At 59.3% G+C, this 115,343-nt stretch carries 98 protein-coding genes and 1 tRNA gene (2 of these 99 cut by a window edge); 61 read left to right on the plus strand and 38 right to left on the minus strand.

The features are described from left to right. On the plus strand, positions 1 to 827 hold the 3' portion of the coding sequence (nhaA, locus tag AC1ATL_RS05425; protein ID WP_476569107.1) for a Na+/H+ antiporter NhaA. Its footprint begins 541 nt before the window's first position; 827 of the gene's 1,368 nt are visible here — the last part of the coding sequence; its start codon lies off the left edge, out of view; it ends in the stop codon at positions 825 to 827. Between the two features lie 78 nt (positions 828 to 905). Here the strand turns inward: nhaA and AC1ATL_RS05430 are convergent, their stop codons facing one another. The 7 genes from AC1ATL_RS05430 to AC1ATL_RS05460 form a co-directional block, all read right to left on the minus strand. Further along, positions 906 to 1,577 carry an O-methyltransferase gene (locus AC1ATL_RS05430; RefSeq protein WP_476569109.1) on the minus strand — a complete coding sequence of 224 codons (672 nt, stop codon included), beginning with the start codon at positions 1,575 to 1,577 and terminating at the stop codon, positions 906 to 908. Positions 1,578 to 1,579: 2 nt separating this feature from the next. After that, positions 1,580 to 2,497, minus strand: coding sequence for a succinate dehydrogenase/fumarate reductase iron-sulfur subunit (locus AC1ATL_RS05435; protein WP_432623692.1), 918 nt, complete (start codon positions 2,495 to 2,497; stop codon positions 1,580 to 1,582). A gap of 59 nt (positions 2,498 to 2,556) precedes the next feature. Then, a complete protein-coding gene (locus AC1ATL_RS05440) occupies positions 2,557 to 4,413 on the minus strand; it encodes an FAD-binding protein (RefSeq protein WP_476569111.1) in 1,857 nt (618 codons plus the stop codon). Positions 4,414 to 4,484: 71 nt separating this feature from the next. Next, positions 4,485 to 5,795: a DNA-processing protein DprA gene (locus tag AC1ATL_RS05445; RefSeq protein WP_476569113.1), complete on the minus strand. Its 1,311-nt coding sequence runs from the start codon at positions 5,793 to 5,795 to the stop codon at positions 4,485 to 4,487. Then, positions 5,792 to 7,321, minus strand: coding sequence for a YifB family Mg chelatase-like AAA ATPase (locus tag AC1ATL_RS05450; RefSeq protein ID WP_476569115.1), 1,530 nt, complete (start codon positions 7,319 to 7,321; stop codon positions 5,792 to 5,794). The genes AC1ATL_RS05445 and AC1ATL_RS05450 overlap by 4 nt, the downstream gene beginning before the upstream one ends. Next, entirely contained in the window at positions 7,321 to 7,773 is a 453-nt protein-coding gene (locus AC1ATL_RS05455; protein WP_026645705.1) for a YraN family protein, read from the minus strand. The genes AC1ATL_RS05450 and AC1ATL_RS05455 overlap by 1 nt, the downstream gene beginning before the upstream one ends. A 171-nt stretch (positions 7,774 to 7,944) precedes the next feature. Continuing rightward, entirely contained in the window at positions 7,945 to 8,820 is an 876-nt protein-coding gene (locus AC1ATL_RS05460; protein WP_026645706.1) for a pyridoxamine kinase, read from the minus strand. A 342-nt stretch (positions 8,821 to 9,162) separates the two neighbouring features. On the opposite strand from AC1ATL_RS05460, the gene AC1ATL_RS05465 reads away from it, so the two are divergent. The 7 genes from AC1ATL_RS05465 (at position 9,163) to AC1ATL_RS05495 (ending at position 18,551) form a co-directional block, all read left to right on the plus strand. Next, positions 9,163 to 10,476: an O-acetylhomoserine aminocarboxypropyltransferase/cysteine synthase family protein gene (locus AC1ATL_RS05465; protein ID WP_026645707.1), complete on the plus strand. Its 1,314-nt coding sequence runs from the start codon at positions 9,163 to 9,165 to the stop codon at positions 10,474 to 10,476. A gap of 236 nt (positions 10,477 to 10,712) precedes the next feature. Continuing rightward, positions 10,713 to 11,264: an ECF transporter S component gene (locus tag AC1ATL_RS05470; RefSeq protein ID WP_075662247.1), complete on the plus strand. Its 552-nt coding sequence runs from the start codon at positions 10,713 to 10,715 to the stop codon at positions 11,262 to 11,264. A 153-nt stretch (positions 11,265 to 11,417) separates the two neighbouring features. After that, entirely contained in the window at positions 11,418 to 13,064 is a 1,647-nt protein-coding gene (locus AC1ATL_RS05475) for an ABC transporter ATP-binding protein (RefSeq protein ID WP_476569119.1), read from the plus strand. Next, the gene (locus AC1ATL_RS05480; protein ID WP_026645710.1) at positions 13,064 to 13,873 is read left to right on the plus strand and encodes an energy-coupling factor transporter transmembrane component T family protein; all 810 of its coding nucleotides are present in this window, start codon (positions 13,064 to 13,066) and stop codon (positions 13,871 to 13,873) included. The genes AC1ATL_RS05475 and AC1ATL_RS05480 overlap by 1 nt, the downstream gene beginning before the upstream one ends. A 9-nt stretch (positions 13,874 to 13,882) precedes the next feature. Then, entirely contained in the window at positions 13,883 to 14,902 is a 1,020-nt protein-coding gene (locus tag AC1ATL_RS05485) for an Lrp/AsnC family transcriptional regulator (RefSeq protein ID WP_476569350.1), read from the plus strand. Positions 14,903 to 15,075: 173 nt separating this feature from the next. After that, positions 15,076 to 15,867 (plus strand): ABC transporter ATP-binding protein, encoded by a 792-nt coding sequence (locus AC1ATL_RS05490; RefSeq protein WP_026645712.1) that lies wholly within the window; start codon positions 15,076 to 15,078, stop codon positions 15,865 to 15,867. Positions 15,868 to 15,908: 41 nt separating this feature from the next. Continuing rightward, a complete protein-coding gene (locus AC1ATL_RS05495; protein WP_432624401.1) occupies positions 15,909 to 18,551 on the plus strand; it encodes an ABC transporter permease in 2,643 nt (880 codons plus the stop codon). Positions 18,552 to 18,724: 173 nt separating this feature from the next. Here the strand turns inward: AC1ATL_RS05495 and AC1ATL_RS05500 are convergent, their stop codons facing one another. Together AC1ATL_RS05500 and AC1ATL_RS05505 are read right to left on the minus strand one after the other, a co-directional pair. Further along, complete coding sequence (locus tag AC1ATL_RS05500; RefSeq protein ID WP_217063460.1) at positions 18,725 to 19,474, minus strand: response regulator; 750 nt, start codon at positions 19,472 to 19,474, stop codon at positions 18,725 to 18,727. Between the two features lie 76 nt (positions 19,475 to 19,550). Then, positions 19,551 to 22,160: a sensor histidine kinase gene (locus AC1ATL_RS05505; RefSeq protein ID WP_345742405.1), complete on the minus strand. Its 2,610-nt coding sequence runs from the start codon at positions 22,158 to 22,160 to the stop codon at positions 19,551 to 19,553. A gap of 177 nt (positions 22,161 to 22,337) precedes the next feature. On the opposite strand from AC1ATL_RS05505, the gene AC1ATL_RS05510 reads away from it, so the two are divergent. The 7 genes from AC1ATL_RS05510 (at position 22,338) to AC1ATL_RS05540 (ending at position 29,387) form a co-directional block, all read left to right on the plus strand. Further along, positions 22,338 to 23,681, plus strand: a complete 1,344-nt coding sequence (locus AC1ATL_RS05510; RefSeq protein WP_476569123.1) for an alpha/beta fold hydrolase — start codon at positions 22,338 to 22,340, stop codon at positions 23,679 to 23,681. Positions 23,682 to 23,741: 60 nt separating this feature from the next. Next, a complete protein-coding gene (gene proC, locus AC1ATL_RS05515) occupies positions 23,742 to 24,542 on the plus strand; it encodes a pyrroline-5-carboxylate reductase (protein WP_432624399.1) in 801 nt (266 codons plus the stop codon). Between the two features lie 17 nt (positions 24,543 to 24,559). Next, positions 24,560 to 25,660, plus strand: coding sequence for a redox-regulated ATPase YchF (gene ychF, locus AC1ATL_RS05520; protein ID WP_476569125.1), 1,101 nt, complete (start codon positions 24,560 to 24,562; stop codon positions 25,658 to 25,660). Positions 25,661 to 25,816: 156 nt separating this feature from the next. Continuing rightward, positions 25,817 to 26,107 (plus strand): FeoA family protein, encoded by a 291-nt coding sequence (locus AC1ATL_RS05525; protein ID WP_476569127.1) that lies wholly within the window; start codon positions 25,817 to 25,819, stop codon positions 26,105 to 26,107. Then, the gene (gene feoB / locus AC1ATL_RS05530) at positions 26,101 to 28,173 is read left to right on the plus strand and encodes a ferrous iron transport protein B (RefSeq protein ID WP_476569129.1); all 2,073 of its coding nucleotides are present in this window, start codon (positions 26,101 to 26,103) and stop codon (positions 28,171 to 28,173) included. The genes AC1ATL_RS05525 and feoB overlap by 7 nt, the downstream gene beginning before the upstream one ends. A gap of 22 nt (positions 28,174 to 28,195) precedes the next feature. After that, a complete protein-coding gene (locus tag AC1ATL_RS05535) occupies positions 28,196 to 28,534 on the plus strand; it encodes a peptidase (RefSeq protein ID WP_476569131.1) in 339 nt (112 codons plus the stop codon). 58 nt (positions 28,535 to 28,592) lie between these two features. Further along, positions 28,593 to 29,387 (plus strand): hypothetical protein, encoded by a 795-nt coding sequence (locus tag AC1ATL_RS05540; RefSeq protein WP_476569133.1) that lies wholly within the window; start codon positions 28,593 to 28,595, stop codon positions 29,385 to 29,387. A 55-nt stretch (positions 29,388 to 29,442) separates the two neighbouring features. On the opposite strand, the gene AC1ATL_RS05545 is transcribed toward AC1ATL_RS05540, so the two are convergent. After that, a complete protein-coding gene (locus AC1ATL_RS05545) occupies positions 29,443 to 30,738 on the minus strand; it encodes a Na+/H+ antiporter NhaC family protein (RefSeq protein ID WP_476569135.1) in 1,296 nt (431 codons plus the stop codon). 168 nt (positions 30,739 to 30,906) lie between these two features. On the opposite strand from AC1ATL_RS05545, the gene AC1ATL_RS05550 reads away from it, so the two are divergent. The 5 genes from AC1ATL_RS05550 (at position 30,907) to AC1ATL_RS05570 (ending at position 35,076) form a co-directional block, all read left to right on the plus strand. Next, positions 30,907 to 31,830, plus strand: coding sequence for a LysR family transcriptional regulator (locus AC1ATL_RS05550; RefSeq protein WP_476569137.1), 924 nt, complete (start codon positions 30,907 to 30,909; stop codon positions 31,828 to 31,830). A 124-nt stretch (positions 31,831 to 31,954) separates the two neighbouring features. After that, positions 31,955 to 32,872: a DUF362 domain-containing protein gene (locus tag AC1ATL_RS05555; RefSeq protein ID WP_476569139.1), complete on the plus strand. Its 918-nt coding sequence runs from the start codon at positions 31,955 to 31,957 to the stop codon at positions 32,870 to 32,872. Between the two features lie 13 nt (positions 32,873 to 32,885). Then, entirely contained in the window at positions 32,886 to 33,488 is a 603-nt protein-coding gene (locus tag AC1ATL_RS05560; RefSeq protein ID WP_026645753.1) for a uridine kinase family protein, read from the plus strand. 37 nt (positions 33,489 to 33,525) lie between these two features. Beyond that, positions 33,526 to 34,116, plus strand: coding sequence for an ECF transporter S component (locus AC1ATL_RS05565; RefSeq protein ID WP_476569141.1), 591 nt, complete (start codon positions 33,526 to 33,528; stop codon positions 34,114 to 34,116). Positions 34,117 to 34,236: 120 nt separating this feature from the next. Next, positions 34,237 to 35,076 (plus strand): sulfite exporter TauE/SafE family protein, encoded by an 840-nt coding sequence (locus AC1ATL_RS05570; protein ID WP_476569143.1) that lies wholly within the window; start codon positions 34,237 to 34,239, stop codon positions 35,074 to 35,076. 373 nt (positions 35,077 to 35,449) lie between these two features. Here AC1ATL_RS05570 and AC1ATL_RS05575 read toward each other — a convergent pair whose 3' ends face one another. Beyond that, a complete protein-coding gene (locus AC1ATL_RS05575) occupies positions 35,450 to 36,376 on the minus strand; it encodes a site-specific integrase (protein ID WP_003808869.1) in 927 nt (308 codons plus the stop codon). After that, positions 36,319 to 37,002, minus strand: coding sequence for a restriction endonuclease subunit S (locus AC1ATL_RS05580; protein WP_143239895.1), 684 nt, complete (start codon positions 37,000 to 37,002; stop codon positions 36,319 to 36,321). The genes AC1ATL_RS05575 and AC1ATL_RS05580 overlap by 58 nt, the downstream gene beginning before the upstream one ends. An 18-nt stretch (positions 37,003 to 37,020) precedes the next feature. Between AC1ATL_RS05580 and AC1ATL_RS05585 the strand changes: the two genes are divergently transcribed. The 11 genes from AC1ATL_RS05585 (at position 37,021) to AC1ATL_RS05635 (ending at position 51,844) form a co-directional block, all read left to right on the plus strand. Next, positions 37,021 to 39,582 carry a type I restriction-modification system subunit M gene (locus AC1ATL_RS05585; RefSeq protein ID WP_476569146.1) on the plus strand — a complete coding sequence of 854 codons (2,562 nt, stop codon included), beginning with the start codon at positions 37,021 to 37,023 and terminating at the stop codon, positions 39,580 to 39,582. A gap of 1 nt (position 39,583) precedes the next feature. After that, a complete protein-coding gene (locus AC1ATL_RS05590) occupies positions 39,584 to 40,780 on the plus strand; it encodes a restriction endonuclease subunit S (protein WP_476569148.1) in 1,197 nt (398 codons plus the stop codon). An 8-nt stretch (positions 40,781 to 40,788) separates the two neighbouring features. Next, positions 40,789 to 41,436 carry a DUF3990 domain-containing protein gene (locus tag AC1ATL_RS05595; RefSeq protein ID WP_476569150.1) on the plus strand — a complete coding sequence of 216 codons (648 nt, stop codon included), beginning with the start codon at positions 40,789 to 40,791 and terminating at the stop codon, positions 41,434 to 41,436. 11 nt (positions 41,437 to 41,447) lie between these two features. After that, a complete protein-coding gene (locus AC1ATL_RS05600) occupies positions 41,448 to 41,864 on the plus strand; it encodes a hypothetical protein (RefSeq protein ID WP_229029339.1) in 417 nt (138 codons plus the stop codon). Further along, positions 41,861 to 42,355 (plus strand): NADAR family protein, encoded by a 495-nt coding sequence (locus AC1ATL_RS05605; protein ID WP_476569152.1) that lies wholly within the window; start codon positions 41,861 to 41,863, stop codon positions 42,353 to 42,355. The genes AC1ATL_RS05600 and AC1ATL_RS05605 overlap by 4 nt, the downstream gene beginning before the upstream one ends. Continuing rightward, positions 42,345 to 42,971, plus strand: coding sequence for a restriction endonuclease subunit S domain-containing protein (locus AC1ATL_RS05610; protein WP_476569154.1), 627 nt, complete (start codon positions 42,345 to 42,347; stop codon positions 42,969 to 42,971). The genes AC1ATL_RS05605 and AC1ATL_RS05610 overlap by 11 nt, the downstream gene beginning before the upstream one ends. Before the next feature lie 23 nt (positions 42,972 to 42,994). Further along, positions 42,995 to 46,177 carry a type I restriction endonuclease subunit R, EcoR124 family gene (locus tag AC1ATL_RS05615; RefSeq protein ID WP_476569156.1) on the plus strand — a complete coding sequence of 1,061 codons (3,183 nt, stop codon included), beginning with the start codon at positions 42,995 to 42,997 and terminating at the stop codon, positions 46,175 to 46,177. Between the two features lie 11 nt (positions 46,178 to 46,188). Further along, a complete protein-coding gene (locus AC1ATL_RS05620) occupies positions 46,189 to 46,935 on the plus strand; it encodes a helix-turn-helix domain-containing protein (RefSeq protein WP_003808894.1) in 747 nt (248 codons plus the stop codon). Between the two features lie 223 nt (positions 46,936 to 47,158). Next, positions 47,159 to 47,971, plus strand: a complete 813-nt coding sequence (locus AC1ATL_RS05625; protein WP_038444356.1) for a histidine phosphatase family protein — start codon at positions 47,159 to 47,161, stop codon at positions 47,969 to 47,971. Positions 47,972 to 48,129: 158 nt separating this feature from the next. After that, the gene (locus tag AC1ATL_RS05630) at positions 48,130 to 49,419 is read left to right on the plus strand and encodes a uracil-xanthine permease family protein (RefSeq protein WP_411949509.1); all 1,290 of its coding nucleotides are present in this window, start codon (positions 48,130 to 48,132) and stop codon (positions 49,417 to 49,419) included. A 253-nt stretch (positions 49,420 to 49,672) separates the two neighbouring features. Then, entirely contained in the window at positions 49,673 to 51,844 is a 2,172-nt protein-coding gene (locus AC1ATL_RS05635; RefSeq protein ID WP_476569352.1) for a DEAD/DEAH box helicase, read from the plus strand. 123 nt (positions 51,845 to 51,967) lie between these two features. Here the strand turns inward: AC1ATL_RS05635 and AC1ATL_RS05640 are convergent, their stop codons facing one another. From AC1ATL_RS05640 to AC1ATL_RS05650, 3 genes are all read right to left on the minus strand, one after another. Continuing rightward, positions 51,968 to 53,806: an AMP-dependent synthetase/ligase gene (locus AC1ATL_RS05640; RefSeq protein WP_476569159.1), complete on the minus strand. Its 1,839-nt coding sequence runs from the start codon at positions 53,804 to 53,806 to the stop codon at positions 51,968 to 51,970. Positions 53,807 to 53,883: 77 nt separating this feature from the next. Next, complete coding sequence (locus AC1ATL_RS05645; protein ID WP_432623955.1) at positions 53,884 to 54,672, minus strand: ABC transporter permease; 789 nt, start codon at positions 54,670 to 54,672, stop codon at positions 53,884 to 53,886. Next, positions 54,669 to 55,406 (minus strand): ABC transporter ATP-binding protein, encoded by a 738-nt coding sequence (locus tag AC1ATL_RS05650; RefSeq protein WP_476569162.1) that lies wholly within the window; start codon positions 55,404 to 55,406, stop codon positions 54,669 to 54,671. The genes AC1ATL_RS05645 and AC1ATL_RS05650 overlap by 4 nt, the downstream gene beginning before the upstream one ends. A 169-nt stretch (positions 55,407 to 55,575) precedes the next feature. Here AC1ATL_RS05650 and AC1ATL_RS05655 point away from each other — a divergent pair, with 169 nt between their 5' ends. From AC1ATL_RS05655 to gndA, 3 genes are all read left to right on the plus strand, one after another. After that, the gene (locus AC1ATL_RS05655; protein WP_476569164.1) at positions 55,576 to 56,973 is read left to right on the plus strand and encodes an alpha/beta hydrolase-fold protein; all 1,398 of its coding nucleotides are present in this window, start codon (positions 55,576 to 55,578) and stop codon (positions 56,971 to 56,973) included. Positions 56,974 to 57,030: 57 nt separating this feature from the next. Beyond that, positions 57,031 to 59,631, plus strand: a complete 2,601-nt coding sequence (locus tag AC1ATL_RS05660; protein ID WP_476569166.1) for a bifunctional lysylphosphatidylglycerol flippase/synthetase MprF — start codon at positions 57,031 to 57,033, stop codon at positions 59,629 to 59,631. Between the two features lie 209 nt (positions 59,632 to 59,840). Next, positions 59,841 to 61,289 carry an NADP-dependent phosphogluconate dehydrogenase gene (gene gndA, locus AC1ATL_RS05665; protein WP_432623959.1) on the plus strand — a complete coding sequence of 483 codons (1,449 nt, stop codon included), beginning with the start codon at positions 59,841 to 59,843 and terminating at the stop codon, positions 61,287 to 61,289. A 407-nt stretch (positions 61,290 to 61,696) separates the two neighbouring features. On the opposite strand, the gene pgl is transcribed toward gndA, so the two are convergent. The 5 genes from pgl to AC1ATL_RS05690 all read right to left on the minus strand — a co-directional run bounded on the left by pgl (position 61,697) and on the right by AC1ATL_RS05690 (position 66,853). Then, the gene (gene pgl / locus AC1ATL_RS05670) at positions 61,697 to 62,488 is read right to left on the minus strand and encodes a 6-phosphogluconolactonase (RefSeq protein ID WP_476569168.1); all 792 of its coding nucleotides are present in this window, start codon (positions 62,486 to 62,488) and stop codon (positions 61,697 to 61,699) included. Between the two features lie 60 nt (positions 62,489 to 62,548). Beyond that, positions 62,549 to 63,499 (minus strand): glucose-6-phosphate dehydrogenase assembly protein OpcA, encoded by a 951-nt coding sequence (locus AC1ATL_RS05675; RefSeq protein ID WP_432623961.1) that lies wholly within the window; start codon positions 63,497 to 63,499, stop codon positions 62,549 to 62,551. Further along, entirely contained in the window at positions 63,496 to 65,067 is a 1,572-nt protein-coding gene (gene zwf / locus AC1ATL_RS05680) for a glucose-6-phosphate dehydrogenase (protein ID WP_432623962.1), read from the minus strand. The genes AC1ATL_RS05675 and zwf overlap by 4 nt, the downstream gene beginning before the upstream one ends. A gap of 93 nt (positions 65,068 to 65,160) precedes the next feature. Next, positions 65,161 to 65,835 carry a dihydrofolate reductase family protein gene (locus AC1ATL_RS05685; RefSeq protein ID WP_476569171.1) on the minus strand — a complete coding sequence of 225 codons (675 nt, stop codon included), beginning with the start codon at positions 65,833 to 65,835 and terminating at the stop codon, positions 65,161 to 65,163. Between the two features lie 148 nt (positions 65,836 to 65,983). After that, positions 65,984 to 66,853 carry an aldo/keto reductase gene (locus AC1ATL_RS05690; RefSeq protein ID WP_432623964.1) on the minus strand — a complete coding sequence of 290 codons (870 nt, stop codon included), beginning with the start codon at positions 66,851 to 66,853 and terminating at the stop codon, positions 65,984 to 65,986. Between the two features lie 179 nt (positions 66,854 to 67,032). On the opposite strand from AC1ATL_RS05690, the gene AC1ATL_RS05695 reads away from it, so the two are divergent. From AC1ATL_RS05695 to AC1ATL_RS05705, 3 genes are all read left to right on the plus strand, one after another. Then, entirely contained in the window at positions 67,033 to 67,935 is a 903-nt protein-coding gene (locus AC1ATL_RS05695; RefSeq protein ID WP_476569173.1) for a LysR family transcriptional regulator, read from the plus strand. Positions 67,936 to 68,103: 168 nt separating this feature from the next. Continuing rightward, on the plus strand, positions 68,104 to 69,489 hold the full coding sequence (locus tag AC1ATL_RS05700; protein ID WP_476569175.1) for an MATE family efflux transporter: 1,386 nt from the start codon (positions 68,104 to 68,106) through the stop codon (positions 69,487 to 69,489). Between the two features lie 131 nt (positions 69,490 to 69,620). Next, on the plus strand, positions 69,621 to 70,193 hold the full coding sequence (locus tag AC1ATL_RS05705; RefSeq protein ID WP_476569177.1) for a methylated-DNA--[protein]-cysteine S-methyltransferase: 573 nt from the start codon (positions 69,621 to 69,623) through the stop codon (positions 70,191 to 70,193). Between the two features lie 22 nt (positions 70,194 to 70,215). Here the strand turns inward: AC1ATL_RS05705 and AC1ATL_RS05710 are convergent, their stop codons facing one another. From AC1ATL_RS05710 to AC1ATL_RS05725, 4 genes are all read right to left on the minus strand, one after another. Then, positions 70,216 to 71,019, minus strand: a complete 804-nt coding sequence (locus AC1ATL_RS05710; RefSeq protein WP_476569181.1) for an SDR family NAD(P)-dependent oxidoreductase — start codon at positions 71,017 to 71,019, stop codon at positions 70,216 to 70,218. Between the two features lie 150 nt (positions 71,020 to 71,169). Beyond that, on the minus strand, positions 71,170 to 71,688 hold the full coding sequence (locus tag AC1ATL_RS05715) for a flavodoxin (RefSeq protein WP_476569183.1): 519 nt from the start codon (positions 71,686 to 71,688) through the stop codon (positions 71,170 to 71,172). A 1-nt stretch (position 71,689) separates the two neighbouring features. Further along, complete coding sequence (locus tag AC1ATL_RS05720) at positions 71,690 to 71,851, minus strand: hypothetical protein (protein WP_432624021.1); 162 nt, start codon at positions 71,849 to 71,851, stop codon at positions 71,690 to 71,692. Between the two features lie 20 nt (positions 71,852 to 71,871). Then, on the minus strand, positions 71,872 to 72,675 hold the full coding sequence (locus AC1ATL_RS05725) for an SDR family oxidoreductase (RefSeq protein WP_476569185.1): 804 nt from the start codon (positions 72,673 to 72,675) through the stop codon (positions 71,872 to 71,874). A 98-nt stretch (positions 72,676 to 72,773) separates the two neighbouring features. Here AC1ATL_RS05725 and AC1ATL_RS05730 point away from each other — a divergent pair, with 98 nt between their 5' ends. Next, the gene (locus AC1ATL_RS05730) at positions 72,774 to 73,709 is read left to right on the plus strand and encodes a LysR family transcriptional regulator (RefSeq protein WP_476569187.1); all 936 of its coding nucleotides are present in this window, start codon (positions 72,774 to 72,776) and stop codon (positions 73,707 to 73,709) included. Here the strand turns inward: AC1ATL_RS05730 and AC1ATL_RS05735 are convergent. The 4 genes from AC1ATL_RS05735 to AC1ATL_RS05750 form a co-directional block, all read right to left on the minus strand. After that, a complete protein-coding gene (locus AC1ATL_RS05735) occupies positions 73,697 to 74,881 on the minus strand; it encodes a MalY/PatB family protein (protein ID WP_476569354.1) in 1,185 nt (394 codons plus the stop codon). The genes AC1ATL_RS05730 and AC1ATL_RS05735 overlap by 13 nt on opposite strands. 110 nt (positions 74,882 to 74,991) lie before the next feature. Beyond that, positions 74,992 to 75,576: a DapH/DapD/GlmU-related protein gene (locus AC1ATL_RS05740; protein ID WP_476569189.1), complete on the minus strand. Its 585-nt coding sequence runs from the start codon at positions 75,574 to 75,576 to the stop codon at positions 74,992 to 74,994. 231 nt (positions 75,577 to 75,807) lie between these two features. Next, positions 75,808 to 76,719 (minus strand): DUF3737 family protein, encoded by a 912-nt coding sequence (locus AC1ATL_RS05745; RefSeq protein ID WP_476569191.1) that lies wholly within the window; start codon positions 76,717 to 76,719, stop codon positions 75,808 to 75,810. 140 nt (positions 76,720 to 76,859) lie between these two features. Then, positions 76,860 to 77,375, minus strand: a complete 516-nt coding sequence (locus AC1ATL_RS05750; RefSeq protein ID WP_476569193.1) for an NAD(P)H-dependent oxidoreductase — start codon at positions 77,373 to 77,375, stop codon at positions 76,860 to 76,862. A gap of 237 nt (positions 77,376 to 77,612) precedes the next feature. On the opposite strand from AC1ATL_RS05750, the gene AC1ATL_RS05755 reads away from it, so the two are divergent. Continuing rightward, complete coding sequence (locus tag AC1ATL_RS05755) at positions 77,613 to 78,341, plus strand: AzlC family ABC transporter permease (RefSeq protein WP_476569356.1); 729 nt, start codon at positions 77,613 to 77,615, stop codon at positions 78,339 to 78,341. After that, complete coding sequence (locus tag AC1ATL_RS05760; protein ID WP_432624039.1) at positions 78,341 to 78,676, plus strand: branched-chain amino acid transporter permease; 336 nt, start codon at positions 78,341 to 78,343, stop codon at positions 78,674 to 78,676. The genes AC1ATL_RS05755 and AC1ATL_RS05760 overlap by 1 nt, the downstream gene beginning before the upstream one ends. A 99-nt stretch (positions 78,677 to 78,775) precedes the next feature. On the opposite strand, the gene AC1ATL_RS05765 is transcribed toward AC1ATL_RS05760, so the two are convergent. Continuing rightward, positions 78,776 to 79,942, minus strand: a complete 1,167-nt coding sequence (locus AC1ATL_RS05765) for a glycoside hydrolase family 3 N-terminal domain-containing protein (protein ID WP_476569195.1) — start codon at positions 79,940 to 79,942, stop codon at positions 78,776 to 78,778. A gap of 218 nt (positions 79,943 to 80,160) precedes the next feature. Between AC1ATL_RS05765 and AC1ATL_RS05770 the strand changes: the two genes are divergently transcribed. From AC1ATL_RS05770 to AC1ATL_RS05830, 13 genes are all read left to right on the plus strand, one after another. Beyond that, entirely contained in the window at positions 80,161 to 83,412 is a 3,252-nt protein-coding gene (locus AC1ATL_RS05770) for a UPF0182 family membrane protein (protein ID WP_476569197.1), read from the plus strand. A gap of 98 nt (positions 83,413 to 83,510) precedes the next feature. Then, complete coding sequence (locus AC1ATL_RS05775) at positions 83,511 to 84,023, plus strand: GNAT family N-acetyltransferase (protein WP_432624029.1); 513 nt, start codon at positions 83,511 to 83,513, stop codon at positions 84,021 to 84,023. A gap of 106 nt (positions 84,024 to 84,129) precedes the next feature. Then, entirely contained in the window at positions 84,130 to 84,729 is a 600-nt protein-coding gene (pth, locus tag AC1ATL_RS05780; RefSeq protein WP_476569199.1) for an aminoacyl-tRNA hydrolase, read from the plus strand. After that, positions 84,719 to 88,279 carry a transcription-repair coupling factor gene (gene mfd / locus AC1ATL_RS05785; protein WP_476569201.1) on the plus strand — a complete coding sequence of 1,187 codons (3,561 nt, stop codon included), beginning with the start codon at positions 84,719 to 84,721 and terminating at the stop codon, positions 88,277 to 88,279. Before pth ends, mfd begins: the two co-directional genes overlap by 11 nt. A 122-nt stretch (positions 88,280 to 88,401) precedes the next feature. Continuing rightward, the gene (eno, locus tag AC1ATL_RS05790; RefSeq protein ID WP_026645789.1) at positions 88,402 to 89,700 is read left to right on the plus strand and encodes a phosphopyruvate hydratase; all 1,299 of its coding nucleotides are present in this window, start codon (positions 88,402 to 88,404) and stop codon (positions 89,698 to 89,700) included. Positions 89,701 to 89,782: 82 nt separating this feature from the next. After that, the gene (locus AC1ATL_RS05795; RefSeq protein ID WP_432624032.1) at positions 89,783 to 90,328 is read left to right on the plus strand and encodes an FtsB family cell division protein; all 546 of its coding nucleotides are present in this window, start codon (positions 89,783 to 89,785) and stop codon (positions 90,326 to 90,328) included. A gap of 8 nt (positions 90,329 to 90,336) precedes the next feature. Then, complete coding sequence (locus AC1ATL_RS05800) at positions 90,337 to 90,903, plus strand: DUF501 domain-containing protein (protein WP_432624040.1); 567 nt, start codon at positions 90,337 to 90,339, stop codon at positions 90,901 to 90,903. Between the two features lie 16 nt (positions 90,904 to 90,919). Beyond that, positions 90,920 to 91,915 (plus strand): Ppx/GppA phosphatase family protein, encoded by a 996-nt coding sequence (locus tag AC1ATL_RS05805; RefSeq protein ID WP_432624041.1) that lies wholly within the window; start codon positions 90,920 to 90,922, stop codon positions 91,913 to 91,915. A gap of 43 nt (positions 91,916 to 91,958) precedes the next feature. Further along, a tRNA-Leu gene (locus AC1ATL_RS05810) sits at positions 91,959 to 92,038 on the plus strand. Between the two features lie 117 nt (positions 92,039 to 92,155). Then, positions 92,156 to 92,731, plus strand: coding sequence for a cadmium transporter (locus tag AC1ATL_RS05815; protein WP_476569204.1), 576 nt, complete (start codon positions 92,156 to 92,158; stop codon positions 92,729 to 92,731). Between the two features lie 30 nt (positions 92,732 to 92,761). Further along, positions 92,762 to 94,216, plus strand: a complete 1,455-nt coding sequence (locus AC1ATL_RS05820; protein WP_476569206.1) for an L-serine ammonia-lyase — start codon at positions 92,762 to 92,764, stop codon at positions 94,214 to 94,216. A gap of 52 nt (positions 94,217 to 94,268) precedes the next feature. After that, on the plus strand, positions 94,269 to 94,676 hold the full coding sequence (locus AC1ATL_RS05825) for an FKBP-type peptidyl-prolyl cis-trans isomerase (protein WP_432624035.1): 408 nt from the start codon (positions 94,269 to 94,271) through the stop codon (positions 94,674 to 94,676). Between the two features lie 38 nt (positions 94,677 to 94,714). Continuing rightward, the gene (locus AC1ATL_RS05830; protein WP_026645796.1) at positions 94,715 to 95,194 is read left to right on the plus strand and encodes a GreA/GreB family elongation factor; all 480 of its coding nucleotides are present in this window, start codon (positions 94,715 to 94,717) and stop codon (positions 95,192 to 95,194) included. A gap of 88 nt (positions 95,195 to 95,282) precedes the next feature. On the opposite strand, the gene trhA is transcribed toward AC1ATL_RS05830, so the two are convergent. Continuing rightward, complete coding sequence (gene trhA / locus AC1ATL_RS05835; RefSeq protein ID WP_476569209.1) at positions 95,283 to 96,170, minus strand: PAQR family membrane homeostasis protein TrhA; 888 nt, start codon at positions 96,168 to 96,170, stop codon at positions 95,283 to 95,285. A 132-nt stretch (positions 96,171 to 96,302) separates the two neighbouring features. On the opposite strand from trhA, the gene AC1ATL_RS05840 reads away from it, so the two are divergent. After that, on the plus strand, positions 96,303 to 97,790 hold the full coding sequence (locus tag AC1ATL_RS05840) for a sensor histidine kinase (protein ID WP_432624834.1): 1,488 nt from the start codon (positions 96,303 to 96,305) through the stop codon (positions 97,788 to 97,790). Between the two features lie 82 nt (positions 97,791 to 97,872). On the opposite strand, the gene AC1ATL_RS05845 is transcribed toward AC1ATL_RS05840, so the two are convergent. From AC1ATL_RS05845 to AC1ATL_RS05860, 4 genes are all read right to left on the minus strand, one after another. After that, positions 97,873 to 98,151, minus strand: coding sequence for a WhiB family transcriptional regulator (locus AC1ATL_RS05845; RefSeq protein WP_003809589.1), 279 nt, complete (start codon positions 98,149 to 98,151; stop codon positions 97,873 to 97,875). Between the two features lie 103 nt (positions 98,152 to 98,254). After that, positions 98,255 to 100,015 (minus strand): FtsK/SpoIIIE domain-containing protein, encoded by a 1,761-nt coding sequence (locus AC1ATL_RS05850; protein WP_476569211.1) that lies wholly within the window; start codon positions 100,013 to 100,015, stop codon positions 98,255 to 98,257. 95 nt (positions 100,016 to 100,110) lie between these two features. Beyond that, positions 100,111 to 101,091, minus strand: a complete 981-nt coding sequence (locus AC1ATL_RS05855; RefSeq protein ID WP_476569213.1) for an LCP family protein — start codon at positions 101,089 to 101,091, stop codon at positions 100,111 to 100,113. 475 nt (positions 101,092 to 101,566) lie between these two features. Further along, on the minus strand, positions 101,567 to 102,919 hold the full coding sequence (locus AC1ATL_RS05860) for an LCP family protein (protein WP_476569359.1): 1,353 nt from the start codon (positions 102,917 to 102,919) through the stop codon (positions 101,567 to 101,569). A gap of 316 nt (positions 102,920 to 103,235) precedes the next feature. Between AC1ATL_RS05860 and AC1ATL_RS05865 the strand changes: the two genes are divergently transcribed. From AC1ATL_RS05865 to AC1ATL_RS05875, 3 genes are read left to right on the plus strand one after another with little or no spacing between them, the layout of a single operon-like run. After that, positions 103,236 to 103,535, plus strand: a complete 300-nt coding sequence (locus tag AC1ATL_RS05865) for a WhiB family transcriptional regulator (protein WP_476569215.1) — start codon at positions 103,236 to 103,238, stop codon at positions 103,533 to 103,535. Positions 103,536 to 103,568: 33 nt separating this feature from the next. Next, positions 103,569 to 106,673 carry a glycosyltransferase family 2 protein gene (locus AC1ATL_RS05870; RefSeq protein WP_476569361.1) on the plus strand — a complete coding sequence of 1,035 codons (3,105 nt, stop codon included), beginning with the start codon at positions 103,569 to 103,571 and terminating at the stop codon, positions 106,671 to 106,673. Continuing rightward, positions 106,670 to 108,202, plus strand: coding sequence for a DUF5719 family protein (locus AC1ATL_RS05875; RefSeq protein WP_476569217.1), 1,533 nt, complete (start codon positions 106,670 to 106,672; stop codon positions 108,200 to 108,202). The genes AC1ATL_RS05870 and AC1ATL_RS05875 overlap by 4 nt, the downstream gene beginning before the upstream one ends. A 3-nt stretch (positions 108,203 to 108,205) precedes the next feature. Here AC1ATL_RS05875 and AC1ATL_RS05880 read toward each other — a convergent pair whose 3' ends face one another. Further along, the gene (locus AC1ATL_RS05880) at positions 108,206 to 108,634 is read right to left on the minus strand and encodes a metallopeptidase family protein (protein ID WP_476569219.1); all 429 of its coding nucleotides are present in this window, start codon (positions 108,632 to 108,634) and stop codon (positions 108,206 to 108,208) included. Between the two features lie 79 nt (positions 108,635 to 108,713). Here AC1ATL_RS05880 and AC1ATL_RS05885 point away from each other — a divergent pair, with 79 nt between their 5' ends. After that, the gene (locus tag AC1ATL_RS05885) at positions 108,714 to 109,520 is read left to right on the plus strand and encodes an HAD-IIB family hydrolase (protein ID WP_476569363.1); all 807 of its coding nucleotides are present in this window, start codon (positions 108,714 to 108,716) and stop codon (positions 109,518 to 109,520) included. Positions 109,521 to 110,068: 548 nt separating this feature from the next. Next, positions 110,069 to 110,266, plus strand: a complete 198-nt coding sequence (locus tag AC1ATL_RS05890; RefSeq protein WP_476569221.1) for a ComF family protein — start codon at positions 110,069 to 110,071, stop codon at positions 110,264 to 110,266. Here the strand turns inward: AC1ATL_RS05890 and AC1ATL_RS05895 are convergent. Genes AC1ATL_RS05895 through glgB form a run of 3 tightly spaced genes read right to left on the minus strand, consistent with a single transcriptional unit; the run spans position 110,245 to position 114,345 of the window. Beyond that, complete coding sequence (locus tag AC1ATL_RS05895; protein ID WP_476569223.1) at positions 110,245 to 111,321, minus strand: sensor histidine kinase; 1,077 nt, start codon at positions 111,319 to 111,321, stop codon at positions 110,245 to 110,247. The two genes, AC1ATL_RS05890 and AC1ATL_RS05895, sit on opposite strands and share 22 nt — an antisense overlap. 19 nt (positions 111,322 to 111,340) lie before the next feature. Further along, positions 111,341 to 112,072 (minus strand): response regulator transcription factor, encoded by a 732-nt coding sequence (locus AC1ATL_RS05900; protein WP_432623240.1) that lies wholly within the window; start codon positions 112,070 to 112,072, stop codon positions 111,341 to 111,343. 17 nt (positions 112,073 to 112,089) lie between these two features. Further along, the gene (gene glgB / locus AC1ATL_RS05905; RefSeq protein WP_476569225.1) at positions 112,090 to 114,345 is read right to left on the minus strand and encodes a 1,4-alpha-glucan branching protein GlgB; all 2,256 of its coding nucleotides are present in this window, start codon (positions 114,343 to 114,345) and stop codon (positions 112,090 to 112,092) included. A 137-nt stretch (positions 114,346 to 114,482) separates the two neighbouring features. Here glgB and AC1ATL_RS05910 point away from each other — a divergent pair, with 137 nt between their 5' ends. Further along, positions 114,483 to 115,079 (plus strand): CarD family transcriptional regulator, encoded by a 597-nt coding sequence (locus tag AC1ATL_RS05910; RefSeq protein WP_476569227.1) that lies wholly within the window; start codon positions 114,483 to 114,485, stop codon positions 115,077 to 115,079. A gap of 8 nt (positions 115,080 to 115,087) precedes the next feature. Next, positions 115,088 to 115,343 carry the 5' portion of a 2-C-methyl-D-erythritol 2,4-cyclodiphosphate synthase gene (ispF, locus tag AC1ATL_RS05915; RefSeq protein ID WP_476569229.1) on the plus strand. 221 nt of this gene lie beyond the right edge of the window, so only the first 256 of its 477 coding nucleotides appear in the window; its start codon is at positions 115,088 to 115,090; its stop codon lies beyond the right edge, outside the window.

Here is a 115,343-nt window from a genome sequence, read left to right on the forward strand (position 1 = left end):
TGATGACGTTAGCCACGGTGGATGATCTGCTGGCCATCATCCTGATCGCGGTGTTCTTCTCGTCGGTGAACGCGTGGTATTGGTTCCTCGGCATCGCCGTATGCGCGGTCGTCTGGTATTTCCTGGTTCGCATGCGCAGGGTGCCATGGCTTGCGGTGGCCATTGTCGGTGTACTGGCATGGGTCATGATGTTCGAGGCTGGCGTTCACCCCACCCTGGCGGGCGTGCTGGTCGGCCTGCTTACTCCCGCGCATGAGCGCTTCGGTGAGAAGACCCCGCGGGCGGAACGCTATGCGGACAAGCTGCAGCCGTTCTCCGCGTTGCTTGCGCTGCCGATCTTCGCGTTGTTCGCCACCGGTGTGCATTTCGAATCGTTGACGTTCGCATTGTTCGTCTCGCCTGTGGTTGTCGCTGTGATGGTGGCGTTGGTCGTTGGCAAGCCTTTGGGCATCATGGCCACGGCATGGCTGTCCACGCATGTGGGAGGCCTCAAAATGGCCAAGGGGCTGCGCGTTCGTGACATGTTCCCCGCGGCCTGCGCATGCGGTATCGGCTTCACGGTATCGTTCCTCATCGCTTCTCTTGCGTATCAGGACGCCGAACTGTCCGCCGAGGCCAGATTCGGCGTGTTGGTCGGATCCATGATCGCGGCAGTGGTTTCCGGCATACTGCTGAGCCGCCAATCCAAGCGGTTCGAATCGTCGGCTCAGCAGGAGCACAAGCACCATACCGGTGATGAGGATGCTGCCAACGAAGTTGAAACGGTGCTGGAGGATGGCACGGTCGTGGTCAGCCAGACTATCGGCGCCAAGACGAAACGACAGTAGACAAAGATAGGGCCCGCACATGCCAACACATGTACGGGCCCCATTCATACCTAAGGAATCAGAGAGGATATGACGGCGTCAGTCCTTGACCGCGATTAGCAGACCGGTGCCGGTCGGTGTCAATGCGGTGGTGAACCTCTCATCGGATTCCACGGTTTCCAGCAGCTCCCGCATCGCGATGGACTTGGCGTCACGGTTGGCGGGATTCAGTACGCCGCCGGCGGAGGTGGCCGCATCGAAAGCGAGCACATCGGTGAACACGATTGCGGCATGCGGTTTCAGCAGACGTGGCGCCTGCGCGAAAGCGGCTGCGTAATTCTCGGGATCGCCGGCGACGACGATCAGATCGTAATTTTCGGCATTGAGACGGGGAAGGAACACGCCTGCGGACGCATTGACGGCGCGTAGCGTGGTTTCGGTCTCGTCGGATAGCCGATTGAACAGCTTTCGAATCAGGGAGATGCCCTGCGCGGAGGAATCGACGGCGGTGAGTTGCCCTGTGCCGTCGAGGCCGTTGATCAATTGCATCGTCTCCACCACGGAACCGGTGCCGATGGCGATCACCGAGGAGGCGTTCAGCATCCGCACCAGCATGCGCAGGAGCTCAGCTTGTGCGGCCGATCCCTGGGGAATGCCGTTCTCCTCGGCTGCGGTCCTGATGGCGTTCAATTCGGCTGACTGGCGTGAGAACGCATGATCCTCGACATACTCCCACGATTTCGCGAGATTGGTGTATGACGTTCTGTCCATGTTCAGCGCTCCTTGATTTGGGCGATCAGCTGCCAGATCTCCTCGCCGACGTCGATGCCGCGCGGGCATTCACGCGAGCAGGCGCGTACCGACTGGCATGCCGCGATGCCATCGGCCGAATCGATGGCATCCATGCGAGCGGCCGTCTGCGTGTCACGTGAGTCGTTGATGAAACGGGACGCCGCGATAAGCGCCGCGGGGCCGATGAACGCCTCGCCGCCCGCGTATACGGGGCAGCTGCCTTCGCAGGTTCCGCAGGCGATGCAGTTGCTCAGCAACTCGTATTTGGCCAGTTGCTGAGGATTCTGCAGATATTCGAACGCGTTGATCTTGCCGTCCTCGGTGGTGGCGAGCTCGCCATTGGCCTGCAGATATGGCTTGAGCTTTCTGATCTGATCGAGCATCTGGTCGATGTCGGCGACCAGATCGCGCTGCACGGGGAACCCGGGCAGCGCGGCGAGCTCGATGACACCCAAATCGTCGCCGTCCTGTGCGGAAGCGGGCTGTGAGCCATCGCCGGTATGGCGGAATCCCTCATCATCCACCTGTGTGCCGGTCGGTTTGGCCCAATCCCTCACCATGGCCGTGCAGAGCAACGTCGGTGTGCCGTTGATGGCCACCGCGTCGGATCCGCACATGCCATGTCCGCACGAATAACGGAAGGCGAGCGTCGGATCGATGGTGCGTTTGATCGTCAACAGGCAATCGAGCACGGTGTCCTCCGGACGAACGGACAACGTGTACTCCTGCACCCATTGCTTTCCACGGGGACGTCTACGCGCGGATGCGCCGGAATCGCCAAACGGAGAGCTCTTTCTGGCGAAAGGCGAGCCTCCTCGCTCACGGCCTCGTTCGGGACGTGGCGCGAACCTGTTCACCCGCAACGTCACCGTGTTCATGCCGTTCTCCTTGCCGTTCATGTACCTGCCTTTCGTTGAAAAACCGTCAACCAGTCTGCCATACGCCGTGCCCAGAGGCATCAGTATTCACGGGCTTTCGGAGGCATATCCACGATATGCACCGGCTGCCAGGAGACCTGTCCGGTGACGTCCGTCATGGAGTGGGCCAGGAAATGCTCGTCGTCGCGCTCGGGAAAGTCGAGACGTTTCAATGAGCCTCGGGATTCGTGACGTGCGTCGGATGCGGCAAGCACTGCCTTGCCGAGTTCGATCAGATGGCGCACCTCCCAGATGGCGGTGATCTCCTGATTGAATGCGGGGGAGTCGGAATGCGCGTGCAGCGCTTCGGCGCGCGGCGCAAGATCGTCATCCAACGTGCGCAACGCCTGTTCGATGCTGTGCTGGTCGCAACGCACGGCGACGGCCCGTTCCATGACGGAACCCAAGTCGGCCAGCAATTGGTAAGGATTGTCCTGGAAGGCCTCGTCATCCTCCGGCAGTTGCGCCAACAGATCCTTGACCTGTGCCGAACGTTCGTCGGCCGCCTGCCGGACCCTGTCGGTGCCGGTCTCGCCGAATGGTTCGGCAGTCGGATCGTTCACCGGATCATCGGCGACTCGCTGGGCCAGAGCCTTGCCTGAACGGGTGCCGAACAGGCACGCGTCCAACAGGGAGTTGCCGCCCAGACGGTTCGCGCCGTGCACCGATACGCAGGAGCATTCGCCGGCTGCGAACAGACCATCTACGATGACGCGTCCGCCGTCGATCCAGCGATAGACCTCACCGTCGGTGGTGATTGGAATGCCGCCCATCGTATAATGCGCGGTCGGTTTGACGGGAACATAGTCGTGTGCGGGATCGAGGTTGGCGTACTCTTCGATGGTCTCCACCACCTGCGGCAGAACCTTGCGCATATGGTCCGCGTCGATGCCCGTCATATCCAGCCAGACGCAATCCTTCGGGCCTTCCGGATCCTTTGGATCGGCGACTCCTCGCCCGGCATCGATCTCGGCCATGATGGAGCGGCTCACCACATCACGTGCGGCCAGATCCGCATGTCCCGGAGCATACCGTTCCATGAATGCCTCTCCATTGGCGTTGCGTAGCACGCCGCCTTCCGCACGTGCCGCCTCCGACAGCAGAATGCCGGTATGGGCAAGGCCGGTCGGATGGAACTGCACGAATTCGCCGTCCTCCAGCTGCAGGCCTGCGGATAGGGCCAAAGCCATGCCGTCACCGGTCAGATCCCAGGAGTTCGACGTGGTGTGGAACAGACGTCCCGCGCCACCGGTGGCCACCAGCACATTGCGTGCGTGGATGGCATGCGTTTTGCTCTTATGCGCGTCGAATGCCACCACGCCCTCGACCTTGGAACGGTCCTCGGACACCACCAGATCGGTCACGTACCATTCCTCGGCGAATTCGACGCCTTCGGCGACGCACTGCTGCCAAAGCGAAAACAGGATCTGATGTCCGATACGGTCGGCCGCATACGCGGCGCGACGGACCGGCTCCTTGCCGAAATCCCTGGTATGCCCGCCGAACCGACGTTGGGCGATGTGTCCATCCTCGGTACGTGAGAAGGCAACGCCGGCATGCTCCAGCGCGATCACCGTAGCCGGGGCCTCCTGGGCGAGCAGCTTCGCCGCGTCCTGGTCGACAAGCCAATCGCCGCCCTTGACGGTGTCGTAGTAATGCCAGTGCCAATCGTCCTTCTCCACATTGCCGAGGCTGGCGGCGATGCCTCCCTCCGCGGACCCGGTATGGGAACGTAACGGCTGCAGCTTTGAAATCACCAGAACGTTCGGCTCGATGCCGGATGCCCTCATTTGGCGCATCCGCTCGCTGCGGAGCATCCCCAACGCCGCGGAAAGGCCTGCCGCGCCAGCGCCGACGATCACTGCATCATACATATCTTCAACATGCTTCGGACTCATACCACTGATTTTCGCACAAGGTATGACTTCGGAGCCGAATCGAGGAACGCAGGCGCGTGGAACCGGCTTGCTCAGTGTTCGATGATGGAGATCCGTCCGGAACGCATATCGATGAGGCCTTCAAGCTCCAATGATCCCAAATCCCGCATGACACGTGCCACGGAATATTCGCCGGGGTGGGCCTCATCCAGCTTGGCGAGCACGCAGTCGACCGTGACGTTGCCGCTGGCTCCGCGGCACATTCTGATGGCATCGAGCACGGTCGTGCCGGAACCGGCATATGGCGTCTCCCGTTGCCCGTCTTCGCCGTTGTCCGTGCCATCGACGCATTCCGGCCGATGCGCGCCGTGGCAGAGTTCGTCGATCTCCGTCAGCGAGCAGACGATCGAGGCTTTGCCTGCCTGGATAAGACGATTGCATCCGGTGTTATGCGGCATGGTGACGTCCCCCGGCACGGCGAAAAGGCTGCGGTTGAGCTCGTTCGCCCAGCCTGCCGTGTTGAGCGCTCCGGAGCGCGCCCGTGCCTGCGCCACGATCAGCGTGGACGACAGCGCGGCGATCAGACGGTTGCGCAGCAGGAAACGTCTCGCCTCGGGCACGGTTCCCGGGCACAGTTCGGAGATCAGGGCGCCCGAATGGTTCTCGATCTGCTCGAACAGACGCTGGTTGCTTTTCGGTCCGATGTGGTTCAGCCCTCCGGCGAAGATGGCGACGGTACGTCCGGCAAGAGGGGCTCCCATCTCATCCATGGCCTGGATGGCGCCCCAATGGGCGGCCGCATCGGCTCCCAACGCTCCGCCGGACACAACCAGATGACCGGAGCGCGCCGCATGAAGCGCCAGCTCATGCGCGCTCTGCCTGCCATAGTCGCCGACACCCCGTGAGCCGACTATGCCGACCGGCGCGGAGCATGACACCAATGCCTGAGGGTCGCCCTTGCCCCACAGGCATAGTGGGGCCGCCCAATCGGTGTGCAGCGACAGGTCGGCCAGCTGGTCGGGCCAACAAGGGTGGTGCGGGGCGATGATCCATTGCGAGCCGCCTACGGTGAACCAATCGCGCAATCCGTCCGGATCCTTGCAGGGGAGGAGCGTCAGGCGCTGTTGCCATGACACCAACGACCCGTGGAACGAGGCCATGCCACGGGCGTTGATGGTCCGTCCCCAACGCGTGATGCCGTTGATGAACGCCGCATCCAAAGCGGAGCATGCCGCGGCCACCACGCCTTCGTGGCTACCTGGGCCGCTGTCGGCGATCAGCTGCAACGCGCTCGCGGCCGAACCGGTGCCTTTGATCAGCGCGTACATCATCGCGTCGGCGCTGTCCAGACAGAAGGTGAGCACCGCGCGGGCCAAAGTCTCATCGTCTATTGTCGTCGTCATGTCAGCTTCGTTCTCATGGATATCCCCTGCATCATCTCCTCCGGTCCGGGAGAGGTCTTCCCCGCCAGATCGGACAATGTCCACGCAAGACGCATGGCCCGGTCCGCTCCTCGTAGGCTCAGCCGTTCGCTCGCCAATGCGCGGTTGACCAATTCGATTGCTTTGATCGACGTGTTGGCCCTGAGCCATGAGCCGGTTGCCTGCGCGTTGCAGGTCCATTTGTATTCGTGGAACCGTTCCTGCGCCGTCTGACGCGCGACCATGACGCGCAGACGTATGTCGTGGCTCGAATCTCCGGACGGCTTGGTTCCGGAGACGATGCGCTCCACCGGCGGTACTTCAATCTGGATGTCGATGCGGTCGAGGATCGGGCCGGAAAGACGGCTGAAATATTTGATGCGATCCTTCTCCCTGCAGGTGCAGCGTTCGCCGTTGCCGTACGCGTAGCCGCATGGGCAGGGATTCGCGGCCATGACCAGCTGGAAACGCGCCGGATAGTACGTGGTGCCTTTCGCTCTGGAAATCGCCACATAGCCTGATTCCAGCGGTTCGCGCAGCGTCTGCAGCGTCCTGGCGGAGAATTCCGGAGCCTCGTCCATGAACAGGATGCCGCGATGCGCGCGGGTTATCGCGCCTGGTTGGGCCAATCCCGCGCCGCCTCCGACTAGGGCGGCGGTCGATGCAGTATGGTGGGGCGCCTCGAACGGCGGAACGACGCTGATGCCGTATCCGGGAAGCGTGCCGCAGAGCGAACGGATCGACGCCACTTCGAGCTGTTCGTCCTCGTTCAGTGGACTCATAATGCCGGGAAGTCTGGATGCGAGCATGGTTTTGCCGGTGCCGGGTGGACCCGTCATCATCAGGTGGTGGCCTCCAGCCGCTGCCACCTCCAATGCCCATTTGGCGGCATGCTGCCCCATCACCTCGCTCATGTCCCCGGGCGGAGGACAGATGGCCATGCCATCGGCGTCGGCGTCCATGCCGCGCATGCTGTCCGGAATCGTGTATTCCGCGACGCCGCCCATCAATTCGATGAGCTCTCCGACATGACGCACACCAATCGCCTGGACATCGGGAATGAGACGCGCCTCTTCCAGATTGGCGTGTGGAACGATGATCTTCGCAATGCCCTGTTCCTTCGCATGCAGCATGATCGGCAGCAGACCGTTGATGGGAAGCACCGTTCCGTCGAGATTCACCTCGCCCAGCACGATGGTGTCGGCGAGACAGTCATGGACGATCGCGCCGGAGGCGCTGAGCACACTGGCCGCGATCGCCAGATCATGCGAGGACCCTTTCTTTGGCATGGAGGCGGGCGAGAGATTGACCGTGACTCGCGTCTCCGGCCATTTGAAGCCACTGGCCTGGCATGCCGATTTGACACGCTCGCGCGCTTCTGACAAGGAGGTGTCGGGAAGCCCGATGATAGAGAAATAGGGAAGTCCGGGGGAGACGAAGGCCTGGATTTGGATGATGAAGGCCTTCAATCCGATTAGCCCCACGGATAGCGCGCTGCCGATGGCCATCAGAACGCTCCTTCGATATGGTGCAGCAGCGGATGATCCCCCTGCACGACGATGGTGATGACATCGAAGCGCACGCCGTTGTGCGGCATGCGATGTTCGGGGTCCGACAGCCATTGCACGGCGGCGTGGCGCAGATTGATCTGCTTGGAGGCGGTGACCGCCTCCTGAGGCGTGCCATAGCGTAGCGTCCGTCTGGTCTTGACCTCGACGAAGACGATCTGGCCCATGGGGTCTCGCGAGATGACATCGAGCTCTCCATAGCGGCAATGCCAGTTGCGGTCGAGCGTGTGCCAGCCGTGGCTTTCCAGCCATGCGGCCGCATATTGCTCTCCGAGATCGCCGATCTGTCGTGAGCGCAACGAATTATCGCGCATCCGTCGCGATAGGGAATCGAGAAGCTGCTCCGAGGAGCGTGCTTTGGGCGGAACATTGTGCGGTGATGAAAGGTTCATGGCCCCAGTCCAACAGACTGCGACCGCATATGACAAGGCCGACCGGCCAATGTGGATAACTTGTATGGATCCGGGCGTGTTGTGGATGGACGGTGGATGAATCCGCGTTATCCACACTCATCCACCGCGTCGTGCCCGGACCCATCGCGGAGAGACGGAGCGCCGGGGATGTCAGCGCTGAACCAGATTGGTCATTTCACCGAGGTCAAGTTCGAAGCTCACGCCACGTTCCTCATGATTCGGCTGATACTGCGTGCTTTCCATCGCATGCCGCACGAACTCGCCGGCGATATCGGCCGCCTCGGCCAACGGACGTCCTGCCATCACCGCTCCGCATAGCGCCGAAGCGAACGCATCACCGGTGCCATGCGTCATGAATGGCAGCTTGTCATGTGCGAGTTCCTGCTTGCCGGCGGCGCCCGTGGACGCGGATGCGACGTAATTGCGGATTTTGCCATCGCCACGGTCGATGCCCTTGAGCACGACGTTCCTCGCACCGGCGTCGAGCAGGGCGTCGAGCAAAGCATCAACCTGGGCGTCGTCGATGTCCTGCCCCGGATACTCGCATCCCGTCAGAATGGAGGCCTCGGTCAGATTCGGCATCAGCACGTCCGCGCCGTCCACCAGCGTGCCCATCGCACGGCATAGCTCGGGAGTGTAGGTGGCGTAGATCTCTCCGCCATCGCCCATCACTGGATCCACCAATCGCAGGGCATGCGGATATTCCTCATACAGGCGCTTGATGATCGCGACCTGGTCCGCGGAGCCGAGGAAACCGGAATAGACGCCGTCCAGATCGACGCTCTCCTGCCGCCACGCGTCCAGATATCCGTCCAGAATCTCGGTCGTGTCATGGAATGTGAACACCTTATAGCGCGTATGCGCGGAGAACAGCGCCGTCGGGACGGGGCAGACATCGCAGCCGGCCGCCGACAGAATCGGAATGGCCGCGGTCAGCGAGCACTTGCCGTAGCCGCACATGTCATGCACCGCGGCCACGCGGGGAATGTACCGCGGATCTCGGTCATACAGAATCTCATCGCTCATATATCAACACCTCTTTCGCGATTGTCTGCACCTGACTTTAGCCGGTGGCGTGACCTCGGCGCGGTTCTGTCACACGACGTTGCCGACGGTCGGATCGACGGCATGTGGGATATCGGCGTGTCGCGGATTTTCGCATGCGTGTTTTCAATGGTTGCCAAGCATGGGAAATCAATGATTCCAACGGTTTATAAAGGGATATAGGCAAGTGCGATAACGTCCGGCTTGCGTCGCGCCCGCAGTCCGGCTTATTGTCGCTACCAACAGCCGGCCAGCCACCTGCACGGCAGGACGAATGACCGGCGAAGACGAGAACAAACGAAACCTCACACAAGGAGCGACACCATGGCAGAGAACAAGAACTACCGCTTCGAGACGCTGCAGCTGCACGTCGGCCAGGAGCAGGCCGACCCGGCCACCGACTCCCGCGCGGTGCCGATCTACCAGACCACCAGCTACGTCTTCCATAACTTCGACCATGCCGAGGCCCGTTTCGGACTGGCCGACCCAGGCAACATTTACGGTCGTCTGACCAACTCCACCCAGGCTGTGTTCGAGGACCGCATCGCAGCCCTCGAAGGCGGCACCGCGGGTCTTGCCGTCGCCTCCGGCGCGGCCGCCGTGGAATACGCGGTGCGTAACATCACCCAGTCCGGCGACCACATCGTCGCCGCCAAGAACGTGTACGGCGGCACCTTCAACCTGCTGCGCCACACCCTGCCGCGTGACGGTGTGAACACCACCTTTGTCTCCGCAGAGAATCCGCAGGAGTTCGAGGACGCCATCCAGGAGAACACCAAGCTCGTCTACTTCGAGACCTTTGGCAACCCGAACGCCGACCTGCCGGACTTCGAGGCCATCACCGCCATCGCCCATAAGCACCACCTGCCGGTGATCGTGGACAACACCTTCGCCAGCCCGTACCTGTTCCGTCCGTTGGAGCACGGCGCCGACATCGTGGTGGAATCCGCCACTAAGTTCATCGGCGGCCACGGCACCACCCTGGGCGGCGTGATCGTGGAAGGCGGCAAGTTCAACTGGGCCGAGGTGCCGGGCAAGTTCCCGACCCTCACCGAGCCTGATCCGTCCTACCATGGCCTGAACTTCTACGAGGCCCTGGGCGGAAGCGCCTTCGTGACCCGCGTGCGCGCCATCCTGCTGCGCGACACCGGCGCCACCCTGTCCCCGTTCGCCGCGTTCCTGCTGCTGCAGGGCACCGAGACCCTGTCCCTGCGCGTCGAGCGCCACGTGCAGAACGCCCTCAAGGTCATCGATTACCTCAAGACCGTGCCGGAGGTCGAATCCATCTCCCACCCGTCCATCGAAGGCCGCAAGGACAACGAGCTGTACAAGAAGTACTTCCCGAACGGCGGCGGCTCCATCTTCACCTTCGACATCAAGGGCGGCAAGGACGCGGCACGCGTGTTCATCGACAACCTGCACCTGTTCAGCCTGCTGGCTAACGTGGCCGATGCCAAGAGCCTCGTGATTCACCCGGCCTCCACCACGCACTCCCAGGAGACCCTGGAGGAGCTTGAGGACCAGGGCATCCACCAGGGCACCATCCGCCTGTCCATCGGCCTGGAGAACATCGACGACATCATCGATGATCTCGAGGGCGGTTTCAAGGCCCTGCGCGAATCCGGCCTGGCCAAGTAAGCCAATCCGGACAGTCGTGTCGGACGGCTCGCGACATCATGAGAAGGGGGTGTTGTGAGCCGTCCGTTTCCATGTTTGTATGCTTGTAATGTGGACGGGTTAGAATTCCGGATTGTTCCGGCAGGCAATGTCGGGATCCGATGGTTGGGATGGAATCGCCAGTGATTCCTCTCCATAGCGTCGACGATGTTCCGATTCTGACGATTCGGCGAGACAAAGAGAGAGAAGGTTGGATTATGGCACAGGACGTCAAGAAGGGCGTCTCGAAGGCGATTCGGACCAACACCATTCCATTGATCGCCATCATGACCGCGGTCACCACGGTGGTGGCAATGTTCGTGAAGGTGCCGACCCCGGGCAAAGGATATTTGAATCTTTCTGACACGATGATTTATTTCAGTGCGTATGCGTTCGGACCGTGGGTCGGCGGTATCATTGGTGGTCTTGGCCCGGCGCTGTCGGATCTGATCAGCGGTTATCCGCAGTGGGCTATCTTCACGCTCGTCATTGATGGCGTGCAGGCGCTGCTGGTGGGATTCCTGGTTCGGCGGTTCGAGCCGGTCAGCATCATCGTCGGCTCCGTCGCGGCGGGAGCTTGGAAGGTGTTCGGCTATTTCATCGCAGGCTGGATTCTTTCCGGAATGGGTCCTGCTCTGGTGGATATTCCAGGAAATTGCCTGCAGGCCGCGGTCGGTCTGGTTGTCGGCTTCGCGTTGTTCTCGGCGGTGCGCAAGGCCTATCCGCCGCTGGTGCGACTCGGTGGTCTCGGTGTCAAGGCCAGTGAGTGATACATTATTATCCGGATGCAAAAAGCCCGTGGGTTCACCGGTGAACGGCGATTCCACGGGTTTTTTATACGTCTTTACTCATATAGTATCCGTATTGGCCGTGTCCACGGCCGGTGCAATGGGCTGATGTGCTGAGGATATGGAGAAAAGCGCATGATCACGGTACGTGATTTGAATTGGCAGTACGCGCCGCTGGCTGATGGCGGCAGGCCGGCGAATAGCCTCAAGCATGTCAGCTTCGACATCAAGTCAGGGTCGTTCGTGGGAATCATCGGCCCCACGGGCGCCGGCAAATCTACTCTATGCATGGCGTTGGCCGGCATCATCCCGAATCTGGCCGATGGCACCATGAGCGGTCTGGTGGAGGTCAATGGCATGAACACCAGCCGCCATTCGGTATCCGCGTTGTCCGAACGCGTCGGATATGTGCAGCAGGATCCCGAATCGCAGCTCTTCTGCGCAAGCGTCGAGGATGAAATCGCCTTTCCTTTGGAGAACCGCGGATTCGCGCCAGACATCATCGACAGACAGATTGACATCATGCTCGATCTGGTCGGCATGACCGGATATCGCAAGCGCGTGCCGACCAGCCTGTCGGGCGGGCAGATGCAGCGAGTGGCCATCGCGGCCGCATTGGCGGCGGAACCCGATGTGCTCGTGCTCGACGAGCCGACCGCGGCACTTGACCCGGAAGGCAAGCAAGAGGTTTTCGACGTGCTCGAGCGCATCCGCCAGACCCGTTCCATGACGGTGATTATGGCGGAGCAGGATACCGAGCATATCGCCCACTGGGCCGACCAGGTGCTGTTCATGGTCAACGGTGAGGTGGTGCGCAACAGCGACGCCAGCCTGTTCACCCGTGAGAGGGGATTGCTGGAATCCGCTGGCGTGCAGGTCTCGGATGGTCCTCTGCCCGTGGTCAGGGCCGTCCGCACCAGTGGCAAGGGGAAGCGTACCGGATCCAAGAATGCGTCCAAGGCCGAAGCTCCGGCCAAAAACGGAAACGTGATCATCAGCCTGGACCATGTGTCCTACCGGTACGAGCGGGGCGGCAACGCGACGAAGGCTTTGGACGATGTGTCCGTGGACATCGAACGTGGTTCGTTCGTCGGCCTCATCGGACGCAACGGTTCCGGCAAAACCACTCTTGCCAAGCATCTGAACGGATTGCTCAAGCCGACACAGGGCACCGTGACGGTGGATGGTCTTGACGTGTCCAAGCACGGCGTCGGAGAAATGGCCGCCCGCGTCGGATTCGTGTTCCAGAATCCCGACCATCAGATCTTCTGCTCCACCATCAAGGATGAGATCGGGTTCGGGCCGACCGCGCTTGGACTGGACTGCGCCACCGTATACAAACGCGTCGAAGAGATGATGACCCTGTTCGACCTGCATCGCTACGAGGACATCTCGCCGGCCACGCTCGGCTATGGCGAGAGACGCGCGGTGGCGCTGTCCTCCGTGCTGGCCATGCGCACGCCGATTCTTGTGCTCGACGAGCCCACCGCGGGGCTCGACCACCGGCTGGCCGCACGATTCCTCGGCGCCGTAGAAAAACTCCACCAGCGCGGCGTCACCGTCATCATGATCAGTCATGACATGCGTGCCGTATATCGCTACTGCACACACGTGTTGGAATTGAAGGACGGGAAAATCGTGCAATACGGTCCGATCGACAGATCGGAGGAGACGCGGGAGCCGCAACCGAAGACCGCGCTTAGGAAGAACAAGGCCAAAGGTCCGGTCTCGGCGACGCATGCGCTGCCGAAAGTCGATGAACAACGGAAGGAAGGACGCTGATGGACGCCGATCTGTATGTGCCAGGCGACGGATGGCTGCACCGTGCCGACCCGCGTGTGAAATTCCTGATTTCCACGGTCATGCTGGTGCTATGCCTGATATGGCGTAATTGGGCGTTCATCCTCGACGTGCTGATCATCGAACATCTGATGCTCATCACCGATGGTGTGCCGTTGAAACGCATAGGCTGGGTGTGGAAGATCCTCGCCGTGATCATCGTGTTCATCGTGGTGCTCTGGCCGATTTTCGACCCGTCCGGCACGCATGTGCTCTGGCAGTGGGGATGGCTGAAACTCACGCAGGAGAACCTGCTGATGGCCGCGGTGATGGGTCTGCGCATCCCGGCTCTTGGCTTCGCATGCTTCCTCACCCTGTTCACCACCAGCCAGACCAGACTGATCCGGGGATTCACCTCGCTGGGAATGCCGTACAAGGCCGGTCTCACCATCGCCACCGCATTGCGTTACATTCCGGTGTTCTTCTCCATCTGGCAATCCGTTTCGGCAGCTCAGCGCGCCCGCGGACTCGACCTGAGCGGCAAGACCGATGCCTCCGGCAACAAGCGCAACGTGTTCGTGCGTATAGGCGCTCGATGCAAATCGTATTTGCCGATACTCATCGCGGTGCTGATTCGCGCATACAAGATGAGCCAAAGCGTGGGGTGGGCCATGGAATCGCGTGGCCTCAACCTTCAGGGAGCCAAACGCACATATCGCGTGAAACTGACGATGCGTGTCGTCGATTGGCTTATTCTCGTGCTGACCATGGCCGCGACGGCCGGCAGTGTCTGGTTGATGCTGCATTACTGAGGTTGGATGATGGCATACGGGGAGCGAAGGCCCGTGATTTCGGCCCGTGATCTGAAAGTGGTTTCGGCATTGCAATGCGACGGCCGTATGACCATGCAGGAGCTTGCCGACAAAATCGGCATTTCCGTCTACGCGGCTACGGAAAGCTACCGCAGGCTTACTGGATCCGGCATCATGAGCATCGTTCCGGTGTGCAATCCATTGAGTCTGGGCAATTACAGCCAGGTGCTGGTGGGACTTCGTCTCGACGGGAGCAGGGATGAGGCTCTTGCCATGCTCCAATCCATGCCACAGGTCACCTACGTGGTCTGCGCTCTGGGGGATGCCGACATCATCGCTGAGGCTGTGGTGTATTCGGCTGAAGGCATGGATCATTTCCTCAAACATGGTCTGCGCGCGTTGCCGGGATTGTCCCGTCTGCAGGTGTTCTCATGCGGACGGCTGGTGCTTGATGACCACAATGTCAGCGTGGTGAACCGTCTGCTCGCCGCGCATGGCGAAACCGGCTTCCTGACCAAACGCGAGGCGAGTGTCGGCACTGATATTCCCTCGCATCGTCTGGATCCACGGTTCGTGCACACATTCAACGAACTGCAGAAGGACGGCAGGGCCAGCTATGCGTCGTTGGGGGAGCGTCTCGGCGTGACCCATACGGCGATTCGCGGCCGCATCAAAAAACTCGAAGATTCCGGCGTGATGCGCATTATGGCCACGGTAAGCCCCATGCGTTTGGGAGGATTCCGACAGGCATTCCTCGGACTTGGAGTGAAACCTCCATATCGGCTTGACTCCGAACAGCTTCTGGCCATCGACGAAGTGACGTACGCGATGAGTGGTGTCGGATTGAACGGTACCGATTACCTGATTGAAATCATCGCCGACAACGATGAGGACCTATGGCGCGTGGTGGACGAATCCATTCGCCCATTGCCAGGCGTGGAACAGACCTGGTGGGCGTCCACCGTCAGTGTGGAAAAGGAGTCGTATTGGCTTGAGCCGCCGCACGAAGGCGTATTGCTAGGCGATTGACGATTGCCCGATGCTTGGAACATGGTTTCTGATCATCCAGTTTTCGCTGTTCCCGCGTTGATCTCATACTCAAGGATGAGTCGCGGTTCAGCAGGATTTCAGACCAACGCATAATGCCGTTGACGTCGAATGTTCCGTATGTTGGAAGTAACTTCGCAAAGAAAGGAACTTCCATGGACATCAGGGACGCCATCAAAGCCAATAACACTGCCATTGAAGCCATCGATCTTGTCAAGGACTACGGTTCCGGAAGCAACGCGGTGCATGCGTTACGTGACGTCAATATCGCCTTCGAACAAGGAAAATTCACCGTCATCATGGGCCCTTCCGGCTCTGGTAAATCCACGTTGATGCACACGCTGGCCGGACTTGATTCGGCCACTAGCGGACACGTCATGTTCGACGGCAAGGATCTGACCCGCATGAACGACGACCAGCTCACCCTGCTGCGCCGCCATCAGATCGGTTTCATCTTCCAAAGCTTCAATCTGCTGCCGATGTTTACTGCCGAACAGAACATTCTCATGCCCTTGACCTTGGCTGGAGCGAAACCCGACCGACAGTGGTTGCGTCTGCTGGTGGAAACGCTTGGCCTTAAGGAACGTCTTAACCATCGTCCGAACGAACTATCGGGAGGCCAACAGCAGCGTGTGGCCATCGCGCGAGCATTGATCACCAAACCGAAACTGGTGTTCGCAGACGAGCCCACCGGCAATCTTGACTCTGTATCAAGCGCCGAAGTGTTGAGCTTCCTGAAACGTTCCGTCAACGAACTTGGCCAAACCATCATCATGGTCACGCATGATGCGGTCGCCGCGTCTTACGCCGACCGTGCGCTCGTGTTCGCCGACGGCCAGATCGTGGCGGACGTGAACAAGCCGACAGCAGACCAGATGAGTGAACTGCTGATGAAGGAACGCGAAGCCGCCACAATGAATGTGGCTTCCGTGAGACATTCCCGCTAAACGCACTGTAGAAGCATTCGAAGAAGGAAACAGAATTAACCATGTGGTCCATCACTTTGAAACTCATGCGAAAAACCAAGCGCATGCTCATACCCGCAGGCATCGCCATCATGATCGGCACGGCGTTCATCGCCAGCACCTTCCTGTTCGGCAATGCCATGAACGACTCCCTGACACGGCAGATGACCGCCATGTTCGGAAACGCCAACTATGCGGTGACCGTCAACAGCTCCGACCTGAGCGATGAGGAACTCAACGAAGCGTACTCCAGCACTGTCGGCGACTTCCATCTCGACCAGATCGCCGGCATCGAAGGGGTTGACGGTGTCCGCGCCTCGGTGGAAACCGGCGTCAGCGTTTCCAGGGGGGACAGCGTCATCAGCGGCGAGATCATCTCTACCGCGGCACAGAAGAACATGCTTCCCGTGAATATTACGGAAGGGGACCAGCCGAAGGACTCCAACGAAGTCGCACTGCCGGAAGACATGGCGAAACAGCTGAACGTCGGCATTGGCGACACTGTAAGACTGACCTCCCAATATGCGGTAGGCACCGATGGCAAAGCCAAAGCGGACAACGTGCGCGTGGTCGGACTCACCTCCGATCCGAACGGCGCCTACTCGTACTATGGTGGTGCGATCGTAGGATCCGACAATCTGCTTGCCGCAATGCAGGGAACGGACGATTTCGACACCGTCGGAACAACAACGGTATACCTCGACCTTGCCTTGGATGGAAATAGCGTATCCGCAAAAACCATCAACAGTGTGAAAGCGTTGCTGCCAAAGCATTTCGATCTGATGTCGCGACAGCAGGTCAGTGACGAAAGCATCAAATCCTTAACCGGCAACCAAACCAGCATCGTCACCACATTCCTCATGTGCTTCGGCGTGCTTGCCATGTTCGTGGCGGCACTGGTGATCGCCAACACGTTCCAAGTACTCGTGGCGCAACGCCGCCGCACACTCGCCTTGCTGCGCACCATCGGCGCGAAAAAAGGCCAGCTGTATGGTTCCGTGCTGTTCGAAGCGGCAGTGCTTGGCTTCGTCGCATCCGTGCTTGGCGTGGTGCTGGGAAGTCTGCTCATGTGGGGCATGTGCGTCAGCGACATCATGCAAGAGGGTATGCGATTCAATTTCTCTTGGCAGGCCGCCGTCATACCTATTCTCTTCGGTATTGTGGTGACGGTGCTCGCATCCCTGGGATCCGCACGTTCCGCTACTGCGGTGACGCCATTGGAGGCATTGCGCCCGATTGAACTGACCGACAACCGTCGTTCCAGCCTCACGCGAGCCATAATCGGTATTCTGATGGTGGTGGTCGGTATCTCCATGGTGGTATTTTCCATCTGGCAGGTACAAGCCACCAATGGCGGCGAGAATGCGAGCAGCGATCAATTCACGATGATTCTGCTCGTAGCCATCGCCGGCGCCGCACTGGTATTCCTCGGAATGGTGGTCACCGCGGTGTTTTGGATGCCGGCCCTCATGAAGGGAGTTGGAGCGTTGGCCTCGCTGACAGGCCCTTCCGCAACGGTTGCGCACGCCAACATTCAGAAGAATCCGCGACGCATCGCAGCAACCGGTGCCGCTCTGCTCATCGGCGTCACCCTGGTTTCCACCATCGCAACCGGTGCCGCCAGCGCCAAAGAGACTATGAATGGTGCGCTCGCCACCCGTTATAGCGTCGACATCGTGGCCATGGGCGATGACATCAGCCAGCAAATGGTCAAGGATGTAGCCGACATCAACGGCGTGTCCGACACGTTGTATGCGCCGGCGGTTTCCGTGACCTTGGAGAAAGCGGATGGAACCCAGCCTACGTCCGCATTGCTGGTCGGCGTGAAGAATATCGATCAGGTCAAGCAGGTCATGCGTGCCAACTTGGGTAACGCCTCCATCGACAGTGATGGCGTGCTCATGCCAACATACAATGCGCAAACCGGCAAGAAACTGCAGTTCGCCAATGGTACGGCTGATTTCTCTACCGAATGGAACCAGGACGGCGACGCTACGCGTTCGCTGACATTGCAAGCAAACCAAGCCGACTACCGTCGCGTATCCGCACAGTATGGAGCTGTCGGATTCGTGGATGAAAGCCATTTCACCAATGGTGACCTCGATGCCGCCACCCATGTGCTGCTGGTCAAGGCGGATACTGACAAGTCGGGAGTTTCCGTTGACGGCATCTACAACGACATGCAGGCCGCATTGGAGAAGAGCACTGATGCGACAGTGACCGGACCGATCGCCGAACGCATCGTATGGGCGAAGATGATCGACTCCATGATGATGCTTCTGGTGGGATTGATCGCTGTGGCTGTGCTCATCGCACTTGTCGGCGTGGCCAACACGCTGTCCCTATCGGTGATTGAACGCACCCGCGAATCGGCCACTCTGCGCGCCATCGGCATGACCCGCGGCCAGCTACGGGCATCACTCGCCATCGAAGCGCTGCTCATCTCCGTAGTCTCAGGCCTTGCCGGCATACTGCTTGGTACATTGTTCGGTTGGCTGGGCGCATACGTGGTGTTCAGTCTGTACGGCACCGTGGCGTTCCCATTCGAATGGGGAATCAACGGCATTGTGCTTGCCGTGGCGGCTGTGGCAGCGTTGCTGGCCAGCATCGCACCTGCCCGTCGGGCGGTCAGGGTGCCGCCAGTTGAGGCGCTCGCAGAAGCTTAGCACCTCAACTGGCGGCCTTCGCGGCAAGCCGCTCACCTCACCTACGGGAAGCCTACCAGGCTTCCCGCTTTACGGTTCGGCCTGTCGAGGCGCTCGCAGAAGCTTAGGCGATAAACGAAATGCTCCTTCGAAAGAAGGAGCATTTTTGTTGCCGAATACGTTTTATGAAGATTTTATACGAGATGGTTTTCATAGGCGAACACGACGGCTTGCACGCGGTCGCGCGCATTGATTTTCGACAGAATATGCGCGACATGCGTTTTCACGGTAGGCAGGCTGATGAACAGCTTGTCCGCGATTTCCTGATTCGACAGACCATGTGCGATCTCGATAAGCACCTCGCGCTCGCGGTCGGTCAGTTCGTCCAATTCCGGATCGGTATACGCCGGCGCCATTGAAACGGAAGTGGACGTGACGGAAGCGGGTTGAGTGGTGGCAGCGCTTGCGAAACTGCCATCCATCATTTTTTCAATAAGCCGTTTCGTGGCGGACGGAGCGATGATGGCGTTGCCCTGATACACGGTGCGAATCGAATTGAGCAACGTCTCCGGTTCCGTGTCCTTCAGCAGGAAACCGGACGCGCCGGCGTTGATCGCGGCCATCACGTATTCGTCCAAATCGAACGTCGTCAGAATGATCACACGGGTATGCGCATCGTCAAGCGCGCTTCCGTCAGGTGCGAAACGATGCTGCAACGCGCTGATCCGACGTGTCGCCTCAATGCCGTCCACACTGGGCATACGCACATCCATCAGCACCACGTCGGGATGCAACGTCTCCGCCAAAGCCACCGCTTCCGCGCCATCGCGCGCCTGGCCGACAACCGCCATATCCGGTTGCGAGCCGATCACCATCGCGAAACCGGCACGCACCAATTCCTGATCATCGGCGATGACCACACGAATCTTCTGTTCTTCACTCATACTCTCCACCTTATCGGCATCGTTCCGCTCACAGCGCGAAACAACCCCTTAAATCTCCCTGAAAAACTTGAACCGGCTATCGAGACGCGCGCTGCAGCTGCTCCTCCAGCGGTGCTGCGGGCCTCAACTGCAGTTCGTTCGCGCTACCGGCATGAGCGTCATCGCTGAAACCAGTCTCACGAAGCACTCCGAGCAGTTCGCGCATACGCTTAAGCGCGGCGCGCCCCTGTTCTCCGATGGCTTTGAACGCTGCGGAAATCTCGTCGGCGGTAGGCTCTTTGCCTTGTGCTTCGGCAGCGTCCAACATGCGGATACCATCGACGGCTTGACTAATCACGCTGTTCAGCGTGGCGGTGACTTCAGCCTGAATGCTGGCACTGATACGGTCGCGTTCCATATTCGCCGCGAGAATACGCTGCTTCTCCTGCTCGGCCACCAGCGCTTCCTCTCGCGCCTGCAACACCAGTGCGTTTGAATCACTGGAGCGAGTCCAACGCGCCCATGCCATAATGCCGGCGCACAGTATCAACACCGCAACCGTATACATAACGCCGGTAAAGAACGCCGCAGTACTGCTTGACGCGGCTGAAACCGGTTTTGTCAAGCCCACGGAAGCGGTGATGGCGCCGAACAAGGTAATGTATCCGTGTTGATCGGCCGCGATTTTCAAGCCCATCAGCACCGAACAGGTGACAGCGGCAGAACCGGTCCAACGCCATGCGTGTTCGCGTCCATACAATACGGCTGAATACAGAGCACACAGCGACGCTACGATATGTTCAACCTCAATCGATCCCAAAAACAACAATTGCACAACTGACAATACGAACACAATAAGCGCGCAAGTCTCGGGGAACCTGCGTCGAAGAGACAGCGCCAATATGCAGCAGGTGGCGATCGCATGAGAGAGCTGCGCAAGAGGTGAACTATCAAAAAGGAACGTAATCGACATGCGATTCAGCAGCATGACCAATACCACGGCACCAACGGAATCCATGAGCACATAATGGTGCTGCGTCCATGCGGAAACACGTTCCACCCAATTCGGCCCTCGCGAATTGGATGTATTTGCAAATTCTACGGATTTCAGTTTCAACGATTTGAGCAAATCATGCAGATTGGGTGCGGTGATGCGCAAATGTTGCAGGGCATTCGAACGATGATCGCGACCGGTCGGTTGCTTGGTTTCCTGCGTCCGCTCCGATGGTTGATCTGGGATTCGCGCCGATATGTTGACGGCTGTATGAGACGCGATTGCTTCGTCGGATAATCTCGCTTTGCTGGATATGGCAGTTGTGTTGCACGATTCGGACTGTTCCGAGGCATACTGTTCGCCGGTTTCGTCTGTCACCTGTTCTTTACCGCCGTAAGGCAGGGTGGCCATGACTTCGAAGCCTCCGCCGAGTTGAGGGCCAGCCTGCAACGAGCCTCCGGCCGATTCGATGCGTTCCTTCATGCCCAGCAGGCCGTAACCTGGCGCATGCCCGTCGATATTGGCCGCCGCGCCACGACCATTGTCGGTGATGGTCAAAGTGAGCAAACCGTTGTTCCATGACTCTTTAATATGCGCATCGACGTGCGGCCCCGCATACTTGCGGATATTCGTCAGCGCCTCCTGCACTACATGGTAGGAAGCTATCGAGGCTTGTTCGCTGAGTTGTTCTGGGCTGGCGGTGCCGGTGATATTCCATCGGATTCGAATGTCGGGGGAGACGTTTCGCGCTTGTTCCACAAGATTGCCTATATCGTTATAATCGGCGTGCGGTGAACCCCCGAATACTCCCAGAAGACGTTGCATGTCATGCAGTGCGCGTTCCGATTCGTGTCGAATCGTCTCCATGGTGTTTCTAGCCACCGCGGGATCATGCGTGCCTGCATAGCGGCCGCCATCAGACTGCACGATGATGATTGATAGGGTGTGCGCCACCACATCGTGCATGTCACGTGCGATGCGTGCGCGTTCCGCCAACGCGGCGATATCGCGTTCATCCTGGTCTCGCGCGGCGATTGCCTCATTGCGTTCCCGCATCATGCGAACGGTTGCCAGACGGGCGCGCTGCCAGAACGCTACAATGACGGTGGAAATAATGCATACTTCGAAAATCGGCGTCAGCACCAGCATGTATTGCGCCACCATGTCGGCGACTTCCGACATGGATGTTCCTGTGTAGATGGAACCGAGAGTGTCTTCCGTGACCATAATGCCATTTGGATTTGAGCCATTCCAGCTGCTCCATGTATGCACTTTGCCTCCGGTGAGCAGCGGTCCATTGGTCATGGTCCATGCCATCAGCGCCGAAGCCAGAAGACCGATGGCCAACGCCAGAATAATGAAGGCTTTCGTGTTTTTGGGATTGCCGTAGACAATCACCGAATACAGCATGAACAATGCCAGAATATCGGCGCCCAGCAGGCAAGGGCCGAATATGAGATGTGCCAAGGTCAATGCCACGCAGAGCAACGCTCCGGTCTGCGGCCGCCATCGACGGATCAGCAGCGGGATAAGCATTGCCGCTTCCCATGCCATCTGCGTGGAAGGCTTAAGGTCAAACAGCAATCCCGGATTATAGGTGATGCCGCTGGTCACGCCGAACAGCAGAACACCTATGACAAGCGTGATGATGAGATCGCCTGCGAAGACATGACCATGCATCCACGACAAGAGACGCTGCTTGAAATTCGACATATGCTCCACCCTAGCGCCAGATATGCTGTGGCGCCATCATGCGCGGGAATGAAATGGCGGCAGGATAAAGCCGCTTTTGTGAGGTAAGGTTGTCTCCGCGTGTGGGTGGGATGGAAGCCATCAAGAAGCCACTACTCGCATTGAATATGCCGATGACGCCAAAGGGAAGGTGAATGCATGACGTTGCTGAGCGAATACTACGTGCCCGGATTGCATATTGAGGATCGTTCCATCAAGGTGCCGTTGGATTGGATGGGCCACGAGCCCGGTCATGGGTTCGATGGCGAATCGATCAGCCTGTTCTACCGTGTGGTCACCGCTCCTGAACATGTGCATGATGATCTTCCGCTGCTCGTGTTCCTGCAGGGTGGTCCCGGTGGTTCCGGTCCGCGTCCGCTCGGTCCAAGTTCCGATGGTTGGATTGAGGAGGCCATCAAGCATTTCCGTGTGGTATTGCCGGATCAACGTGGTACTGGGCGTTCGTCCCGCGTCGACACGCATGTGATTGAGGGCATGGATGGCGGCGGCAAGGCCGGTGCCGCGTTTTTGAAGCGTTTCCTCGCCGATTCGATCGTTCGTGATTTCGAGCATCTGCGTCGTACCGAATTCGGGGGCGCACGTTGGGTCACGCTTGGTCAAAGCTACGGTGGATTCCTGACGTTGACGTATCTTTCGCTGTTCCCGCAAGGGGTTATCGCCAGTTTCACCACGGGCGGCATTCCTCATGTTCCCGCCGATGCGACCGACGTGTACCGTCATACGTTCCCGCGTATGGCGGCAAAGACGAAGCAGTTCTACGAGCGTTACCCGATCGATATCGAACGTGCCGCAACGGTTGCCGACATACTGCAATCGCGCGAGGTCACATTGCCGAACGGCGATCCGCTCACGGTGGAACGCTTCCAATGCTTGGGATCCGATTTCGGTATGAAGCCGAGTTTCGAACGCGTGCATTGGATTCTTGACCAGGCGTTCCTTGACGGCGATGGTTCGGCCTCGACCTCGGCGGAACTGTCTGACGAGTTCCTGTCTTCCGTGATGGATGCGACTTCGTCTCGTCCGCTGTATTGGCCGTTGCAGGAGTTCATCTACGCCAATGGCGAGCTGGAAACGCCGATTTGCTGGGCCGCCCAGCGCGTGCGCGGCGAGCATCCGGAATTCGCGGGTGGCATTCGTCCGCTTAATTTCACCGGCGAGGCCATGTTCCCGTGGATGTTCGAGCAGGAACGTGCGTTGCGTCCGTTCAAACCAGCCATGGACGTGCTTATGGAAGACACGCATTTCGGCATGATCTACGATGCCGACCAGTTGGCTCGTAATGAGGTTCCGCTGCAGGCTGCCGTCTATTTTGACGACATGTACGTAGATTCTGGATTGCAGCTCGACACGCTGTCTCGTGTTGGCCGTTCACATTATTGGACCACCAACGAATTCGAACATGACGGCGTGCATGGTTCCGTGGTCTTCAAACACCTGTTCAACGAAGCACTGAACAGGGGAGATCTGGAAGAACTGTTCTGACACAGACAATCCATCCATATATCGATATCAAATAGGAACCGGGAACAACAAGGAGAAACCATGTCCAACCCAACCATCGGATTCATCGGATACGGCAACATGGCACAGGCCATTGCCGAAGGGCTTGTCGCGGCAGGTGCAATCGACGGTACTGACATCGTGGCGTGCGCCGCGCATTACGACAAACTGGAGAAAACCACGACGAAGGTTGGTGCCACACCGCTGCGCACCGCTGCCGAAGTCGCAGACGCGGCCGACGTTGTCATCATCGCCATCAAACCGTACCAGATCGAAAACGTCATCAAACCAATCGCCGGCGCGCTCGCCAACGAAAGCACATTCGTCGTATCCATTGCGGCAGGCTGGGATCTCGCCAAATACCGTGAACTGTTCGGCACCGATTTCGACGCGATGCATATCCAATGCACCATCCCCAATACGCCGATGGCCGTCGGCAAAGGCGTGCTCGTCACCGAAACCGACAACACGCTGACCGATACGCAAACCGAGACGTTCGAAAAGCTGTTCTCGTCGATCAGCCTCATCGAGCGCGTTGATTCCGCGCATATGGGTATCGGCATGTGCATCGCCGGCTGTGCGCCCGCATTCACCGACATGTATATCGAAGCGCTTGGTGACGCCGGTGTGAAATACGGTTTGCAACGCGCCACCGCCTATCGTCTTGCGGCGAAGATGGTGGAAGGCGTCGGCGCGCTGTACTTGGCCAACGAAACCCATCCGGGTGCCATGAAGGACGCGGTCTGCTCTCCGGGGGGCACCACTATCAAGGGTGTGGCGTCCTTGGAAGAAAGCGCTTTCCGTGGTGCGGTGATCAAAGCTGTCGACGCCATCGAAGCCTGATACTAAGCTAGGGAACCATGTCTCTTACTATCGGAATCGTCGGACTGCCGAACGTCGGCAAGTCCACCATGTTCAACGCATTGACCCGTAACAACGTGCTGGCGGAAAACTATCCGTTCGCCACCATCGAGCCGAACACCGGCATCGTACCGCTGCCGGACAATCGTCTTCCGGTGCTTGCCAAGCTCGTGCACACCGAGAAGATTGTGCCGGCCACCGTTACCTTCGTGGATATCGCAGGCATCGTCAAGGGTGCATCCGAGGGTGAAGGCCTGGGTAACAAGTTCCTCGCCAACATCCGTGAGGCGGACGCGATCTGCGAGGTCGTGCGCGCCTTCGAGGATGACGATATCGTGCACGTCAACGGCAAGGTCGATCCGGCCGACGACATTGACACCATCAACACTGAGCTGATCCTCGCCGATCTGCAGACCATTGAAAACGCGCTGCCGAAGCTGGAAAAGGATCTGCGCGGCAAGAAGATCGAGCCGGCTTACATGGAAGCCGTCAAGCAGGCCAAGACCATTCTCGAAGCCGGTGAAACCATCGATAAGGCCGCTCGCGAGGGGCGTTTCGATAAGGATTCCGTCTATGATCTGCACCTGATGAGTGCTAAGCCGTTCATCTACGTGTTCAACGTGGACGATTCCGAACTGCAGAACCAGGAACTCAAGGACAAGCTCGCCGCATCCGTGGCTCCGGCTCCGGCCATCTTCCTCAACGCGCAGTTCGAAGCCGATCTGACTGAACTCGACGAGGCGGATGCCCGCGAAATGCTCGCCGACGCAGGTCTTGAGGAATCCGGCCTCGACCAGCTGGCGCGCGTCGGCTACGACACGCTCGGCCTGTCCACCTTCCTCACCGCAGGCGAGAAGGAAGTGCGCGCATGGCAGATCCACAAGGGCTACACCGCCCCGCAGGCCGCCGGCGTGATCCACACTGACTTCGAAAAGGGCTTCATCAAGGCCGATATCGTCTCCTATGACGATTTCGTGGCTGCCGACGGCTCCATGACGAAGATCAAGGAGGAAGGCAAGCTCCGCCAGGAAGGCCGCGACTACGTCATGCAGGACGGTGACATCGTCGAATTTAAGTTCAACGTCTCCAAGGGCAAGTGAGGCTCGCTCCCGCTCCATGATATGAAAGGCGTCCGGATCGTTGGATTCGGGCGCCTTTTCGTATGGATGCCTTGTGAATTGCGGTTTTTCCTGCTATGTGTGGAAGCCATGGATATTGCGCATGGGCGTCGGGACGATGATACGGAACGTTCCCGGATGAAGAAGAAGGACGCCGTCATGACGTTGCGCGACTGCCCGCGCGGCGTACGCGTCGTTGTGGACGGCGTCGATTTGGATGACCGGCACAGGTTTCGTCTGCGCGAGATCGGCTTGGCGCGGGGCGTGGAGCTGCGGGTCGTGCAACGAGGCGTCTTCGGCGGACGCGTCATCGCGTTCGGCGGCGAACGCGTCGCTTTGGACGGGGATACGGCCCGCGCCGTCCGCGTGAGGCCCATATGTGACGGAGCCAAGCGGAATGATGGGAATGGGGATACGGACGAATGCTGAACCTGCGCAGTCTCAGAGGTGACGAATGCTGCCATCCGCAAAGCGATGACGCATGCTGCCGCGCCGACGGCGATGTCCATGGCGGTGCCCATGGCGGGGCCGCGAAGCGTGTGGTGTTCATCGGCAATCCGAACGTCGGGAAATCGTCGATGTTCAACGCGCTGCTTGGGGCGAAGACCCGCACGATGAACGCGCCGGGCACCACCGTGTCCATCACCTGCGGACGATACCGTTACGAGAAAGGCTCGGCGGAGTCCGGGAAGCCGCTGTTCTGGCAGTTCGTGGACACGCCGGGCACCTATTCGCTGCTGCCGATGAGCCCAGACGAACAGGTCGCCGTCGATGCGCTGACCGGCGCTTCGGGCATGCCCGCGCCAGATCTGGTCGTTGTGGTGCTCGACGCCACCGCGATGTCGCGATCCCTGTATCTGCTGTCGATGGTGGTGGAGCTTGGCCTGCCGACCGTGGTGGCGCTCACCATGGACGATCTCGCGTCCCGCAACGGTTGCGGCGTCGACCCCGACCGCCTGTCCCGCCTGCTGGACGGCATGCCGGTCGTCGCGGTCGACGGGCGTACCGGGGAAGGCGGAAAGGCCTTGGCCGACGCGATCGCGGATGGCTTCTCCGGCACGCCCGTTCCCCATGGACTGAGCACATGGCAGGGAACGGCGGCGGATTCCGACGATCCGGCCGCCGATATGCGGGCCTGGGCCGAATCACGCGCCGACGCCCGCCTGAATTGGACGGCCGGCATATTACGTGGACTTGACGTGCATGCGAACGAACGCGTCACGGTATCCGACCGCATCGATCGGGTGCTTCTGCATCCCGTATTCGGCATCATCGTGTTCCTCGCGGTCCTTTTCACGGTGTTCCAAGCCACGACCACGCTTGCCAGCCCCATGCAGGATTGGATCGACGTGACGTTCCGAGGCTGGTGCGCGGACGGCATCGACCGGCTGCTCGGCCTGTTCGGCCCGGCCGCTGAAAGGGGATGGCTGCGCTCGCTGACGGTGGATGGTCTGCTCGACGGCGTGATCACGGTGCTGACGTTCATCCCGACGATGGGCATCATGTTCCTGCTGCTGTCGATGCTGGAGGATTCCGGCTATATGGCGCGTGCCGCGTTCGTGATGGACCGCGCCATGCGCGCCTTGGGACTGGACGGACGCGCGTTTCTGCCGATCATCGTCGGATTCGGCTGCAACCTGCCGGCATTGGCGGCCACACGCACATTGTCCGATTCCCGGCAGCGGGTCCTGACGGGGATGCTGGTCCCGTTCGCGGCCTGTTCCGCGCGCCTGTCGGTGTTTCTGGTCCTCGCCCATGCGTTCTTCCCGAAATACGCCGGACTGGTGGTGTTCCTCATGTATGTGGCATCGGTGGCGGTCATCCTGCTGGTCGGCGTGCTGCTGCGCCACACCATGTTCCGTGGGCTTGAGCCGGAGCCGTTGATGCTGGCGCTTCCCGCATACCAGTGCCCGCGCGCGGTGCAGCTGGTACGTTCGGTGCTGTTGCGCCTGTGGGGGTTCATCCGGGGAGCCAGCGTGATCATCATCGCCATGATCATGGTGCTGTGGCTGCTGCAGGGCATTCCCATGAAGGCCGATGCGGGCGGCTTCGCGCACGTCGACGATGTGCATGATTCCGCATACGGCGTGCTCGCGGACACGGTCGCCCCCGTGTTCGCACCGGCCGGATTCGACGACTGGCATGCCTCGGCCGCGCTGATCACCGGATTCGTGGCCAAGGAGGTCGTGGTCGGCTCGATGTCCCAGGCGTATCACGCGGACGAGTCTGACGATGCCGCCGGGAATCGCGGCGGCGAGGGAACATTGGGGCAGAAGCTGCGCGTCTCGTTCGAAAGGTCGTCGCACGGCCACGGCAGGGCGGCCGCTATCGCGTTCCTCCTGTTCACACTCGCCTACACGCCATGCCTGGCGACGGTCGCGGAGATGAGACGGCAGTTCGGCACGAGGGTCGCGGCGCGTTCCGTGCTGCTGAGCTTGACCGTGGCGTACGTGATCGCCGTCGTGGCCTTCCAATCACTGCGATTGGTATGGTGATCCACACATGGCATGGAACGGCATGTCCGCGCGCATGTCCACGCATGGATGGCGTCGCGCGCGCCGACCGTCCGCTTCGGATGAAGACCGTCATCCGGACCATCATCCGGACGATATCGTCGCATGCGTCGCCGAAGACGTCTCCGCCGGATTGACGGTGCGACAGATCGCCGACAAGCGGCGTCTGCCTGTCGATTTCATAGACATGGCCATCGGCCGTGCACGGAAGCGTGGCCTGCTTGAGGTGGTGGACATGGAATCGTCCGGACATGTCTGCGGCGAATCGATATGCCGGCCCGATCCGGATTCGTTGGTCTGTGCCGGATGTCCATTCAGGATATTCCCATCCTCAAGGTCGTAGAATGGGCGGGAAATGACGAGAGCATCGACTTACGCTGATTCGCAGGGGTGTGGCGCATATGGACTATCAAAACGTTGAACAACCTTCCGTACCCCGCCGAAGGGTCTGGCCGATCGTCCTTGCCGTTGTCGTGGCGCTCGTCGTGGCATGCGGCGTCGGCGCGTGCGTCTACCGCGGCAAACAGCAGGAGGCATTAGCCGCGTGCCGCCAATCGCTTGCGGAATTCAGCACGGCACGCAAGGCCGTGCTCGACACGTCGGACAACAGCGGAGAATTGCAGAAACTGGCCCGTGACGTGTTCGGAGTGGACGACATCCTCGACGCGTTCGCGGATGCGGCCACCAGCGCCGAGAACACGGTCGATGTGGAAGGCTGCAAGGCGAACGCCACCATCACGCAGCTCAATCTCGTGGCGAAGACATTGGATGGCGCCACGGATTCCCTCAATACGAGCCTGAAGAACATCCGTGAGAAGAAATCCACGGATTCATCGCAGAAAGCCAAAGATGATTCGGACGGATCGACGGATAGCGCATCATCCGGCCAGTCATCCGACGGACAGCAGGAAAGCTCCTCCGGCACTGGGCAGTTGGACGAGTCGAAGAAGGAGCTGCAGCAGTCGATCGACAAGGCTGACAAGTTGGTGGACCGGCTCAGCAAGGACGACACGTTGACGCTGACGGGACGCAAGCTGATGTCCGCGCTGTCCAAGGCGGTGGATTCCGGCCGGAAGCTCATCGAAAACAGTGACATCAAGGACTCCAAATACTACAAGGCGGCCAAGGTCACGCTCGACGAGGCCATCGACATGGCCGACAACTGGGTAAACAGCCAGGCGGCCAAGGCACAGTAGACCCCAACGAAGTTCGTTATCTGGTCGCCTTGCAAGCATGGACGTTCCGGCGGGACTACCTGCGTTTGACCGCGGCGTCGATTAGCCGCGTCAACGGCAGCAGATAGAGGAACACGGCCATCAATATGCTGGACGTGGGTGCGTCGACCGAAGCCAGCGGCACTCCGCTTGCGATCGACCATGGAACAAGCGGAGCCACCACCACGGCGGTGTCCTCAAGATTGATCGCCTTGCGTTGTCCATCGGATTCCAGATGGTCGCATAACTGGTGCGTCAGCATGATGGACAGCGTCTGATTGCAGGCGATGGCGCCGGTTGCGACGGACGCGGCCAATGTGGCGCCGAAAACGCTGATGTGACTCGCCATCGAAGAGACGAGACGATGCGCTCCGCTCAACAGTCCGGTTTCCTGGAAAATGCCGGAATACGAAGACGAGATGCAGACGATTAGCATCACTTTGACCATCGAACCGATACCGCCGCCATCAACAAGCGGCGCGACCTGCGCGTCGGCACAATGGAAACCGAATAGCAGCGCACGTCCAATTTCCGACCAACCCAAATGCTGCACGAACAGGCAGATCGGCAGCGCGGACAGTGCGCTGGCTCCCATAGTGACACGCACGTCGACCCTCGCGATCGCGAGGATGACGAGCGCCACGGCAGGAACGACCGTCACCCAATGCAGGTCGAACGCCCTGGAGAACAGAGCGGCGATGTCCACCGATCCGGCGGACGGGTGGGTGCACAGCGCCATGGCCGCATATATCGCGCAGGACAGTGCGAACGGCACGGCCGCTGTCCGGAGCATCAGACGGATATTGTCGAAGATGTTCGTATGAGTGAGCGTCTTGACCAGTTGCGCGCTGGTGGAGACGGGCGAGCATCGGTCGCCGAAATAGATCCCGGAAAGGATGGCGCCTCCCAGCAGCATCGGCGGAATGTTCATGGACGTGCCGAGGGTCATGGTGATGACGCCCATGGTGGCCGCCGAAGCGAACGACGAGCCGGTCAGCAGAGACATCAGGCAGTTGAGCAGGAACGTGAGCAGAATTACCACATGCGGCCGCACCAGGCCGGTCGCGTTCGCCACGATAAACGGCACGGTGCCTGCCGCTCGCCACAAGGTGGTGAGTATGCCGATCAGCACGAAGGTCACCACTATGATGCTGGCGGCGCGCATGGTGGCCAATCCTTTGGTGATCATCGGCTTGAACGCATGTCCGGTCAATCTTCCGTGCGCGAGGAAGATCACCACGCCGGCCAGCAGCGCCGGGATGATGGATACGCCGCACGCTATACATGCGATGAGTGTGGCGCAGAACAGCAGCAGGGCGACGATTTCCGGCATGGTTCCTCTTTCTTATGGACGTGTCGATCCGCCCATATGGTCGATTGTCACGACGATTCCGCCGTGTTCCGAGATTGTGCTTCGGAATTTCTTCCAGCGACGGACACGGTCAGATTAACAGGATTATCACGTTGTTCTTTGGTTCGCGTCACAGGTAAAATACTGTGCATGAATTTCCTGAGCATGGATTACTTCATCATGGTCGCCAAGGAACGAAGCTTCACCAAGGCGGCGAAACGTCTAGGCATCGCACAGCAGACGCTCAGCGCGCACATCGCGAACCTCGAACGGGAGGTGGGATGCGAGCTGTTCGTCCGTCATGTGCCATTGGAGCTGACCTATGCGGGAAGGACGTTCCTGCGGTACGCCAACGGATTCCAACGTGAGCATGCGATGATGATGCAGGAATTTGGCGATATCGCGCACGACGAGTCGGGTGTGCTGCGCGTGGCAGTCGGGCACACCAGGGGACAGGCCATCATGCCGCGCGTCATCGCCGCATTCCAGAGGAAGCGTCCAGGTATCGCCATCGACATGATCGAGGGCGTGAACGAATCACATGGTCGAAGGTTGGCCGACGGAGAGGTGGATCTCGCCATTGCGCATTTCGCCCACGCGATACCGGGGGTGGAGCTCATCGACTTCTACGATGAGGAGATGCAACTGGTCATATCACGTTCCCTGTGGATGCAGGTGGTGGGCCGATCGCCGGGCGAGGCCGAGGCGCGCATCGCCCGGGGCGACCTGACGCCGTTAAGCCAATGCCCGTTCGTGCTCGGCCACTGCAACGACATCGACGGCCGTATCGGCGACGAACTGTTCCAGCGGTCGGGATTCCGTCCCATAGTCAAAGTGCGGTCCGACAACATGCAGACCCTGCTCGCACTGGCGAAGCTGGGCGTCGGAGCGACTCTGATGGTCCGCCAGTTCCTGCACGGAACACAGGATGACGGGGCCCTGTCCGAAATCAAAGTGCTTCCACTTGGGCAAAGCGCACGGTATTCCATCGATTTCGGCATCCGCAGACAGGACTACCGATGGAGCGCGTTGAACGATTTCATGACGGTGGCCCGTGCGACGGTGGGCGCGTAGGCGTTGTCCGGATTCGGGCGGAAACGATTCCGGTGGATTTGCCTCCCGGTGGATTTGCCTCAAGTCGACTTGAAGTTGCTATGCTGGGCCTCAACAGCGAAGAAAGAAGCAATCAAGGAGGATCATGACCGAATTCGACATCGCCTCACTGGACGGATTGACCCATCGCACCGACAATAAGCAGGCTCCGGAGGTGTATTTCACGCCCCTGATCACGCCGGACAGTCTGCTTGCCGCCTACCACGCGCTCGACACCAAGCCGGAAGGCCGCGTGGCCATCAAGATCCACTCCGGCGAATCGGAGCGATCCAACAACCTCAATCCGGCGCTCGTCAAGGATCTCGTGCGGGAGATCGGCGGCACGCTCGTGGAATGCGCCACCGCATACGACGGCAATCGCGAGACTCCGGAGAAAAGCCTTGCCGTGTTCAAGGAACGTGGATACGCCGACATCGCGCCGATCCAGATCATGGACATGGGCGGCGAAATCGAGATTCCAGTGGCCAAGCACCGTCACATCGCATACGACATCGTCGGCAAGCATATCGACGACTACGATTCCATCTTCGTGCTCTCGCATTTCAAGGGGCATCCGATGGGCGGCTTCGGCGGCGCGCTCAAAAACGTGTCCATCGGCATCGCATCGTCGAACGGCAAACGCTGGATCCATTCCGCGGGCGTGGCCACCAACCACTGGGTGGAAGCCGACCAAGATGACTTCCTCGAATCGATGGCTGAAGCCGACGAAGCAGTGATCAGCCACATGCATGGCAACATGATGTATCTGAACGTCATGAACCGCCTGTCCGTGGACTGCGACTGTTTCCCCGCCCCCTCCGAACCGGACATGCACGATATCGGCGTGTTGTCATCGCTTGACCCGGTGGCGCTCGATCAGGCATGCGTGGATCTCGTCCATATCGCCCCCGACGGCGCGTCCGTCACCGAACGCATCGCTTCCCGCCACGGCGAGCACACGCTCGAATACGCCGAAGAACTCGGCATCGGTTCGCGCGCGTACCGTCTGACAGTGCTCGACTGAAATGGGCGTGGACATGAACGAGGCGTCGCCGCGGACCGCGGACAAGGCGATCGCACGCTTGGCGACGCTGCTTGGGGACGATACCCGAGAACGGGTGTTCGTGGCCATCGACGGTCCATGCGCGTCAGGCAAGACCACGTTCGCCCAAATCCTCAACGAACGGTTCGGTGGCAATGTGCTGCATATGGACGATTTCTTCCTGCGTCCGGAGCAGCGCATGCCGGAACGTCTGGCTGAACCTGGTGGCAACGTGGACCGCGAGCGGTTCGAGACGGAGACGTTGGCGCCGCTTGCCGACGGGAAAGCCGCGCGATACCGACCTTGGGATTGCCATGCGGGCGATTTCGCCGCTTCACGCACCGTGGAACCGGCACGGCTGACCGTCGTGGAGGGCAGCTACAGCATGCATCCCGCCTTGCGTGGGTATTACGATTTCATGATCTGTCTTGCGATCGACCCGGCCGAGCAATTGCATCGGCTCGAGTCACGCAACCCCCGTATGCTGCGACGGTTCGTCGACGAGTGGATTCCGCTGGAGAACCGCTATTTCGAAGCGACCGACGTTCGAACTGCCGCCGATATGCTGGTCGACACTGCATTGCCGAACGATGCATGACGATTAACGAAGAGAAGCAAACAAAAGGAGAATGAACATGTCTGATTCCGCAACCATATCCGTGCGTTCCCTGCGCCGCGCCGACCTGCCGAAGCTGAGCCTGACCACCAAGGCCGCGGCGACGCTGCTGGCCATTGCGGCCGCGGTCGCGCTGCCGCAGTTGTTCCATGTCATCGGAGCGGTGTCCGGGCAGGGCACCGCTTTGGGCGTGGCGTTCCTGCCGATGCACCTGCCGATCATCTTCGTTGGGCTGATCGCCGGTCCCGCCGTCGGCGCGATCGCCGGCGCTGCGGCGCCGCTTGTCAGCTTCCTGCTGTCCGGCATGCCGATGCTGGCCATGCTGCCGCTGATGATGGTTGAGCTGTGCGCATATGGACTCGTGGCCGGCCTGCTGCGTTCGGTCAGGCTGCCGGGTCTGGCCAAAGTGATTGTCGCGCAGTTGGCAGGTCGAGTGGCATTGACCGTGGCCACGGCGATTGCCGTGTTCGCCTTCGGTTCGTCCAACGCCATCGCCGCCACTTGGACGAGTGATCTGGCCGCCGGCCTGCCGGGACTCGCACTGCAGTGGGCGCTGATTCCGCTTGCCGCATACTGGACCGAATCGTTGATCGCCAAGCGCGGACGCTGAACCGTGCCGTTCGGACGTGGTGATTCAACCACGTTCTGAACAAGCCTGACATTTCCGGGAGCCAAGCCGTTAAGCTTGGCTCCCGTTGTCATATAAACCCGGAAATTGAGGAAAGTGGTCATGATCGCAGGAGTGTCCGTCGTCACCTTGCTGTTGGTGCTTGTCGCCGGAATCGGCGCGGGATTCGTCGGATACGCCGTCGGAGCCTCCTCTCTGATCTCCTACCCGGCGCTGCTGGCGTTCGGCATTCCGCCGGTGCTGTCCAACACCACGAACACGGTGGGCGTGTGCGGCACCGGCATCGGCGGGCTGCTGGCCGCGCGCAAGGAGCTCAAAGGTCAAGGGCGCCGCGTGGCCGTCTATGCGTGCATAGGATTGGTCGGAGGCATCATCGGTGGCCTGCTGCTGTTGGAATTGCCGGCGAAGGTCTTCGAATTCGCGGTGCCGCCGCTCATCCTGTTCAGCGCGTTGATCATCGCGCTCAACCCGCGGAAGAAAGCGGCCGCGCGCGACGCCGTCGCGCAGGCGTTGCCTCAATCACAGCAGGGCGAACGCGCCGCACGAATTGCCAGCAGGACGGCCAATGGCAGTCTTCGCAACGACCCGTGGTGGCTGTGGGTCGGCGTGAGCTTCGTCGGCATCTATTCCGGATATTTCGGTGCCGCCGCCGGCACCCTCGCCCTGGCGATCCTCGACCTCGGCAAGATCGGCCCGTTCCACCAGATCAACGCGCTGAAAACCGTGGTCGGCTTCGGCGCGAACATCTCCGCCGCGATCATGTTCATCTGCCGTGGCTCCGTCTACTGGCCGTTCGCCATCGCCATGTGCCTGGGCTGCATCATCGGCAGTTCCATCGCCCCTCCGGTCACACGCCATATCCCCGAGAACATCATGCGCGCCGCCGCCGTGCTCACCGGCATCGTCCTCGCCGTCAAGCTTGGCTGTAGCACCTATTTCTAAAAGCCTTTGGTTCCGGAGTGTGGCGTGTGACCGTGCGGCTGCGCTCCGGAACGACAATTTCCGGTTCCTCGTGTGCCGAGATTCGTCTTGGCCTGGTGACTTGCGGCGGGTTTGTTCCCAAGCGGGTGTTCCGTAGGTGGTTTTTCGCTTCCGTAGGTGGTTGCCGGAGGAAAGGCGTTTGAGAAACGGCTTAAATTAAGCCATTCTCAGACACCAATACCAGAACCAACCACCTACGGAACCACAAAACCACCTACGGAATTGAGTCTGGCAACGGTGTTTGGCGCTTTTACTGAAGATGGTGAAAAACGGTATATGCCGCTTCGAGTGGCTCGATTATTTCGAATATCTGAAAAGAGTAGGAACCCCCCCATTAGATAAGTGTCGATAGTGCCCGCATGACGATATCTACATCCTTGTTTTCCAGCTCGCGAATGACGTGCAGATAGGTTTCCTGAGTTGTAGTCATGCTGGCATGGCCTAGACGGCGTGACACGCTGGCGATCGATACGCCGGCGAACAGCAGCAGCGATGCGTGTGTATGGCGTAGACCATGGACGGAAATAACTGGCACGTCCACGTTTCTGCAATGTTTTGCAAGCACGTCGTTGGCTGTTGAGTTGTAGACCTTGCCGTGCACGAAAATAGGTTTATCATGCGGAAGATCCTTGAGTAATCCAGACATTTGCATGATGAGTTGCCAGTCGAGTTGCACTTTACGCACGGATGATTCGTTTTTCGTGGGTACGAAACCGCCGCCGTTTTTATAATCCCAAGTTTTGTTGACGGAAAGCGTCTGGTGTGCGAAATCAAAGTCATCGGGTGTGAGCCCAAGCGCCTCAGAGAATCGGAGTCCGGTTTTCGCGATAAGGAGGATAAGCCAATCCCAGCTTGCCTCGGCCCCAAGATCAAGGTCCGCGAGCATGGCATGCAGCTCGAATTGGTTGAGATACTTCATTTTCTTAATGCGTGGCTGCTTGCCTTTGATGATGACTTTGCGCGTTGGATCACGGGGTATGAGTCCTTCATCGACGGCATCGAGAATGGCGCCTTTGATCTGATGGTGAAAATCCATGGTGGTTTGGCGCTCATGATGTTGTGCATATCCGTTGATGAGCTGCTGGTATGCGGTTCGATCCATATCGGTGAGTCTGAGTTCAGGGATGAGCTTGCCGAGCCAGGATTGCGTAAGTCGATATTTGCCCATGGTCACGTCTCTGATGGCGCCTTCCTTGTACGTTCTCACCCACTGGGCGTAGTAGTCGCAGAACAGCGATTCTGATGTGATGGTTTCCTGCATGAGATGCGCCTTTCTGAAAATAGGGGATTGGCGCAGCCATCATACTTACGCTGATGAAGGGTGATGAGCGAGTCCAGACGGTCGAAGAACTCTGAAATAATGACCTGCTCTTCACGGCTAGGGAATGTGACCACTCCTTTCAGAGCATTCTCCGCAGTGACCTTCATGTCATTCTTTGCCCCTTTGTTGACCAAAGGATGCATGTAATTATTCATTCGCTCGTGCTGTTCAAAATACACTTGAATGAAATTGGTATGAACATTATCCTGCGGGCGATAAACCGCATATAGAGTTGAGACGATGCCCGGAATTCCTTTATTTACTTTGATAATTCCGTACGGATTCGAATTCAATGGTGATTTCGTGTACACGATGTCGCCAGTATTGACAATTCCGTAATTCAAAACAGATGATCCAGCAAATGAACGTCCCTGGAATGCAATTTGATTTACTATGCCATACTCGCCGGAGACGGATAAAACATCTTCCTTATTGAATCTGCCGTCAACATTTTTGGCGGTTGAGACAACAACGTAGTCTTCCAGCTTACGCTGTTCCCAAGCGGGGGTGCGGTATTCTTGTGAAAGATGTGCAGTCGCTCGTGGAGCCGCGCATTTTGCCGGCACCGCAATGAGGAGGGATAGATGAACAAGCAGCAGCTCGCTTCGAAAATCTGGGAGTCCGCCAATAAGATGCGTTCCAAGATTGAGGCGAACGAATACAAGGATTACATTCTTGGTTTCATCTTCTACAAGTTCCTTTCAGAGACCGAGCTGATGCGCTTGAAAGCCAGCGATTTCACCGATGATCAGATGCCGCAGCTTACGGAGGATAATCCGGACATTGTGGAATTCGTGCAGGGTGAGTGTGGCTACTTCATTGCCTATGACAATCTGTTCTCCACATGGATCAAAAAAGGTAATGATTTTGAGATTTCCAACGTTCGTGATGCTCTTTCGGCGTTCTCCCGCAATATCAATCCGGCGCACAAGAAAGTGTTCGACGGTATTTTCGACACTCTGCAGACTGGACTTTCCAAGCTTGGCACCGATGCGAGGAGCCAGTCCAAGGCCGCGCGAGACCTGATTTATCTCATTAAGGACATTCCGATGGATAGCCGTCAGGATTATGACGTGCTTGGCTTCATTTACGAATATCTCATCAGCAATTTTGCCGCCAATGCGGGCAAGAAGGCCGGCGAGTTCTACACACCGTCCGAGGTCTCCCAGCTGATGAGCGAAATCGTCGCCTGGCATTTGCAGGGGTGCGAGCAGATCAAGATCTACGATCCGACTTCCGGTTCCGGCTCTTTGCTGATTCATATTGGCCAGGCTGTGGCTCGGCGCAACGGCAATCCGGATTCCATCATGTATTACGCGCAGGAACTTAAGGAGAACACCTACAACCTGACGCGTATGAATCTGGTGATGCGCGGCATTCTTCCCGACAACATCGTTGCCCGCAACGGTGACACGTTGGAAGACGACTGGCCGTGGTTCGACACGTTGGAGAACAAGGAGGAAACGTACAATCCGTTGTTCGTGGATGCGGTGGTTTCCAACCCGCCCTACTCGCAGAATTGGGATCCCACTGACAAGGAGATCGATCCACGCTTCAGTTATGGCATAGCACCGAAGTCCAAGGCGGATTATGCGTTCCTGCTCCACGACTTGTACCATCTGCGTGCCGATGGCATCATGACCATCGTTCTGCCGCACGGTGTGCTGTTCCGCGGTGGCGAGGAAGGCCAGATTCGTAAGAATCTGATTGAAAACCACCATATTCAGGCGATTATCGGCCTTCCGGCGAATATTTTCTTCGGTACGGGCATCCCCACCATCGTGATGGTGCTGCGCAAGAAACGCGATGACGACAGGGTGCTCATTGTTGACGCGTCGAAACATTTCATCAAGGACGGCAAGAACAACAAGCTACAGGCTTCTGACATCAAACGCATTGTCGACGTGGTGTCGAACAACCGCACGGTGCCCAAATTCAGCCGTCTGGTGTCCATTGACGAGATTCGCGCCAATGATTACAACCTCAACATTCCCCGGTATGTTGATTCGTCTGAGAATGCGGAGACGTGGGATGTGTACGCTTCGATGTTCGGTGGCGTTCCGAAGAGCGAAGTCGAGCAGCTTGGGGAATATTGGAACGCCTGGCCGAGTCTGAAGGCTGAGCTGTTCCGTGATAATGGTGCTTGCTATGCCTGTGACCATGATGATATCGCCACTGTGGTGCGCAATAATGCCGACGTACAGGCGTTCATTGCCTCGTATGGACAAGCCATTTCCGACCTGCCTGCTGACTTGCGCTCCCGTTTGGTGGAGCATCCTGAACAGGTGGATGCGCTCGGGCAGGAAACGGCCATTGGCAAGGAATTGGATGCGATGGTTGCCGATATCGCGCTGATCGACCCGTATGACGCCTATCAGAAGCTTGATGATGCTTGGGGCGGCATCTCCATTGATTTGGAAGTGCTGGGTTCCGAAGGTTTCGATGCGGTAAGAGCCGTGGACCCGAACATGGTCATCAAGAAAAAAGGCGGCAAGGATGTGGAAGTGCAGGATGGCTGGATTGGCCGCGTTCTGCCCTTCGACTTGGTTCAACGTGAGCTGCTGCACGATGATTTGGCCGCGATCGAGGCGGACGAACGCCGTGTGCAGGACATTGATTCCGAGATTGAAACCATTTTGGAAGGCTTCGATGAGGATGACAAGCAGAACAGCGATGCGATCAATCAGGACGGTGACGCCTTCGTTGCCGCCGAGCTGAAGAAAGCGGTTAAGGCGATCGGCAAGAATCCGGTTTCCGATTTTGAGCGCGGCTTGGTGCAGGCCCAAAAGCTGTTCGATGAGTCAAAGAAACTGAAGTCCGGTATCAAAACCAAGCGAAATGCGTTGGAGGAGAAGACCTGCGATGCGATCAAGGCGTTGAGTGATGACGAAGCCAGAAGGTTGCTGGAAGCCAAGTGGATTACACCATTGCAGAAGCAGCTGGAGGCATTGCCGAATGCTGTGATCGACGAGTTCATCGGCAAAGTGAACGCGTTGAAGAACAAGTATGCCACCACATATGCCGATGTATGCGGCCAAATCGATGAAGCGGAGAAGGAATTGGCTGGAATGCTGGGCGATTTGACCGGCAATGCTCGCGATATGGCGGGTCTGGAAGAGCTCAAAGCACTGCTCGGGGGTGAATGATATGGCCGAACAGCATGAAAAAGCGTTGGTTCCGCAGATTCGTTTCACTGGTTTTACTGACCCTTGGGAACAGCGTAAGCTGGGGCAACATCTTAAGCTCAGTCGAGAACTTGGACATACTGGGGTTGATGCTCGAAAACTTACGGTAAAGCTTTGGGGTAAAGGAGTCGTTGAAAAAACTGATTTATATGGGGGGAGTGCCCAAACTCAATACTATATTCGTCATGCCGGCCAGTTTATGTATGGCAAGCTTGATTTTCTTCATGCTGCCTTTGGCGTCGTGCCTGATAAGTTGGATTGTTTTGAATCAACTCTTGACTCGCCTGCATTTGACATTGAAGGCTTAGACTCAAGTTTTTTACTGAATTTGGTAACACAAGAAGACTTCTATCTGAAAAACGGAAATATTGCCAATGGAAGCCGAAAAGCTAAACGTATTCATGAGGAAACATTTCTGAATATGGAAATCCGCGCTCCAGAACTTGTAGAGCAACGCCGAATCGGTGCGTTCCTCGACCGTCTGGATTCGCTCATCACCCTTCATCAGCGTAAGTATGACGCGCTTTGCGTGCTGAAAAAATCCATGCTCGACAAAATGTTCCCTAAAGGGGGTTCGCTGTATCCGGAGATTCGTTTCGCCGGTTTCACTGACCCTTGGGAACAGCGTAAGCTGGGGGAACTGTTTGAGGAGAGCGATGAACGAGCTTCTGATAGAGAGATTTTGTCTGTCAGCGTAGCTAACGGGATATATCCAGCGTCTGAGTCCGATAGGGAAACGAATCCTGGGGCGAGTCTCGCGAACTACAAAGTAGTGCATTCCGGAGATGTCGTTTACAACAGTATGCGTATGTGGCAGGGAGCTGTAGATGCAAGTCGGTACGACGGCATCGTAAGCCCCGCATACGTAGTAGCAAAGCCTAATTCCGAGGTTTATGCACGATTCTTTGCGCGCCTTCTCAGACAGCCGATGTTGCTGAAACAGTATCAACAGGTTTCACAGGGCAATTCCAAGGACACTCAAGTTTTGAAATTCGATGACTTCGCTTCAATCGAAATTTCTATGCCTGCCTCGGAAAACGAGCAACGCCAAATCGGCGCGTTCTTCGACCGTCTGGACTCGCTCATCACCCTTCATCAGCGTAAGCTCGAATTACTGCGGAATATCAAGAAATCCATGCTCGACAAGATGTTTGTATAGGGGTGTTCATGGCAACAATCACGTTATTTCACGGTTCTCCGTACGAATCCGTGACCCCCGAATACGGTTTAGGCAATGACAAACACGACTACGGCCGTGGTTTCTATCTGACCGCGAATGTGGAACTGGCCAAGGAATGGGCCGTGTGCAGGCCGGATGAATCCAACGGCTGGGTCCACCAGTACGAACTGGACACGAATGGGCTGCGCATCCTGGATTTTCAGGAGCATAGCGTGCTTACTTGGCTGGCTGAGCTGATGAAGCATCGTGATGCCGCTGATTCCAAGCGCTATCGTGTGCTGGCTGCGAAGTTCATCGCCCAATACGGCATCGATACCAGCGGCTATGACGTCATCAAAGGCTGGCGTGCGAACGCCTCGTATTTTTATATCGCCAAAGAATTCGTCCGAGACAATGTGGACGTCGATATCTTGGAGGAACTGCTGTCGCTTGGAGGTCTGGGCATCCAGTATTGCGTCAAGACCGCAAAGGCGTACAGGCAACTGCGCGAAGTCCCGGACGGCCTGCTTTCCGTCAGCTACGGCGAATTCAACGACAAATACAATCAGAGGGATGTTGAGGCACGGCAGAACATGCGCGACCTCATCGATTCCGATGCCAATACGGTGACCAACGTGTTCAGCACGTTGCTCTAGGGGTGATGACAATGCGGGCATATCCAGAGGTCTACCGGGATGATGTGGTGGAAACTCAAGGCAAGCTTTTCGACTACGTGGCACAGTCGTTTCCGGGCAAGAGCACGGAGGACTTCATCACCGTATATATGGCGAGCAAAACACGCAAAAGCATTGATGAGGCCAAAGCCTACGTCAACACGATGGATGCGAAAGAGCTGTGGAAGTATTTCACCGAGACCGAGCACTACCAGTTGAAGGACGGCAGGGCGCTCGAAGGGTTCATGCCTGATTGGATTGGCGAATTCTACGCCTACTACCAATGGTTCTACGCCATTCCCAGTGCTGAAGTGATCGCCAAGGTGCCGCTGGACTTCCTGAAGAAAGCCTATTTCGGGCTTCATGATCTCGATCTGGAGCTTGCGGTGCGGAAAGTCGGCGAAGAATGACGGACATCATCTGCTTCCATAATCCCGATGAGGAGAACGGATACCTGAGCAACTGGTATCCATCGCGCTTCGTTGTGGATGATGTCGAGTTTTCCTCGATGGAACAGTACATGATGTACCGCAAAGCCTGCTGTTTCAACGATGCCGAAACAGCCGCGCGGATTCTTCGAACCAGCGACGTGGCCGAGATCAAACGACTTGGCCGACTGGTAGCCGGTTATGACGATCACGTATGGAACGGCGTTCGCCAAATCGAAGTCTATGAAGGATTGCTTGCCAAATTCAGTCAGAACGCCGAACTCGGTGCGCAACTCGTAGCGACCGGCAATGCGATATTGGCGGAATGCGCCGTCAAAGACCGCATCTGGGGCATCGGCTTGTCAATGCATGACCCAGCCAGGCTCGATCCAGCCCAATGGCGCGGTCAGAACCTGCTCGGATACGCTCTAATGCTCACAAGAAGGAAGCTCGACCGCATACATGAGCGATAATGCGGCCGTTTTCCCGTATCAATCGCCCCCCCCCGCTTGGGAACAGCGTAAGCTGGGGGAAGTTGCACGTAGGGTTACCCGAAAGAATGAGAACGGCGATTCCGATCTTCCTCTTACCATTTCTGCTCAGTACGGCTTGGTGGATCAGAGAACTTTTTTCAACAGCCAGGTTGCAAGCAAGGATATGAGTGGATACTTCCTTCTGCATAGGGGAGAATTTGCCTATAACAAGAGCACCTCGACCGACAGCCCATGGGGAGCGATAAAAAGACTGGAAAAGTATGACATGGGCTGCGTCTCGACACTGTATATCTGCTTTGAATTGCTTTCTGGAGATCCTGATTTCTTAGTCACATACTACGAGACTGATAGATGGTATAAGTCCGTTCAATTAATCGCGGCTGAAGGAGCCAGAAACCATGGATTGCTCAACATTGCTCCAGATGATTTCTTTGAAACGCAGATCTGCATTCCCAAAAGAATTGATGAGCAGCGCCGAATCGGTGCGTTCTTCGACCGTCTGGACTCGCTCATCACCCTTCATCAGCGTAAGTATTGTGGTGTTGTTTCTTGGATGTTAGGGGTTGCGCTCGTAAGATTGAGCTCGGAAAAGTGATGGTGCGTTCGGGGAGATGGAACATGTTCTACGATAAGGAATCGGATTTCGAAGACGATCTGGTCGCGGTGCTGAAACGCCATGGGTGGACCGATGGTGTGTTGGAATACCCGACTGAACAGGATCTCATCGACAACTGGGCTAACATCCTATTCGACAACAACAAAGGCATTGATCGCCTGAACGGGCAGCGCCTTACCAAGGGTGAGATGGCGCAGATCCTTGAACAGATCGAAACATTGCGCACGCCATTGGCGTTGAACTCCTTCATCAACGGCAAAACCGTGTCCATCAAACGTGACAATCCCGCAGACACAGCACATTTCGGTAAGGAAATCAGCCTGAAGATCTACGATCGCCAGGAAATCGCCGCTGGGCAAAGCCGGTACCAAATCGCAAGACAGCCGATGTATCCGGCAAAAAACAAAATGCTGAACGATCGTAGAGGAGACGTCTGCCTGCTCATCAACGGCATGCCGGTCATCCATATCGAACTGAAGAAAAGCGGCATTCCCATAAGCCAGGCCACCAATCAAATCGCCAAATACGCGCATGAAGGCGTGTTCACCGGGCTGTTCAGACTCGTGCAGGTCTTCGTGGCCATGAATCCGGATGATGCCGTGTACTTCGCCAATCCCGGTGAAGGCGATTTCAACAGCAACTACTTCTTCCACTGGGCTGACTTCAACAATGAGCCCATAGCGGCGAACAACCATGTCGGGCAGGATGAATGGAAGCGTTTCACATCTGATCTGCTATCCATTCCCATGGCACACCAGCTCATCGGGTTCTATACGGTCGCCGATTCCGCAGACGGATGCCTCAAAGTGCTACGCAGCTACCAATACCAGGCGGTGAACGCCATTTCCGACCGTGTACGCACCTGCAAATGGGATGAGCCGGTGCCAAGCGGCACGCCGGGCCGTCCGGGCGGTTATGTGTGGCACACCACTGGCTCGGGCAAAACCATGACCAGCTTCAAGGCTGCGCAGCTCATCGCTGGCTCGAAAGATGCCGACAAGGTGGTCTTCCTCATGGACCGTGTCGAATTGGGCACGCAGTCGCTGCTGGAATACCGGTCGTTCGCGGATGATGCCGATGATGTGCAGGGCACGGAAAACACGGATGTGCTCAAATCGAAACTGGCAAGCATCGACCCCAAAGACACGCTCATCGTCACCTCCATCCAGAAAATGAGCAACATCAAAGCGGGCGAGGGGCATATCACCGAAGAGGAAGTGAAGAAGCTCGCCGGCAAACGCATCGTATTCATTATCGACGAATGCCATCGTTCCACGTTCGGCGAAATGCTGCAGGATATTCGCCATTCCTTCCCGAACGCATTGTATTTCGGTTTCACGGGCACTCCGATTCATGAGGAGAACCGTAAGAAGGGCGCGACCACATCAATGGTGTTCGGCGATTGCCTTCACCGATACAGCATCGCCGACGGCATCCGCGATGGCAATGTGCTCGGATTCGACCCGTACATGGTGTTGACCTACCGAGACAAGGATGTTCGTCAAGCGGTCGCGTTGCAGAAAGCGAAAGCCGCGACGGTTGAGGAAGCCCAGGCAGATCCGGCGAAAGCTGAGGTGTTCTACCATTACATGGATCCGAAGCAAATGCCGATGGGACCCATGGAAACGCAGGCCGGAGAACATGTCAAAGGCATTGAGGACTATCTGACCGCAGCGCAGTATGCGCAAGGCACGCCACATGAAGACAAGGTCGTGGAGGATATTCTCGACCAATTCCCATTGCTGAGCAGAGGCAACAAATTCCATGCGATGCTGGCCACGAGTTCCATTCCCGAGGCGATCAGCTATTACCATCTGTTCAAGGAACGTGCTCCGCAGATGCACGTGACCGCGCTGTTCGACCCCAACGTCGACAATTCCGACGGCGCAATCCTCAAGGAGGATGCGCTTAAGGAAATCATCGGCGATTACAACGAACTGTTCGACAAGGATTTCATCATCCCCACATGGCCGAAGATGAAGAAAGACATCACCGCGCGGCTTTCCCACAAGCGTCCATACCTGACGGTCGACCAGCACCGTGAGAAACGGCTGGATCTGCTGATCGTGGTTGATCAGATGCTGACAGGTTTCGACTCCAAGTGGGTCAACACGCTGTACCTCGACAAAATCATCGACTATGAGAACATCATCCAGGCGTTCAGTCGCACGAATCGACTGTTCGGTCCCGATAAGCCTTTCGGAACTATTCGCTACTACCGCAAGCCACACACCATGAAGGGGTATATCGAAGCGGCGGTAAAACTGTATTCCGGAGACAAGCCGCTCGATCTGTTCGTGCAGAAACTGCCGGAAAACGTGCGCCTGATGGATGCGCGTTTCGAAGAAATCGCCTCCGTGTTCAGTGCCGGAGGCGTGGAAGATTTCATGCGACTGCCGGAATCGGTGGAGGCATGCCGCAAGTTCGCAAAACTGTTCGTGGAACTCAATGATTTCCTGGAATCCGCCAAAGTGCAAGGTTTCACTTGGGAACAGCAGGAATACTCCGTCACCCATGACGATGGATCCGTGGAGGTTGTGCGGCCGAAGCTTGATGAACGGACATATCTGATTCTTGTACAGCGGTATAAGGAAATGTTCAGCAGTGGCGAAGGTTCCGGCAGCGGTCCGGAAGCACCATATGAACTTGACGGCCATATCACTGAGATAGATACAGGATTGATTGATACGGATTACATGAACGCCAACTTCACCAAATGGCTCAAGGCGCTTGGCGGAGGCGATCCGGCCCTGTTGGCATCAGCCGAGGAGGAGTTGCATAAGTCGTTCGCTTCGCTCAGCCAAGAGGAACAACGGTATGCCGAACTGTTCATGCATGATGTGGAACGTGGCGAAATCGAGTTGGAGGAAGGCAAGACGCTACGCGACTACATCACATATTACGCGAACAGCGCCAAAAACAGCCAAGTGGAGCAAATCACCAAGGCGTTTGACGTGGATGGGGCGTTGCTCAACGAGATGATGCGGCTTGACCTTACAGAGACAACCCTGAACGAATTCGGACGATTCGACCGGTTGAAAGCGTCGGTTAACAGGTCTTTGGCAAAGGCGTTTTTCGATAAGCCGGATAGTCCGGTCTCCCAATTCACGGCGAATCTTCTCGCCACGAAGCTGCTGAAGAGCTTTATCCTTGAGGGAGGATTCGATTTGGACGATCGGAAATAGCGGGGAGAAGCATGGCTGTTGTTGACGAAGCGAAGCTGAGATACTTGGACTTCCTCTCCCGCGAGGATCGTGTTCGGCACCACCGGTACGTCGAGGAGATGAAACAGTACGACATGATGCGTTCCGGCGACATCAACGCCATCGCCGAAAGCACACGTCTGTGGGACTCCGGACTGTACGGCTACCTGTCGGACGATCCGCTCAAAAACGCGAAATACCGGTTCGTCACCACCATCACGCTCGCCACACGTTTCGCCATCGAAGGCGGTATGGACGAGGAGGACGCCTACAACGCCTCCGACCTGTACATCCAGAACCTGGAAAACTGCAAAACGCCCGACGACGTGCGCCGCCTGCACACCGACATGATGACATTCTTCACATGGGCCATGGCCGACATGCAGAAGGCGGAAACACATTCCAAAGCCGTCAACGAATGCCTGGACTACATCCACTACCATCTGCATGAGAAAATCACCGTGCCCATCCTCGCCGAGCATGTGCATCTGAATCCCACGTATCTGTCGGAGCTGTTCAAACGCGAAACGGGCACGGCCATATCGCAATACATCACCGACAAGCGTATGGAAGCGGCCGAGAACATGCTCAAATACTCGGAATACAGCTTCGACGAGATCGCCCAGATCCTCGCATACCGGTCGCAAAGCCACTTCTCGAAGGTGTTCAAAAAACATTCCGGCATGACGCCGGGGGAGTACCGCACCAAGTACGCGCAGAACGGCATCTGGCCGGAGTGATTGCGATCACGGCGTCTACCACGCCGGTTGCGGTGAACCGCCGGTGACGGCACCGCGAAATTCGGGTGTGCCAATCGTGAAATCGACGTGTCCGCGCGTGCGAAACACGCGCGAATCAGCTACGGTGGAAGCATTCAATGATGATGCGCGCCACCGGCCGAATGAACGGCGGAACAAGGAACGTGCGCGCAGGATGTGGATGAAAGCGAAGGAATAAACGAATATGGGAATGCCCCTTGATCTGTATGTGATCCGACATGGCGAGTCGGAGGCGAACGTCATCATCAGCGCCGGCGAACAGGGTGACAACTCGCTGTATACGCAGGACAATGTCACCGTGCCGGACCGTTCGTGGAGGCTCACCGCCACCGGACGCAAGCAGGCCGACTGCATCGGCCGTTGGCTCGTCGCGCAGCAGCCGCTGTTCGACCGCTACCTCGTTTCGCCGTACGTGCGTACGCGTGAGACGGCGGCCACGATGGCCCTGCCGAAAGCGAAATGGGAGGAGACTCGCGTGCTGCGCGAACGCTCCTGGGGTGAGATCAACACCATCACGAAGGACGATTTCAAAACCAACTACGCGCGCAACTGGATGTTCAAGAACACCGATCCGCTGTACTGGCGTCCGCCGGCGGGCGAGTCCATCGCCGACGTGGCCGAGAACCGCGTGCACAACCTGCTCACGTCCCTGAACCGCAAATCCGATGCGGAATCCGTGGTGATGGTCAGCCACGGCGACCTCATGCTGGCGCTCATGCTCACCTTGGAAGACCTGTCCGACGAGGAATTCATGCACCGTGCGGCCTCCGACGAATGGAAGATCACCAACTGCACGTGCTTCCACTATTCGCGCCGCGACCCCGCCACCGGACGAACGCACAAGCGGTTCCGTTGGGAGCAGACGGCGCGTCCCGTACTCGACGAGACGGATGGTCGCTGGGTGGTGAAAGTGGATGATTGGCGTGAATTCAAGCGTCCCGTGCTGTCGAACGGCGATTTGGTGGACGTGGTGCACGCCGTCGACCGTCACCTGTGACGGCTGCCGGTATACGTTTTGTGACTGCGATTTAGCCCCCTATCGCTCTGTGGGGCGTCACGTATCGGCGCTTCCGCTACAATGGCGTGTGATTGCGCGGCGCGCGTTCTTGTTGCGCGTCGTAAAGAGAGTTAGGAGACAATCGCATGTCCAATCCAATCGCGGGCCTGTTCACGTGGAAGCTCCACGGCGACGGCAAAACGCTGAAGCCCGGCGAGGTCGTCGAACCTGACGAGAGGCTGACCTGGCCGCGCACCGCGGAAATCGGCGCGCAGCACGTCATCGCCATGTTCGGCGCCACGTTCCTGGTGCCGATTCTGACCGGTTTCGACCCATCCACCACCCTGTTCTTCACGGCCATGTCGACCGCGCTGTTCCTGCTGATCAACAAGAACATGCTGCCGAGCTACCTGGGCTCGTCCTTCGGCTTCATCGCCCCGATCGCGGCCGTCGCCAGCGCCCACAAGGGCCTCGCCGTCGCATCCTTCGGCATCATGGTCACCGGCATCCTGCTGGCCCTGATCGGTGTGCTCGTCCATTACGCGGGCGCCAAGTGGATCGACATCATCATGCCGCCGGTCGTCAACGGCGCCATCGTGGCCATCATCGGCTTCAACCTGGCTCCGAGCGTGTGGAACAACTTCAAAGTCGCTCCCGACACCGCCATCGTCACCCTCGTCGCGGTGCTGCTCGTCGCAGTGCTGTTCAAGGGTCTGCTCGGCCGACTCAACATCCTCATCGGCGTGATCATCGGCTATGCGTACGCCTGCTTCCGTGGCCAGGTCGACTTCTCAGCCATCGGCAAGGCCGCGTGGATCGGTCTGCCGGAATTCCGTCTGCCGCAGGTCGACTTCACCATCCTGCCGATGTTCATCCCGGTCGTGCTCGTACTCGTTGCCGAAAACGTCGGCCACGTCAAGTCCGTCTCCCAGATGACCGGCCGCGACTATGACGACCAGATCGGCACCGCGCTGTTCGCCGACGGTCTCGGCACCACCATCGCCGGTTTCGGCGGCGGCTCCGGCACCACCACCTACGGCGAGAACATCGGCGTGATGGCTGCCACCAAGGTCTACTCGACCGCCGCATACTGGTGCGCCGCCGCGTTCGCGCTGATCCTGAGCCTGTGCCCGAAGTTCGGCGCCATCATCAACACCATCCCCGCCGGCGTGCTCGGCGGCGTGACCACCCTGCTGTACGGCATGATCGGCATGGTCGGCATCCGCATCTGGGTTGAGAACAAGGTCAACTTCGACAAGCCGGTCAACGTCATGGTGGCCGCCATCACCATGATCATCGCCGTCGGCCAGTTCGAGTTCGCCTTCAACGGCATCTCCTTCAACGGCATCGCCATCGGCACCGTCGTCATCCTCGTCGCCTACCACGGCCTGAAGGCCATCGGCAAGGCGACCGGCACCATCGCCAAGGACGATCCGGACATACTGTGACGCAAGACGCGTCCAGACAGTTCAAATGGACCACGAAGCGCCCGCCGACAAGTAGCCGACGGGCGCTTCGCCGTATCTGCTGCGTCCGCATATCGCGTGAATGATGTCATATGGCGATTCCGGCCTGCAGACCGTTCCACCTTCCCAGACCGGTCCCATACCGGGAAAGTATCGGGCGTGGGCTATTGTTAATAGGTTTGCGCAACGTGCGCAATGTTTGACATGAAAGGCCATTGTGCCCGATACCGCTGTTATTGAAAATGAAGATGCCCTCGCCTCCGATTTCGATGAGACCGGCGAGGAGGAACGTCCACTGACCTTCGCCGAACTTGGAGTTCCCGGCCCGCTGGTCCGCGTGCTCGCGGCCGACGGCAAGAAAACCGCTTTCCCGATCCAGGCCGACACGCTTCCTGATTCCCTGGCCGGACGCGATGTCCTTGGCCGTGGCCGTACCGGCTCCGGCAAGACCTTGGCGTTCTCGATTCCGCTGGTCGCCCGTCTGGGGGAGGTGGATGCCGACGATTACGAGAACATGAGCCAGTTCCGCCATGAGGTGGAGCAGGTGCGCAAGGGTCATGCCGAGGAGCGTCGTGCCGATGATTTCCTGCCGCACCCCCGCGGCCTGGTGCTGGCACCGACACGTGAGCTGGCCAACCAGATCAACGACGTGCTGATGCCGCTCGCCCAGATCTACGGCATGACCACCACCACGGTGTACGGTGGCGTGCGTTATGCCCGTCAGATCCGCGATCTGCGGGCCGGCGCCGACATCGTGGTCGCTTGCCCCGGACGTCTTGAGGACCTGCTTGAGCAGCATGCGTTGACGTTGGAGAAGGTCGAGGTCGCCGTCATCGACGAGGCCGACGAGATGGCCGACATGGGCTTCCTGCCACCGGTCAAGCGACTGCTGGGACAGGTGTCGTTCGACGCGCAGATCATGTTGTTCTCCGCTACGCTCGATCACGGTGTGGACGAGGTCGTGAACACGTTCCTTACCGATCCGAAGGTGCACAGCGTCGACTCCGCCACGGCCGCGGTCGACGAGATGACCCACCACGTGTTCGAAACCACGCAGGGCGACCGTCACGAGCTGGTGCGCACCCTCGCTTCCGGCAAAGGGCGCCGCATCCTGTTCACCCGCACCAAGTTCCAGACGCAGAAGCTTGCCAAGGATCTGACGAAGAACGGCATTCCCGCCGCCGAACTGCACGGCAACCTGAGCCAGAACCAGCGCGACCGCAACCTCGCGGCTTTCGAATCCGGAGACGTGAACGTCATGGTCGCCACCGACGTGGCAGCTCGCGGCATCGATGTATCCGGTGTGGAGCTTGTGGTCCAGGTGGAGCCTCCGGAAGACCCGAAGTCCTTCCTGCATCGTTCCGGACGAACCGCCCGCGCCGGCCATTCCGGTGACGTGGTGACCATCGTGCTGCCCAACCAGCGTCGACGCACCCGTCGTATGCTGCACGAGGCTGGTTTGAAGATCAAACCGATCGAAGTGACCCACGACTCCCCGGAAGTGTTGGAATTGGTGGGCGAACCGGCCGAACCGCGATTCGGATGGACTCTTGAGCAGTCCCAGCCGGCCGGAAATCCCCGTCGCAGAAAGAACGGCAAGGGCGGCAACGGTTCCACGGAAAGTGGCGAACGTTCCGGACGTGCCAACCGTTCCGGCGGACGCAACAAGGATCGGGGCAAGGACAAGGGCGGCAAGCCATTCAAGTCCGAACGCAGGAACCACGACGGCCGAGGAAAGCAGGAGGAACGCGCTGGCCGCGATGAGCGCGAACAGCGTTTCGAACCGAAGCAGAACCGTGCCGAGCGTCGCGCGGCCAAATTCGAAGGCCGCGACAACCGTGAATACGAGGCGCGCGAACATCGCTGGGAACATCCCGAGATTCAGGAGGAGCGTCGCGAGCAGCGTGAGGCGAAGCGTAACGATAAGCGCCGTGAGAAGTATGCGCGTCTGCATGAGCAGCAGCGCGCCGAAGCGGCCGCGCAACGCGAATCCGACGATCGTCGGCATCGTTCCGACGATCGTTCCGGCCAGCGTGGCAAGAATAGCGGAAAGCAGTTCTCCAAAAAACAGGGAGTACCCACCAAAAAGCAGCGCAAGGCTGAAGCTCGCAACGAACGTCGTCACGATGACGAACACCGTTCCAATCGCAACGTGCGTCCGGATCGTGACGAACGGTCGCAGGGAGGCAAGCGCATCCATCGCAAGCCGATCCGCGTGATTCAGGACGAGCGCGGCGAGGACGCGAAACGCCATGATCGTCGTATGGAAGCCAAATACGGCAACCATGACGAGTCCGGCCGCCGCGGTGGCCATGGCGAGCGTCACGACAAGCATGCCGGCGAACGTCAAGGCAGGTCGTATCGCCGCCACGCGAACATCCGCAAGGCGCCATTCCGCACACGCTGAGCTCTGGGCGCCATACGACGAAGGGGGTGGTTCATCGCATCAAAGATTCGATACGATGAGCCACCCCTTCGTCTGTTAGTTGTGAATCTGTTCGCCGCGAAACCGTGACTACCGAAACTGGGACTACTTCTTCTTCGGCGTATAGATCACGGTGTCGATCAATGTGCGGTAGTGGGCCACAATTTGTGCCCTGCGCGTCTTAAGACTCGCGGTGAGCATGCCATTCTCCTGGGTGAAGCGGTCCGGCAGGATCTCGAACTTGCGGATCGATTCAGCGCGGGAGACGCTTTCGTTCGCCTGATTGACCGCACGTTCCACTTCGGCATGGACGATCGGATTCGCGGCCAGATCAGACAGTGATTCGGCCGGCTCCGCTCCGCGCGCCTTCAGCCAGGTGTTCGCATCGGCGAGGTCAAGCGTCACCAATGCCGCCACGAACGGTTTGCGATCGCCGATCACCAGGCATTGGTCGACGACCGGGGAGGTCATGACGGATGCTTCGAGCTGGCCGGGGGAGACGTTCTTGCCGCCGGCGGTGATGATCAGATCCTTCTTTCGGCCGGTGATATGCACGAATCCATCCTCGTCGATATCGCCCAGATCACCGGTGTGCAGCCATCCGTCGGTGATCTGCTGGGTGGTGATGTCGGGATTGTTGTGGTACCCCATGCACACACTGCCACCCTTGACGCACAGCTCCCCATCGTCGGCGATTCCGGCGGTCACACCGCACAAAGGCTGTCCTATGGTGCCGATGCGGTTGTTCTCCGGCAGACTCACACAGACCGGACCGCAGGTTTCGGTCATGCCGTAGCCTTCAAGCAGGGGCATGCCGATGCCATTGAAGAAGTGCGAAAGCTCGGGATCCATCGGCGCGCCGCCGGTGATGGCGAAGTCGGCGTTGGGACCGAAGATGGTGCGGATCTTCCGGTAGACGATACGTTCGTAGAACGCGTGGGCCACGCGGGTCGGCACCGACGGCTTGCGTCCCTCCTGCTGAGCCCGCGACCAGTCCTTTGCCGTCTTCGTGGCACGGACGAACAGTTTGCCCGCCACACCGCCGCCCGCGCGCTGCGAAGCGGCGTTGTACACCTTTTCGAACACGCGGGGGACCGCCAGCAGCAAGGTCGGGCCGAAGGACTCAAAATCCTTCACGATGGTCTTCATGTCGCCGCTGAGACCCAGCTGAAGCGTGCCGGCGAAACTCAGCAGCGCCATGAAGCGCGCGAACACATGGGACAGCGGCAGGAACAGCAGCAGACGGCGATTGGGAATGTTGCAGGCCCTGGGCATATACTGTTTCGCCGATTCGCACAGATACGCCATGTTGCCATGCGAGATTTCGATGCCCTTCGGGGCTCCTGTGGAGCCGGACGTGTAGACGATGGTCGCAAGATCATCGCCATGGGTGGCGTTCTTCCGGTTCCAGAATTCCTCGTCGGAGACACCTTTGCCGAATTCGACGATGGTGTCCAACGCGTCGGCGTCGAACATGAGCACGTCACGGAGTGTGGGCGCCTCATGACGAATCGATTCGACCTTGTCGCGTTGCGCGTCATCCTCGGCGACGGCGAGCACCACATTGGAATCGTTGAAGATGGTGCGGATCTGCGTGGCGGAATTCGTCTCATACACGGGAACGGTGAGGGCTCCGACGGCCATGACCGCCATGTCCAAAGCCGTCCACTGCCAGCTGGTGTGCGCGATGATGGCCACGCCCTCACCCTTGCGCACACCCCAGCCAATCAATCCCTTGGCGATGTCGATGACTTTCCGGCGGAACTCCTCCGCGCTGAAGGAATGCCATGCGCCGTCGTCCCCCTTGTATTCGACCATCGAACCGTTCGGATTCGCGGTGGCACGCCTGTCGAGGAAATCGAAAAGATTGATGTCCTGATTAATCGGCTGCTTCAACGGCGTCGTGTATTGCTTGGAGATGATGGTTTCTGCTTGTTCTGCCATACCCGACACTGTACGCGCGCCACTCGTCACCTCATCGCAAAACGGTGGACGATTCGAAGGATAATGTGCATCTGACGCTACCGTTCCACCGGATTGTACTGGTCGATCGCGGTGAAACAGCGTTTGTAGACGATCAGCATGATGATGCTGTCGGCCATCAATGTGAGCGCCGCGATGCTTGCGAGGACCATAAACTGGTATTTCGCCGCATCGATGGGATTCCCTCCGGCGATGATCTGACCGGCCATCATGCCTGGAACCGTCACGATTCCGGCTGAGGCGAGCGACGCGGTGGTGGGCATGAGACCCAGGCGGATGGAAGAGACGATGCTTGGACGAGAGGCCTCCCATGTGGTGGCTCCCAGGGCGAGCAGTGTGTCCACTTCGTCGCGCCGCTCCTTCATGCTTTCGAAGAACCGGCTCAATCCCACGGCAAGCGCCGAGACGGTGTTGCCCAGCAGCATGCCGGTCAGCGGCACCACCAGTTGCGGTGCGTACCATGGCTGCGGACGGATGATGAGCTCGGTGACCAACGAGATCATGATGAGCATAGTCACGACCAAGCTCAGGAACACCGGGCCGGCAAGGCCTTTCGGCACGCCCTTCGCACGAGAGAGGGTGATCTGCACGGCCGCGATGAGCATGAACGCCACGAGCAACAGCACCAGCCAGGGATTGCCCGAACGTATGACGTACTCCATGATGAAGCCCATCGCGCACAACTGCAGCAGCGCACGGCAGGCCGACCAGAGCAGCGTACGTCCGATGCCCATGCGCATGATCTCGGATATGCCGGCCGCGATGGCCACCATGACGAGTGCCACGATGAGACCCCAGATGTCAATCGCATAGTAATTGCCGTTCATGCCACGTTCCCTTCCGAATCGTCGTTTTCGGTGTCGGTCATGACCTGTGCGAGCGTCCCGTCGGAAAGACGCATGATACGTGACGCACGACCGTCCGGCTGCCGATGCCGGATACGGACGATCGCCATGCCGTCCGTGGCCGCGCCGGCAAGGATCGACGCCACCTTCTCGGCGTTCTCGTCATCCAACCCGGCATCCACCTCGTCGGCGAGCAGGACCTTGGGATTCGTCAGCAGCGTCCGTGCAAGACTCACGCGTGCCGCTTGGCCGCCCGACAGGTCATGTGGTGGACGATCCAGATCGATGTCCTCGCATCCCATATCGTCCAGCGTCTTTCGGATTTTGGCGTCCGGTAGAACGTCGGTGGGAGGCATCTTGCGCGAACCCGGTTTCGACGACTGCCGTACGGCAAGCGTGAACGGAAGCCGAATCGCCTGCGCCACCGTCTCACCGAGAAGCACCGGTTTCTGCGGCAGATACGCGACCTGCGCGCGCCACTGTTGCGGGGTGAAATCATCAACGGAACGGCCCAAAAGACGGTACTCGCCGTCCGCGCGCGGATTGAGCCGTGCGAAGGCGGTAAGCAACGAGCTTTTGCCTGCGCCGGACGGTCCTACCAGGTCCACGATCTCGCCGGCATCGATGGCGAACGACAGTCCGGAGAAAATGGTGCGGCGCTCGCCGTCGACCATGATCGAACAATGCACGTTCGATGCTTCGAATATGTGTGTCATAGTCAAAACCATACGCCGAGAGTGAACGTTCCACGGCGGTTTCAGGGTTTTCCCTGAACCCTTGCGCGAAATCAGTCCCAAGAACGACCCGCATCCGAGGCTTCGCGTACTACAACTGTCGGGTTGTAGGAAAAGTTGCAGGAAAACCAATGCGTTGGGGATGGAAGCTATGCGTCAGTGGCTGATGAATGTGAGCCTGGTCGAAGGATGGCTGCCGACGGTGGTGTTTGCCATCGCCGTGACGTTGGCCGTGACGTTGCTGGTCGGCGCGATCGGCGGACGAAACGGACGGGATGGGCGGAGCGGACGCATCCGGCTGATCGTGTTGCCGTTGGTTGCGGCTGCGATTTCCGGAGCGGCCGGTTATACGCTCACATGGCTGCTGTCCGACGTGTTCGTGGTTTTCGGCGTCGGATTGGGACCTCGTGTCATGGCATGGGCGGGCGTGGGATTTGCCGCGGTCGGATTCGCGGCCACGCACATCGCCCTGCGCAAAGGGATGATGCGTGCGGCCGCGGCGCTGCTTGTCGTATCCGCCATATCGGCGGTGGCGATCGGCATCGACCAATCGTACGGTGAATACGCCACCATCGGCTCGCTGTTCGGTGACGATTCCTATAGTCAGGCCAATCTGACCGGACTGGTCAAACGCAAGAACCTCATTCCCGTATCCCAGTGGCGCAGACAGGTGGCCGGCGACGCCATCCGGAACATCCCGTCGAACGGAACGGTGAGCAAAATCGACATTCCAGCCGCGGAATCGCATTTCAAGGCGCGTAAGGCGCTCGTCTATCTGCCGCCGGCGGCGCTCGCGAAAGGGAAACTCAAGCCGGCTCTGCCGGTCATCCTGATGATGAGCGGCCAGCCGGGCAGTCCGGGCCGCGCCTTTCAGGCCGGCGGCATCCAAACCATGATGGACGGATACGCGAAGGACCATGAGGGGCTCGCCCCCATCGTCATCGCGGCGGACCAGCTCGGAGACGACTCGCACAACACGCTGTGCGTGGATTCGAAGGTGTACGGCAATGCGTTCACCTATCTGACCCGGGATGTGGTCGATTGGGTGAAGAACAACCTTCCGGCCGCGCAGGACGCCAAGGACTGGGCCATCGCGGGATTCTCGCAAGGCGCCACGTGCTCCCTGCAGATCGGCGTGAACCATCCGGAGCTGTTCGGCACCATGATTCCCACCGACAGTGAGATCGGCCCGACCAACGGCACTAGACAGGAGATGATCGACCGTTTCTTCGAGGGCAATGCCGAAGCCTACGAAAGCCAAGTGCCGGTCAATGCCATCCGTGACCACTCGCCCGCCCAGCAGACACTCATCATGGGCGCGGGAGAGGAGGATGCCACCTCCGTGCGCAACATCAGAACGATTGCTCCGGTCGCGGCCAAAGCCGGCATGCATGTCACCGCCGTCGAATCGATCGGCAATGCGCACGACTGGCATGCCGTACAGGACGTGCTGCGTTATGGGCTCGCCGTGTTCGGCTACGACACCGGGCTTTCCGGCGTGAGACCGAGCCTGTCCGATTATCCGAACCTCAAACGTGTCTCGGTCTGACCGACAGCCGTATAGGACAAGCCGCGGAAATCGCCAAACGTAAACATAAGGAACATCATGACGCAAACGCAAAGCAAACCGGTCACATCATCCACGAAAACCTCCGTAAAACAATCCGTGAAACCGTTGTTCGGCTTCCAAGCGTTGCTGGCTGACCTGGCCACGTGGCTCAGACGGCACATGCTCACCGTCTGCTTCGTTCTCGCCGTCGCGTTCGTCAATGTGGCCACGCGGATCGTATGCGCGCTCATCCGACAGCCGTTCCCACCGCGCCTCGCCAGAGTCAGTTTCGAGGCCCTCGCGCACGGACACTGGTACACCGCGCCGATATCCATGCTGTATGTGCCGGATCTGGGTCGCCTGCTCATCGACATTCCGCTTATTCTGATTGCGTTCGGTTTGGCGGAATCGGTAATCGGCAAAGCCAAAACCGTCTGGGTCTCCGTCATCACCACCTTGGGCGGTATGGCGTTGGGCATGGGATTGTGCTCCCTGTCCGACGGACACAGTCCGCAATGGCATGCGATCTCACATGACGGTGCCGTCCTCGGGCCGCTGATTCTTGTTGCCGGAACGCTCATGTGCGCCAGCGCGTTCACGGCCATGCTGTGGCGCCGACGTATCCGTGTGATCGGCTACGCGGTCGTGCTCATCATGTTTCTCTACCGTGGCGAGGCAAGCGACTATTGCCTGCTCGCCGCCGCCTTGATAGGCCATGTGCTCGGCTACCTGATGTCCTCGGCCACGCATGGCGACGAATACCGGCACGGTGCGGTCTATGAGATGCGCCGGCTGGTCGGCGTGGCCGCGGGAGTGCAGGCCATCGGATCGCTCGTGGCCGTCTCATCGCGTCAAGCGTTCGGTCTGCTGTCCACATTCGGCTTGTTGACCGGTTCCACCGACTTCGATACCGGACGTGTGATCGACTGTCTTAACGGAGCGTCGCGTACGGACTGCTTCACGCAGTACCGCATGATGCGTCTCACCATGCCCGGCAACTGGCTGGTGTCCATCATGCCGACGCTGATGCTGCTGCTCATCGCCTGGGGTCTGTATCGCGGACGTCGCTTCGCCGCCATATTGAGCATTGTGTTCGACGTGTGCGCCGTCGCGCTTTCGGCGGTGTTCTATGTGGCGATTCCGCTCTCCTACGTGGACGGCTCCGTCGCCGGCGCATATATGGACGCGATATCGGCGCTGCGGCGGCACGGGGCGTTCCATGCGATGTTCGCCACAGTGGCCTTGCCTCTGCTGTTCATCGTCGTCATCGTCCTGTTCCGCAGATGCTTCACCATCCGTACGAAAGCTGAGATCGTGATGCGTGGCGTCGCCGTCACGTTCGCCACGTTCGTGGTATTGGGACTGCTGTATGTCGGTTACGGCCTGTCCACGCCGTCCGGTTTCAACGAGACCCCGCTGCTTATCGACCTGATTGCCGACTTTGTGCAACGCCTGTTGCCGATTGGTCTGTTGAGCGGCGTCGAACCGGCATTTGTGCCGGTCGGACCGCTGTCGGAATTCGTCTACCAGTGTGTGGGACCGGTGTTCTGGATAGTCGCGCTCTATTGCGCTTGGAATTGTCTGCGAGACCGTTCCATGGTGGACGACATCTACCGCCACCATGTGGACAGGATCATTGAACTCGGTGGCGAATCCATGTCGTTCATGGCCACATGGAAGGGCAACGATTACTGGTTTTCGGACACGGGACGTTCCGGCATTGCCTACCGGGTGTCGTATGGCGTGGCGTTGACCGTCACCGGACCATTCGGCGATTCGGCCGAATACGAGGACGATCTACGCGCCTTTACCGATTTTTGTGCTCGGCGTTCCCTGACCCCGGTGTTCTACAGCGTGCATGCCTCCCAGCGTGACGTTCTGGTCGCCTCTGGTTGGAATGCGCTCGATGTCGGTACCGAAATGGTGGTCGATCCGGCCGCATGGCAGACGCGCGGCAGGAAATGGCAGGATGTGCGCACTGCCATCAACAAAGCCAAGCGTGACGGCATTACCGATGTGCTTTCCACCTTCAAGGAATCACCATTCTCCGTGCAGACGCAGATTCGTGAGATTTCCGCGCAATGGGCCGGTGAGAAGGCATTGCCGGAAATGGGCTTCACCCTGGGTGGCGTGGACGAGCTGGTCGACCCACGTGTCAAACTGCTGTACGCGGTGGATGACAGCGGCAAGGTCCTCGGCGTCACCAGCTGGCTGCCGACCTACGAAAACGGTGAAGTGGTCGGCTGGACCCTCGATTTCATGCGTCATCGCACCGACAGCGTCAACGGCATCATGGAATTCCTCATCGCACGAATGGCCGAACGTTTACGGGACGAAGGCAAGGTGCGATTCATGAGTCTGTCCGCGGCGCCGCTTGCCGGCATGGGCGGTGGAGAAGGCGAACAGGGGGAGAGCGCCGTGCTCGACCATGTGCTGCAGATGGTGGCCGACATCATGGAACCGGCCTACGGATTCCATTCCCTGTTCCGTTTCAAGCTCAAGTTCCACCCCGACGAATCCAAGGTGTACATCTGCTATCCGGACGCAGCCAAACTACCGCAGATATCGCTCGCCGTGGCGCAGGCCTACGTGCCGTCGCTCACGCCGGTCGAAGCCATGCGGTTCGTCCGAACCATTGTGCCGGCCAAAAACGACTGATTCACGGATTCAGCAGAACTGGAATGTTCGCATCGCAATACGACTGGCCTTTTGTCCGATTCGCCCGAAGGCGGCGCCTGTGATGATGTCCTCACGTCGATGACCTTCGGTCGGACCCGGACTTGAGATGTGCGTCCGTTTTGGACGCGCTCGGCGCTACACTAAGGAAGGTTTGTAAAGTACTACGTTTCTCCACGAAAGGGACCAGCATGTCAGCTGAAGCAAACGTCGGCGTCGTCGGCTTGGCCGCAATGGGCGGTAGCCTCGCACGTAATCTCGCACACCACGGCAACAAGGTCGCTGTGTTCAACCGCACCTACGCCCGTACCGAAAAGCTCATGAACGAGCACGGCACCGAAGGCGAATTCTACCCGGCCAAGACGCTTGAGGAGTTCGTCGACAGCCTCACCAAGCCGCGCACCGCCATCATCATGGTCAAGGCCGGCGCGCCCACCGACGCCATGATCAACGCGCTCGCCGACCTTATGGAGCCGGGCGACATCATCGTCGACGCCGGCAACTCCTACTTCCCGGACACCATCCGCCGTGAGAAGGAAATCAGCGCGCGTGGCCTGCACTTCGTGGGCTGCGGTGTCTCCGGCGGCGAGGAGGGCGCCCTGCTTGGGCCGTCCATGATGCCCGGTGGCTCCGAAGAATCCTGGAAGACCCTGAAGCCGATCTTCGAATCCATCGCGGCCAAGGCCGAAGGCGAACCGTGCGTGACCCACATCGGTCTCAACGGTGCCGGACACTTCGTCAAGATGGTGCACAACGGCATCGAATACTCCGACATGCAGCTCATCGCCGAAAGCTACGACCTCATGCGCCGTGGCCTGGGCATGACCCCGGCCGAGATCGGCGACGTGTTCGAGGAGTGGAACAAGACCGAACTCGACTCCTACCTCATCGAGATCACCGCCGAAGTGCTGCACCAGGTCGACAAAAAGACCGGCAAGCCGCTGGTCGACCTCATCGTGGACCACGCCGGCATGAAGGGCACCGGCACCTGGACAGTGCAGACCGCACTGTCCTTGGCCGTGCCGGTCACCGGCATCGCCGAGGCCGTGTTCGCCCGCGGCCTGTCCTCCGAGGCGGACCTGCGCGAGGAAGCCCAGAAGCAGGGCTTCGCCGGTCCGAGCGGCGAGTTGAACCTGAACGACGAGGAGAAGAAGGCCTTCATCGAAGACATCCGCCAGGCCCTCTACGCCTCCAAGATCGTCGCCTACGCCCAGGGCTTCAACGAGATCACCACCGCCGCTAAGGAATATGGCTGGGATATCGACCTGGCCGCCGTGGCACGCATCTGGCGTGGCGGCTGCATCATCCGCGCGAAGTTCCTCAACCGCATCTCCGAAGCGTTCGAATCCGGCGAGGCCAACGTGTCGCTGCTGTTCGCCCCGTACTTCAAGAACGCCATCGAAACCGCCGAGAAATCCTGGCGCAACGTGGTGGCCCAGGCCGCCATCAACGGCCTGCCGACCCCGGCGTTCGCCTCGTCCCTGTCGTACTTCGACGGCCTGCGCTCCAAGCGCCTGCCCGCCGCCCTGATCCAGGGCCAGCGCGACTACTTCGGCGCCCACACCTACCAGCGCGTGGACCAGCCGGGCGCGTTCCACACCCTGTGGGCCGAGCCGGGCCGCGAAGAGATCGAAGCCTGATCTTTCCGCAGTACAAAGCTAGGAAGCTTCAGCCAAAAGGCCTCGTGATGCCTTACGGCCATACTCGATTGTTGAACCGAAGCAATTCCGGTTCGATGATTGGGACGGCCAGTACTCGCATCGCGAGGCCTTTTGGCATATCTAAGCGTTCGTTCACATTCCGTAGGCGGTTGTTGGCTTCCGTAGGTGGTTGGGCCTGGATGCGCACCACGGAAAAGGCAGAAAACCGGCCTTTTCTCATCTCCGATACTTGAGGCAACCACCTACGGAAACACAAAACCACCTACGGAAACAACGTTCGGTGGAAATCATGCGTCGAAACAGTTAAAAACAATCAAAGATGGGGGGTATATCCGCGGCCATGAACCGTGGAAATACCCCCCATCTTTGATTGTTTCTGATGAGCGTCACAGCTTGGAGGCTGCACCCTCATCGATGAGCCAGAGCAGTTCCTCACCATCGGCGTAGGAGCTCGGGGCATGCGGATTGTTTTGCTGGGCGAACGCGGCCTTGACCGCATTGGCCTTGCGCTCTTCGGAGGTGAACACCCACGTGTGCTTCGAACGGGCGATCGTCGGCACGGTCAGCGTCAGGCGCAGCGGCGGCGGCTTCGGCGAATCTCGCACACCTGCGACCAGCACGTGCGGGTCGCTGATTTCGGCCTCGCCATGGTCGGGGAACAGGGAGGCGAAATGCGCGTCCGGGCCCATGCCGAACATTGCGATGTCCAATGCCGGTTCGTCACCCAGCTGCTCGATGAGCTCACGCTGATATTCCGCGGCGGCATCGGCCAGCACCGCATCGGTCTGTTCGGGGGAGGCTGAGATAATCTCATCGGCGCCGCGCGTGTCCGCCGGCATCGCGTGGATGTTCCCGGCCGGCATACGTCCGCTCTCCACAAGCGCGCCGTACCAGGCTTTGCGGGCTTGCTTCGCATTGCGGTCGTCGTCATCGGCCGTCACGAAACGCTCATCGCCCCACCAGACGTGCACGCGGCTCCAGTCCACGGCATCGTTCAACGGGCTCGCATTCATCGCGGCGAACACGCGGTTGCCGTCGGTGCCTCCGGTCACGGCGATGTCCACACGCGTGCGGTTCGGCTCGGCCAACAGGTCGATGATGGTCAGCAGCGTGCGGGCGGCCACAGCCTCGGCCAACACCTGCGGGTTCGGATAGACAATGGTCTTGCGTTCTGTCACGTTCATTCCTTTGATAAGCGTTTTCCCGAATGGTGGTAACGGTTCCGTCGCGCCGACGGGCTATTGCCTCGGCTTGACCAGTTCCAGACCGCGGGACACGACCTCGTTGTAGATCTCATCCGGATACAAGCGGCCAAGTTCTTCACTCAGACATTCCTCAAGCGTTCGTGCGGGCACGCTGATGGTCTGCGGCGACTGGCCGGGCACACTGATCACGGCGAATCCATCGTCGGTGGAGGGGCGTTCCAGACTCAGCACACCGTCGCCGCGCGTCAGATACACGCCGGTGACGGCCGTGGCGTCCAGATCCTCCTCGATCATCACCGGCACGTTCAGACGCAGACGCAGCCATGCGGCAAGCAGGTCCAACGGCAGATAATCCTTCTGCCCGGTCACGCGCACATTGCTCACTGGCAGGTGCGGCGGCTGGTCGAGCATGGAGGCGATCATCGCGCGCCATACGGTCAGGCGCGTCCACGACATGTCCACGTCCTTGGAGGAACGGTTGCGACGCAGATCGTCCATCGTGCGTTGCGGGTTCGAGGAATGCATTGCATCGGTGATGCGGCTGCTGGCCATGGAGCCGAGCAGATCCTTCGACGGGTTCGCGGGCGCCTCGTTTGGCCACCATGCCACGACAGGGGTGTCTGGAACGAGCAGCGGAATCACCAAGGTATCGGCGTGGCGGATCAGACCGCCACGCGGACGCAGCACGATGATCTCACCGGCCCCCGCGTCGGATCCGAAACGAATCTCGGCATCAAGGAAGGTGGGATTTTCCTCATCTTCCGGATTGACCTTGCGGCTGCTTGGCGCGATTGCGATCACGCGGCAGGGATGCTCACGGCTCGCGTTGTTGGCGATTTCGAGATCATGCTCGAGTTCGGTCTCGTTGGTGGAGATGAGCAGGGTGAGCACGCGTCCCAATGCCGCCTCGCCGCGCTCCTCGTGCAGTTCGTCGATTTTCGCCGAGATCTCGCGGGTCTCGGTGTCTTGCATGGTAATGATCACGGCATCCTCCAACGGTGTCCATCGCGGGCGAGCATTTCAACGGCCTCTTCCGGGCCCCACGTGCCGGAACGATACGGCTGCGGCTGGCCGAGCGTCGACCAGAACTCCTCGATCGGGTCGAGGATCTTCCATGAGAGGTTGACCTCCTCGGTGGTGGGGAACAGCGGCGGATCGCCCAACAGCACGTCGAGAATCAGACGTTCATAGGCTTCGGGGGAGGATTCGGTGAACGAACGACCATAGCCGAAGTCCATCGACACGTCGCGCACTTCCATCGAAGTGCCGCCGGGCACCTTCGCGCCGAAGCGCATGGTCACGCCCTCGTCGGGCTGCACGCGGATCACGATGGCGTTCTTGCCGAGTTCCTTGGTGGCTGTCGATTCGAACGGCAGATGCGGAGCGCGCTTGAACACCACGGCGATCTCCGTGACGCGCTTGCCCAATCGTTTGCCGGTGCGCAGATAGAACGGCACGCCGGCCCAACGGCGGGTGTCGATGTCCAAGCGAATCGCCGCATAGGTTTCGGTGGTGGAATTGGGGTCGATGCCCTTCTCGTCCAGATATCCGACAACCTCATGCGAACCCTGCCATCCGGCGGCGTACTGGCCTCGAGCGGTATGTGCCGCCAAATCCTTCGGCAGACGCACCGCGGAGAGCACCTTCGTCTTCTCTGCGGTCAAATCGGCCGCGGAGAAGGAGACAGGCTCCTCCATGGCGGTCAACGCCATGAGCTGCAGCAGATGGTTTTGGATGATGTCTCTCGCGGCGCCAATACCGTCATAATATCCGGCGCGTCCGGCCACACCGATGTCTTCGGCCATGGTGATCTGCACGTGATCCACATAATTGTTGTTCCAGATTGGCTCGTACATGGCATTGGCGAAGCGCAGCGCCAGGATGTTCTGCACGGTCTCCTTGCCAAGGTAATGGTCGATGCGGAACACGCTCGACGGGTCGAACACTTCGGAGACCACGCGGTCGAGTTCTTTGGCGCTGGCCAGATCATGTCCGAACGGCTTCTCGATGATCACGCGACGCCATGCGCCTTTTGAAGATTTCGCCAGACCGCAGTCGGCCAGCTGTCGGGAGACCTGCGGGAAGGCGCGCGGCGGCACGGACATATAGAATGCGTGGTTGCCGCGCGTGCCGCGGTCGCGGTCGAGCTCCGCGACGGTTTCGGACAGGCGCTCGAACGCCTTTGGGTCATCGAACGTGCCCTGCACGAAACGGATGCCCGCGGCGAGCTGTTTCCAAGTCGATTCCTTGAATGGTGTGCGGCAGTGCGCCTGCACGTTCTCCTTGACGAAGTCCTTGAAGTGGTCCTCGGTCCAGTCGCGGCGAGCGAATCCCGTCAGGCCGAAGCTCGGCGGCAGCAGGCCGCGGTTGGCCAGATCGTAGATGGCGGGAAGCAGCTTCTTGCGGGACAGATCGCCGGTCACGCCGAAGATCACGATGCTGCACGGGCCGGCGATACGCGGCAGGCGCAGGTCGCGGGGGTCGCGCAGCGGATTCGTCCACGCGCCGGCCGCGTTGGATGCGGTTGAAACGGTTTCAGTCATGTGCTTCATACTAGCCCCATAGCCGCACAGCGCGGCGGCGCGTATCCATTCCCTTGCTTCGTTTCTGCTTATAGACGGTTCCTATGCCGGCTTGCCCGCCACTCACCGGTCGAACGAATAGCGCAGCCAAACCGCACCATCCTCATATGGGGTGACGGAATCGAGTTTCAGGGCGACGGGCCTGCGGTCCATCGGCAGGCCGTCGAACGTGGAGGCCATGCCCTTGCGGCCGTCGATGCCGGGGCCAATCAGGATGCTCACCTCGTCGAGCAGGCCGGCATCGAGGAATCCGCCGTTGATGGTGCCGTCGCCGACCACGGCCATGCGTTCCACGCCGAACTCCTCATTGAGGATTTCGCTGGCACGCTTGAGATCGATGCGGTCGCGGCCTGTGGCGATCCATGAGATGTTGCGCGAATCTAGGAACTCGAGGTAATCCTCGCTCACTTGCTCGCAGGTCAGGATGACCAGAGGTTTGGCGCTGCCGGAATCGTCCGGCCAGCTCAACGTGCCCTTGGTGTCGGGAATTACGTTGTATCCTTCAGCGTCGGCCTTCTTGGAGAAGGCTTCGTGACCGAGCGGGCTGCCGGTGGCGTGGAATTCGCCGGAGGCCATCTCGAGCTGCGCGGTGACGCGGCCGCTCACGCGGGTCGGGGCGTCCAACGCCGCCAGCGTCTCGTAGTATTCGGTGTTGCCTGCCAACTGCACGGTCATACCGCAGTCGATGCGACCGTCGATCGACATCATCATGTGGCATACGATATAGGGTTTGCTCATGGTCTTTGCATTCCTTTCTTGCATGTACACCGTGAGCTTATGCCGAAACGCTTTGCATATCCAATGCCTATGGAACATGGAAACGCATGCAGGAATGTGCTGCGATTCCGATATGACGGGGAAGCGGCGGGGAAGTGGCGGGTGGCTCTCAGACGTCGTAGCCCATGGCCTGTTCGAGGAAGGCGTGTACCGCCTCGCCGGTGTCGCGCGGCGAGAAGCAGGTATGCCCGGTATCGAGCGTGGCGATGGCGGCCATTTCGTCGTCGGACAGCGTGAAGTCGAAGACGGCGAGGTTCTGACGCATGCGGTCCGGGTTTGCCGACTTGACGACCGGCACGATGCCGCGCTGCATGAGCCAGCGCAGCACGGCCTGTGGCACCGACTTGCCATGGTCGGCCGCGATATGGGAGAGCAAGTCGTTGCCCAGCAGCTCCGCATGCCCCGCGGCCAGCGGCGACCACGCCTGCATGGCGATGCCATGTTCGTGCAGATAGCGCCTGTCGACTTCGCGCTGGTAGAACGCGTTGCACTCGACCATGTCGACCACCGGCTTGCGGTCGTTGAAGAACAGGAAGTCGGCCATGCGGTCCGGGGTGAAGTTGTCCACGCCGATGGAACGCACCAGCCCCTCGTCCTGCAGCTCGCCGAGCGCGCGCCACGCGCCGTAGTAGTCGTTGTACGGCTGGTGGATGAGCAGCAGATCCACGTAATCCATGTCGAGCCGTTCCAGGGAGCGCTCCACCCCCTTGCGTGCGCCGTCGTAGCTGGTGTCGGTGATCCACAGCTTGGTGGTGACGAAGATCTCGCTGCGTGCCACGCCGCTGCCGCGCACGGCGGCGCCCACCGCACGTTCGTTGCCGTAGGCGGCGGCCGTGTCGATGAGGCGATAGCCCGCCCGAATGGCCTCGACCACCGCGTTCTCGCATACGTCCGGATCGGTCATGCGGAACACCCCGTAGCCGATGCGCGGCATGCGGTTCCCGTCGTTCAGCGTCAGATAGCGGTCGCTCATATCCATTGATGCTCCTTGTCTTGTGTCGCCTGCTTGTGTCTGCTTCTCTCTGATTGCGATGTGCTGCCGGGCATTGTATGGACGCCGCCGTGGCAATGGCAAATAGCTATGGTTCATCGATTGCAAGAGCTGATGGGAATAGTATGGTGGGAAGCTTGGCACGCATGCCGGGCAGGAAGGAGCTGATGATGGATGTTCGCGTATTGAGGTATTTCCTCGCCGTCGCCAGGGAAGAGAGCTTCACCGGCGCCGCCGAGACGCTGATGATGTCGCAGCCGACATTGTCCAAGCAGATCGCTCAACTCGAACATGAACTGGGCAAGAAACTGTTCGAGCGCGGCGGCCGGCGCGTCACGCTGACGGAGGACGGCATGCTGCTCTACCGCCGCGCGGAGGAGATCGTCACGCTGGTGGATAGAACCGAACGCGAGCTCAAAACCGACGAGCACGACGTGGCGGGGGAGGTGGCGGTCGGCGGGCATATCCCCAGATTCCTGCTCAGAGCCGCGGCCCGGACCCACGAGGTGCACCGGGGCATCCGCTTCTATTGGCACAATGGAGATGCCACCGACGTGTCGGAACGTCTGCAGCACGGCACGCTTGACTTCGCGGTGCTGCTTCGGCCGGTGGACGTGGTGCGCTACGACTTCGTGCCATTGCCGGACGTGGCACGGTGGGGCGCCCCGGTGCCCGCCGGCAGCGAACTGGCCGGCAGAGGCGTCCTGACTGTGGACGATCTGAAGCATATGCCGCTGGCCGTCCACCACCGAGAGGGGCTGCAACGGGAATTCAGCCTGTGGGCGGGCGTGGATATGGACGAGTTCGACGTCTCCGCCACGTACAACGTGCTCAACGGCAGCCCCTCGCCCTTCGTGACCAGCGGGCTGGGATGCGTGGTCACCACGGACGATCATCTCGACGGCGGCGAATCCGCCGACGTGCGTTTCCTGCCGCTCGACCCGCCTTTGGAGACGCAATGCGCGCTGGTATACCGTCGGCACGCCGCGCTGTCGAAATCCGCGGTCATATTCCTGGACCAGGTGAAGCAGTCGCTGCAATCCATGCACGAAGGCAATGGGAAGGAATAGCGCATAGCTATTTGCTATCGCATGGTGGCGATCCTACAATCCTCATTCGGGCCGGCATCGAGGTGCGGTGTGACAGACCCGGAACGCGGCGCATGGGGCATACAAGACGCGCAAGGCCGCAAGGGAAACCGGGAACAAGAATACGGGAACAGTGGAGGAGCGAAGGCCATGGCAAGAGACAAGGCGGGGAACAAACAGGAAATAGACATGCTGCATGGCCGCATCTGGACCAAGGTTCTGCGCTACGCGCTGCCCGTGGCCGCGACTGGCATCTTGGAACAGCTTTTCAACGCGTCCGGCATCATGATCGTCGGCAACTTCTCCCAAGGCGACGGCACCGCCGCGGTCGCCGCCGTCGGCTCCAACGCGCCGGTCACCGGGCTTATCCTCAACCTGTTCATCGGCATCGCGCTCGGCGCGAACGTCGTCATCGCCAACGCCATTGGCCGCGGCAGCCGTGATGCCGTGCGCAAGGCCGTGCATACCTCCATCGTTACCGCCCTGATTGGCGGTGTGGTCGTCGCCGTCATCGGGGAACTGCTCGCCGGCCCGCTTCTCGGCATGCTCAACGTGACCGACGAGGTGTTCCCTCTGGCGCTTATTTACTTGCGCATCTACCTGCTCGGCATGCCCGTCATCCTGCTCTACAACTTCGAGGCCGCCATCTTCCGCAGTATCGGTGACACGCAGGCGCCGCTCGCCGTGCTCGCCGTCTCCGGCGTATTCAACGTGACCATGGGCCTGATCCTCGTCATCCTGTTCCATCTGGGCGTCGCGGGCGTTGCCACTGCCACCGTCCTCGCCAACATCGCCAGCTCCATGATCCTGCTGTACCGGCTCGTCCACACCGACGCCGCCATCCACGTGAACCTGCGCGAACTCGGCATCGACCCGTTCACCCTGCGCCAGATCATGCGCATCGGCCTGCCCGCCGGCGTGCAAAGCGCCGTGTTCGCCGTGGCCAACATCATCATCCAGGCCGCCATTAACAGCCTCGGTACCGTCGTCATGGCCGCATCCAGTGCCGCGTTCAACATCGAGATCATCGCCTACTACGTGCTCAACTCCTTCAGCCAAGCCTGCGCCACCTTCACCGGACAGAACTACGGCGCCAAGCAGATCGGACGCTGCAAGCGTGTGCTCGGCATCTGCATCCTGGAGGATTTCATCGCCACCGCCTCCACCATCGCCGTCGTACTGCTCTTCGGCCACCGCCTGCTCGCCCTGTTCGATGCCACCCCCGAGGTCATCGCCGTCGGCTACACCAGACTCGTCATGGTCTTCTCCGCCTACACATTCAGCATGCTGTACGAGGTCATGTCCGGCTACCTGCGCGGCTTCGGCATTTCACTGGCACCGGCCCTGCTCACCGTGGCCGGCGTGGTCGGCGTGCGCATCACTTGGATCGAATTCGTATTCCCCATGCATCGCACCTTCGAAGCCATCATGATCGTCTACCCGATCAGCCTCGCCGCTACTGCCGTGCTCATCGGCATCGCGCTGCTGTGCTACCGGCCGTCCAAACGATTCGCGGTCGCACAGGCTTCGGCATAAGGATGGTGGTGCCGCGTCGGACCGCTATTCCGCCATCGCCGCCATGGACATTCCGATTCATAAAGCGAAACGATGCGCTCCCTACCCGATGACGTTATGCTCGTAATTGTCGAAAGGAAAGGAGCCGCGGCATGCTTGACAGGTTGCATTACGATTCGCCTCTGGGAGGCATCACGCTGGTTGCGGACCGGGATTCGCTGCTCGGCCTTTGGTTCGATTGGGAACGCTATCTGGATGATGCGTTGCGGACGCTCGGATCGACTCGATCCGTAACGGAGGGGGAGTCGAAGCCGCTTGATCTTGCCTCGCAATGGCTGGATGATTATTTCGACGGGAAACGGCCTGATTCATCCATGGTTCCGCTACGGTTTGACGGTACGCCATTCCGTCGCAAGGTGTGGTCGTTGCTACGGGATGTGCCGTATGGGGAGACCGTCACATACGGCGAACTGGCTCATAGATTGGAAGCGATGAATGGCGATGGACGCAGGGTTTCCGCCCGTGCGGTAGGAGGGGCGGTAGGGCACAATCCTATTTCCATCATCGTGCCTTGCCATCGTGTTGTGGGAAGCGATGGCAGTCTGACCGGGTATGCGGGTGGTCTTGATACCAAAGTCGCCTTGCTTGAGCTGGAGCGGAATGGCGGAGATGCCTGCCGGCAGAAGCTGGACAAAGCGGATCCGACGTCACGGACGCGGTTCTGACGGCGTTTTTCGATTCGCCATTTCAATGGTGCGATGATTCATGTGCGTGCGGATTGCCGCCGTTCATGAACGCTGCCATGGTCCGGGTCACTGCGCGGGGAAGCGCGCGTTCGGCGAATGCGCCGGCCTTGGTGAGCGGACCGTGGTAGGCGAGGATCGAGCCGCGCATCATCCTGTGGTAGGCGAATGCCGCCAACTGGCGTGCGGTGGCAGGCTTGGTCATGGTGAAGAAGTTGCGGCCGCCCATCCTGGCGGCCTTGGCGAATCCGGTGGTCGTCGGCCCCGGGCATACGCAGGTCACCGTCACGCCCGTGCCGCGCAGCTCATAAGCCACGGCCTCCGACAGCGAGCGCACGAACGCCTTCGTGGCGAAATACATCGCCATGTACGGGCCGGCCATCATCGAGGCGACCGAGGAGATGTTGAGGATCCTGCCATGCCCGGCGGCGCGCATGTCGCGTCCATACCGGTAGGTGAGTTCGGCGAGCGCCTCCATGTTGAGCCGCATCATTTGTTGCTGCCGGTTCCAGTCGGCGTCGAGATAGCCGGTCCAGTCCGCGAATCCCGCGTTGTTGGCCAGGTATTCGATGGCGATCCCGTGCGACGTGGTGAAGTCGTGCAGCCGTTGCGGCGCGTCCGGTTCGCTCAGGTCGATGGCGAACGGCACGACGCGTACATGATAGCGGCCTTCCAACGCGTCCCTCACGGCGTCGAGCCGCGTCTGGCTGCGCGCCGTGATGACCAGATCGTGGCCGTTCGCGGCGAACAACGCCGCCAGTTCGCGTCCTATGCCGCTTGATGCCCCGGTGATGAGTGCGTATGACATATTGACCTCGTTGTCGACGGTTCCGTTCATGCATCAGTGTATCGCCACGCGCATATGTGGGGATTACCTGTATGGGGACCATATGGAAAACCCGTCCGGCCAGCTCCTTGGGGAACCGGCCGGACGGGCGCGGTATGCGGTTTGGATCGGTCAGCGCTGCTTGGACAGCCAGCTGTCCACGGCGTGCCGGGTCGCGTCGGCGTCCTGCTGCGCGGTGGTGCCGCGCACCGCCAGACCGTTCTCGATCGTCGCGCCGTGTGCAGCCTTGGCGATGTTGTTCGGTGTACCTCCGAGGCCGCTGCCCTCATGCGTGCAGAACGGGTAGATGGTCTTGCCGTTCCAATCGCGGCCTTCCAGGAAGGTGTAGACGGGCATCGGCGCGTCACCCCACCACATCGGGTAGCCGAGATAGATGGTGGTCGCCTTGTCGAGCGCGTCGATGTCGCCCTTGAGGGTGATGTGCGGGCGGGCGTTTGTCCGTTGCTCCTGTTGTGCCTCGACGGTGGTCTCGTCATAGCCTGCCGGGTACGCCTCATCGCGCACGATCTCGGCGATCGGCGCGCCGGCCGCCTGCGCGATCGCCTCGGCCAGTTTCGCCGTATTGCCGGTCTTCACCGTGCCCACGCCGTAGTTCTCGCCGGCGCGGGAGAAATACACCACTACTACCATGTCATTGCCTTTCCTGTCTGGTGTGTTTGTTGTCCTCGAAGTATCGGAATCGTGGGATCGGGTCGTATCGTCCAAGCCGGCTGCTTGCCTGTCGTGCTCCCGCAGCCGCCGAGGCGAGCATGGCGGTGTAGATGCAGGCGGCTGCGATTTTTCGGATGCGCATTCTTCTCCTTGGATATCGGATCACTCGGATCGATCGTCGGCTGACGCGAACGAAGTGACGGTTCTGAGATCCTCGATGACGCGTTTCGGTTGGATGGATAATGGGAAGTTCTCCTCGTCATGCGCGCCGTCGAGTGAACCGGACGGGTCGGCTTCGAGCGCGGCGAACAGCGGATTGAGGGAGTCTTGGGCGGGACCGTGCCGCGACACCAGCTCCAAGGTTTTGCGGTTCGCGGATTCGCAGCCGAGTGATGCGACCAATACCTGCGCTATCTGGCGGCGCGAGACCACGCCGTCGCGCGGGTCGGCGTACCGGTGCGTGTCGCCCTGCAGAAAGACGAGCCGTTGCTGGTCGGGATCGTTGTAGTCGAACCAGCCGGGGCGCACGATGGTGTACTCGTTGCCGCTGGCGCGTACGAGCCGCTCCGAACGGCGCTTCCAATCGTGGGCCTGCGAGGCGAGGTTGTAGCGCGAATCCATGCAGGTCACGCCGATGGCCGTCATGAGCGCGATGCGCACCCTGCGTCCCTCCAACGCGATCAGCGTATTGCGCACCGCACCGTAGTCGACCTTCTCGATCATGCTCGGCCCGTCGTGCGCGCCCATGGTGAACACCACGCTGTCGATGCCGGCGAGGGTGCCGCGCAACGACTCCACGCTGGTCAAATCGCCTTGCACGACCTCCACGCGCGGATCGAAGCACGCCCGGCCCGCGTCACGCACCAATGCCCGGGCATGGTAGCCGCGTTCGACGGCCTCGCACACGGCCAGGCGGCCGATGCTGCCGGTCGAACCGATGAACAGCACCCGTGTCGGTCTTGTCATGTTCGCCCCCCGTCATCGTTCCCGTAGTTTCGATGCCAGCCTAGAACCGAAGAAAAAAGATAACAAATACGGATATGCGATAGCATGGAATACGTAAAATGCATGTACTGGAAGGTGGGAAACACGTGGAGATCAAGGTGTTGCGTCATTTCATCGCGGTGGTGCAGGAGGAGGGCGTTACCGCGGCCGCCGAGGTGCTGCGCATCAGCCAGCCGGCCCTGTCCCGCCAGATCAAGGACCTTGAGGGGGAGATGGGTGCGACCCTGTTCGTGCGCGGCAACCGCGGACGTGCCTTGGAACTGACGCATGAAGGGCAATTGCTGTACCGTCGCGCATGCGAGATTGTGGAGCTTGCGGACCGTACCAGGTCGGAGATCGCCTCGGGCGAACAGGTCGAGGGCGACGTGCATGTGGCGGCCGCCCAGACCGCCGTGATGGATGTGCTGGCCAAGGCCGCGGTGCACGTGCGCGAGCTGCACCCCGGCGTGCGCATCCAATTGCACGACGATTACGGGGAGAACATCATGGAACGACTCAACAACGGGCTCGCGGACTTCGGCGTGCTGGTGCAGCCGGCCGACATGAGCCGCTACGATCACCTGCCCCTGCCCGGCGGCGACCGCATGGGACTGATCATGCGCCCTGACCATCCGCTCGCCGCGCGGAGCGGCGTGAAACCGGCCGACCTGCAGGGATTGCCGCTGATAGTACCCAAGGGGGCACTCGCCCGACGCGACCTGTCCGGCTGGTACAGCGGGAGCCTGCGGCCGTTCGACATCGTCGGCACCATGAACCTGACCTACAACGCCAGCCGGTTCGTGCGCGCCGGTTACGGCTGCGCGCTGTCGCTCGAAGGTCTGGTCGACACCGGCGAAGGCAGCGGTCTGACGTTCCGCCCGCTCGAACCGACGTTGCGGGCCTCGCTGAGTATGGCGTGGAAGAAAAGCCAGCCGCTCACCCCGGCCGCGCGGGCGTTCCTCGACTGCGTGCACGAAGTGGTGGGGGAGACGTCCCGGTCTGATCAGGCTCGGTAGTCGCGCAATCCCGCGAGGAAACGCGTCAGCCCCTCGACCATGCGCGAGCGCGGGCATGCCACGTTGATGCGCACGAAATCATGCCCGTCACCCCCGTATTCGGAGCCTTCGGAGAGCATCACCCTGTGCTCGCTCTTGAGATGGTCGCACAACGCATCGGTGTCGTGCGTGATGGCCGAGCAGTCGACCCACAGCAGGTAGGTGGCATGTCCCTCGATCATGATGATGCGACGGTCCGCGGGCACGGAGGCGTTGTATTCGTCGAACATCGCGCGCGCGGCGGCCTTGTTGCCGGCCAGATAGGCGCGCAGCTCATCCAGCCAGGGGCCGCCCTCGTTGAACGCGGCCAGCGTGGCGTCCATGGCAAACGCGTTCGGCTCGGCCACCTCGTCGGTGTTCAGGGCGCGCCACACCTTGTGGCGCAGCACGGGGTTCGGGATCATCACGGCCGCCGAGTTGAGGCCCGCGATGTTGAACGCCTTGGTCGGCGCCATGCAGGTCACCGAGTTCATCGCGCAATGCTCTCCCGCGGAGGCGAACGGCACGTAGCCGAAGCCCGGATCGGTCAGATCGCAGTGGATCTCGTCGCTGATCACCGTCACATGATGCTCCCAGCACAGTTCTCCGATGCGTGCCAGGGTTTCGCGATCCCAGATGCGGCCGATCGGATTGTGCGGGTTGCATAGGATCATCAGCGTGGTCTGCGGGTCGGCGAGCTTCGCCTCCAGATCCGCCCAGTCAATCGCGTAATGCCCCTCGCCGTCATAGGCGAGCGGGGATTCGAGTACCCGGCAGCCGTTGTTGAGGATCGAATTGAAGAAGATGTTGTAGACCGGCGTCTGGATGAGCACGTTCTCGTTCGGCGTGGTGAGCTTGCGGACCATGCTGGAGATTGCCGGCACCACGCCGGTGCAGAACACCAGCCATTCCGGGTCAATGGCGAGATCATGCCGTCGGTCCCACCAGTCCGCATAGGCCCGGCTCCATTCGGGCGGCACGATCGAATAGCCGAATACGCCGTGTTCGACACGGCGGCGCAGCGCCTCGCGAATCTCGGGCGCGGTCTGGAAATCCATGTCCGCCACCCACATGGGCAGCGCGCCGCCGGCCTCCTCCCACTTGAGCGAGTACGTGCCGGAACGGTCGATCGGGGTATCGAAATCGTAGGTCATGTGTCCAAACATAGGAATCCCGTGCAGGCGAAGTCAAATACGCCGGTCCCGCCCGGCGGCGCCCGCCATCCATGCGCCGACCGGCGGGGCCGGGTCCCGACGAAACGGGGCTACTCCGTCTGCTCGTTCGGATCGAGTGTCTTTATGACCCTCGCCGGCGAGCCGACGGCCACCGCATAGTCGGGGATGTCGCGCGTCACCACCGCGCCGGCGCCGATCACGGCGTACTCGCCGATGGTCACGCCCGGGCAGATCGTCACGTTCATGCCGATCCACGCGTTTTTCTTGATGATCACCTTGCCGTAGGTGTAGATGGAATGACGGGCGTTGAAATCATGGTTGATGGTGGCGATGCGCACGCCCGGCGCGACCTGCACGCCGTCGCCGAACTCGATGCCGCCCGAGGCGGACAGGATGGCCGAATGGTTGATGAACACGTTGTGCCCGAAGGTCACACGGTTGCCGAAATCGCAGGTGAACGGCGTCAGGATACGCACGTCGTCGAGCTTCCTTGCGAACAGCTTCTCAAGATAGCCCACATAGGACGGGTCGTCCGGCAGGACCTGGTTCGCCCTCGCGCACAGCGTACGCGAACGCATCATCTCATCGACCGCCTCCCTGAAATACGGTTCGCGGTTGTCGGTCGGACCACCTTGGTCCATCAACTCGTACACATAGCCCTCGCGGTACTCCACGGTATGCTCCTTGTCTTCATAACGATCGATGTCGTGACCATTATGAAGGCATGAAGCCGGCAAAACTAATGCGCGTAATGATTGTTTTATCATGCGTATTACGCATATTGTCAATTATCAATACGTTTTTTGTATATAGTTTATACAAGACCGGCGGGGCGGAGGATATGGCAAAGCCGGCCACGAAAATGGTGGCCGGCTTTGCTTCGTTCGGTTGGCTTTTTACCTCGCTCAGTCGGCGTTGTCGCCGGCGAGGATGACCTTGACCTTGCTCGGATCGATTTTTCCCGGGTCGAGCGTCAGCTCGCCGATCGCATCGGCGCGGATCGTACCAGCGCTCGGATTGAGCACGCTGTCGATCGTGCCGTGAATGTCCGCATCCACCGTGGAATACTCGAACGCCAACGTCGTATTGATCAGCCGGCAGTTGCGCAACACCAGATTATCCACGTAGCACAAGCCCTGCAGGCTTTCAATCGTACAGTTCTCGAATGTCACGTTCCGCGAATTCCACGCCAGATACTCGCCCGAAATGAACGAGTCGCGCACCGTCACGTTCTCGCAGTTCCAGAAGCAATCCTTCGAGATCAGCCGCGAATTCGAGATCTCCACGTCACGCGCCCCGTCGAACGGATAATTGCCCACCAGACGCAGATTGTCGGCCTTCACGTTCTCACAGTTCATCGCCAGATAATCGCCATGCGCGCTCACATTGTCCAACGTCACGTCACGGCAGGACCACAACGTCTCCTCGGCATTCGGGAAATCCACGTTGCGCAGCGTCACATCATGGGCACGACGGAAGTTCTTCGGCGCCTCGATCGTCGAATCCTCCACCGTGATATGATCCGTATACCATACGCCCGCACGCCCCATCTCGAACCACGTGCAGTTCCTCGCCCTCACATTGCTGCAATACCACAGCGGATACTTCCACTTGAATGAGCTCTCCACCAGTTCGATGTCGCGCGCATGCTTCAACGGCGACTCGCCATCGTCGAAAATGGTATCGACATACCGACGGTTCCGAGCGAAGAACTCCGCGCGCTCGCCGGTGAGGAAGGCTTGGCGGACCTCGACCATGCCATCGGTATCAGGGGTATCAGTGGTGTCTTGGGTGCTGTTCAACATGTGCTCCTTCATATGCTCCGTTGCACAAGATAGGAACTTCAAGTGCTCGAAGTCAAACGGGGAGTCACGTTCGTTACTGGCGAACGCGGTTCCCCGCTGTCTTGTCTCCTCGACGTCAATACCTGCCACGTCCGAAACGGGCGGCCAATCGATCAGGCGGTCAGCGCCGTCGGATATTCGGCCACGGCGGCATCGATCTGCTCGTCGGTGGCAGTGGCGACGCCCTGGATGAAGAACGGTTTGAGATACGTGGCATGTATATAGCGCACCGTCTCCTCGAACGGGAGCAGCAATTCCTCCATGGTGTGCAGATGGCTGCCCTCATGCGTATACGTGTCGGCCGGGGAACCGGTGGACACCGCCAGCATGAACTCCTTGCCCTCCAACGCGCGGCCACCGGCATACGCCCAACCGGACTTCAGCACCTCATCCTCCCACTGCTTGAGCAGCGCAGGGGAGCTGAACCAGTAGAACGGGAACTGCAGCACGATACGATCATGCGTCTCAAGCAGCTCCTGCTCATGCTCGACATTGATCCTGAAATCCGGGTACGAGGCGTATTCGTCGACCACCGTCACATCACCGGTTTCGTTGGCGACGTCCATGAGTTTGCGGTTGACCCGCGATTTCTCCAAATGCGGGTGGAATACCAGAACCAGTGTTTTCATCCATGCTCCTTCTTCGATGGCTTTCGGTATGAAGAATGATAATCGTTCCGTTCATGCTTTGGGCGTAATCCGTCATAACCGTCGTCGATACCATCAGGGGCGTTTGACGGGGATGACGATAGTATGATGGCCGTGTTCAACGGGTTTGTTCCATAGGAGTTTCAAGAGAGGAGTGGGAGTTTGGCATCAGGTGCGCAGGAAAGGAAGACGGCCATTGCGGGGGCGTTCACGACCGCATTGCCCAGAACGCTGCCGGTCTGTATAAGTTTCTTCTTCTTGGCGTTGTCCTACGGCGTGCTGATGGGAACGCGCGGGTTCTCATTCCTATGGCCCATGTGCATGAGCGCGTTCATCTTCACCGGATCCATGGAATTCGTCACGGTCGACCTGCTCGTCTCCGCGTTCAATCCGCTCGCAGCCTTCATGCTGGCCGTCATGATCGGCATCCGGCATCTGTTTTATGGCATTTCGATGCTTGGCCGATTCAAGAACATGGGATTGAAGAAGCCATATCTCATCTTCTCGTTATGTGACGAGACCTTCGCCATCGACAATGGAACGAAGATTCCCGACACCGTTGACCGCGGATGGTTCTATTTCTTCGTCGGTCTGCTCAACCAAGCCTCCTGGGTGGCCGGAGCCACGTTCGGAGGCATTCTCGGAGGACGGATCACTTTCGGCACTTCCGGGCTTGATTTCGTCATGACCGCCATGTTCGTGGTCATTTTCGTGGATCAATGGATGACGACGAAGCATAAAAGCCATATGGCCGCGTTGACCGGAATCGCGGTGCCCGCCATCTGCCTGAGCCTGTTCGGTCCCGACGATTTCATGATTCCCTCGTTGGTCGTCATGCTTGTCGTATTCCTCGTGCTGCGTCCTTACCTGGACGACCTGAACATTCAGGGCACGGGCGATGAGACGGGCAAGGAAAACGAATCCATGGACAAGGAGGCTCACGCATGATGACCATGACCATTTGGCAGGGCGTAGTCACGATACTCATGGCCATGCTCGGCACCGTGCTGACGCGGTTCCTGCCGTTCGTGCTGTTCCCCGAATCGAAGGAGCCTCCGCGTTTCATCACCTATCTTGGCACCGTGTTGCCGTATGCCATGACGGGACTGCTCGTCGTCTATTCGCTGAAGGGCGTGCATCCGTTGACCGGAAACCATGGCGCTCCCGAAGCGATAGCGATCGTGGTCATCATCCTGCTGCATCTATGGAAGAAGAACATGCTGCTGTCGATCGCAGGCGGCACCGCGGCATACATGCTGCTGGTGCAACTGGTGTTCGTCTGATGCCTGTCTGATTCGGTGCTCATCCGATTGATGATTGTGGAACGGCGCCTTCCCGTGATGTCTTTTCGATTGGAGATCCGTCAACGACGGCCGTCGTGGTCATTGCGCGATCCCCAAGCTGTATTTCAGCGTCATGACACGTTCCGCCGACCGTGTCACCTGTTGCGCGAATGAAGGATCGGCGGACGCCTTGGCCTTGAGCCCGTCAAGCACCGGCTGCACGTATGAGAAGGCTCCAATACAAGCCAGATCGCCGCCGGCCTCAACCAGGCGTACGCCCAAATCGCTTGGTTGGATGCCGTTTAATGCGGCCGCGGACATGGAATCGGAGGTGATGACGCCCTGAAAACCAATGGTGCCGCGCAGATAGTCGGTGATCAGTGAACGGGAGAATACGGCCGGATTGTCCGGATCAATCCGCTGATAGGTTGCCAAGGACATCATCACCATCGACGGATTCACGTCGAGCGTGGTGTTGAACGCGTTGATTTCCGGACCATCCAATGTCGTGGTGGTGTCAAGAATGCCATTGGAGGTGAAGTCGGTGTTGCCGGTCACCGAGCCCAAGCCCGGATAGTGCTTGATGGCGCTGCCTACCCCCGAATCGGATAGTCCCTGGATGAATGCCTTCGCATGCTCCGCATTGCCGGCCGCGTCAAGGCCGAAATCGCGGTACAGCGCGCCGATCGGGGCGTTCGATGAACGATCCACAGTCACCGTGCCGACTACCGGCGCCAAATCCACATTGATGCCCGCGGTTTTGAGCTGCGCGCCCCAGGTCGCGGCTGATTGCCGCAGCTGGGCGGTGTCCATCGTTCCCTGATAGGTGGCTGACGGCATGGTATCGAAACCGCTTCCCCTCAGATACTGCACCGAACCGCCCTCCTGGTCGGTCGTCATCAGCAGCCGATTATTGGAAGGGGCATATGATTGCAATTCGGACGTCGCGGCTGAAACCCCGGTTGTGCCGGAATCCCAATTGCCGATGATCAATACCGAGCCGACATGCCGGTCTACGATGAGATCACGCAACATGGATGGGTCGGATCCTGCTGGCAACGGCACCATGACCAGCTGACCTATCCGCTCATCGATATCCATGGCTTCGACGGCGCGCACCGCCTTGCCGTGCGGCGAATCATCCGCAACGGACGGAACCGCGGATTTTTCAAGAGAGCCATGCATGATTTCCGTGTCGGGCATGGAGATGGAGGAATCTGAACCGGCATCGCCGGAACAAGCCGACAACGCCAACGGAAGCGCCATGACACACCAAATCGCCACGAAACGTCTGAAAGAAATGCAAGGCCTCTTCTTCACGCGGCCATTATCGCATACACGATTGCCGATGGTGCTGGCACGGTGCAGAGTGTCGCGTCCGCGTCCCTGCTTGGAAAATCCGGAAAATGAAGGATTCAGCCTGTGGATTGATTCGTTCGGCTACCGGCATAATGGCGTTCCCCGCCTATCGCTAGGCTGTTAGCATGTCTTTCTTTGATATGTTTGGTCCCATGTTCGATCCCGAGGGCGGTTCGGACCGTGCCGGTGGACAGCGTTCCCGCAGACCCGACAACGACGATCCGATAATCCTGAACGTCGAGACGGACGGCGGGGATGGCCCCCGGCGATCGGCGAACGTTCCTCCGAAAAGACCTTCTGGCCCCCGCATCGCCAGCAGGCCGGACCGTCCTAGGAAATCGTCGAATGGCAGCAGGATCCTCATCGGCGTGGTTCTGACACTCGCCATCGTCATCGGACTGTTCTTCGCGCTCGCCCAATTCATCACCGACGTCATGTGGTACGGCCAGCTCGGCTTCCAAAGCGTCATCTGGACGCAGCTTGGCACCAGGGTCGGTCTGTGGCTGGCCTACGCGGTGCTGCTCGCCGCGGTCGGATACATTTCCGCCACGCTGGCGATCCGCGCCCGTCCCGACGCGGCCGATGGCTCCACCATCCGAGTGAACGGCGACACCATCGAAATCGGCAAAAGCGTGAGCTCCAAGCACGCGCGCCGCATCGCCGTGGTCATCTCCCTGCTCGTCGGATTGGTGTTCGGCTCCCAGTTCAATGCCAACTGGTCCGAGATCCTGCTCATGTTCAACGCGCAGAGCTTCGGCACCAAGGATCCGCAGTTCGGCATCGACAACGGTTTCTACGTGTTCGTGCTTCCCGGCCTGAAACTCATCATGTCGGCGGTCTCGCTGCTGCTGCTCGCGGGCATCATCTTCTCCGTTGTCACCCACGTACTGATGGGCGGCATCCGCTTCACCATGCCGGTGAACGGCCGCGGTCTGTTCCACATCACGAAGCGCGCGCGTCGTCAGATCGGCATCTGGCTGATGCTCAACATGTTCGCGTGGGCCGCCAACCAAGTGCTGGGAGTGTTCTCCCATCTGACCGAACAGGGAAGCCGCATCACCGGCGCCACCTACACAACGGTGAACGCAACCATTCCCGTCACATTCATCATGGCCGCCATCACCGCGCTGCTTGGCGTCGTGCTGGGCGTGTGGATCATGAAATCGCATGCGCTGGAAGGTTCCGCCCCTATCGCAGCCCGGGCCTCCGAGGCGCTCAAGGCGTGGAAGGTGCCGACCGTGGCCATCGCCTCCGCCATCGTGGTGAGCCTGGTGCTTACCGTGGCCTGGCCCGTTCTGCTTCAGCGGTTCCGCGTCAATCCGAACGCGCAGGAGATGGAATCCTCCTACATCCAGCGCAATATAGACGCCACCCGTGCGGCGTATGGTCTGGACAAGGTGAAGACCGAACAATACAAGGCCACCACCGAAGGCGAGGAAGGTGCGTTGGCCGATTCCGCCGAATCGACCGCGCAGATCCGGCTGCTCGATCCGCAGATCGTCTCCCCGACGTTCAAGCAGTTGCAGCAGTCGAAGCAGTATTACACGTTCGCGGACACCGTCGCGGTCGACAAGTATGACATCGACGGTGTCAGCCAGGATACGGTGATCGCCGCCCGCGAGCTCGATTTGGACGGTCTTGACAACCGCAACTGGGTCAACGACCATACCGTATACACGCATGGCTATGGAGTGGTGGCGGCCTACGGCAACAAAGTGACCGCCGATGGCCAGCCGAAGTTCTTCGAAGCCGGCATCCCCACTCAAGGCAAGCTCACGGACAGTGAGAAGTACGAACCGCGCATCTACTTCTCCCCGAACGCCACGGAGTATTCGATCGTCGGCGCTCCGGAAGGCACCAAATCATGGGAATTCGATTATCCGACCGGCTCGGAGGGAGCCACCAACACCTTCGATGGCGACGGTGGTCCGAAGATCGGCAATATCTTCTCACGCCTCTTGTACGCCATCCGCTTCGGTTCCGACCAGATTCTGTTCTCCAATCGAGTGAACGCCGATTCGCAGATCCTGTACGACCGTTCCCCGAAGGAACGCGTCGCCAAGGTGGCGCCGTATCTGACGCTTGACGGCCGCGTGTATCCGGCGGTGGTGGACGGCCGTGTCAAGTGGATCGTCGACGGTTACACTACGTCGGACGCCTATCCGTATTCGCAGATGACCGATCTGGGCGAGGCCACCAAGGACTCCACGACGGAATCCTCCGCTACGGTGAGCAGCCTGAACTCGAAGAACGCCAACTACATCCGCAATTCCGTGAAGGCCACCGTGGACGCTTACGACGGTTCCGTCGACCTGTATGTATGGGACCAGTCCGATCCGGTCATCAAGGCTTGGGAGAAGATCTTCCCCGGTCAGTACCACCAGCTGTCGGAGATCTCCGGCGATCTGATGAGCCACATGCGTTATCCGGAAAGCCTGTTCAAGGTGCAGCGTGAGCTGCTGGCCAAGTACCATGTTTCCAGTGCCAATCAGTTCTTCTCCGGCGAGGACTTCTGGCAGACGCCGGTCGACCCGACCGAATCGCAGCAGGCCCAGCAGCGGGACATCCTGCAGCCGCCGTATTACCTGACATTGCAGACCGGAGGTTCAAGCGAACCTGTGTTCTCGCTGACGTCGTCGTACATCCCCGCCGGCACATCCACCAGGGAGATCCTGACCGGATTCCTGTCGGTCGATTCCGATGCGGGACACGACAAGGGAAAGATCGGCTCGAACTACGGCACCATACGATTGCAGGAACTGCCGAAGGACTCCAATGTGCCGGGTCCAGGACAGGCGCAGAACAACTTCAACGCGTCCGCCGACGTGTCCAAGGAGCTCAACCTGCTCGAATCCGGTTCCACCAACGTGCAGCGCGGCAACCTGCTCACCCTGCCTCTCGGCGGAGGGCTGGTCTACGTGCAGCCGGTCTACGTCAAATCGTCCGGTTCCACCAGCTTCCCGCTGCTCAAGAAGGTGCTGGTTGCCTTCGGTGACCAGGTCGGTTTCGCCGACACATTGGATGAGGCGTTGGACCAGGTGTTCGGAGGCGATTCCGGAGCGTCGGCCGGCGATGCCGAGAACGCCGGGGATTCTGCTACAAATAAGCCGAATGATGGGAAGAACGATTCATCCGACGGCAAGACAGGGGGTGATGGCAAGCAGGACGTCTCCTCCGGTACGGATGGCGACACGGCCGGCAATGCCGGTGATTCGTCCTCCACTATGAGCACCGACCTGAAGAACGCCCTCAACGACGCCTCGCAGGCCATGAAGGATTCCGACGCTGCCATGAGGAAGGGCGATTGGTCCGCCTACGGAGAAGCGCAGAAGAAGCTTCAGGAGGCGTTGGACAAGGCCATAGAACTCGAACGGTGATCTTTCGTTCGGCATATGGCGGCAAGACAGGGCCGGTTTCCCCTTGGAAAACAGGGAATCCGGCCCCTTGTCGTTTGCGGACGGGTATGCTGGAGCGCATGGCCGAATACTCTTTCCGCATCGCGACGCAGACCGACATCCAGGCGATCACCGACATCTACAATGCCGCCGTCATCCACGGAGGATCTTCCGCGGACACCACGCCACGCACCTTCGAACAGCGCAAGGCATGGGTCGAATCGCACCATGATCCATATGCGGTGTTCGTCACCACCGTGCCAACGCCGAATGGCGGTGAGGAGGTCATCGGATTTTCCGCGCTCTCCGTGTTCTATGATCGCGCCGGCTACGATGGCGTCACCGACCTCGCCTACTACATCGCGCCTGAATGGCAGGGCAGGGGAGCGGGTGTCTTCACGCTGTCCAGACTGCTCGACGAATGCCGAAGCCGTCACATGCGCAAGGCCTGCGGCATCATCTTCGCGGACAACAAAGGCTCCATCGCGTTGATGAGACATTTCGGCTTCACGCAATTCGGACTTATGCCCCAGGCGGCCACGGATTCCACGGGCACCATGCGGGACATGAGCTATTGGTATCTCGACCTGTAAACACCTGTCAGTAGAATTTTCGCGGTTATCAAGGCGAAGGCATTGAGCGCCATGCGAGAATGCGGGACAAACGCATAGAACACGAACAGAGGAATGGACGATTTCGATGGCATCTGATTTCTGGTTGATCGCAGGATTGGGTAATCCGGGTTCCAAATACGAAGGCACCCGCCACAATATGGGGTTCATGACCGCCGACGTGCTGGCGGAACGTTGGTCGGTCAACTTCTCCGACCATAAGGGTCTTGCCATGCTCGGCAAGGGCGTGATGAGCCTGTCCGGACGCAATGTCAAGTTCTTCCTGGCCAAACCGCTCACCTACATGAATGAATCCGGCAGCGCCATCGCCTCCATCAGCGCGTACTACCATATCGAACCGGACCATATCGTGGTGATCCATGACGACATGGATCTCGATTTCGGCCGCATCAAAATCAAGGCCGGCGGCTCGGCAGGCGGACACAACGGCATCAAATCCATCGACCGTTCGCTTGGCACGCCGAAATACGCGCGCGTGCGCATGGGCGTCGGACACGCGCAGCGTGGCGCGCATGCGCACGACAACACCGTGAATTGGGTGCTGGGTGGTTTCGGACCGGACCAGCGTAAGCGGCTTCCTGAATTCCTAGCGGATGGTGCCGATGCGGCCGAGACCATCATCTTCGACGGTCTTGCCAAGGCCCAGGAGCGTTTCAATGGCCGCTGAACAGACGGGACGGCAGACTCAGCCGCCGACCGTGGGATCGCTTGCGGGCATTCTCGATGTGCTGGAAACCGATGACGATTTCCGTGCGTTGATCGCAGGCGAGGTCGACGAACCGGAATCCGATATCGATCCGAGCATCACCGTCGGTGCGCCGGAGGGGCTGCGCCCGGCGCTTGCCGCCGGAGCGGCCGGGAATCGGCCTGTCGTGCTTGTCGTGGCATCCAGCCGCGAAGCCGAGGAAACCGTGGAATCTATCCGTTCCTGGTATGGCGGCGACCCGAATGATGTGGCGCAACTCGAAGCGTGGGAGACCCTTCCCCACGAGCGTCTCTCCCCGCGCGCGGATACCGTGGCGAGCCGCATGGCGGTTTTCCGCAGGCTGCGGCATCCCGAGGAGGGGAGCGGACTGTTCGGACCCATCCGCATTCTGGTCATGCCGGTACGTTCCTTGATCCAACCGGTGGTCGCGGGCCTCGGCGACGTTGAGCCACTGGTGTTTTCTCAAGGCGAGGAGCTGCCGCTCGACGAGGCCTCCCGCAAATTGGTTGAGAACGCATACACTCGCGTCGACCTTGTGATGGACCGTGGTGAATTCGCCGTCCGTGGCGGCATCATCGACGTTTTCCCTCCCACGCTGCCGCATCCGGTGCGTATCGAGTACTTCGGCGACGAGATCGACACCATCAGGGAATTCCATGCGTCCGACCAACGCACCTACGGTGAGGCCATTGCCACCGTATGGGCGACTCCCTGCCGGGAACTGCAGCTGACGGAACAAATCCGTCAACGCGCGAAATCGCTTGTCGGCTCCATTCCCAATGCGGAGGACATGCTTGAATCCATAGCAAACGCCATCCCCGTCGAAGGCATGGAGTCATTGCTGCCCGCCTTGGTAGACGACATGGAACCGGTGCAGGGCATGCTTCCCAAGAACGCGCTGATCATGCTGTCCGATCCGGAAAAGCTTCGTCGCGCAGCCGATGACTTGGCTAAAACAGCCAATGAATTCCTCGCTGCCAGCTGGCATGTCGCCGCTTCCGGGCATGGTGCCGGCGCTCCGATCACCTTCGATCAGGCGAACTTCTACGATTTCGAGGAGACGATTTCCTCGCTTATCTTCTCCAGGCATGACGTGTGGAAACTCACCAGCTTCGGCGTGGATGGCACCCGGGAGGGACATATCCAGCTCGATGCGACCAAGCCGGACGAATACCGTGGCGATGAGACCAAAGCGGCGACTGGCATCGAAGGCCTGCTCGACGCCGGTTACGCGGTGACCGTCACGGCAGCCGCGCAGGGAACGCTGGCGCGTCTGAAGCGTGCCATCAACGAAACAGGCATCGCGAATTTCGATTGCGTCCGATCGCGTGCCGTCGACGGTTTCGTGGACAACGCCGCGAAAATCGCCTTGCTCACCGAACGCGACATCACAGGGCGTACGTCCGCCGCCGGCCAGGCGAAGACCCCCAAACGCCGTCGCAAGGCCATCGATCTGATGGAGCTCAAAACCGGCGATTATGTCGTGCATGAGCAGCATGGCATCGGCCGTTTCGTGGAGATGCGTCAACGTACCATCGGCAAAGGTGAGAACAGGACCACCCGCGAATATCTGGTCATCGAGTACGCGCCCAGCAAGCGTGGCGCGCCGGCCGACAAACTGTTCATTCCCACCGACCAGCTCGACCAGGTCAGCAAATACATCGGTGCCGAGACGCCGAAACTCAACAAATTGGGCGGCTCCGACTGGGCCGCCACCAAGGCCAAGGCGCGCAAGCACGTGCATGAGATCGCCGAGGACCTGGTCAAACTCTACTCGGCGCGTCAACGCACAAGAGGTTACGCCTTCAGCAAGGACACACCATGGCAGAAGGAGCTGGAGGACGCCTTCCCGTACCAGGAGACCGCCGATCAGCTCACCACCATCGACGAGGTCAAGTCGGATATGGAGAAGCCCATTCCGATGGATCGCCTGATCTGCGGCGATGTGGGCTTCGGCAAAACCGAGATCGCGGTGCGTGCCGCGTTCAAGGCGGTGCAGGATTCCAAGCAGGTGGCCGTGCTGGTGCCGACCACCTTGCTGGTGCAACAGCATTTCGAGACCTTTACCGAACGCTATGAGGGCTTCCCGGTGAACGTGGCGGCCATGAGCCGTTTCCAGACCACCAAGGAGATCAACGACACCATCAAAGGTCTCGAGGACGGTTCCGTGGACGTGGTCATCGGCACACACAAGCTGCTCAATCCGAAAATCAAGTTCAAGGATCTGGGACTTGTCATCATCGACGAGGAGCAGCGTTTCGGCGTCGAGCACAAGGAGACACTCAAGGCGCTACGGACCAATGTGGACGTGCTGAGCCTGTCGGCCACGCCTATCCCTCGCACGTTGGAAATGGCCGTCACCGGCATCCGGGAGATGTCCACGTTGGCCACGCCGCCGGAGGACCGTTTGCCGGTGCTCACCTATGTGGGCGCCTATGAGGACGCGCAGGTCACCGCGGCCATCCGACGCGAGCTGCTGCGCGGCGGTCAGGTGTTCTACGTGCACAATCGGGTCCATGACATCTCCTCCGTCGCTGCGAAGATCCATGAGCTGGTGCCCGAATCGCATGTCGGCATCGCGCATGGCAAGATGGGGGAGAAGCAGCTTGATGGCGTGATTCGCGACTTCTGGCACCGTGACATCGACGTGCTGGTCTGCACCACCATCATTGAGACCGGTCTTGATATCTCCAATGCGAACACGTTGATTGTCGATCACGCCGACCGGTTCGGCTTGAGCCAATTGCACCAGTTGCGCGGCCGTGTCGGACGTGGGCGAGAGCGTGCGTACGCGTATTTCCTGTACGATCCGACCAGGCCCATGACCCAGCAGTCGCATGACAGACTTGCCACCATCGCGCAGAACACCGCACTGGGGTCGGGCTTCGACGTGGCCATGAAGGATCTCGAGCTGCGCGGCACCGGCAATCTGCTGGGCGATGAGCAGAGCGGCCACATCGAGGGCGTCGGGTTCGACCTGTACGTGCGTATGGTCTCCGAGGCGGTCGAACAGTATAAGGAGCCGGAACGCAAGGAGCCGGTCGCGGTCACCATCGACCTGCCTGTGGAGGCGTCCATTCCCGTCGAATATATCGATTCGGACAAATTGCGATTGGAGGCCTATCAGAAACTCGCTTCCGCCCGCACCGAAGAGGATCTCGACGAATTGCGCGATGAGCTCACCGACCGTTACGGTAAACCGCCGGTCGATTTCGAGGCGTTGTTCGACGTGGCGAGGCTGCGTTTCAAGGCGAGGAAACTCGGCATCTCCGAGATCATCGCGCAGGGACGCAACGTACGCGTGTCGAAATTCGAGCCGCGTGAATCCGTACAGATGCGCATGGCCAGAATCTACAAGGGTATCCAGTACCGGCCTTTGACCAAAACGTACATCGTGCCGGCTCCGTTCGCTGGTTCGCTCGGCTCCAAGCCGATGAGTTCGGATGAAGTGGTCGGGTGGACCAGTCAGTTGCTCGATGATTTGGACTGGAAGCCGACACCGCGTCGTTGATGTTGCATTCCGATGATGATGTGAGCGCTCACATAAAACATGTCGGCGGAGTTTGCCATACGTCCATAAATCGCACTATTCTTGGCAATGTCATCACAACCTAACGTTTATAAGGAGTAGTTGTGGCAGTAATTGAAAGCGTTTACGCGCGTCAGATTCTCGATTCCCGCGGCAACCCGACCGTTGAGGTCGTTCTGGACACCGATGACGGCGCTCAGGGCCTGGGCCTCGTTCCGTCCGGTGCTTCCACCGGCGAAGCCGAAGCTTGGGAGCGTCGCGATGGCGACAAGTCCGTCTATCAGGGCAAGGGCGTTCTCAATGCCGTCAAGGCCGTGAACGAGGAGATCGCTCCGAAGGTCATCGGCATGGACGCTTCCGATCAGCGCGCTCTCGATGAGACCATGATCGAGCTCGACGGCACTCCGAATAAGGGTCGTCTGGGCGCCAACGCCATCCTCGGCGTGTCCCTGGCCGCTCTGTACGCTTCCGCCGAATCCGCGGATCAGCCGCTGTACCGTTACATCGGCGGCACCAACGGTCACATCCTGCCGGTTCCGAACATGAACATCATGAACGGTGGCGCTCATGCGGACTTCGCCACCGACATCCAGGAGTACATGATCTCCCCGTACGGCTTCAACACCTACAGCGAGGCTCTGCAGGCCGGCGTCGAGGTCTATCACACCCTGAAGAACGTCCTGAAGAAGGAAGGCCTGGCCACCGGTCTGGGCGACGAGGGCGGCTTCGCTCCGAAGATGAAGTCCAACAAGGACTCCCTGAACTACATCATGGACGCCATCTCCGCCGCAGGCTACGAGCCGGGCAAGCAGATCGGCATCTCCCTGGATGTCGCCTCCTCCGAGTTCTACAACAAGGAGACCGGCAAGTACCACTTCGAGGGTGACGACCGTGAGGCCGGCTACATGCTCGACTTCTACGAGAACCTGATCAACGAGTACCCGATCGTCTCCATCGAGGATCCGTTCCAGGAAGAAGGCTGGCAGGACTGGGCCGACATCACCGCCAAGCTCGGTGATCGTCTGCAGTTCGTCGGCGACGACCTCCTGGTCACCAACCCGAAGCGTCTGCAGAAGGCCATCGACATGGGTGCCGCCAACTCCCTGCTGGTCAAGCTGAACCAGATCGGCACCGTCACCGAGACTCTGGACGCCATCGAACTGGCCACCGCCAATGGCTACACCTCCATGGTTTCCCATCGTTCCGGCGAGACCCCGGACACCACCATCTCCGATCTGGCCGTCGCCAAGAACACTCGCCAGATCAAGACCGGTGCTCCGGCTCGTGGCGAGCGCATCGCCAAGTACAACCGCCTGCTCGAGATTGAGGAGGAGCTCGGCTCCACCGCTCAGTACGCCGGCTACAGCGCTTTCAAGGCCTGCAAGAAGTACATCGCCAAGTGAGCGTAGGCAACGCATCGTGCATGCGTTGACATAAGAATACCCGTCGTGTTCCAAGTCGAATGCGGCGGGTATTTTCATTGCTATGAGTTCAAAGGCACGAAAGCAATCATCGAAAAAGGGTGGCGCCGGTCCAGTCGCGTTCTTCGTGTCGTTGTTCATCGTGGCGTTGGGCACCATACAACTGGCATCGACGTTCCATACCTATGCGTTGAATCTGGCCGAACTGAACGGCTTGAAGAAGCAGGAAGCCGCGTTGATCGCCCAAAAGCACGAATTGGAGAACGACATCGCCAGATGGAACGACAAGGCGTACGTCACTGCGCAGGCAAGAGACCGTCTGGGCTTTGTCTTTCCTGGTGAACAGGCGATTCGTGTCGAGCATCCCGAGGCAGTGACCGGCAAGAAGGAATCGAACAAGGGGACATCGTACGAGGAATCGACGAAGACGGTCCTACCATGGTATAAGGAACTTGAGTATTCCTTCAAGCAGGCGGACCAGTCGGATCCGGCGAAAACCGGTAAGACGGCAAAGTCCACGCAAGACGCCGAAAAGAAGAACCAGCAGGACGCTCAAAGCGACCGGCAACAGGCCGACACTGGGCGGCAGTCAGGAGACCAACAACAGTGACACAGGATATGACGGTTATCGAACAGGCCAAAGCGCTGGCGGCCAAGGTACTCGCTCACCCAGCCACCGAACAGGACATAGCGGTGGTGGAACGTCAGCTTGGGCGTTATCCCCGAGGCATGGTCGCCGTCGGGGCGCGTTGCGTATGCGGCCGTCCTTTGGCCGTGATCACCCGGCCATTGCTTCCGGGTGGAGTTCCGTTCCCGACGACATGTTATCTGACCAGTCCCGAGGCGGTGAAAGCGATTTCCCATATCGAGGCCGAAGGCAGAATGAAGGAATACAATGATAGGCTCGCCGAGGATGCGGATCTGCGTTCCGGATATGAGCGTGCGCACGAGCTTTATCTGGCGTTCCGTCATGAGATAGCGTCGGCTATGAAGGATAGCGAGACGCATATCGAAGGCACCAGCGCAGGTGGCATGCCGGTGCGTGTCAAGTGTCTCCATGCGCTGCTGGCGCAGACGCTGGTGATGGGTGAGGGCGCCAATCCGATCGGAGACATGGCATTGGCCGTCATCAAGCATGAATTCGATCCGACGGTATGCCGTTGCGCCGTGGACAATGAAGAGTGAGAGGTTGGAAACAATGGTGAAGTCGGTAACCGTTGCCGGTATTGATTGCGGCACGAATTCGATTCGTCTGAAGGTGTCTCGGGTGGATGAGAACGGTGTGGAGGACATCGTTCCGCGCATCCTTCGTGTGGTTCGTCTTGGTCAGGATGTGGACAAGACGCACCGTTTCGCCGATGAGGCGTTGGAACGCGCCTATGAGGCGGCCCGTGAGTTCGCCGACGTGCTCGCCTCGCATCCGGTGGACGGCATCCGTTTCGTGGCCACATCGGCCACCCGTGATGCCGAGAACCGTGAGGAGTTCGAGGACAACATCGAGAAGATTCTGGGTGTGCGTCCCGAAGTCATCCCAGGCACCGAGGAAGCCGACCTGAGTTTTCTGGGCGCCACCAGCATCGTTCATCGTGAGGTCGAGGCACCGTATCTGGTGGTCGATTTGGGAGGCGGCTCCACGGAACTGGTCCTCGGCGGCGACGGCGTCGCTCGTCCGAGCACACAGGTCGAGGCGGCGTTCTCCATGAACATCGGATCGGTACGTATGACCGAACGACATCTGAAAAACGATCCGCCCACTGAAGCGCAGATTTCTGAAGCCATCGCTGACATCGACGCGCATATCGACGAGGCGTTCGAAACTGTGCCCGCGGGCAAGGCTCGCACCATCATCGGCGTGTCCGGCACGGTCACGACCATGACCGCGCTAGCCATGGGGTTGACGGAGTACGACCATACCGCCGTGGACGGTGCACGTTGCACGCTGGAGGACGCCTATGCCGTTGACGACCGCTTCCTGCGCATGCCCCGCGAGGAGCGCCTGACCTACAAGACCATCCATCCTGGACGTGTTGACGTGGTGGGTGGCGGTGCGCTGGTGTGGAACCGCGTGCTCGCCAAGGTGTCCGATGCCGCATATGCGGATCACGGGCAGCGTATCAATTCCTTCATGGCCAGCGAACACGGCTTGCTGGACGGCATTGTGCTGGATTACGGCAGAAGATTGCTTGCCGCGCGCTGACGTGGCATAATAGCTTGGCGTCGGCCTTTTTGGTCGGCGTGAAGCCTCCATGGCGAAATTGGTATACGCAGTCGACTTAAAATCGACCTCTTCGGATTGCGGGTTCGAGTCCCGCTGGAGGCACTTTCGCAATTGACGTTTATGCGCGGATCATGCGCCCGGCATAGCGTTCCTGAAACAATCCATGGGTACACTGTCGGGCATCGACAATTTATACGAACCGACTGGAACGGATAGCGCATGACTTCGAACGACACCAGGCCCGTGATTGAACAGCCAGATACCGAAATCCCTTTGATGCTCGCGCAGGCGATCATCGTCGCCGGAGTGCTTGCCGTCGGCGAGATCGTGTGCTCGCCGCTGTACTTCACGTTGATGGACCATTCGCTGGCGCTTGTTCCATGGGCTCTGGAAGCCGTGTTCCTGGCTGTGGCGTTCAGCTTTGTCGTGGGATTCGCCGTCCTGTGGTGTGCCGAATCCTTCACCTTCAAACTCAAGGAGAAGTTCCGCCCGTTCGGCTATGCGGTGACCGGACTGATCGGTTATGGCGTATGGAGTCTTCTGGTATTCACGGCCACCATCAATTCGGTGCTCACCAAAGTGGGGGAGAGCGTGCTTTCCAATGGCCAGGTCGGTGCGATCACGCTCAACGGAGCCGCATTGGGGTTCATCGCCTTCTTCTTCTCGAAACTGTTTGATGCCAAACTCGGCAATCGCAAGGGAATGGCGATTGCCATGCTCGTCGCGGAAGTCATCGTAGCCGTTGTGGGGCTGCTCATCATGATCCGCATGTTCAGCGTGCTTTACGCCGCATAACCAAGTGGGACATTTTCGGAGAAGGGGAATATGTTCAGCATTTTGGAGATGTTCACCATCGGCGTCGGGCCGAGTTCGTCGCATACCGTCGGGCCGATGGTCGCGGCAAGCGGCTTCGCGGACTCCCTCAAACGAAATGGCGTGTTGGACCGGGTTGATCGTGTGAGAACGGTGCTGTACGGCTCGCTCGCCCTGACGGGTCTGGGGCATGGCACCGATCGTGCCGTGCTGGCGGGACTGGAAGGTAATGTCCCGAAAACCGTTGATACCGAGCATATGAGCGTCATCCGCGACGAATGCGAGAAGAATGGCGAATTGATGCTCGACGGAACCCGTCGTATCGCCTTCGATTACGATCGTGATGTGGTGATGGACGCATGGCATCGTATGGCGGCCCATCCCAATGGCATGCGGTTCCAGGCATTCGATCGGCAGAACAATCTCGTCGACGAGCAGGTCTGGTATTCGATTGGCGGCGGTTTCGTCAGACGGGGATCCGCCGATGATCCGATGATTGGCATTCATGAGAAACCGCCTGAAGGAACGGCGTTCGTCGACCGGAACGACGATTCCTTGACCGAAACGGATGTGCCGTATCCGTTCTCCACATGCGATGAGCTGATTTCGCTGTGCGATGAACATCATATGAGCATCGCCGATGTGGTGTGGGCGAATGAGACGTCCATGCGCTCGGCCGTGCAGGTGCGCAGCGAGCTGGACAACGTCTGGCGTGTGATGCGCCGTTGCGTGCGGCACGGTTGCTGTTCGAACAGGAAGGTGCTTCCCGGCGGCTTGGACGTGCCACGTAGAGCGCCCAGAATGTATGCCCGGCTTGCATCCAATAGTGATGTGCTTAAAAGCGACAGGAAACGTGCGGACGCGGTGCTTGAATCGTCGGATGCCGCATGGGTCGATTTGTTCGCCTTGGCGGTATCGGAGGAGAACGCGGCCGGCGGGCGTATCGTCACCGCGCCGACCAATGGCGCCGCGGGAGTCATTCCCGCGGTCCTCCATTACTACTGGCATTTTGTGGATCATGCGAGTGAGGATGGTGTGGTGACGTTCCTGTTGACGGCGGGAGCGGTCGGATATCTGTTCAAGCGCAACGCATCGATTTCTGGTGCAGAGGTCGGATGCCAGGGCGAGGTCGGTACGGCCTGTTCCATGGCGGCTGCGGGACTGTGCGCGGTGATGGGCGGCACTCCGCATCAGGTGGAGAACGCCGCGGAGATCGGCATCGAGCACAATCTAGGCCTGACTTGCGATCCGGTCGGCGGTCTGGTGCAGATTCCATGCATCGAACGCAATGCCATGGCCGCCAACACCGCCATCAATGCGGTGCGTATGGCCATGCTGGGCGACGGCACGCATATCGTGAGTCTCGACCAAGCCATCAAAACCATGAAGGACACCGGCGAGGACATGATGGCCAAGTACAAGGAGACGTCAAAGGGAGGTCTTGCGGTCAACGTTGTTGAATGCTAGCGGTAGGTGGTGCTAATCTTGGTGGCATTGTGTTTTTCCAAGGAGGTTCACCATGGCATCCGAAATGCCCATTGTCAATGCCGAATTCGGCGATCGTCCGACCCTCGAATTCCCGACTGAAAACGCTCCTGCGGGGCTGAAGGTCGTGGAGCTGCTTGAGGGCAATGGCCCGATGGTCCGTCGTGGGGATACCGTCACCGTCAACTACCATGGTGTGGTCTGGGGCAAGGACACCCCGTTCGACTCCAGCTTTGACCGTCACCAGCCTGCCACGTTCGGTATCGGCGTCGGCCAGGTCATCAAAGGCTGGGACCAGACTGTCCCCGGACACAATGTCGGTTCGCGACTGGTGGTGTCCATTCCGCCGGAATACGGTTACGGTTCCCGTGGAGTCCCGCAGGCCGGCATCGGTGGCGAAGACACCTTGGTGTTCGTGATCGACATCATCTCCACCCGCTGAACGACGGGTAATATTCTTCCAAGGTCAAGGAGGATAACATGGCCGAAGAAAAGACGATTCTGCTGACGCAGGAAGCGTACGACAAGATGAAGCAGGAACTCGCTTGGCGTGAAGGCGAGTACCGCGACGAGATTCTATCCAAGGTCTCCGCGGCGCGTGCCGAGGGCGACCTGAGCGAGAACGGTGGTTATCAGGCCGCTCGCGAGGCGCAACGTGTGAACCAGGGACGCATTGACGAATTGACCGTCAAGCTGCGTAACGCGAAGATCCTGACCGCGCCCAAGGCGGGTGAGGTCGGTGACGGTTCCTTGGTGACGCTTGAGGTCAATGGCCGCGAAATGGTGTATGTGCTTGGTACCCGCGATCTGGCCATCGCCACGGATTACAGCATCATCAGCCCGGAATCCCCGATCGGCGCGGCCATCAACGGCGCCCATGCGGGCGATACGGTGACCTACACCGCTCCGAACGGACGTGAGATTTCCGTGACCATCAAGGAAGCCAAGCCGCTCGCCTGACTTCCCAGTCGTTGATAGAAGAGCCCGTTCCCATCGATATGAATGCGATGAGAACGGGCTCTTCCATTCAGCGGACCCTATCGTCGGGTCATGCCCATAGTTGCACGATCACCATGTAGATCGCCACCATATGGCAGGCATAGCCCGCCACGGTCCCGGTGTGGAAAATCTCGTGGAATCCGAATACCTTCGGCCACGGATCCGGCTTGCGCAAGGCGTACACGATGGCACCGGCGATATAGCACGCACCGCCCGCGCAGAGCAGCACCACCACGGCCGGCCCAGCGTAAGGAGACATCCAGAACAGCCCCATGAACGCGACTCCGGACACGCCGAAAATGATGTAGACGAGAACGTAAAGCCAACGGGGCGCACTGATCCAGATGACGTGGATGATGAGCGCTATGGTGGTGCACGTCCACATGCCGGCAATGATGGAGTTGCGCCAGAACGGCGTGAGCGCGAAGGACACGGGCGTATAGGTGCCTGCGATCAGCAGAAAGATGTTCATATGATCGATGCGTCTCAGTACGTCGGTGACGCGGGGCGACCAATCTCCTAGGTGATAGCAGGCGGAGTTGCCGAATAGCACCAGCGAGCAGGTCATGAACACGGCGCACGCCCATTTGAGCCCCGTGCCATGGGCTAGACAGATCAGGACGATTCCCGCGGCGAGGGCCAGAGGAGTGGCTACGGCGTGTATCCAGCCGCGTAGAAGCGGTTTTGGTCTGCCGTGAACATCAAGTCTGATCTTGCGTTCGATTTCGGCGGGAACAATGCCTTCGATCTTCGCCGCATGTGCTTCGCCCTTGGCTATGGTGCGTTTGGCTTTCGCATCCGCTTTGCGCCGGATGTTGTCGGCCTTGTTGTGGGCTTTCACCCGGATGGTCTCTGCCTTCGCCTGCAAGGCCTGTTCTCGCGCTTCGGCGATGACCGCGCGCTTGGCCTCTATTTCTGTGTCTGTGGGTTTTGCCATCGCATGCCTCCACGATAAGTTACGGAACCGTAACCTACGTTATCGTAATAGCCGGATATGTCAATCGCGATTCCATATTGCACATGGATATATGGCGTGCGAACCTCCTGTTTGGTGCGTATGATGGAGTGCATGGCTGATTTCTCACATATCCTGATGACCCGACCGGATTTAGGCGATGATGACCGCGAATGGTTGCATCAATTGGTGGCTGATTGGCAGGTCATAGCAGATTTGAGCTTCGCTGATCTGCTGCTGATTCTGCAGAACGGTGATGGCGAATACATTATCGCCGAGCAGTGCCGGCCGTCCACGGTGATGAGTCTGAGGGCCGACGATGTGGTTGGCAGCGTTGCTCCGGAGTCCATGCGCGCCGAACTTGATGCGGCCATGGATTCCGAATCGGTGTTCCGTTCGACGCAGTTGCGTAGCGTTGGCAAGGCCAAGGTGTGCAATGTGTATGCTCCGGTGCGTCATAATGGCAAGACTCTGGGATTGGTGGTCCGTGAGACTAACATGGCCACCCGTGAATCGAATGGTCGCTACGAATCTGAAAGCATCGGAGCGGGCAAGCAGCTGTATGAGATGATTCCACGGGGCCAGTTCCCGTATCGCAATCCGATTATGAACCAGCGTCACAATGCGCGTGTGTCGGATGGGTTCATTGTGCTCACCGTCGACGGCATAGTCCGGTACGCTTCCCCCAATGCCATCAGCTGTTTCCGCCGTCTGGGATCGGTCAGCACCATGCAGGGGGAGTACCTGAGCGAGATTGGCACCAGCTTGCTGCATGAGAACGATCCCGTGCTGGAGACCCTGCCGCTGGTGCTCAGCGGAAAGGCCGCCGCGGATTCCGAACTGGATGCCAACAAGTCCGCCGTCTCCATGCGTTCGTTGCCGTTGATGGATGCCAATGGGCGTGTGGGAGGCATCGTTCTGTGCCGCGACGTTACCGAGCTGCGGCGTCGGGAAAAGGAACTGCAGACCAAGGACGCCACCATTTCCGAGATTCACCACCGAGTGAAGAACAATCTGCAGGCGGTGTCCGCGTTGTTGCGCCTGCAGGCGCGCAAGACCAAATCCGAAGAAGTCAAGAAGGAACTCAAGGAGGCGCAGCGCCGCGTGCAGACCATCGCGATGGTGCATGAGGGCCTGAGCCAGACCGCCGATGAGATCGTCGATTACGACAAGGTCATTTCCAACCTGCTGAAGATGGCCGTCGACCTGGCCACCATGCGGGACCAGCATATCGGCATCGACTTCATCGGCAAGTTCGGCATGATGCCGGCGCAGGATGCCACGCCATTGTCGCTGGTGCTCACCGAACTGATCACCAATTCCGTGGAACATGGTTTTGAGGGACGCAAGGACGGCCATATTACGATTTCCGTCGGCCGTGGCGGCAACAACCTCAATGTCGTGGTCGAGGATGATGGAACTGGTTTGGCGGACGAGGAGCATGACGGTATGGCGCGTTCCTCCGGATCGGGACTGGGCACCCAGATCATCAACACGTTCGTCACCAATGATTTCGGCGGAACAGTGCATTGGGAGCCGCGTCGCGGTGGAGGCACCCGAGTGGTGCTCGACATGAAGTTGCGTGCCGCGCAGGATAGCTGACGGTGCGAACGGATATGATAAGGCGGCTGGGCCCGTTCCCTTGGGAAACGGGCCCAGCCGCCTTACAAGCTCCGTAAAAGAATCAGACCTGCATTTGCATGGCTTGGGAGCGGCGGGCACGCATCGCGCGGCGCTTGAGCGCGCGTCGCTCGTCTTCGCTCAGACCTCCCCAGACGCCGTAATCCTGATTGGTGTCCAGCGCGCATTTCAAGCATGCGTCAATCACCTTGCAGGTGCGGCAAACCGCTTTGGCCTCTTCGATTTGTTGATAGGCGGCGCCGGTGTTGCCGACGGGGAAAAACAGCTCCGGATCCTTATCCCGGCATGCGGCCTTGGCTCGCCAATCAAAAGCACTGCTCATGTAATCGCCTTCCTCTTGCCTTAATCGGCATGTTATCCGTTACTTAGATAACCACGAATCGGAATATTTTTCAAGAGTCTGGGCAAAAGAAATCAAGGAATTCCTAAAAGCCTGTGAATTCCACGCATTGCACAGGATATGCCTTTGCTTGTTGGATGAAGGCTCCTCGTCCGGGGATGGCGTAGTCGTCGACGCCGAAGCCATCCAGGATGGGACCGGGGACGCCCAGCATCAAATCGTTGGATCGTTCGCCGCTGGGAAAGACTATGCGCGTGAGACACCTATCAAGCAGAACGCTTCGTGGTTGTTCCACCGCCGCGATCACGGTGATGGAGGGGTCCGCCAGCGCCTGTCTGAGCTCATCGGCTTCTTCCGATTGACTGAAAGGATCCAACATCGCATCGGCGTCATCCACGAACCAGATGACGCGTTCATGTTTAGGCGAAGCCCTGCCGTCATCCGTGACCGATCCGGCATCGGTCCTTCGCGTGAACCTTATGCCGCATCGGCCAGTGCCGTACAGCCAGCTGGCGCAATGCAGCATCAGATTGGTTTTGCCGCTGCCGTATGCTCCGATTATGGCGATGTTTCCTTGACCCACGTCCAGGAAGGCGGTGGAGACGAGCACGCCGTCATCGCCAAGAGCGAAGGGGACGCGCTGCCATATGTTGTCCGACGGGACCGTGAGGTCGCGTATGGAGGCTTGTTTGCTAAGAGGATCGGAGAACAGCGGCTTCGGATTGTCGATTCCATCGAACTTTGCGGCGGTGTTGACGGCTTTGACCAGAGCGTCGATATCGTGCACCGCGCTGCAGAGGAACGGTGTCGTGCGTTGTCCGTCATGGCAGTATGCGGCACCGGGGAAGGCGGCTGGAATCAGCGCCGCGTCCTTGGTGCCGATGAGCTCGTTCGATTGCATCTGGTCGGTGACACGTAGACAGATGTTCAAAGATATATTGGCTTTCATATCGGCATGAACCTGTCCCATGGGGTTTTGCGTGCAGACGATGAGATGCATGCCGAGCGATCGGCCAAGGGAAGCCAGACGATTCAGACGTTGCATGTAATCGGGCAGGCGGTCGCGCAACGCATGGAATTCGTCGATGACCACCACGAGCCGCGCCGGAGGATGGGAGAGTTGGTCGAAGCGGGCGACACGTTCGGCGCTTACCAATGCCTCACGTCGAATCAGCTCCTGTTCGATGGCGTTCAACGCTCGTACCGCGTGGGCGAGGTCGAGATCGCAGACATTGCCCACGGTGTGCGGCAAATGCTCCAAAGCGTTGAATGTGGAGCCACCTTTGAAATCGAGAAAAACAAAATGGAGGGTTCTGGGACTGTGCCGGATGGCCAATGCCATGCACCAGCTGATAAGCAGCTCCGATTTGCCTGATCCCGTGGTGCCTGCGACCATGGCATGCGGTCCCGATGCGGTCAGATCGATACGGAACGCGCCGCGTTCCGATACGCCGATGGCGCTGTTCGGTGGAGCGGCCATCCAATTGCGCACGATGACGCGCCAAGGCAGGATCTCCGTATTCAGTCCATGCAGCTCTTCGAAGCTTGCGCGCATCAGATCATCGAATGCGAAAGCGGGACTTGCCTGGTCCTGACGGCGTGAGGCGGCGCCGACGCCGAAGCCCTCATCGTCACCGGAGGATTCCGCGTGTCTGGCCCGTATGACCATCGTGGCCAGCATGAGCGCGCTGCCGAGCATTCCCGGAGCCAGCATGGCCACATACATCCATTGGCGTTGCACGCACATGATGGCCAGCATGATGAGTTGCGCCAACAATGGCGCACTCCAACTGAGTAGGGTGAGGCGCTGCTCGTTCAGCCGCCGGGGACGTTTTCTATTGCTCATGGTGCCAGACTGGATGTCACCGGCAGTCCGGCACAAGTCGAAACGTGGGTTGTGGTCGGAGAACGTGGGTTATCCACATCTCCGGCGTGTCATCGTCAGTTCTGCTGACTCTCCGCCAGCGTCCCCACCGTTCCGGGTGAATGCGTTCCGTCCGCCAATTCGGAGAAAAGCTGGATGTTCCGTTCGTTGTCCAGCAGAACGCTCGATCCCACGCCATCGACGTAATAATCAGGGTCGGTCCAGTACACGCTTCCCGAAATGCCGGTTTTTCCAGAGGCGCTCTTGAAGGCAAGAGCCATGCTCAGCAGTGATGAAGTCGAGGTTTTTTCGTCCACCGTCACCGAATCCAGCGCCGCGGCGGCGACTTTCTTGGTTTTGCCGAAATTAGTCAGTGTCTGCCGTGACGTTCCTTTTTTGACGATGGCGTTGATGACCTGCCGTTGACGGGCGGCACGGCCGAAATCGCCCTGCGCGTCAGCATAGCGCATACGGGAGAAAGCGAGCGCGGTGGCGCCGTCCACGGTATGGCATCCCGAAGTCCAATTCAAACCCGAGTAAGGATCGCTGACCGTCTGGTCATAGCACAGATCGATTCCACCCAACGCATCGACGACTTTGACCAGACCACCGAATCGGACCATCGCCACATGGTTGATCTTCTGCCCGGTGATATCCTCCACTTCGTTGACGAGCTGCTTGCGACTATACAGTTGCGCCACGGCATTGATCTTCATGTAGTTTCCATCGATTTCCACAAGCGAGTCGCGTGGAATGGAGATCAGCGAGGATGGTCCGTTCTTCGGTTTGGTGAGCACAAGGATCGTGTCGGTTCGGAAGCCTTCGACATCGCCGGCGTCTCCTATGGTGCCTTCTCTTTCGTCGGAACCGAGGATCAGCCAGCTTTCACCGGCGGTGTCCGCTTTGGATGTCAGCCATTTCTGCTTGTTGAGTTGTCCGTCGGTCCAATTCCAAGCGGCGAAGATTCCGATTCCAAGCGCGAGGACGATCACGAGGAATGCGATGAGCACTATGCGTCCGATATGAGCCTTTCTCGCGGACGTGACCGATGCCGTCATGGGGATGGATGATGTGTCCGTGCGCGGAGCCGCCTCCCGAGCCGAGATGGAAACGGAGGAGGAGCCTCGGACCTGTTGCGCCTTCGAGATGGCGCGGCCGGATGCCTTCGGAGCGAATGACTCAGGTGATTGATTCCGACGGTGTGCCCTTTCCGATGATGCCGAGGCGGGTGTGAAGCTCTGCGGCGCTGATGTCGGAGAAGTCCGGGACGCGCGTTTCGCCGTTTTCACGGTTGAGGCGCGGTTGTGGCGTGAGGCCGGAGCGAAGCTTACAGGCTGGTCCGCCTCGTTTGGCCTATGGGATGAACCTGTGAACGAAGAATCCGACTGTCTTTTACGTCCCGATGCCGGAATGAAGCTCGGTGGTGCGCCCGTAGGCCCCTTCGTCCCGTTGCCTTCGCTCATGGTTCCTCCCAGAATGAAATCGTCCCTACACCATGTACACCGTGCAGGGACGTGATTGCGTGGTTATGCGTTAGTTCTTTGCCGGAACGGCACATACCGTTGCGTTGAGATACCGATCGGCAAGACCGATGTACTGTCCTGTGACCGCGTCATGGATGGAACCGTCCTCCGGATCGACGGTTCCTCCGGTGCTTGGATCGATCAGTGTGCCATCCGCTTCAGTGATTAGTCCGGTGCTTGGATCAGGGGTTTCGTTGGAGGATTTATCCGTGGATCCATCCGACTGGTCGCCATTCGTGCCGTCCGAATCGTCGTTGGATTCGTCGGAATTGGTTGTTTCCTTGGAGGAGGAGTCGGACGTTTCGAAAATCGGCTTGCCGTTGCGCATCTTCTCCCACAACGTATCGGCCTCGTCGGTCCATACGGAACGGTTAGGGTCGGAAGGGGCCTGCACCACAGGAACGGTTTGAGTCTGCAGATTGGTCATCGAGAAATCCTTCAGACTCATGGCAAGTCCGGCCAGTGCTGCTGTATCTGCCATGCCTTGGGAGATATTGAGCGATTTGAGCGCGGATTTCGCCAATTGGTACAGCTGTGCGGTATCGGTGAACAGGTTCTTGCTGAGAGCCTCGCTCATGAGCTGTTTGATGAGGTATTGCTGACGTGTGGTTCGCGAGGTATCGGAGCCGTCCCCCAATCCGTGGCGCGTGCGGGCGTATTGGGTCGCCGCCACGCCATCGAGATGATGCATCCCCTTGTTGAGTTTGAGTCCGGTATACGGGTCATCGACGTTTTGCGGGATGCATAGGTCCACTCCGCCGACCGCATCGATCATTTTGACCAATCCGGCGAAATCAACGACGATGAAGTTCTGGATGTTCAATCCGGTAAGGCTGTTCACCGCATTCAGGGTGCAGCTCGCGGCCGAGGCGAGATCGCCTCCGGTCAGATACGCGCCCGCGAATATCGAGTTGAACATGACATTGTATTGGGCGGGGATTTTGCCCTTGGAGGTTTCGCATTGGGGCACGTCCACCAAGGAGTCGCGCGGGATGGAGACCAGATTGATTTCCTTGCGATCGGCGGAGATCTGCACAATCATGGTGGTGTCGGCCTGATGGTTGCCGACGACGTCGTCGAAACTGCCTCCGATGGCTTGGTTCTCCGCGCCGTCGCGCGAATCCTGTCCAATCAGCACGAATTCGATCGGCTGTCCGGAATTCGGGTCGATGATGGAGGTATCGGCATCCAATGATCCTTGGCCAATCACGTTGACGGAATTGTTTCTGATGATGCCGTCAACGTCCAGCCACGTCGCGGCCGCGGCGGTGCCCGCGAACACCAGCATCGCCGCAAGAGCCAAGGCGATTGTGGTCCTGATTCGATGCCGCACCGTGTACCCGAGGCTATGCCGTGGCTTCATGTCCTGGAAGCCATTGATGTTAGGAAGCTTGTTGCCGGCTGGGGATGTTGTCACGGTGTTGCCTTCCTGATTGACGAGACGTTTGACGCGGAGCGATTTGAGAACTGCCACCACCAAGGAAACCATTATAAAGGTGGCGTCTGATTTTCGTTGATGTTGCGCTCCTGGAACATGGTGACGGTGGTCCCTTATATCACATTTTTCCTGATATACGGTCATTGACTCGTTGGAATTTGACAAACTCATGTGTGGTGTGTGTATCCTGAACCAGTGCGGAGTATGCACAGACAAAATGTAAATGTTATGGGGAGGGCTCATGTGGGGCGTGGTCGATGAGTCTTCCGACAATCCGCTTGTGGAGTTGTGGGGTCTGTTCAAGCGGGATGATGACGTATCCTGGCAGCATAAGGCATTGTGTTCGCAGACTGATCCCGAGGCGTTCTTCCCGGAAAAAGGCGGTTCGACCAGAGATGCGAAGAGGGTGTGTGCCCAGTGCGAGGTGCGGGAACAGTGCCTGAAATGGGCGATTGACCATGATGAGCGTTTCGGTATTTGGGGCGGCATGAGCGAGCGTGAACGCCGTCGGTACAAAAAAGAGCATAAGGAGCGGGCATAACGTACGGCACGCCCCATGCGTACACTTGAAACTATGAATTCAAACGCCAGCAGCGATATCCAAACAATTGTGACGGATCTGCTCAAGAGCAGGCCATATACGCATCAACAGGACGTCGATATGTCCGTGGCCGCGGTGGTTACCGCGCAACATGATCTGCGGTTTCTGGGATCCACCGTCGGTGCGGTGCTTGCCCAGCGCGTGCTGCCGGCGATGATCATCGTCGCCGATTGCACGGGGCGAATTGAGCAGCCCATGCAGATGACATTCGACGTCATCCATTCGTCGGAGGATGTGCTCACCGAGGTTCCTGAGGCCAAAACAGTGCGTGTCATTTTGGTCGGGGTGAAGGAAGCGGCCTCCTTCATGGATGCGGTGATGCGGGCGGTGAACCAGATTGACATGAATGCCGGCATCCGTGCGCTATGGACGCTCCATGACGATTCCCGTCCGGCTGATGACCGGTGCCTCGAAACATTACTTGACGCGTGGAGGAACACCCCAACGGTGTCTCTTCTCGGCTCCAAGCAGTTGGATTGGCAAGCGGAAAACCTCCATAATGTCGGTTTGTATGCGGGACATCACGATGCGGTCTCTTTGGTGGTTGATGGCGAGCCTGATCAGGAACAGTACGATGGCCGGCAGGATGTGCTGGCGGTTTCCTTGTCCGGAGCATTGGTGCCATTGTCCACGTTGCGCGCGTTCGAAGGGGCCGATTCGTGGTTTGGAACGTTCGCTGAGTCTAGGGACCTATGTCGGCGTATCTGTCTTGGTGGAGGGCGTGTCGCAGTTGTTCCCCAAGCGCGCATCGCTCATCGGAGGGCACGCTTCGAGGGTATCCGTTCCAAAAACGGGCGTCCTGTGGAAGATGAGGACGGACGCATCGATCCATACCTTGCCATACGCGAAGGCAACGTCAAATATGCGTATACCGATATGCACCGTTCGTGGTGGCCGTTGCTTTGGCTATGGTCCATCGTGCAATCGTTGGGTTTGGCGGTACTTTGCCTGACTCGTAAGCAGCCATATCATGCCTGCTGCGAATTGGCGATTCCCTGGCGCGCGTTACTGCGTCTTCCCGGCGCATGGCGGGCGCGTGCTCGGCTGTGCGGCCAGAGCAAGGTCGCGATCAAGTCGTTGTCCACGCTTGCCGCGAATCATCAGCAGGTCAGGGAATGGCGGGACCGTCGTCGTGCTTTCCACGATCAGAAGGGAACCGTTCTGCTCAGTCCTCTTGGCAAGGCGCATCTACGTAAGCGCCTTTTGCGCAGATGGGGGTTTGCGATCGGCTCGGCTTTGATCGCCGCCATCTGGACCGTGGCGATGTTTTGGGATGTCTTCCGTGCCGTATGCTCCGGCGCTTCGATGTATTCTCCGTCGTTGTTGCCCACCGATGCGGATTTTGTCCAGTTGGCCCGTACCGCGACCACATCGTGGGCGTACGCTTCCGGAACCGGCATCAGCGCCCCAAACGCCCCGTGGCTACTGGTATTGATACTGTTTTCAGTGCTTTCCTGCGGACATGTCGCCACGGCGGTCGGTCTAGTGTTCTTCCTTTCCGCGCCGATTATGGTGTTCTCGTTCTGGGCTTTGGCGGGCATCTTCACCCGCTCGGACGCGGTGCGTTGCGTGACCGCACTGTTGTGGTTTGCGGTGGCGTTGTCCATGGGCCTCTACACCGATGCCGACGTGGCGATGCTGACGGTCATGATGTTCCTTCCCGCCGCTTTCGCGTTTTCGTTCCGTGCGGTCGGCATGTATCGTACGGAGGATCTGGTAAGGCCCCGTGCATCGGTGCAGTCCGCGGCTCTTGCCGCTTTGTGTTTCATTCCGGTGGTCGCGGCCGAACCGCAGCTGTTGCTGCCTTTGATGCTGACCTTCCTGACGTTTCTGTTCTTTGTCCGGGCACATAAGCCCACGTTGCTGCTGATTCCCCTTCCCGCCGCCTTTGTCTGCGCGCCGACGCTGGTCAACGTCGTTCGTTTTGCCAAAGACGGCACATGGCGCCAGCTGTTCGGCAGCGTCATGCTTTCTTCCACCAACCGAGACGGTGAACCGATCGTCGCGAACTTGTCCGACATGTTGTTCCGGGTGTTCGGCATCGGCGCCGGACATGGATGGTGGGGATATGCGGTTGTGGCCGTCCTGGGATTGATCGCGGTACTTGCCGCGGTGTCGCTGGTACTGCCTTTCGTGTTGCGCGCGTCGCGTATGATGTGGGTCGCCATCGTCGCGGGAGTCGTGACATCCATCCTTTCCGCGGCCGTCGCGGTAGCCGTGGATGTGAATGGCCCGGTCGCAGGTTCCATGTTGCCCGGAGCCGCATATGCGATGCTGGGCCTGCTCGCCTGTATCTGCATGGTGGCGGGCGGTGCGGTACGGCGATTTGTCATGCTGCGACAGCAGGGAGGAGTCGGTGCCGTCGAGGTTGAAGGGCATGGCTCAAAGCTGACGCCGGTCGCCGCGCACGTGGGACGTACCGTGCTGGTCTGTCTGTTGGCCGTTTCCGTTGTGGTTTTCGCAGGATTCGATTATGCCGAGCATGATCGTGGACAGGTGCGGGCCAGTGATTCCGGTCTGCCGATGGTATCGACCGATTTTCTCGAACAGGATGATGCACGTCGTGTGCTCGCCTTGCGTGCCGACAGCGCGGGATCGGTCAGCTACAGTGTCATGCGCACCGGCCGTGGCGATCTGATGGACAGTTCTCCGGCGCAACGCGTCGAGGTGCTTTCGGGCCGTTTGGACGGTGACAGCAGAACCATAGCGCAGGATTGCGCCCAGCTTTTGGTCAATGCGGATTCCGATGCCATCGCCGAATTGGCCAAGCTCGGGTTCGGCGGCATCTATGTCGTCAAGCAGAATGGCGACAAGGCTCAACGGGAGGCATCGAGCCAGTTGAATTCGAATATCGGAGCCTCGGATGGAACTCAGAACGTCGTCAGTTCCGATGGTGGGACCTATTACCGTCTGGTGGTCCAGAATCTATCCAAGCAACATATCGACCAAAGCGGATACGACAAGGCCGCCGCGAGCCCATGGCGTCGTGCGTGGCTATGGTGCATGGGCTTTGTCCTTGCGGCATATTGCCTGGTCGCGCTTCCGCGAATCCGCCGTTATGGCCAGGAGGAAATATGAGCAGACATTCCCGTCCCAATAGGCCCCTGCGCGTCGTTCTTGCCGTCGTCTCGGTGCTGGTCATCATCGTTCTGATTGCGGTGTCCCTTGTCTATCGTCCGTCGTGGCTGCATGCTGATGTTCCTTCGGTGAATCGTTCCTCCGTGGGACGTACCGTCAGTCCAAGACAGTTGCAGACATATTGCCCGTCGCGCATGACCATCGCCGACACCGGTTCTTATGGTGACAGCGAATACCAGGCTTCGAACGGCGATATCGCGTCTTCCGCGCGGTATTCCGCGTTCGGCTCCGTGTTTCACTCTTCGGTCGCGTCGTTGGGTGCGGATTCGCTGTCTTCAGCTTTGACGCTTGACAAGAAAAGCGTGGATTCCTCCGATGACGTGTTTGTGGCTTCCGGCAATGTCGATGATGGCGCCCAACTGCAGGATACGCGTCTGCTGACGGCTTCTGATGGCACCGGTGCCGCCTCGTCTGTGATGTCCTGGGCCACCGACGGCGATCTCAAAGGTGTATCGGCGGCCTCCTGCGTGGCTCCGGCGTTGAAGCAGACCTTTCTGGTAACGGGAACGAAGACCGGGATGACCCAACAACTGGTTGTGGCCAATCCGTCCGCCAAAGCCACATCGGTCAATATCAAGGTTTGGGGTGCCGACAAGAGTGGTTCGTTGGCCCTTTCCACAGGCTCGACGCTGACGGTTGGAGCTGGCGAGGAATCGGTGTTGAATCTTGCCGCGGCTGCCTCCGGACAAGATGCGCTGTACGTCACCGTTTCCGGTGTCGACACTCCTGTTGCTGCGATAGTGCGCACCGTCTCCATGGAGGGATTGATTTCGAAGGGATCGGATTACGTCGTTCCCAACAACGTCTCTTCCAAGATTCTGGCTGTGGACGGTCTTGCCTACGGCGACAATATGACTCTGTACCTGTACGCCGCCCATAGAACCGATGTCACCGTATCCTGGGTGGATGCCAAGGGCTCGGAACCGGTCAACCAGCAGACCTTGGAGGCGGATCGGGTTTCCAGCATCGAACTGGGTGATGTTCCCAAGAACGCGACGGGCGTCATCATCAGCGCTTCCAAGCCGGTTTCGGTCGCTGCGAAGATTGTGGATGGAGGTACCGGCGGACAGTCCGATTTCGCCTTGGTCAACGCGTCGATACCGGCGAAGATTTCCGCCATGGCTGTTCCGGACCGGTCCGCCGCACAGGTTGGTCTGCTCAATATCTCGAATAAGGAGCGGACCGCGACGATGACCTCATATGATGAGGACGGCGATTTGGTGGACAAACGTCAAATCACCTTGGGGCCGTCCGCTTCGATATCGGTGGATGTGGATGATATCAACAATGGCAACGTCGCGGCCATCAGACTCAAGGATTCTTCGGCGAGTATGGTCTGGAATCTACGCATCGGGCAGCAGGACGTCTCCGACGCGAAGCTCGCCGGGCTTGCCGTCATCGGCGCCATAGACTTGAAGGAGGCCAGGGAACAGGTCTGGGCCAATCAGGATATGACCGTCGTCCGTTGACGGTCATAGACCCCAGTCGGGGTCGATCTCCTCTGGACGGCGTCCATAAAGCTCCGCCAGGCGTGAGACCACTTCATCCCGAATCGAGAATTGCAGATCCATGCGGCTGCGCGCATGCGACTGCAACGGCATACGATACAGCACGATGCGCGGAGGAATCCCGTGTCCGGCCGGAAAAGACTGTGATCCGAGATGCGGAACGGCTTCCCAAGGTGCGGGATCCGATGGAGGAACGTCCTCCACTGCGAATTGGACCGGGCCGACGAGTTCCGGCCAAGCCTCGTTGAGCCTACGTATCTGCGCCACCAACATGTCGTCGAACATGCCGCTTCGGGTGCGGTATTGCGGCAATCTTGTACCGAACATGGGTGTGCGCATGCCGCGGCCATGACGATTGCGGTATGTCGGAGCTTCCCAAGGCATTTGATGCATGTTTCCTACCATATCAGGGTTTACGCGGGAAACATGCGATACCATGGTAGGCATTGGCTCAACGAAGGGAAGGACGATCATGTCGGATGTTTCCGTACCTCGCTGGGACGCTGTGGACATTGATGCGCTCTGCGAGGGAGCGGAGCTGATCGCCTTTGACCTGGACAACACATTGGCGCGTTCCAAAAAGCCGATGAAGGATGATATGGCCGAGGTTTTTTCCATTTTGACCTCGCTGATTGACGTCGCAGTGATAACCGGTGGAAAATACGCATTGCTGCAAAGTCAGGTCGTAGATAGACTGACCGATACGGCCGATCGTTCGAGACTCCATCTCATGCCTACCAGCGGAACCCGTTACTACCGATGGGACGGTCGGCGATGGGTACTGGTGTTCTCGCATGATCTGAGCGATGAGGAGCGTACCAAGGCCAAGGAATCATTGGAACGCAATGCGCGCGAACAGGGTATCTGGTGCAGCCGTGCCTGGGGCGAACGCATCGAGGACCGAGGCAGTCAGATCACATTCTCCGCTTTGGGACAGCTCGCTCCGATTGAAGCCAAGGAGGCATGGGATCCCACGGATGAGAAAAAAAGCAGATTGGCCCGGGCGGTCGCGGCCGAACTGCCGGAATTGGATGTCAGACCCGGGGGTGCCAGCAGTGTCGACATCTCCCAACGAGGCTTCGACAAATCTTTCGCCGTCCGCGAACTTGCCGGGATCCTCGGCATGGAAGTCGGGCGGATCGTATTCATTGGCGATCGCATGGAACCAGGCGGCAATGATTATCCGGCTGCCTTGGCGGGCACCAGAGCGGTCAAGGTGACGGGGCCCGCGGATACCGTAAGGCTTTGCGACGGAATCATCGCCGGTTTGTCTCGGTGAGGAGAATGGATATGGGACCGGTGGCGCGCGCATCCTCATATATGGTGAATGTGCTGTTTCCTCGTGGCTGCGCGGGATGTGATAGACCGGATGAGATATTGTGTTCCGAATGCCGTGCATTGTTCGACTGTGGTCTCTCCCAGACGCTCGAGACGGCTACGATGGGACGCTGGTTCGCGTGCGGATGGTATCGCGGTGCGGCTAGGCAGGCGATTCTTTCGTGGAAGGACCATGGGGATGAGGAATGCGAGCGTCCGTTTTCCGAGGCGCTTTGCTCGCTTGCGGAGCAGGTGGGATTGCCGGATCATCTGGGTGGTATGCCCCGTGATCGGGTGTTGATTGTGCCCGCTCCATCATCACTCGCATCCATGCGGCAACGTGGCCGACGCCATATGATGCCTTTGGCAACAGGACTCGCATCGTACCTGCGGGAACGAACCGGAATGCGCGTGCGGGCATGCGAGGCTTTGGAGAACAGGGGAACTGCTGGAAGATCCGTTGAAACCGGTGGAACGGCGCAACGCTCACAACGTCTGAAAGGCCGCATTATGGCCCGGGAAAAGTTTCTTCTGAGGGATAAGGCGGTGATTCTGGTGGATGACATCGTCACTTCCGGCACCACCATGCGCCGTTGCATCGACGCCTTGTCCTTGCAGGGAGCCGAAGTGGTCACGGCGCTTTCGCTGGCTCACACGCCTGCGGGCAGGCCAGCGAAAGCCGGACGTCACTTCTCGTCGGAGATATGATATTTCGGCAATGTTATCTCAAAATCCGCGCCGCGTGGATCATCCACGACACGTACCGTTCCACCATGCAATTGTGCTGCCCAACGGGCGATTGACAGTCCTAGGCCGGTGCCTCCCGACTCGGTGCCCGGGCCGGTTTTGCCTTTGACGAATCGGCGGAAGATATCCGAACGAGCTTCCTGTGGAATTTGGGAGCCGAAATTGACGACGTTCGTCACAATCGTGGAATGTTCCTTGTCTTCATGCGCCTCGATGAGCACCGCGGTGTTGTCCGCGGAATGCTTGAGCGCGTTGGCGATGATATTGGTGAACAATTGGCGCAGCCGGTCCTGATCGCCTTCCATTTCGATATCGTCGGGCACGTGGATTTTGATGTCGTGGGCGTGTCCGGCGTCGGCGATTTCCAGTGGTTCCACGGTTTCGTCGATGAAATCCGCGAAATTGAACTTGTCTATTTGCAGACTTGCCGCACCAGCTTCCATACGTGACAGGTCGAGCAGGAAGGCTATGAGGTCGGAAAGACGGTGTGTCTGGTTGAGAATGCTTTCCAGATTTGACGGGGTCGGCTCAACCACGCCATCCGCCATGTTTTCCACCATGGCCTGCAACGCCGAAACCGGCGTGCGCAGTTCATGGCTCACATTGGCTACCATGTCCCGACGCATCTGATCCGCGTGCTGAAGCTCCTCAGCCATCTCATTGAAGGACATGGCCAATTGGCCTACCTCATCACGATTGTTCTCATCGACGTGCACGCGTACGGTGTAGTCGCCATCCGCCATGGCTTCGGCGGCGTCCCTCATTTCACGCAGGGGAGAGGTCAGACCTCTGGAGAAAAAGTAGGTGATACCTAGAGCCACGGCAAGAGTAATCGGCATGGCAATCCAGATGCTCAGCTCCACTTTGAGTAGGAACCAAGCCATGATGAAGGCGATGAGGGTGGAGATGGTGATCAGCACGCACAATTCGACCTTGAGTGATGAGAACGAACCAATGGGGCGTTTGGTGTCCAAGACATTGACCGAACGCCCCGGTTTCGAATCGGTAGTATGCATACCACCAAATACTAGCGCATCACTTTTGCGGCTCCGGCGGTTCGAACGCATACCCGACACCGTGCACGGTCCGGATGGTCTTCGAACCCAGCTTATGCCGTAGTGCCTTGACATGTGAGTCCACGGTGCGGGTGCCGGAGGCGTCCACCCAATCCCATACCTCTTCGAGCAGTTTTTCGCGGGTGAGCACGGACTTCGGCTTGCGGGCCAGTGTGGCGAGAAGATCGAATTCCGTCGGAGTCAGGTGAACCTGCTTACCATCGACGGTGACAATGCGTTGGGCCGGGTCGATGACCAATGAGCCGAAATTGAGCAGTTTCTCGTTTTCGGAATTCTTGGCGATGATTTTGGCGCGGTCCACACGCCGTAGCAAGGCCTTGCACCGCGCGATGAGCTCGCGCATGGAGAACGGCTTAGTCATATAGTCATCAGCTCCGGCTCCAAGACCGATGACCTTGTCGGCTTCGTCGTCTCGCGCCGTCAGAATCAGCACAGGCACAGGGCGTTCCGCCACGATGCGCTTGGTGGCCTCGAGACCGTCCATCACGGGCAACATGATGTCCATGATGACCAGATCCGGACGAAGCGTGGAAGCTGCCTGCACCGCGCTCGCACCGTCGGAGGCTACGCGTGCGGTCCAGCCTTCCGCCGTGATGCGCTGCGCGATGGCCGTGGCCAGCGTCGGTTCGTCTTCGACCACCAGAACGGTGTGCGGTTCCGTCGTTGTGGACTGTGCTGATGAGTTGAGCATGAAGTATTCCGCCTTTCTCAGTGTTCCGGCTTCAAGAATACTGCGCCCAATGCCGGAACGGTGATTTTCGCGGACCAGTCACGGGAATGGTATTCCCCTTCGACAGCCTCGAAAGTGCCGTTGTGGATGTCGGATCCGCCGTACTTCTTGTCGTCAGTGGTCAGTACTTCGGTCCATCGGCCGCCCTTGGTGAGCGGAACCTGATAGTCCTCCCATGCCTCGCCGGAGAAGTTCACAACGACGACCATCTGCTCCCCATCCTTGCCGACACGCACGAAGCTGAGCGTGTTGTGGTCGGCATCGTCGCTGGTAAGCCACTGGAAGCCCGCGGGATCGAAATCCTGACTCCACAGCGCGGGAGACGCCTTGTACAGCGCATTCAGGTCGGCGACAAGCTTCTGCACGCCACGATGGTCAGGCCAGTTGAGCGCATCCCAATCGACCGAACCGTCATGGTCCCATTCGCCGTACTGCGCCACCTCGTTGCCCATGAAGGAGAGCTTCTTGCCGGGATGGGCCCATTGGTAGGCGAACAGCGCGCGCACGCCGGCGTAACGCTGCCAGTCGTCGCCCGGCATCTTGCCGAATAGCGATCCCTTTCCGTACACGACCTCGTCATGGCTGATCGGCAGCACGTAATGCTCGGAATAGGCGTACACCATGGAGAAGGTGATCTCGTTGTGGTGCCACTTGCGGTTGATCGGCTCTTCATGCAGGTATTCCAAGGTATCGTGCATCCAACCCATGTTCCACTTGAGTCCGAATCCAAGGCCGCCTGCGTCGGTCGGCGCGGTGACACCGGGGTACGCGGTGGATTCCTCGGCGATCATCATGATGCCCGGGTTGTTCTTGTATGCGGTCGCCGTGGCCTCCTTGAGGAAGTCGATGGCCTCGAGGTTCTCGCGTCCGCCATAGATGTTCGGATGCCACTGGCCGGGCTTGCGGCTGTAGTCGAGGTAGAGCATGGAGGACACCGCGTCCACGCGCAACGCGTCGATATGGTATTCGTCCAGCCAGAAGCAGGCGTTGGCAACCAGGAAGTTGCGCACTTCGCGGCGTCCGAAGTTGAACACATAGGTGCCCCAGTCCGGATGCTCGCCGCGGGTCGGGTCGGGATCCTCGTACAGTGGGGTTCCGTCGAATCTGCCGAGGGCGAACGCGTCCTTCGGGAAATGCGCGGGGACCCAGTCCATGATCACGCCGATGCCGGCGTCATGCATCTTCTCGACCAGATACTTGAAATCGTCGGGACCGCCAAGTCTCGAATCGATTGCATAATAGCCGGTCACCTGATATCCCCACGAGCCGGAGAAGGGGTGTTCAGCCAGCGGCATGAATTCCACATGGGTGAAGCCTTCCTTCTGGATGTAGGGGACCAGCTTGTCGGCGAGCTCGCGATAGTTGCTCACGTCCTTGCGCCAGCTGGAGGCATGCACCTCGTAGATGCTGACCGGCCCGTTATGCGGATCGGTGGCGGCTCGTTTGTCCATCCAGGTCTTATCGTGCCATGCATGGGTGGATTCCACGACGATGGAACCAGTGTGCGGTGGAATCTCGTGCGAGCGTTCCATCGGGTCGGCCTTCATGACCCATTCGTTGTTGGCGTTGAGGATTTCGTATTTGTAAATGGTTCCAGCCTCGACACCGGGCACGAACAGCTCCCAGATTCCGGAGGAACCCAGCTCTCGCATGGCATGGGTGCGGCCGTTCCATCCGTTGAAGTCGCCAACCACACGGACCGCATGGGCGTTCGGAGCCCATACCGTGAATGCGGTGCCGACCAGTTGCTTTCCCTTGCTTCCATCGTTGGAGCCAAGTGGATCATCGTAGCGCAGTACGCGAGCGCCCAATGCCTCCCAGAGTCGCTCATGCCGGCCCTCTCCGAACAAATACATGTCCAGATCGCCGATGGTGGGCAGATACCTGTACGGGTCATCGGACACCACGACGGACCCGTCCTCGTATTCCGTCTTGACGCGGTAATCGGGAACGCCGAAGCCGTCATCGGTGACGATGGCCGGGACGAGCGCCATGAAAACGCCATTGAATTCATGTACCGCCTGGGTCTGTCCCTTTTCGGTGATGATCGTCACGGTTTTCGCCAATGGGCGCAGCACGCGGATTGTGACGACATCCTCGTGCCCATCCGCGCCGAGATGCCCACCGAGCACTTCGTGCGGATTATAGAACGTACCGTTGCTTACCGCATCCAGGTCGCCCTGCGCAACAGGAACGGCAACGCTATCTTCTTTGATCTTGGATTCTGTAGCCATGGAAAAAGTGTAAGCATGAAATGCTTGAAAAATGGCTCGTGTCGCGGCCTTTTTTTGAAATTTAGGCTATTTTTGAGCAAGTCCAGACCTGATGGCACAATAATTCGGGTTTTGTGTAAGCATTTCACGGAGGATTCATGGGTTATAAGGTCGGCGACATGGTCGTCTATCCACGTCATGGCGCTGCGAAGGTGGAGGCCATTACCGAGCGGACAGTCAAGGGCGTGACCCGTCAGTATCTGCAACTGTCGGTGCTTTCATCCGATGGGCTGGTCATCAATGTGCCGGTGGACAATGCCAAGAAGGTCGGTGTTCGAGATATCGTCGGTGCCAAGGAGGTGGCGAAGGTCTTCGAGATCCTGCGCACTCCCATCCTTGAGAAGGAAATGAACTGGTCACGTCGGTACAAGTTGAACGTGGAGAAGATCGCCACGGGCGACGTCAATAAAATCGCCGAAGTGGTGCGTGACCTTTCCCAGCGCGATGTCGACGAGCATGGACTGTCCGCGGGTGAGAAGCGTATGCTGACCAAGGCCCGCAGCATTCTGACCTCGGAGATCGCATTGTCCGAGCATCTCGATGAGTCCGAGGCCCAGCGTCTGCTCGATGTGAATCTCGGATATGAGCCGGCGCGGCCGGGTGATGAGCAGCACCACACCGAGGCTCCGAAGGAAGCGGCCATGGACACTTTGGCACGTGTCGAGGCGGAAAACAAGAAGTCCAAAAAGAAGTAGAGACGTTCATGCGTATCGGTCAGGGGTTTGACGCCCATCGATTCGCATCCCATGACGCAGGCAAGCCTCTTTGGCTTGCCTGTTTGCTTTGGGACGGCGATGGCATTGAAGGTGATTCGGACGGCGACGTCGTGGCTCATGCGTTGATTGACGCGTTGCTTTCCGCGGCTTCGTTGGGTGACATCGGTATGCTGTTCGGCGTAGGGGCCGATTCGGCCGGCGCGGGCGCCCATGGGGACGAAATGCTTCGGAAGACGGTCGACT

The sequence above is a fragment of the Bifidobacterium sp. LH_743 genome, from assembly GCF_056355775.1.

Coding starts and splice junctions, on each gene's coding strand:
- AC1ATL_RS05430 (WP_476569109.1), bottom strand. CDS start 1,577: ATGGACAGAACGTCATACACCAATCTCGCGAAATCGTGGGAGTATGTC.
- AC1ATL_RS05435 (WP_432623692.1), bottom strand. CDS start 2,497: ATGAACGGCAAGGAGAACGGCATGAACACGGTGACGTTGCGGGTGAAC.
- AC1ATL_RS05440 (WP_476569111.1), bottom strand. CDS start 4,413: ATGAGTCCGAAGCATGTTGAAGATATGTATGATGCAGTGATCGTCGGC.
- AC1ATL_RS05445 (WP_476569113.1), bottom strand. CDS start 5,795: ATGACGACGACAATAGACGATGAGACTTTGGCCCGCGCGGTGCTCACC.
- AC1ATL_RS05450 (WP_476569115.1), bottom strand. CDS start 7,321: ATGGCCATCGGCAGCGCGCTATCCGTGGGGCTAATCGGATTGAAGGCC.
- AC1ATL_RS05455 (WP_026645705.1), bottom strand. CDS start 7,773: ATGAACCTTTCATCACCGCACAATGTTCCGCCCAAAGCACGCTCCTCG.
- AC1ATL_RS05460 (WP_026645706.1), bottom strand. CDS start 8,820: ATGAGCGATGAGATTCTGTATGACCGAGATCCGCGGTACATTCCCCGC.
- AC1ATL_RS05465 (WP_026645707.1), top strand. CDS start 9,163: ATGGCAGAGAACAAGAACTACCGCTTCGAGACGCTGCAGCTGCACGTC.
- AC1ATL_RS05470 (WP_075662247.1), top strand. CDS start 10,713: ATGGCACAGGACGTCAAGAAGGGCGTCTCGAAGGCGATTCGGACCAAC.
- AC1ATL_RS05475 (WP_476569119.1), top strand. CDS start 11,418: ATGATCACGGTACGTGATTTGAATTGGCAGTACGCGCCGCTGGCTGAT.
- AC1ATL_RS05480 (WP_026645710.1), top strand. CDS start 13,064: ATGGACGCCGATCTGTATGTGCCAGGCGACGGATGGCTGCACCGTGCC.
- AC1ATL_RS05485 (WP_476569350.1), top strand. CDS start 13,883: ATGGCATACGGGGAGCGAAGGCCCGTGATTTCGGCCCGTGATCTGAAA.
- AC1ATL_RS05490 (WP_026645712.1), top strand. CDS start 15,076: ATGGACATCAGGGACGCCATCAAAGCCAATAACACTGCCATTGAAGCC.
- AC1ATL_RS05495 (WP_432624401.1), top strand. CDS start 15,909: ATGTGGTCCATCACTTTGAAACTCATGCGAAAAACCAAGCGCATGCTC.
- AC1ATL_RS05500 (WP_217063460.1), bottom strand. CDS start 19,474: ATGAGTGAAGAACAGAAGATTCGTGTGGTCATCGCCGATGATCAGGAA.
- AC1ATL_RS05505 (WP_345742405.1), bottom strand. CDS start 22,160: ATGTCGAATTTCAAGCAGCGTCTCTTGTCGTGGATGCATGGTCATGTC.
- AC1ATL_RS05510 (WP_476569123.1), top strand. CDS start 22,338: ATGACGTTGCTGAGCGAATACTACGTGCCCGGATTGCATATTGAGGAT.
- proC (WP_432624399.1), top strand. CDS start 23,742: ATGTCCAACCCAACCATCGGATTCATCGGATACGGCAACATGGCACAG.
- ychF (WP_476569125.1), top strand. CDS start 24,560: ATGTCTCTTACTATCGGAATCGTCGGACTGCCGAACGTCGGCAAGTCC.
- AC1ATL_RS05525 (WP_476569127.1), top strand. CDS start 25,817: ATGAAGAAGAAGGACGCCGTCATGACGTTGCGCGACTGCCCGCGCGGC.
- feoB (WP_476569129.1), top strand. CDS start 26,101: ATGCTGAACCTGCGCAGTCTCAGAGGTGACGAATGCTGCCATCCGCAA.
- AC1ATL_RS05535 (WP_476569131.1), top strand. CDS start 28,196: ATGTCCGCGCGCATGTCCACGCATGGATGGCGTCGCGCGCGCCGACCG.
- AC1ATL_RS05540 (WP_476569133.1), top strand. CDS start 28,593: ATGGACTATCAAAACGTTGAACAACCTTCCGTACCCCGCCGAAGGGTC.
- AC1ATL_RS05545 (WP_476569135.1), bottom strand. CDS start 30,738: ATGCCGGAAATCGTCGCCCTGCTGCTGTTCTGCGCCACACTCATCGCA.
- AC1ATL_RS05550 (WP_476569137.1), top strand. CDS start 30,907: ATGAATTTCCTGAGCATGGATTACTTCATCATGGTCGCCAAGGAACGA.
- AC1ATL_RS05555 (WP_476569139.1), top strand. CDS start 31,955: ATGACCGAATTCGACATCGCCTCACTGGACGGATTGACCCATCGCACC.
- AC1ATL_RS05560 (WP_026645753.1), top strand. CDS start 32,886: ATGAACGAGGCGTCGCCGCGGACCGCGGACAAGGCGATCGCACGCTTG.
- AC1ATL_RS05565 (WP_476569141.1), top strand. CDS start 33,526: ATGTCTGATTCCGCAACCATATCCGTGCGTTCCCTGCGCCGCGCCGAC.
- AC1ATL_RS05570 (WP_476569143.1), top strand. CDS start 34,237: ATGATCGCAGGAGTGTCCGTCGTCACCTTGCTGTTGGTGCTTGTCGCC.
- AC1ATL_RS05575 (WP_003808869.1), bottom strand. CDS start 36,376: ATGCAGGAAACCATCACATCAGAATCGCTGTTCTGCGACTACTACGCC.
- AC1ATL_RS05585 (WP_476569146.1), top strand. CDS start 37,021: ATGAACAAGCAGCAGCTCGCTTCGAAAATCTGGGAGTCCGCCAATAAG.
- AC1ATL_RS05590 (WP_476569148.1), top strand. CDS start 39,584: ATGGCCGAACAGCATGAAAAAGCGTTGGTTCCGCAGATTCGTTTCACT.
- AC1ATL_RS05595 (WP_476569150.1), top strand. CDS start 40,789: ATGGCAACAATCACGTTATTTCACGGTTCTCCGTACGAATCCGTGACC.
- AC1ATL_RS05600 (WP_229029339.1), top strand. CDS start 41,448: ATGCGGGCATATCCAGAGGTCTACCGGGATGATGTGGTGGAAACTCAA.
- AC1ATL_RS05605 (WP_476569152.1), top strand. CDS start 41,861: ATGACGGACATCATCTGCTTCCATAATCCCGATGAGGAGAACGGATAC.
- AC1ATL_RS05610 (WP_476569154.1), top strand. CDS start 42,345: ATGAGCGATAATGCGGCCGTTTTCCCGTATCAATCGCCCCCCCCCGCT.
- AC1ATL_RS05615 (WP_476569156.1), top strand. CDS start 42,995: ATGTTCTACGATAAGGAATCGGATTTCGAAGACGATCTGGTCGCGGTG.
- AC1ATL_RS05620 (WP_003808894.1), top strand. CDS start 46,189: ATGGCTGTTGTTGACGAAGCGAAGCTGAGATACTTGGACTTCCTCTCC.
- AC1ATL_RS05625 (WP_038444356.1), top strand. CDS start 47,159: ATGGGAATGCCCCTTGATCTGTATGTGATCCGACATGGCGAGTCGGAG.
- AC1ATL_RS05640 (WP_476569159.1), bottom strand. CDS start 53,806: ATGGCAGAACAAGCAGAAACCATCATCTCCAAGCAATACACGACGCCG.
- AC1ATL_RS05645 (WP_432623955.1), bottom strand. CDS start 54,672: ATGAACGGCAATTACTATGCGATTGACATCTGGGGTCTCATCGTGGCA.
- AC1ATL_RS05650 (WP_476569162.1), bottom strand. CDS start 55,406: ATGACACACATATTCGAAGCATCGAACGTGCATTGTTCGATCATGGTC.
- AC1ATL_RS05655 (WP_476569164.1), top strand. CDS start 55,576: ATGCGTCAGTGGCTGATGAATGTGAGCCTGGTCGAAGGATGGCTGCCG.
- AC1ATL_RS05660 (WP_476569166.1), top strand. CDS start 57,031: ATGACGCAAACGCAAAGCAAACCGGTCACATCATCCACGAAAACCTCC.
- gndA (WP_432623959.1), top strand. CDS start 59,841: ATGTCAGCTGAAGCAAACGTCGGCGTCGTCGGCTTGGCCGCAATGGGC.
- zwf (WP_432623962.1), bottom strand. CDS start 65,067: ATGAAGCACATGACTGAAACCGTTTCAACCGCATCCAACGCGGCCGGC.
- AC1ATL_RS05685 (WP_476569171.1), bottom strand. CDS start 65,835: ATGAGCAAACCCTATATCGTATGCCACATGATGATGTCGATCGACGGT.
- AC1ATL_RS05690 (WP_432623964.1), bottom strand. CDS start 66,853: ATGGATATGAGCGACCGCTATCTGACGCTGAACGACGGGAACCGCATG.
- AC1ATL_RS05695 (WP_476569173.1), top strand. CDS start 67,033: ATGATGGATGTTCGCGTATTGAGGTATTTCCTCGCCGTCGCCAGGGAA.
- AC1ATL_RS05700 (WP_476569175.1), top strand. CDS start 68,104: ATGGCAAGAGACAAGGCGGGGAACAAACAGGAAATAGACATGCTGCAT.
- AC1ATL_RS05705 (WP_476569177.1), top strand. CDS start 69,621: ATGCTTGACAGGTTGCATTACGATTCGCCTCTGGGAGGCATCACGCTG.
- AC1ATL_RS05710 (WP_476569181.1), bottom strand. CDS start 71,019: ATGTCATACGCACTCATCACCGGGGCATCAAGCGGCATAGGACGCGAA.
- AC1ATL_RS05715 (WP_476569183.1), bottom strand. CDS start 71,688: ATGGTAGTAGTGGTGTATTTCTCCCGCGCCGGCGAGAACTACGGCGTG.
- AC1ATL_RS05720 (WP_432624021.1), bottom strand. CDS start 71,851: ATGCGCATCCGAAAAATCGCAGCCGCCTGCATCTACACCGCCATGCTC.
- AC1ATL_RS05725 (WP_476569185.1), bottom strand. CDS start 72,675: ATGACAAGACCGACACGGGTGCTGTTCATCGGTTCGACCGGCAGCATC.
- AC1ATL_RS05730 (WP_476569187.1), top strand. CDS start 72,774: ATGCATGTACTGGAAGGTGGGAAACACGTGGAGATCAAGGTGTTGCGT.
- AC1ATL_RS05735 (WP_476569354.1), bottom strand. CDS start 74,881: ATGACCTACGATTTCGATACCCCGATCGACCGTTCCGGCACGTACTCG.
- AC1ATL_RS05745 (WP_476569191.1), bottom strand. CDS start 76,719: ATGAAGGAGCACATGTTGAACAGCACCCAAGACACCACTGATACCCCT.
- AC1ATL_RS05750 (WP_476569193.1), bottom strand. CDS start 77,375: ATGAAAACACTGGTTCTGGTATTCCACCCGCATTTGGAGAAATCGCGG.
- AC1ATL_RS05760 (WP_432624039.1), top strand. CDS start 78,341: ATGACCATGACCATTTGGCAGGGCGTAGTCACGATACTCATGGCCATG.
- AC1ATL_RS05765 (WP_476569195.1), bottom strand. CDS start 79,942: ATGGCGCTTCCGTTGGCGTTGTCGGCTTGTTCCGGCGATGCCGGTTCA.
- AC1ATL_RS05770 (WP_476569197.1), top strand. CDS start 80,161: ATGTCTTTCTTTGATATGTTTGGTCCCATGTTCGATCCCGAGGGCGGT.
- AC1ATL_RS05775 (WP_432624029.1), top strand. CDS start 83,511: ATGGCCGAATACTCTTTCCGCATCGCGACGCAGACCGACATCCAGGCG.
- pth (WP_476569199.1), top strand. CDS start 84,130: ATGGCATCTGATTTCTGGTTGATCGCAGGATTGGGTAATCCGGGTTCC.
- mfd (WP_476569201.1), top strand. CDS start 84,719: ATGGCCGCTGAACAGACGGGACGGCAGACTCAGCCGCCGACCGTGGGA.
- AC1ATL_RS05795 (WP_432624032.1), top strand. CDS start 89,783: ATGAGTTCAAAGGCACGAAAGCAATCATCGAAAAAGGGTGGCGCCGGT.
- AC1ATL_RS05800 (WP_432624040.1), top strand. CDS start 90,337: ATGACGGTTATCGAACAGGCCAAAGCGCTGGCGGCCAAGGTACTCGCT.
- AC1ATL_RS05815 (WP_476569204.1), top strand. CDS start 92,156: ATGACTTCGAACGACACCAGGCCCGTGATTGAACAGCCAGATACCGAA.
- AC1ATL_RS05820 (WP_476569206.1), top strand. CDS start 92,762: ATGTTCAGCATTTTGGAGATGTTCACCATCGGCGTCGGGCCGAGTTCG.
- AC1ATL_RS05825 (WP_432624035.1), top strand. CDS start 94,269: ATGGCATCCGAAATGCCCATTGTCAATGCCGAATTCGGCGATCGTCCG.
- AC1ATL_RS05830 (WP_026645796.1), top strand. CDS start 94,715: ATGGCCGAAGAAAAGACGATTCTGCTGACGCAGGAAGCGTACGACAAG.
- trhA (WP_476569209.1), bottom strand. CDS start 96,170: ATGGCAAAACCCACAGACACAGAAATAGAGGCCAAGCGCGCGGTCATC.
- AC1ATL_RS05840 (WP_432624834.1), top strand. CDS start 96,303: ATGGCTGATTTCTCACATATCCTGATGACCCGACCGGATTTAGGCGAT.
- AC1ATL_RS05845 (WP_003809589.1), bottom strand. CDS start 98,151: ATGAGCAGTGCTTTTGATTGGCGAGCCAAGGCCGCATGCCGGGATAAG.
- AC1ATL_RS05850 (WP_476569211.1), bottom strand. CDS start 100,015: ATGAGCAATAGAAAACGTCCCCGGCGGCTGAACGAGCAGCGCCTCACC.
- AC1ATL_RS05855 (WP_476569213.1), bottom strand. CDS start 101,091: ATGACGGCATCGGTCACGTCCGCGAGAAAGGCTCATATCGGACGCATA.
- AC1ATL_RS05860 (WP_476569359.1), bottom strand. CDS start 102,919: ATGAAGCCACGGCATAGCCTCGGGTACACGGTGCGGCATCGAATCAGG.
- AC1ATL_RS05865 (WP_476569215.1), top strand. CDS start 103,236: ATGTGGGGCGTGGTCGATGAGTCTTCCGACAATCCGCTTGTGGAGTTG.
- AC1ATL_RS05870 (WP_476569361.1), top strand. CDS start 103,569: ATGAATTCAAACGCCAGCAGCGATATCCAAACAATTGTGACGGATCTG.
- AC1ATL_RS05875 (WP_476569217.1), top strand. CDS start 106,670: ATGAGCAGACATTCCCGTCCCAATAGGCCCCTGCGCGTCGTTCTTGCC.
- AC1ATL_RS05880 (WP_476569219.1), bottom strand. CDS start 108,634: ATGCATCAAATGCCTTGGGAAGCTCCGACATACCGCAATCGTCATGGC.
- AC1ATL_RS05885 (WP_476569363.1), top strand. CDS start 108,714: ATGTCGGATGTTTCCGTACCTCGCTGGGACGCTGTGGACATTGATGCG.
- AC1ATL_RS05890 (WP_476569221.1), top strand. CDS start 110,069: ATGGCCCGGGAAAAGTTTCTTCTGAGGGATAAGGCGGTGATTCTGGTG.
- AC1ATL_RS05895 (WP_476569223.1), bottom strand. CDS start 111,321: ATGCATACTACCGATTCGAAACCGGGGCGTTCGGTCAATGTCTTGGAC.
- AC1ATL_RS05900 (WP_432623240.1), bottom strand. CDS start 112,072: ATGCTCAACTCATCAGCACAGTCCACAACGACGGAACCGCACACCGTT.
- glgB (WP_476569225.1), bottom strand. CDS start 114,345: ATGGCTACAGAATCCAAGATCAAAGAAGATAGCGTTGCCGTTCCTGTT.
- AC1ATL_RS05910 (WP_476569227.1), top strand. CDS start 114,483: ATGGGTTATAAGGTCGGCGACATGGTCGTCTATCCACGTCATGGCGCT.